Annotated in this window: 108 protein-coding genes, 2 tRNA genes, 1 other RNA gene, 1 pseudogene and 1 riboswitch (2 of these 113 running past the window's edge); of the genes and pseudogenes, 52 read left to right on the top strand and 60 right to left on the bottom strand. The window is 62.6% G+C overall.

What is annotated here, in order from left to right:
- A protein-coding gene (locus I6L32_RS14165; RefSeq protein ID WP_039038605.1) for a GNAT family N-acetyltransferase crosses the window boundary here: on the bottom strand, positions 1-427 show its 5' portion. 32 nt of this gene lie to the left of the window's left edge; the window shows 427 of its 459 coding nt (coding positions 1-427); it begins with the start codon at positions 425-427; the stop codon falls past the left edge of the window.
- 159 nt (positions 428-586) lie between these two features.
- Complete coding sequence (locus I6L32_RS14160) at positions 587-1,237, bottom strand: tellurite resistance TerB family protein (protein ID WP_216944020.1); 651 nt, start codon at positions 1,235-1,237, stop codon at positions 587-589.
- Positions 1,238-1,411: 174 nt separating this feature from the next.
- Between I6L32_RS14160 and I6L32_RS14155 the strand changes: the two genes are divergently transcribed.
- The 3 genes from I6L32_RS14155 (at position 1,412) to I6L32_RS14145 (ending at position 2,607) form a co-directional block, all read left to right on the top strand.
- Positions 1,412-1,879, top strand: coding sequence for an acyl-CoA thioesterase (locus tag I6L32_RS14155; protein WP_010674201.1), 468 nt, complete (start codon positions 1,412-1,414; stop codon positions 1,877-1,879).
- Positions 1,880-1,963: 84 nt separating this feature from the next.
- Positions 1,964-2,119: a pleiotropic regulatory protein RsmS gene (rsmS, locus tag I6L32_RS14150; protein ID WP_010674200.1), complete on the top strand. Its 156-nt coding sequence runs from the start codon at positions 1,964-1,966 to the stop codon at positions 2,117-2,119.
- Positions 2,120-2,139: 20 nt separating this feature from the next.
- On the top strand, positions 2,140-2,607 hold the full coding sequence (locus I6L32_RS14145; protein ID WP_049636793.1) for a GyrI-like domain-containing protein: 468 nt from the start codon (positions 2,140-2,142) through the stop codon (positions 2,605-2,607).
- 16 nt (positions 2,608-2,623) lie between these two features.
- Here the strand turns inward: I6L32_RS14145 and I6L32_RS14140 are convergent, their stop codons facing one another.
- Positions 2,624-3,466: a LysR family transcriptional regulator gene (locus tag I6L32_RS14140; RefSeq protein WP_029314296.1), complete on the bottom strand. Its 843-nt coding sequence runs from the start codon at positions 3,464-3,466 to the stop codon at positions 2,624-2,626.
- Between the two features lie 116 nt (positions 3,467-3,582).
- Here I6L32_RS14140 and I6L32_RS14135 point away from each other — a divergent pair, with 116 nt between their 5' ends.
- Positions 3,583-4,092, top strand: a complete 510-nt coding sequence (locus tag I6L32_RS14135) for a nucleoside deaminase (RefSeq protein ID WP_041212766.1) — start codon at positions 3,583-3,585, stop codon at positions 4,090-4,092.
- A complete protein-coding gene (locus I6L32_RS14130; RefSeq protein ID WP_049636792.1) occupies positions 4,085-5,317 on the top strand; it encodes an MFS transporter in 1,233 nt (410 codons plus the stop codon). The genes I6L32_RS14135 and I6L32_RS14130 overlap by 8 nt, the downstream gene beginning before the upstream one ends.
- Before the next feature lie 86 nt (positions 5,318-5,403).
- Here I6L32_RS14130 and rluF read toward each other — a convergent pair whose 3' ends face one another.
- A complete protein-coding gene (gene rluF, locus I6L32_RS14125) occupies positions 5,404-6,417 on the bottom strand; it encodes a 23S rRNA pseudouridine(2604) synthase RluF (protein ID WP_010674196.1) in 1,014 nt (337 codons plus the stop codon).
- 571 nt (positions 6,418-6,988) lie between these two features.
- Here rluF and gdhA point away from each other — a divergent pair.
- The gene (gene gdhA, locus I6L32_RS14120; protein WP_041212764.1) at positions 6,989-8,332 is read left to right on the top strand and encodes an NADP-specific glutamate dehydrogenase; all 1,344 of its coding nucleotides are present in this window, start codon (positions 6,989-6,991) and stop codon (positions 8,330-8,332) included.
- Between the two features lie 143 nt (positions 8,333-8,475).
- A complete protein-coding gene (locus tag I6L32_RS14115; protein ID WP_049636791.1) occupies positions 8,476-8,679 on the top strand; it encodes a DUF3955 domain-containing protein in 204 nt (67 codons plus the stop codon).
- 136 nt (positions 8,680-8,815) lie between these two features.
- Here the strand turns inward: I6L32_RS14115 and I6L32_RS14110 are convergent, their stop codons facing one another.
- The gene (locus I6L32_RS14110) at positions 8,816-10,042 is read right to left on the bottom strand and encodes an RNA-guided endonuclease TnpB family protein (protein WP_216944019.1); all 1,227 of its coding nucleotides are present in this window, start codon (positions 10,040-10,042) and stop codon (positions 8,816-8,818) included.
- A 57-nt stretch (positions 10,043-10,099) separates the two neighbouring features.
- Here I6L32_RS14110 and tnpA point away from each other — a divergent pair, with 57 nt between their 5' ends.
- Positions 10,100-10,504 carry an IS200/IS605-like element ISAs26 family transposase gene (gene tnpA / locus I6L32_RS14105; protein ID WP_041211383.1) on the top strand — a complete coding sequence of 135 codons (405 nt, stop codon included), beginning with the start codon at positions 10,100-10,102 and terminating at the stop codon, positions 10,502-10,504.
- A gap of 57 nt (positions 10,505-10,561) precedes the next feature.
- On the opposite strand, the pseudogene I6L32_RS14100 reads toward tnpA, so the two are convergent.
- Positions 10,562-10,870, bottom strand: a pseudogene (locus I6L32_RS14100) (VOC family protein); the annotation flags it as partial.
- A gap of 109 nt (positions 10,871-10,979) precedes the next feature.
- The gene (locus I6L32_RS14095; protein WP_049636326.1) at positions 10,980-11,447 is read right to left on the bottom strand and encodes a hypothetical protein; all 468 of its coding nucleotides are present in this window, start codon (positions 11,445-11,447) and stop codon (positions 10,980-10,982) included.
- Positions 11,448-11,600: 153 nt separating this feature from the next.
- On the opposite strand from I6L32_RS14095, the gene I6L32_RS14090 reads away from it, so the two are divergent.
- Entirely contained in the window at positions 11,601-14,744 is a 3,144-nt protein-coding gene (locus I6L32_RS14090) for a DUF3427 domain-containing protein (protein ID WP_049636327.1), read from the top strand.
- 48 nt (positions 14,745-14,792) lie between these two features.
- Here the strand turns inward: I6L32_RS14090 and I6L32_RS14085 are convergent, their stop codons facing one another.
- Positions 14,793-15,380, bottom strand: a complete 588-nt coding sequence (locus tag I6L32_RS14085) for a histidine phosphatase family protein (protein ID WP_049636328.1) — start codon at positions 15,378-15,380, stop codon at positions 14,793-14,795.
- Positions 15,381-15,829: 449 nt separating this feature from the next.
- On the opposite strand from I6L32_RS14085, the gene I6L32_RS14080 reads away from it, so the two are divergent.
- Positions 15,830-17,938, top strand: a complete 2,109-nt coding sequence (locus I6L32_RS14080) for a bifunctional diguanylate cyclase/phosphodiesterase (protein WP_223917956.1) — start codon at positions 15,830-15,832, stop codon at positions 17,936-17,938.
- 164 nt (positions 17,939-18,102) lie between these two features.
- Entirely contained in the window at positions 18,103-18,390 is a 288-nt protein-coding gene (locus I6L32_RS14075) for a hypothetical protein (RefSeq protein ID WP_049636330.1), read from the top strand.
- Between the two features lie 44 nt (positions 18,391-18,434).
- Here the strand turns inward: I6L32_RS14075 and I6L32_RS14070 are convergent, their stop codons facing one another.
- Entirely contained in the window at positions 18,435-18,623 is a 189-nt protein-coding gene (locus I6L32_RS14070; RefSeq protein WP_010674183.1) for a hypothetical protein, read from the bottom strand.
- Positions 18,624-18,772: 149 nt separating this feature from the next.
- On the opposite strand from I6L32_RS14070, the gene I6L32_RS14065 reads away from it, so the two are divergent.
- Positions 18,773-19,975 carry an ISL3-like element ISAeme19 family transposase gene (locus tag I6L32_RS14065; protein ID WP_084865641.1) on the top strand — a complete coding sequence of 401 codons (1,203 nt, stop codon included), beginning with the start codon at positions 18,773-18,775 and terminating at the stop codon, positions 19,973-19,975.
- Here I6L32_RS14065 and I6L32_RS14060 read toward each other — a convergent pair.
- The gene (locus I6L32_RS14060) at positions 19,922-20,224 is read right to left on the bottom strand and encodes a hypothetical protein (RefSeq protein ID WP_210538746.1); all 303 of its coding nucleotides are present in this window, start codon (positions 20,222-20,224) and stop codon (positions 19,922-19,924) included. The genes I6L32_RS14065 and I6L32_RS14060 overlap by 54 nt on opposite strands.
- Before the next feature lie 43 nt (positions 20,225-20,267).
- Here I6L32_RS14060 and I6L32_RS14055 point away from each other — a divergent pair.
- From I6L32_RS14055 to I6L32_RS14040, 4 genes are all read left to right on the top strand, one after another.
- An RNA gene (locus I6L32_RS14055) (hammerhead ribozyme type II) lies at positions 20,268-20,336 on the top strand.
- 40 nt (positions 20,337-20,376) lie between these two features.
- Entirely contained in the window at positions 20,377-20,607 is a 231-nt protein-coding gene (locus tag I6L32_RS14050; protein ID WP_042074588.1) for a hypothetical protein, read from the top strand.
- A complete protein-coding gene (locus I6L32_RS14045) occupies positions 20,594-20,773 on the top strand; it encodes a hypothetical protein (protein WP_216944018.1) in 180 nt (59 codons plus the stop codon). The genes I6L32_RS14050 and I6L32_RS14045 overlap by 14 nt, the downstream gene beginning before the upstream one ends.
- A complete protein-coding gene (locus tag I6L32_RS14040; protein ID WP_210538745.1) occupies positions 20,757-21,293 on the top strand; it encodes a gp16 family protein in 537 nt (178 codons plus the stop codon). Before I6L32_RS14045 ends, I6L32_RS14040 begins: the two co-directional genes overlap by 17 nt.
- Here the strand turns inward: I6L32_RS14040 and I6L32_RS14035 are convergent.
- Both I6L32_RS14035 and speA read right to left on the bottom strand, forming a co-directional pair.
- Complete coding sequence (locus tag I6L32_RS14035; RefSeq protein ID WP_084865641.1) at positions 21,262-22,464, bottom strand: ISL3-like element ISAeme19 family transposase; 1,203 nt, start codon at positions 22,462-22,464, stop codon at positions 21,262-21,264. The genes I6L32_RS14040 and I6L32_RS14035 overlap by 32 nt on opposite strands.
- A 311-nt stretch (positions 22,465-22,775) precedes the next feature.
- Positions 22,776-24,677: a biosynthetic arginine decarboxylase gene (speA, locus tag I6L32_RS14030; protein WP_029314286.1), complete on the bottom strand. Its 1,902-nt coding sequence runs from the start codon at positions 24,675-24,677 to the stop codon at positions 22,776-22,778.
- A 1,025-nt stretch (positions 24,678-25,702) separates the two neighbouring features.
- Here speA and pepT point away from each other — a divergent pair.
- Positions 25,703-26,899, top strand: coding sequence for a peptidase T (pepT, locus tag I6L32_RS14025; RefSeq protein ID WP_216944017.1), 1,197 nt, complete (start codon positions 25,703-25,705; stop codon positions 26,897-26,899).
- Positions 26,900-27,004: 105 nt separating this feature from the next.
- The gene (locus tag I6L32_RS14020) at positions 27,005-28,729 is read left to right on the top strand and encodes a lysophospholipid acyltransferase family protein (RefSeq protein ID WP_216944016.1); all 1,725 of its coding nucleotides are present in this window, start codon (positions 27,005-27,007) and stop codon (positions 28,727-28,729) included.
- Between the two features lie 63 nt (positions 28,730-28,792).
- On the opposite strand, the gene I6L32_RS14015 is transcribed toward I6L32_RS14020, so the two are convergent.
- The 4 genes from I6L32_RS14015 to I6L32_RS14000 all read right to left on the bottom strand — a co-directional run bounded on the left by I6L32_RS14015 (position 28,793) and on the right by I6L32_RS14000 (position 31,702).
- Entirely contained in the window at positions 28,793-29,104 is a 312-nt protein-coding gene (locus I6L32_RS14015; protein ID WP_010674179.1) for a SelT/SelW/SelH family protein, read from the bottom strand.
- Entirely contained in the window at positions 29,101-30,222 is a 1,122-nt protein-coding gene (locus I6L32_RS14010; RefSeq protein ID WP_103259839.1) for an adenosylhomocysteinase, read from the bottom strand. Before I6L32_RS14010 ends, I6L32_RS14015 begins: the two co-directional genes overlap by 4 nt.
- A 185-nt stretch (positions 30,223-30,407) precedes the next feature.
- Positions 30,408-31,142 (bottom strand): hypothetical protein, encoded by a 735-nt coding sequence (locus I6L32_RS14005; RefSeq protein ID WP_114522595.1) that lies wholly within the window; start codon positions 31,140-31,142, stop codon positions 30,408-30,410.
- Positions 31,142-31,702: a YceI family protein gene (locus tag I6L32_RS14000; protein WP_053288582.1), complete on the bottom strand. Its 561-nt coding sequence runs from the start codon at positions 31,700-31,702 to the stop codon at positions 31,142-31,144. The genes I6L32_RS14005 and I6L32_RS14000 overlap by 1 nt, the downstream gene beginning before the upstream one ends.
- A 109-nt stretch (positions 31,703-31,811) precedes the next feature.
- Between I6L32_RS14000 and I6L32_RS13995 the strand changes: the two genes are divergently transcribed.
- Positions 31,812-32,714: a LysR family transcriptional regulator gene (locus tag I6L32_RS13995; protein ID WP_039038856.1), complete on the top strand. Its 903-nt coding sequence runs from the start codon at positions 31,812-31,814 to the stop codon at positions 32,712-32,714.
- 8 nt (positions 32,715-32,722) lie between these two features.
- On the opposite strand, the gene I6L32_RS13990 is transcribed toward I6L32_RS13995, so the two are convergent.
- A complete protein-coding gene (locus tag I6L32_RS13990; protein WP_010674174.1) occupies positions 32,723-33,124 on the bottom strand; it encodes a hypothetical protein in 402 nt (133 codons plus the stop codon).
- A gap of 66 nt (positions 33,125-33,190) precedes the next feature.
- Between I6L32_RS13990 and I6L32_RS13985 the strand changes: the two genes are divergently transcribed.
- On the top strand, positions 33,191-34,924 hold the full coding sequence (locus I6L32_RS13985) for a formate--tetrahydrofolate ligase (RefSeq protein WP_216944015.1): 1,734 nt from the start codon (positions 33,191-33,193) through the stop codon (positions 34,922-34,924).
- A 283-nt stretch (positions 34,925-35,207) separates the two neighbouring features.
- On the opposite strand, the gene I6L32_RS13980 is transcribed toward I6L32_RS13985, so the two are convergent.
- The 3 genes from I6L32_RS13980 to folE all read right to left on the bottom strand — a co-directional run bounded on the left by I6L32_RS13980 (position 35,208) and on the right by folE (position 40,099).
- A complete protein-coding gene (locus I6L32_RS13980; RefSeq protein ID WP_201889801.1) occupies positions 35,208-37,295 on the bottom strand; it encodes a methyl-accepting chemotaxis protein in 2,088 nt (695 codons plus the stop codon).
- 247 nt (positions 37,296-37,542) lie between these two features.
- On the bottom strand, positions 37,543-39,192 hold the full coding sequence (locus I6L32_RS13975) for a methyl-accepting chemotaxis protein (protein ID WP_042882553.1): 1,650 nt from the start codon (positions 39,190-39,192) through the stop codon (positions 37,543-37,545).
- Between the two features lie 250 nt (positions 39,193-39,442).
- Complete coding sequence (gene folE / locus I6L32_RS13970) at positions 39,443-40,099, bottom strand: GTP cyclohydrolase I FolE (RefSeq protein WP_010674171.1); 657 nt, start codon at positions 40,097-40,099, stop codon at positions 39,443-39,445.
- 363 nt (positions 40,100-40,462) lie between these two features.
- On the opposite strand from folE, the gene moeA reads away from it, so the two are divergent.
- Both moeA and moeB read left to right on the top strand, forming a co-directional pair.
- Positions 40,463-41,689, top strand: a complete 1,227-nt coding sequence (gene moeA, locus I6L32_RS13965; protein ID WP_302056396.1) for a molybdopterin molybdotransferase MoeA — start codon at positions 40,463-40,465, stop codon at positions 41,687-41,689.
- On the top strand, positions 41,686-42,441 hold the full coding sequence (moeB, locus tag I6L32_RS13960) for a molybdopterin-synthase adenylyltransferase MoeB (RefSeq protein ID WP_052814816.1): 756 nt from the start codon (positions 41,686-41,688) through the stop codon (positions 42,439-42,441). Before moeA ends, moeB begins: the two co-directional genes overlap by 4 nt.
- 68 nt (positions 42,442-42,509) lie before the next feature.
- Here the strand turns inward: moeB and I6L32_RS13955 are convergent, their stop codons facing one another.
- The 16 genes from I6L32_RS13955 to moaA form a co-directional block, all read right to left on the bottom strand.
- Positions 42,510-43,286 carry an alpha/beta fold hydrolase gene (locus I6L32_RS13955; protein ID WP_049636339.1) on the bottom strand — a complete coding sequence of 259 codons (777 nt, stop codon included), beginning with the start codon at positions 43,284-43,286 and terminating at the stop codon, positions 42,510-42,512.
- A gap of 67 nt (positions 43,287-43,353) precedes the next feature.
- Positions 43,354-44,409: a molybdenum ABC transporter ATP-binding protein gene (gene modC / locus I6L32_RS13950; protein ID WP_216944013.1), complete on the bottom strand. Its 1,056-nt coding sequence runs from the start codon at positions 44,407-44,409 to the stop codon at positions 43,354-43,356.
- Positions 44,406-45,086, bottom strand: coding sequence for a molybdate ABC transporter permease subunit (gene modB, locus I6L32_RS13945; protein ID WP_202040054.1), 681 nt, complete (start codon positions 45,084-45,086; stop codon positions 44,406-44,408). Before modB ends, modC begins: the two co-directional genes overlap by 4 nt.
- A gap of 123 nt (positions 45,087-45,209) precedes the next feature.
- Positions 45,210-45,932 (bottom strand): molybdate ABC transporter substrate-binding protein, encoded by a 723-nt coding sequence (gene modA, locus I6L32_RS13940; protein WP_216944012.1) that lies wholly within the window; start codon positions 45,930-45,932, stop codon positions 45,210-45,212.
- A 54-nt stretch (positions 45,933-45,986) separates the two neighbouring features.
- Positions 45,987-46,466, bottom strand: a complete 480-nt coding sequence (gene moaE / locus I6L32_RS13935) for a molybdopterin synthase catalytic subunit MoaE (protein WP_119196775.1) — start codon at positions 46,464-46,466, stop codon at positions 45,987-45,989.
- Between the two features lie 2 nt (positions 46,467-46,468).
- Entirely contained in the window at positions 46,469-46,714 is a 246-nt protein-coding gene (moaD, locus tag I6L32_RS13930; protein WP_048207331.1) for a molybdopterin synthase sulfur carrier subunit, read from the bottom strand.
- Entirely contained in the window at positions 46,711-47,205 is a 495-nt protein-coding gene (gene moaC, locus I6L32_RS13925) for a cyclic pyranopterin monophosphate synthase MoaC (protein ID WP_052814825.1), read from the bottom strand. Before moaC ends, moaD begins: the two co-directional genes overlap by 4 nt.
- Before the next feature lie 50 nt (positions 47,206-47,255).
- Positions 47,256-47,762, bottom strand: a complete 507-nt coding sequence (moaB, locus tag I6L32_RS13920; RefSeq protein ID WP_039038846.1) for a molybdenum cofactor biosynthesis protein B — start codon at positions 47,760-47,762, stop codon at positions 47,256-47,258.
- A gap of 194 nt (positions 47,763-47,956) precedes the next feature.
- The gene (locus I6L32_RS13915; RefSeq protein ID WP_010674159.1) at positions 47,957-48,547 is read right to left on the bottom strand and encodes a cytochrome c3 family protein; all 591 of its coding nucleotides are present in this window, start codon (positions 48,545-48,547) and stop codon (positions 47,957-47,959) included.
- Between the two features lie 11 nt (positions 48,548-48,558).
- Positions 48,559-49,014 carry a nitrate reductase cytochrome c-type subunit gene (locus I6L32_RS13910; protein WP_029314277.1) on the bottom strand — a complete coding sequence of 152 codons (456 nt, stop codon included), beginning with the start codon at positions 49,012-49,014 and terminating at the stop codon, positions 48,559-48,561.
- The gene (gene napH, locus I6L32_RS13905) at positions 49,014-49,889 is read right to left on the bottom strand and encodes a quinol dehydrogenase ferredoxin subunit NapH (protein ID WP_103259833.1); all 876 of its coding nucleotides are present in this window, start codon (positions 49,887-49,889) and stop codon (positions 49,014-49,016) included. The genes I6L32_RS13910 and napH overlap by 1 nt, the downstream gene beginning before the upstream one ends.
- Positions 49,886-50,620, bottom strand: a complete 735-nt coding sequence (gene napG, locus I6L32_RS13900; RefSeq protein WP_216944011.1) for a ferredoxin-type protein NapG — start codon at positions 50,618-50,620, stop codon at positions 49,886-49,888. The genes napH and napG overlap by 4 nt, the downstream gene beginning before the upstream one ends.
- Before the next feature lie 16 nt (positions 50,621-50,636).
- Complete coding sequence (napA, locus tag I6L32_RS13895; RefSeq protein ID WP_216944010.1) at positions 50,637-53,126, bottom strand: nitrate reductase catalytic subunit NapA; 2,490 nt, start codon at positions 53,124-53,126, stop codon at positions 50,637-50,639.
- 189 nt (positions 53,127-53,315) lie between these two features.
- Positions 53,316-53,618, bottom strand: a complete 303-nt coding sequence (locus I6L32_RS13890; RefSeq protein WP_010674154.1) for a chaperone NapD — start codon at positions 53,616-53,618, stop codon at positions 53,316-53,318.
- Complete coding sequence (gene napF, locus I6L32_RS13885; protein ID WP_010674153.1) at positions 53,615-54,124, bottom strand: ferredoxin-type protein NapF; 510 nt, start codon at positions 54,122-54,124, stop codon at positions 53,615-53,617. Before napF ends, I6L32_RS13890 begins: the two co-directional genes overlap by 4 nt.
- A 250-nt stretch (positions 54,125-54,374) precedes the next feature.
- Entirely contained in the window at positions 54,375-55,370 is a 996-nt protein-coding gene (moaA, locus tag I6L32_RS13880) for a GTP 3',8-cyclase MoaA (RefSeq protein ID WP_010674152.1), read from the bottom strand.
- Positions 55,358-55,497, bottom strand: a riboswitch (molybdenum cofactor riboswitch). (Overlaps the previous gene by 13 nt.)
- A 78-nt stretch (positions 55,498-55,575) precedes the next feature.
- Between moaA and narQ the strand changes: the two genes are divergently transcribed.
- From narQ to I6L32_RS13860, 4 genes are all read left to right on the top strand, one after another.
- Complete coding sequence (gene narQ, locus I6L32_RS13875; protein ID WP_042882582.1) at positions 55,576-57,288, top strand: nitrate/nitrite two-component system sensor histidine kinase NarQ; 1,713 nt, start codon at positions 55,576-55,578, stop codon at positions 57,286-57,288.
- Entirely contained in the window at positions 57,288-57,926 is a 639-nt protein-coding gene (gene narL, locus I6L32_RS13870; protein WP_039038841.1) for a two-component system response regulator NarL, read from the top strand. Before narQ ends, narL begins: the two co-directional genes overlap by 1 nt.
- 101 nt (positions 57,927-58,027) lie before the next feature.
- Entirely contained in the window at positions 58,028-58,498 is a 471-nt protein-coding gene (locus tag I6L32_RS13865) for a globin domain-containing protein (protein ID WP_232098002.1), read from the top strand.
- A gap of 302 nt (positions 58,499-58,800) precedes the next feature.
- A complete protein-coding gene (locus I6L32_RS13860; RefSeq protein WP_103259830.1) occupies positions 58,801-59,376 on the top strand; it encodes an LON peptidase substrate-binding domain-containing protein in 576 nt (191 codons plus the stop codon).
- Positions 59,377-59,648: 272 nt separating this feature from the next.
- Here I6L32_RS13860 and I6L32_RS13855 read toward each other — a convergent pair whose 3' ends face one another.
- Together I6L32_RS13855 and I6L32_RS13850 are read right to left on the bottom strand one after the other, a co-directional pair.
- Entirely contained in the window at positions 59,649-61,724 is a 2,076-nt protein-coding gene (locus I6L32_RS13855) for an ATP-binding protein (protein WP_010674147.1), read from the bottom strand.
- An 18-nt stretch (positions 61,725-61,742) separates the two neighbouring features.
- Entirely contained in the window at positions 61,743-62,924 is a 1,182-nt protein-coding gene (locus tag I6L32_RS13850; RefSeq protein WP_041215518.1) for an FIST signal transduction protein, read from the bottom strand.
- Positions 62,925-63,037: 113 nt separating this feature from the next.
- Between I6L32_RS13850 and yvcK the strand changes: the two genes are divergently transcribed.
- Positions 63,038-63,961 (top strand): uridine diphosphate-N-acetylglucosamine-binding protein YvcK, encoded by a 924-nt coding sequence (gene yvcK, locus I6L32_RS13845; protein ID WP_029314269.1) that lies wholly within the window; start codon positions 63,038-63,040, stop codon positions 63,959-63,961.
- Positions 63,962-63,973: 12 nt separating this feature from the next.
- On the opposite strand, the gene I6L32_RS13840 is transcribed toward yvcK, so the two are convergent.
- The 3 genes from I6L32_RS13840 to lpcA form a co-directional block, all read right to left on the bottom strand.
- The gene (locus I6L32_RS13840) at positions 63,974-64,309 is read right to left on the bottom strand and encodes an Hpt domain-containing protein (RefSeq protein ID WP_010674144.1); all 336 of its coding nucleotides are present in this window, start codon (positions 64,307-64,309) and stop codon (positions 63,974-63,976) included.
- Between the two features lie 300 nt (positions 64,310-64,609).
- Entirely contained in the window at positions 64,610-65,407 is a 798-nt protein-coding gene (locus I6L32_RS13835; RefSeq protein WP_010674143.1) for a class II glutamine amidotransferase, read from the bottom strand.
- Between the two features lie 112 nt (positions 65,408-65,519).
- Positions 65,520-66,098: a D-sedoheptulose 7-phosphate isomerase gene (gene lpcA / locus I6L32_RS13830; protein ID WP_010674142.1), complete on the bottom strand. Its 579-nt coding sequence runs from the start codon at positions 66,096-66,098 to the stop codon at positions 65,520-65,522.
- A gap of 252 nt (positions 66,099-66,350) precedes the next feature.
- On the opposite strand from lpcA, the gene fadE reads away from it, so the two are divergent.
- Complete coding sequence (fadE, locus tag I6L32_RS13825; protein ID WP_069784860.1) at positions 66,351-68,807, top strand: acyl-CoA dehydrogenase FadE; 2,457 nt, start codon at positions 66,351-66,353, stop codon at positions 68,805-68,807.
- A gap of 174 nt (positions 68,808-68,981) precedes the next feature.
- A complete protein-coding gene (locus I6L32_RS13820) occupies positions 68,982-70,499 on the top strand; it encodes an HD domain-containing phosphohydrolase (protein ID WP_039038835.1) in 1,518 nt (505 codons plus the stop codon).
- Between the two features lie 75 nt (positions 70,500-70,574).
- On the opposite strand, the gene I6L32_RS13815 is transcribed toward I6L32_RS13820, so the two are convergent.
- Both I6L32_RS13815 and dnaQ read right to left on the bottom strand, forming a co-directional pair.
- Entirely contained in the window at positions 70,575-71,825 is a 1,251-nt protein-coding gene (locus tag I6L32_RS13815; RefSeq protein WP_042865207.1) for a TIGR03503 family protein, read from the bottom strand.
- Complete coding sequence (dnaQ, locus tag I6L32_RS13810; protein ID WP_069784858.1) at positions 71,822-72,556, bottom strand: DNA polymerase III subunit epsilon; 735 nt, start codon at positions 72,554-72,556, stop codon at positions 71,822-71,824. Before dnaQ ends, I6L32_RS13815 begins: the two co-directional genes overlap by 4 nt.
- A 75-nt stretch (positions 72,557-72,631) precedes the next feature.
- Between dnaQ and rnhA the strand changes: the two genes are divergently transcribed.
- Positions 72,632-73,096 (top strand): ribonuclease HI, encoded by a 465-nt coding sequence (gene rnhA, locus I6L32_RS13805; RefSeq protein WP_010674138.1) that lies wholly within the window; start codon positions 72,632-72,634, stop codon positions 73,094-73,096.
- 6 nt (positions 73,097-73,102) lie between these two features.
- Here the strand turns inward: rnhA and I6L32_RS13800 are convergent, their stop codons facing one another.
- Positions 73,103-73,825 (bottom strand): class I SAM-dependent methyltransferase, encoded by a 723-nt coding sequence (locus I6L32_RS13800; RefSeq protein WP_010674137.1) that lies wholly within the window; start codon positions 73,823-73,825, stop codon positions 73,103-73,105.
- A 79-nt stretch (positions 73,826-73,904) separates the two neighbouring features.
- On the opposite strand from I6L32_RS13800, the gene gloB reads away from it, so the two are divergent.
- Positions 73,905-74,669: a hydroxyacylglutathione hydrolase gene (gene gloB / locus I6L32_RS13795; protein ID WP_202014313.1), complete on the top strand. Its 765-nt coding sequence runs from the start codon at positions 73,905-73,907 to the stop codon at positions 74,667-74,669.
- Positions 74,670-74,756: 87 nt separating this feature from the next.
- Here gloB and I6L32_RS23105 read toward each other — a convergent pair whose 3' ends face one another.
- The gene (locus I6L32_RS23105) at positions 74,757-75,029 is read right to left on the bottom strand and encodes a hypothetical protein (RefSeq protein WP_010674135.1); all 273 of its coding nucleotides are present in this window, start codon (positions 75,027-75,029) and stop codon (positions 74,757-74,759) included.
- Here I6L32_RS23105 and I6L32_RS13790 point away from each other — a divergent pair.
- Positions 74,958-76,280 carry a LysM peptidoglycan-binding domain-containing protein gene (locus tag I6L32_RS13790; RefSeq protein ID WP_223302529.1) on the top strand — a complete coding sequence of 441 codons (1,323 nt, stop codon included), beginning with the start codon at positions 74,958-74,960 and terminating at the stop codon, positions 76,278-76,280. The genes I6L32_RS23105 and I6L32_RS13790 overlap by 72 nt on opposite strands.
- A gap of 95 nt (positions 76,281-76,375) precedes the next feature.
- Here I6L32_RS13790 and I6L32_RS13785 read toward each other — a convergent pair whose 3' ends face one another.
- Positions 76,376-77,221 carry an endonuclease/exonuclease/phosphatase family protein gene (locus tag I6L32_RS13785; protein WP_029314263.1) on the bottom strand — a complete coding sequence of 282 codons (846 nt, stop codon included), beginning with the start codon at positions 77,219-77,221 and terminating at the stop codon, positions 76,376-76,378.
- 111 nt (positions 77,222-77,332) lie between these two features.
- On the opposite strand from I6L32_RS13785, the gene I6L32_RS13780 reads away from it, so the two are divergent.
- Positions 77,333-77,557, top strand: coding sequence for a hypothetical protein (locus tag I6L32_RS13780; RefSeq protein WP_010674132.1), 225 nt, complete (start codon positions 77,333-77,335; stop codon positions 77,555-77,557).
- A 6-nt stretch (positions 77,558-77,563) separates the two neighbouring features.
- On the opposite strand, the gene yciA is transcribed toward I6L32_RS13780, so the two are convergent.
- From yciA to I6L32_RS13755, 5 genes are all read right to left on the bottom strand, one after another.
- The gene (gene yciA / locus I6L32_RS13775) at positions 77,564-77,962 is read right to left on the bottom strand and encodes an acyl-CoA thioester hydrolase YciA (RefSeq protein ID WP_202014311.1); all 399 of its coding nucleotides are present in this window, start codon (positions 77,960-77,962) and stop codon (positions 77,564-77,566) included.
- A gap of 139 nt (positions 77,963-78,101) precedes the next feature.
- Positions 78,102-78,914: an NAD-dependent epimerase/dehydratase family protein gene (locus tag I6L32_RS13770; RefSeq protein WP_202014309.1), complete on the bottom strand. Its 813-nt coding sequence runs from the start codon at positions 78,912-78,914 to the stop codon at positions 78,102-78,104.
- Positions 78,915-79,161: 247 nt separating this feature from the next.
- Entirely contained in the window at positions 79,162-80,160 is a 999-nt protein-coding gene (locus I6L32_RS13765) for a LacI family DNA-binding transcriptional regulator (protein ID WP_029314259.1), read from the bottom strand.
- A 177-nt stretch (positions 80,161-80,337) separates the two neighbouring features.
- Positions 80,338-82,254, bottom strand: coding sequence for a transglycosylase SLT domain-containing protein (locus I6L32_RS13760; RefSeq protein WP_202015174.1), 1,917 nt, complete (start codon positions 82,252-82,254; stop codon positions 80,338-80,340).
- Between the two features lie 83 nt (positions 82,255-82,337).
- Positions 82,338-84,857, bottom strand: a complete 2,520-nt coding sequence (locus tag I6L32_RS13755; RefSeq protein WP_202014307.1) for an EAL domain-containing protein — start codon at positions 84,855-84,857, stop codon at positions 82,338-82,340.
- 392 nt (positions 84,858-85,249) lie between these two features.
- Between I6L32_RS13755 and raiA the strand changes: the two genes are divergently transcribed.
- Positions 85,250-85,582: a ribosome-associated translation inhibitor RaiA gene (raiA, locus tag I6L32_RS13750; RefSeq protein WP_010674126.1), complete on the top strand. Its 333-nt coding sequence runs from the start codon at positions 85,250-85,252 to the stop codon at positions 85,580-85,582.
- Between the two features lie 63 nt (positions 85,583-85,645).
- Here the strand turns inward: raiA and I6L32_RS13745 are convergent, their stop codons facing one another.
- A complete protein-coding gene (locus I6L32_RS13745; protein ID WP_010674125.1) occupies positions 85,646-86,158 on the bottom strand; it encodes a VC2046/SO_2500 family protein in 513 nt (170 codons plus the stop codon).
- A 126-nt stretch (positions 86,159-86,284) separates the two neighbouring features.
- On the opposite strand from I6L32_RS13745, the gene I6L32_RS13740 reads away from it, so the two are divergent.
- Positions 86,285-86,369, top strand: a tRNA-Tyr gene (locus I6L32_RS13740).
- Between the two features lie 31 nt (positions 86,370-86,400).
- Positions 86,401-86,485: transfer RNA gene (locus I6L32_RS13735), tRNA-Tyr, on the top strand.
- A 204-nt stretch (positions 86,486-86,689) separates the two neighbouring features.
- On the opposite strand, the gene I6L32_RS13730 is transcribed toward I6L32_RS13735, so the two are convergent.
- On the bottom strand, positions 86,690-90,463 hold the full coding sequence (locus I6L32_RS13730; RefSeq protein ID WP_216944009.1) for a translocation/assembly module TamB domain-containing protein: 3,774 nt from the start codon (positions 90,461-90,463) through the stop codon (positions 86,690-86,692).
- Positions 90,464-90,539: 76 nt separating this feature from the next.
- Positions 90,540-92,315, bottom strand: coding sequence for an autotransporter assembly complex family protein (locus tag I6L32_RS13725; protein WP_216944008.1), 1,776 nt, complete (start codon positions 92,313-92,315; stop codon positions 90,540-90,542).
- A 536-nt stretch (positions 92,316-92,851) separates the two neighbouring features.
- On the opposite strand from I6L32_RS13725, the gene I6L32_RS13720 reads away from it, so the two are divergent.
- From I6L32_RS13720 to mltB, 10 genes are all read left to right on the top strand, one after another.
- Positions 92,852-93,247: a hypothetical protein gene (locus I6L32_RS13720; protein ID WP_010674121.1), complete on the top strand. Its 396-nt coding sequence runs from the start codon at positions 92,852-92,854 to the stop codon at positions 93,245-93,247.
- Positions 93,248-93,306: 59 nt separating this feature from the next.
- Positions 93,307-93,585 (top strand): peptidylprolyl isomerase, encoded by a 279-nt coding sequence (locus I6L32_RS13715; protein ID WP_039039827.1) that lies wholly within the window; start codon positions 93,307-93,309, stop codon positions 93,583-93,585.
- Between the two features lie 127 nt (positions 93,586-93,712).
- Complete coding sequence (locus I6L32_RS13710; RefSeq protein WP_202014303.1) at positions 93,713-94,423, top strand: DUF1499 domain-containing protein; 711 nt, start codon at positions 93,713-93,715, stop codon at positions 94,421-94,423.
- The gene (locus tag I6L32_RS13705; RefSeq protein WP_039039829.1) at positions 94,413-94,988 is read left to right on the top strand and encodes a carboxymuconolactone decarboxylase family protein; all 576 of its coding nucleotides are present in this window, start codon (positions 94,413-94,415) and stop codon (positions 94,986-94,988) included. The genes I6L32_RS13710 and I6L32_RS13705 overlap by 11 nt, the downstream gene beginning before the upstream one ends.
- Positions 94,985-97,141 carry an FAD-dependent oxidoreductase gene (locus tag I6L32_RS13700; protein ID WP_202014301.1) on the top strand — a complete coding sequence of 719 codons (2,157 nt, stop codon included), beginning with the start codon at positions 94,985-94,987 and terminating at the stop codon, positions 97,139-97,141. The genes I6L32_RS13705 and I6L32_RS13700 overlap by 4 nt, the downstream gene beginning before the upstream one ends.
- A 58-nt stretch (positions 97,142-97,199) precedes the next feature.
- Positions 97,200-98,330 (top strand): ABC transporter substrate-binding protein, encoded by a 1,131-nt coding sequence (locus tag I6L32_RS13695; protein WP_254203902.1) that lies wholly within the window; start codon positions 97,200-97,202, stop codon positions 98,328-98,330.
- Between the two features lie 48 nt (positions 98,331-98,378).
- Positions 98,379-99,989: an ABC transporter permease gene (locus I6L32_RS13690; RefSeq protein WP_202014297.1), complete on the top strand. Its 1,611-nt coding sequence runs from the start codon at positions 98,379-98,381 to the stop codon at positions 99,987-99,989.
- 4 nt (positions 99,990-99,993) lie between these two features.
- Positions 99,994-100,656 (top strand): ATP-binding cassette domain-containing protein, encoded by a 663-nt coding sequence (locus I6L32_RS13685; protein ID WP_202014276.1) that lies wholly within the window; start codon positions 99,994-99,996, stop codon positions 100,654-100,656.
- On the top strand, positions 100,649-101,251 hold the full coding sequence (locus tag I6L32_RS13680) for a CDP-alcohol phosphatidyltransferase family protein (RefSeq protein WP_202014268.1): 603 nt from the start codon (positions 100,649-100,651) through the stop codon (positions 101,249-101,251). Before I6L32_RS13685 ends, I6L32_RS13680 begins: the two co-directional genes overlap by 8 nt.
- Positions 101,252-101,345: 94 nt before the next feature.
- Positions 101,346-102,443 carry a lytic murein transglycosylase B gene (gene mltB, locus I6L32_RS13675; RefSeq protein WP_045525304.1) on the top strand — a complete coding sequence of 366 codons (1,098 nt, stop codon included), beginning with the start codon at positions 101,346-101,348 and terminating at the stop codon, positions 102,441-102,443.
- A gap of 45 nt (positions 102,444-102,488) precedes the next feature.
- Here mltB and I6L32_RS13670 read toward each other — a convergent pair whose 3' ends face one another.
- Positions 102,489-102,971 carry a MarR family winged helix-turn-helix transcriptional regulator gene (locus I6L32_RS13670; RefSeq protein WP_010674111.1) on the bottom strand — a complete coding sequence of 161 codons (483 nt, stop codon included), beginning with the start codon at positions 102,969-102,971 and terminating at the stop codon, positions 102,489-102,491.
- 94 nt (positions 102,972-103,065) lie between these two features.
- Here I6L32_RS13670 and I6L32_RS13665 point away from each other — a divergent pair, with 94 nt between their 5' ends.
- Entirely contained in the window at positions 103,066-103,947 is an 882-nt protein-coding gene (locus I6L32_RS13665) for a DMT family transporter (protein WP_216944006.1), read from the top strand.
- Positions 103,948-104,020: 73 nt separating this feature from the next.
- Here I6L32_RS13665 and pgm read toward each other — a convergent pair whose 3' ends face one another.
- Both pgm and seqA read right to left on the bottom strand, forming a co-directional pair.
- Positions 104,021-105,670 (bottom strand): phosphoglucomutase (alpha-D-glucose-1,6-bisphosphate-dependent), encoded by a 1,650-nt coding sequence (pgm, locus tag I6L32_RS13660; protein WP_010674109.1) that lies wholly within the window; start codon positions 105,668-105,670, stop codon positions 104,021-104,023.
- 53 nt (positions 105,671-105,723) lie between these two features.
- On the bottom strand, positions 105,724-106,233 hold the full coding sequence (gene seqA / locus I6L32_RS13655) for a replication initiation negative regulator SeqA (protein WP_010674108.1): 510 nt from the start codon (positions 106,231-106,233) through the stop codon (positions 105,724-105,726).
- Positions 106,234-106,524: 291 nt separating this feature from the next.
- On the opposite strand from seqA, the gene I6L32_RS13650 reads away from it, so the two are divergent.
- Genes I6L32_RS13650 through fldA form a run of 4 tightly spaced genes read left to right on the top strand, consistent with a single transcriptional unit; the run spans position 106,525 to position 108,448 of the window.
- Positions 106,525-107,289, top strand: a complete 765-nt coding sequence (locus tag I6L32_RS13650; RefSeq protein ID WP_201925366.1) for an alpha/beta fold hydrolase — start codon at positions 106,525-106,527, stop codon at positions 107,287-107,289.
- Positions 107,290-107,344: 55 nt separating this feature from the next.
- The gene (locus I6L32_RS13645; RefSeq protein ID WP_010674106.1) at positions 107,345-107,566 is read left to right on the top strand and encodes a DUF2788 domain-containing protein; all 222 of its coding nucleotides are present in this window, start codon (positions 107,345-107,347) and stop codon (positions 107,564-107,566) included.
- Positions 107,567-107,586: 20 nt separating this feature from the next.
- Positions 107,587-107,883 carry a LexA regulated protein gene (ybfE, locus tag I6L32_RS13640; RefSeq protein WP_005325670.1) on the top strand — a complete coding sequence of 99 codons (297 nt, stop codon included), beginning with the start codon at positions 107,587-107,589 and terminating at the stop codon, positions 107,881-107,883.
- A 40-nt stretch (positions 107,884-107,923) separates the two neighbouring features.
- On the top strand, positions 107,924-108,448 hold the full coding sequence (fldA, locus tag I6L32_RS13635; RefSeq protein ID WP_010674104.1) for a flavodoxin FldA: 525 nt from the start codon (positions 107,924-107,926) through the stop codon (positions 108,446-108,448).
- A gap of 68 nt (positions 108,449-108,516) precedes the next feature.
- Here fldA and I6L32_RS13630 read toward each other — a convergent pair whose 3' ends face one another.
- Positions 108,517-108,990, bottom strand: a complete 474-nt coding sequence (locus tag I6L32_RS13630; protein ID WP_010674103.1) for a DUF4442 domain-containing protein — start codon at positions 108,988-108,990, stop codon at positions 108,517-108,519.
- A 231-nt stretch (positions 108,991-109,221) separates the two neighbouring features.
- Between I6L32_RS13630 and fur the strand changes: the two genes are divergently transcribed.
- Positions 109,222-109,650 (top strand): ferric iron uptake transcriptional regulator, encoded by a 429-nt coding sequence (gene fur, locus I6L32_RS13625; protein WP_010674102.1) that lies wholly within the window; start codon positions 109,222-109,224, stop codon positions 109,648-109,650.
- Between the two features lie 99 nt (positions 109,651-109,749).
- Here the strand turns inward: fur and glnS are convergent, their stop codons facing one another.
- Positions 109,750-111,411: a glutamine--tRNA ligase gene (gene glnS, locus I6L32_RS13620; protein ID WP_010674101.1), complete on the bottom strand. Its 1,662-nt coding sequence runs from the start codon at positions 111,409-111,411 to the stop codon at positions 109,750-109,752.
- 338 nt (positions 111,412-111,749) lie between these two features.
- On the bottom strand, positions 111,750-112,494 hold the final stretch of the coding sequence (locus tag I6L32_RS13615; protein WP_202014266.1) for a beta-N-acetylhexosaminidase. Its footprint extends 1,919 nt past the window's final position; 745 of the gene's 2,664 nt are visible here — the last part of the coding sequence; its start codon lies off the right edge, out of view — the gene reads right to left on this strand; the stop codon is at positions 111,750-111,752.

Genomic DNA, 112,494 nt, shown 5'->3' with positions numbered 1-112,494 from the left:
AGCCCAGTCGCTCGTAGAGGGCCCTGGCCCGCTCGTTGAAAGCCATCACCTCCAGGCGCAACTGGCTTGCGCCCCGTGCCTTGCCCCACTGGTCCCCGTGGGCGATCAGCGCCCGGCCGATGCCCCGGGAGCGCTGCCCCTCATCCACCACCACGGTCGTGATGCGGCAGACGGGCAGCTTGCTGAGAAAGGGGACACTCTCGTTGAGGTCGATGCGGGCGGTGAGAAAGCCCGCCACCTCCCCCGCCACCACCGCCACGCAGAAAAGACGCGCCTCGTCGGCAATGGCGCCGAGCAAGAAGGCCCTGTCCTCCGGGGACGGGGGGCAGAACACCTCGGGCACCTGCTCGAAGTGGAGCTGACCTATCTGCCGGTTCAGGGCCAGAATGGCGTCGATATCCTGTTCAGTTGCCTTGCGAATGTCCACCTGATGCTCCTTGCAGTGAGGGTCGCCAGCGAGGAAAGAGGCTTGGCGGTCACCCTTTGGAACCCGCATCTTATCGGCTCGTCACGGCAATCAACAGCCCCCGGCAACGACAAGGCCCCATGACGGGGCCTTGTGGACAATCCTGATGGCAATGCGGGCTCAGCCCGGCGCCCCCAACTGGGCCACCTGGCGCTCTATGCTCCCCTTGAGGTTGTCATCCAGCTTCAAGGCACGCGCCAGCTCGTCCAGATAACCGCGCTCCATGAAGTGATCCACCTGAATGGTGAGCAGGGAGGCGAGGTAAACCTCGGTCGCCAGCTCCATGTCGGTCACTTCTCGCGCCAGGACATGGGGGTCGAGGGGGCGGGAGAGCTCGGCGTCAATCCAGCGGGCCGCATCCCGCGCCCCCTGTTCGGTCAGGTACTCCTGGATCTTCTGGCGCTCGGCGGCATCGATGTGGCCGTCGGCCCGGGCCGCCGCCACCATGGCGCGCACCAGCAGATTGGCGCGGGCATCCAGGGCCTTGCCCTCCAGGGTGTCCAGGGGCTGGGTCGGCTGGGCCGGGGTGGACTGCTGGGTCTGCCAGTCCTGATAGAGCTTGTAGGCCAGCCCCCCGAGAGCTGCCGCCCCCCCCACCGCCGCCACCTTGGTGCCATATTTGCGCATCTTCTTGTTGCCAAGCAGCAGCGCCATGGCCCCGGCGGCCAATCCCCCCTGCGCCATGCCCTTCATCTGGGCCTTGCGCGTGTCACCACCGTCGTTGAGCCAGCCCTTGCCAGCTCCCATCAATTGCTCCAGCATCTGTTTCATGGGGCCTCCTCCCTCGCGTGATGAGTCATGCTGGGCCGCCTGCGCTGAACTCAAGGTGAATGACGGCGCAGGCAAGAGGAGGCGCTGGTTGGATCAGTGCCGGCCCCGCCCGCTGCTATTGTCCCCGGGGGACAGCCAAGGAGTCCCCCCCTTGCCTCGACATAAGGAAGTACCATGAGCGCCCGTGAACTGACCCTGCAATTTCTCGCCGAACCCGCCGACGTCAACTTTGGCGGCAAAGTCCATGGCGGCATGGTGATGAAGTGGATTGACCAGGCCGGCTACGCCTGCGCCGCCGGCTGGTGTGGCGGCTATGCCGTCACCGTCTATGTGGGGGGCATCCGCTTCTTGCGTCCCATCCAGATAGGCCAGCTGGTGGAGGTGCACGCCAAGGTGATCCACACCGGCACCACCAGCATGCACTTGGCGGTGGATGTCTACAGCCGCCACCCCACCGACCCGGAGCGGCGCAAGACCACCCACTGCATCATCATCTTCGTGGCCATGGACGAACATGGCAAACCCACTCCGGTGCCCCAGTGGCAGCCGGTGAGCGAGAGCGATCTGCAGTTGCAGCAGTACGCCAAAAAGCTGATGGCCCTGCGCGAGGAGCTGGACAAGGAGATGCGCCAGCACATGTGACCCGTCCCGCCCCGGGCTGCCGGGGCGTGTCTTCGCGCCGCCGGGCGCTATAATGGCGACCACCCTTGCCCTTGAGAACCCAAGATGTCCCTGGAAAATGCCCCCCCCGAGGTCCAGCTCGCGGTGGATCTGATCGAACTGCTGGAAACCAACCACATCGCCCCCGCGCTGGCCCTGGCGGCACTCGCCATCGTTCGCCGGGATTATGAGCGCAAGCTCGAGGAAGGTCGGGAGGCCTGAGCGCCCCCGCAGGAGGCACCATGTCAGCACCCATTCGCATCGAACAAGGCCGCGCCATGCTCCTCGGGGGGTTGCGCCGTCACCACCCCTTCGAGCAGGGGGACTTCGCCGGCCAGTGGCGCGACCTCAGCGCCCTGCTTCCCCTGCCGGGGCAGCTCGGGGAGCACGCCTATGGCGCCATCTGCGCCGCCACCGACACCCACTGCGAATACCTCTGCGGGGTGGAGGTCGCCGCCCTGGAGGTGCTGCCTCCCGGGCTTGGCCGCATGCGCATCGCCCCCCAGACCTACGCCATCTTCTTGCATCAGGGGCATGTCACGACCCTGCCGCACACCTGGCGCCAGGCCCTGGCATGGCTCGCGCAATCGGACTATCAATCTGCCCAGCAGCCGGATTTCGAGCGCTACGGCGCCCGCTTTGACGCCGCCACCGGCAGCGGCGAAGTGGAAATCTGGCTCGCCGTGGTACCAAAACAGGCCCTGGCCTGACCCCTGGCCGCCCGGGCTACCTCGGCCCCATCACCTCGTCACAGAGCGCGATCAGCGCCTCCCCCAGCCGGGCGAGGGGCTCGCTCGTGCCCGGCCCCTGGTGCAGAGCCAGCTCCACCGAGCGCACTGCAGGCCAATGGGCCAGCACCACCTGATCCGGTTGCAACAGGCGCGCCGGCAGCAGGCTGACCCCGATCCCCGCGCTCACCGCCCCTTGCAGGCTGGCGAGACTGCCGCTCACGTAGGCGATGCGCCAGGGGATCCCCTCGGCATCCAGGGCGTCGGTCATCTGGCGCCGGTAGAGCCCCTCGCTTGGAAACACCACCAGAGGCAGGGGGTCGCGCCCGGCGGCGGGCCACTCCCGGCTGTCAACCCAGGCCAGGGGCTCGCGCCAGCGGGCGATGGGCTCCCCCTGGCCGCGCCCCTGCTTGATGAGGGCCAGATCCAGCTCTCCCCCTTCGAAGGCCTGCCACAGGGCATGGCTGAGATCGCTTTGCACCTCCAGCCGCACCTGCGGGTGCGCGCGGGCGAAGGCGGCCAGCACCGGGGTCATGGCCCCCGCGGCAAAATCCTCCGGCACCCCGAGGCGCAGGGGGTGGCTCGCCTCGCTCACCCGCTCCCCCGCCCGGGCCAGCAGCCCCAGGATGCGGCGCGCCAGCCCGAGCAGGGTCTCCCCCTGGGCCGTGGTCACCACCTGGCGACCGGATCGGTCGAGCAGGGTGCAGCCCAGCTGCTGCTCCAGGCGGCGCATCTGCTGGCTCAGGGTGGACTGGGTGAGGTGGATACGCTCGGCGGCGCGGGTAAAGCTGCCGGTTTCGACGATGGCGACGAAGCTCTGCAGCAATTGGGGGTCCAGCAGGGGGCGCTCCATGGGCCATCTCCATTTATAAAACCACTGGAAGTCATTTTATCATTTAATTTCCAAATGATGCGGCGACCCTCTAGGCTGCTGTCCTCCCCCTTTTTTGCCAGGATATGACCATGCCACCCCCTTCCCAGTCCGGTGCCCGCCTCCTCAACTCCCTCACCGCCGCCTCGGCCCCCAGCCATCAGGAGTGGCTGGAGCAGGCCCTGCACCTGGCCCTGACCCATCGCCAGCAAGGGGGGCGCCCCTTCGCCGCCCTGCTGGTGAGGGAGAACCGGCTGGTGGCGAGCGCCGTCAACCGCATGCTGGAGGCGGGGGACCCCACCCGTCACGCGGAGCTGGAAGCGCTGCGGGAAGGGAGTCGCCAGGGGCCGCTGGCCGGGGCCATCGTCTATGCCAGCGGGCACCCCTGCCCCATGTGCCTGTCGGCCCTGGTGATGAACGGCATCCAGGCGGTCTACTACGCCTTTGACAACGACGATGCCGCCCCCTTCGGCTATGACAGCCGCGCGGCCTACGCGGCCCTGCGACTGCCCCTGTGCCCGCCGCCCCTGCCCCTCATCAAGCTGGCGAGCCCCATCGCGGCCGAAACCCTCTACGGTCCCCTGCCCCATGCATAAGCGCCGCCTCCCCCCGGGCAGCGGCGCCTTGCTGGTGCTGGTGATCCTCATCGCCCTCAACCTGCGCCCCTTCCTCACCGCCATCGGCCCCCTGGCCCCTCGCATCGACGCGAGGCTGGCCCTCGGGGTAGATACCCTGGCCTGGGTCACCCTGCTGCCCCTCTGGCTTATCGGGGTCGGCGTGCTGCTCACCCCGGCGCTCCTGGGTCGCACGGGCCCGCGCCCCCTGCTCGGGACGGCCCTGCTGTTGCTCGCCCTTGGCAGCGCCCTGCGCGTCGATCTGGCGAGCGGCGCCCTGCTCATCGCCAGCGCCGCCCTGTGCGGGCTGGGCTCGGCCCTAGTGCAGGGGGTACTGCCCGGCCTCATCAAGGAGGGGTTCGCCCAAAAGGTGCCCCTGGTGATGGGGATCTTCTCCGCCTGCATGATGGGGGGCGGGGCGCTCGGGGCCGTGCTCACCCCGCGCCTTGCCGAGTATCTGGACTGGTCTCGGGCGCTGGCGCTCTGGGGCCTGCCGGTGCTGCTGGCCCTCGGCTGGCTGGCCTGGCGGGTGCCCCTGCCTGCCCCGGCCAGCACGCCCGCCCCCACCGGGGAGCAGCGGCTGCTCCCCCTGCCCCGCACCTGGCTGCTCATCGCCTGCTTTGGCATCATCAACAGCGGCTACGGCATCGTCGTAGCCTGGCTGGCCCCGGCCTACATGGCGGCGGGCTGGAGCGCCCAGCAAGGGGGCGAGCTGGTGGCCTGGCTCGCCCTGGCCCAGACCGCGAGCGGCCTTGGCCTGCCCCTGCTGGCAGCCGGTCGGCTGGACCGCCGCCCCTGGATGGCGCTGGCCATCGCCATGCAGCTGGCGGGCTTTGGCGGCCTCTGGCTCGCTCCTCAGACCGCCCCCCTGCTCTGGTGTTTGCTGTGCGGCGCCGGGCTTGGGGGGAGCTTCTCCCTCATCATGGTGATTGCGCTGGATCACCTGCCCGACCCGCGCCGGGCGGGCGCCCTCTGCGCCCTGATGCAGGGCGTCGGCTTCATGGTGGCGGCTACCGGCCCCTGGGTGGCGGCCCGCCTGCACCATGCAAGCGGTGACTTCGCCGCCGCCTGGCAGTGGCAGCTCGGCGCCCTGGTCCTGATGAGCCTGCTGGTGGTGCGTCTCAACCCGCGCCACTACCCAAGGGCCATGGGCCTGCCCCCGGAGCAGGCCATGGCTGTGCAGACGGCAGGCCACAAACCTGCCTGATCCGGCGAGCACCGGCCTTGGGGGCCAGAAAGCACAACACCGGCCAAGGCCGGTGTTGTGCATCAGGGTGCGGGAAGGCCTGGCGCTCAGCGCCCCTTCTTCTGGCGCCCGCCCTGCCCTGGCCGCGGTTTGCCCGGGGCGGGTTTGCCCCCCTTGCCGGGCGCGCTTTTACCTGCTGCCCCTTTGCTGGCAGCCCCTTTGCCCGCCCCGCCCTTGCCTGCGGGGCTCTTCTTCTCGAAGGCCTCGGGACCCGGCACATTGGGCCGCCCGCCAATCTCGTGATCGTCGCTGCGCCGCGGCTTCTTGCCCTGGGCCGGGGTGCCGGCCGCAGCCGCCTTGGGCTTGGCAACCTGAGCCCCCTTGGCCGGTTTCGCCTCGGAGGAGGAGTCCTCAATGAGCTTGAACAGCTCGATCAGCTCGTCGTCGGTGAGGTCGCGCCACTCCCCCACCGGCAGCCCCTTGAGGCTGACGTTCATGATGCGGATGCGCTCGAGCTTGGTCACCTCGAAGCCGAAGTGCTCGCACATGCGGCGGATCTGGCGGTTGAGCCCCTGCACCAGGGTGATGCGAAACACGAAGGGCGCCTCTCGTTTCACCTTGCACTTCTTGGTGACGGTGCCGAGGATGGGCACCCCGGCCGCCATGCCCCGGACGAACTCGTCGGTCACCGGCTTGTCCACGGTCACCAGGTACTCTTTCTCGTGATCGTTGCCCGCCCGCAGGATCTTGTTCACCAGATCCCCGTGGTTGGTGAGGAAGATGAGCCCCTGGGAGTCCTTGTCGAGGCGACCGATGGGGAAGATGCGGGTGCTGTGGTTGACGAAGTCGACGATGTTGTCCTTCTCCCCCGCCTCCGTGGTGCTGACGATGCCCACCGGCTTGTTGAGGGCGATGAAGACCAGGCTGTCGGCTTCGCGCGGCTCGATCACCTGACCGTTGACCTTGACCAGATCCCCGGCAAACACCTGATCTCCCACCCCGGCCCGCTTGCCGTTGATGAAGACGTTGCCCTGCTCGATGAAACGATCGGCCTCACGACGGGAGCAGATGCCGCTCTCGCTGATGTATTTGTTCAGGCGCATGGATTCATCGGCCAGCATGGGTCACCTCCCGGGTCGGATGGGCCTTGAGAATGGCTGGCTGGATCAGCCGCGCTGTGGTCGGGTTCGTCTGCATACAACTCCATGAAATAAGGGCCTGCGCCCTGCATGTTCGGCAAAAAACGCCGCTACAGTAGCACATTGCACGCGCACGCGCCCGGCCCCGTCGCCCCCTGCCCGCTGGCTCACAGGGGGTGCTGCCCCTGATGCAGCAGCAGGCCCCCCATTATCCAGCGTGCGGTGACGCCGCGGCCCTGATTGGGCTGCACCGCGCACTCCCCGCCTCTTTTCACTTCATGGTGCTCACTTCATGGGCCGGGCCCCCGCCGCCGAAGATAGGGTGCGGCCTTCGGCAGATAGCCAGATGATCTAACGCTTGATATTTATCCAGAAAAAATGCATAAAAAGATTTTGGTCATCGCGAATTATCTGCTCTGACCCGCCGACGACGGGAAATGACACCCCCATCGGGGCGCAACAACGGGCCCCTTGAGCCCCGCGAACCCTGAAGACGGGCATGGTCCCCTCTCTGGCAGGACGCCACTTTCATCATTCACGACAGGAGTTAAAGATGAGTCATTCCCTCTCCCAGGAGGCCTTCCTGGCCCAGGTCGCCAGCCGCAACCCTCACCAGCCCGAGTTCATCCAGGCCGTGAGCGAGGTGATCGCCTCCATCTGGCCCTATGTGGAGCGCCACCCCCGCTACCTGCAACACGGCCTGCTGGAGCGATTGGTGGAACCCGAGCGCCTGGTGCAGTTTCGGGTGAGCTGGGTGGATGACCAGGGCCAGGTGCAGGTGAATCGCGGCTACCGGGTGCAGCACAGCTCCGCCATCGGCCCCTTCAAGGGCGGCATGCGCTTCCACCCCTCGGTGGATCTCTCGGTGCTGAAATTCCTCGCCTTCGAGCAGACCTTCAAGAACGCCCTCACCACCCTGCCCATGGGGGGCGGCAAGGGGGGCAGCGACTTCGATCCCAAGGGCAAGAGCGAAGGAGAAGTGATGCGCTTCTGCCAGGCCCTCATGCTGGAGCTCTATCGCCACCTGGGGGCCAACACCGACGTGCCGGCGGGCGACATCGGGGTGGGCGGGCGCGAGGTGAGCTACATGGCGGGCATGATGAAGAAGCTCACCAACAGCGCCGAGTGCGTCTTCACCGGCAAGGGACTCTCCTTTGGCGGCAGCCTCATTCGTCCGGAAGCCACCGGCTACGGCCTGCTCTACTTTGTCGACGCCATGCTGGCCCATCGCGGCCAGTCCCTCGATGGCCTGCGGGTCTCGGTGTCGGGCTCGGGCAACGTGGCCCAATACGCCATCGAGAAGGCGATGGCCCTCGGCGCCCGCGTCATCACCGCCTCCGACTCCGGCGGCACCGTCTATGATCCGGACGGCTTCACCCCCGAGAAGCTGGCCCGTCTGATGGCGCTTAAAAACGAGCAGCGCAAGCGGGTGGCGGATTACGCCCACGAGCTCGGGCTCGAGTTCTTCAGCGGCCGCACCCCCTGGCACCTGGCGACCGACGTCGCCCTCCCCTGCGCCACCCAGAACGAGCTAGATGCCGAAGATGCGGCGCAGCTTATTGCCAACGGCGTGCAGCTGGTGGCCGAGGGGGCCAACATGCCCTCCAGCGCCGCCGCCATCCGCCTCTTCCACGAAGCAAAGGTGCTGTTCGCCCCGGGCAAGGCGGCCAACGCCGGCGGGGTTGCCACCTCGGGCCTCGAGATGAGCCAGAATGCCCAGCGCCTCTCCTGGACCCGGGAGGAGGTGGACGCCCGCCTCAAGGGGATCATGACCAGTATCCATGCCACCTGTGTCCGTTACGGTCAGGATGATGACCATGTGAACTACGAAAGCGGCGCCAATATTGCCGGCTTCGTCAAGGTCGCCGACGCCATGCTGGCGCAAGGGGTCTGCTGAGCGCCCTGGCCCGGGGCTTCACCCTCAACACAACGGCAGCCCTTGGGCTGCCGTTGTGTTTTGTGCCTGGCGCGACTTCACACTCTCTTCACCCAGGCATGAAAGTCTCCCATCCGCTCCATCTCGCTGACGAGGATGACAAGATGACGATGAAAACAGGTGCCCTGCTGATCCTGGCCGGGCTCGGCTGCTTTGTGGCCTTCAACCTGCTGGGCTCCACCCTCGATGCCCAGGGCTTCCTGCACGAGCCCTTTGCCCTGCTGCCCCTGGGCTATCTGCTGCTCTTCACCGGCATGGTGCTCACCGTGATCCCTCTGCTGCGCAAGGGGCGCACCAGGGAGCAATGACACAAATCGCAAGGTGCCAAGAGCTCAGCAATAGCGGCTGATCTCGATGAGGTTCTAATCCGGGTCCAGGCAATAGACCGATTCGTTGACATCCTCCCCCACCTTAGCGCTTCGCGTCACAGGAGGGGGATTCCCATTACTGGGTGATAGCTGCTCGCGCAGTACCGGGTTCCTGCTTCATCGGGCGGCCTGATTGCACCACGCCTCCACAGGCTAAAACGGCGTGTCCCGCCGCTAAAATATTGCGAGCGCCGTTCACATCGGCGTTCGCCTCATAACCACACGCAGCGCATTTAAACTGGCTTTGCGTCTGGCGGTTATCCTTCGCAGTATGCCCACAACAGGCGCACTGCTGGCTGGTGTAGGCCGGGTTTATCGCAAACACCTGACCGCCTCGCCATGCCTGCTTATATTCGAGCTGGCGGCGCAGCTCAAACCAGCCCTGATCTAATATCGAACGATTCAGCCTTGATTTTGCCCGGACGTTGCGCCCCGGCTGGCTGGTCGTGCCCGCTGCTGATTTTGACATGCTGGCAACCTTCAAATCCTCAATGACGATCATCGCGTGGTTTTTGCTGATAGTCGTTGTGACCTTGTGAAGGTAATCGCGGCGGGTATTGGCGATATGTGAGTGCAGCCGCTGGATCTTGGCTTTTTGTTTCTTCCAGTTGCTGCTGAACTTTACCTTTTTGCTCAACTGGCGTTGGAGCCTTGCCAGCTTGGTCTGATTGGTTTTGAAGCTGTTGACGGGCTCAAACACCGTGCCATCTGACAGGGTTGCGAGCTTGGCGATCCCCGCATCTAGCCCGACCATTGAGCCGGAGGGGTGAATTGGCTCAAGCGTCTCCTGCTCGACCTGAAAGGAGATATACCAGTGCCCGGCTGCTTGGCTGACGGTCGCGTTTTTAATTTTCCCTTCAACTGGCTGGGACTGACGGAACTTGACCCACGCCAGCCCGGCAGGCAGCTTCACGCGACCCTTTTCAAGGCGGCAATACTTGTCGAAGTTGACGAACCGGATAGCGTCGCGGTTGTCGCTTTTTTTCTTGAATACGGGTGCCTTGGCGGCGAGTTTCTTATCAAAGCAGCGCATCCACGCGCCATGCAAATCCTTGAGCTTCTGCTGGAGGTTGTCGGTATATGCCTCGGCCAGAAAGGCCATTTCTGGGTCTTTCTTCCAACTGGTGAGCATCCTGTTCAGCTCAAAGGCAGAAGGCAGTTTTTCGCCAGCATCCAGAATGCGTTTGGTTTCTGCCAGCCCGTGATTCCAGACATAACGAGCACAACCGCCCAACTGGCGCAGGCGTTGCGCTTGTTGTTCGGTCGGTTCGAGTCGGAATTTGTAGGCTTTCAGAATTTGCATTTAGCGCTCAGTGTGTAGCATTATTGCCATATCTATTAAGCCCGATTGAGTGACAGAATGCAATTCACTAAAATTAATAAATCACGCCATGCGGCCTACGCTTTGCACGTACATTTGGTGTTTATCACCAAGTATCGAAAGCCGATATTGGGGGATCTGCATCACGCTTCCTTCAGTCAGTGTGCGGCAGAGGTTTGCAGAGATTTTGGTGCGGAACTGAAAGAGTGTGACGGAGAGGCTGATCATGTTCACATGCTGATAGAGTACGCGCCAACGGTACAGCTATCGGTACTGGTGAACTCGTTAAAGGCGGTCACATCAAGGCGACTGCGTAATGAATTTCTGGACTTGAGAGGTGCTTACAGCAAACCCGTACTCTGGTCACGCTCTTACTTTGCGGGCTCTTGCGGCGGAGCACCGTTGGAGGTGATCAAGCAATACATTCAAAACCAGCGGGGCTGACGCCCCGGCGAAATTCCCCTCCCACCTACGTCGGAGGGAGTCCCCTTTCGCATTTAAGATGGGACCACAGGCACCGCTTTTCATCACTGGCCCCTCCACGATTTCGACCCCCTGGCTCGCCAGCTGGGCCATCACCTGATCCAGGGGCCAGCTGGTGATGAGGCAGAGATCCCCCGACCCCACCTGCGCCCGGTTGCGCGCCTCCTCCCCCAGCAACTGCAAATTGATCTTCTGGTTGCCAAAACGCAGCGCCCGGCGGCCTGCCCCGAAGGTGATGGGCTCCATCTTGAAGGCGCCGCTGTAAAATGCCACCGCCCGCTCAATGTCGCTGACCGTCAATACCAGATGGTCGATATGGCTTATCATGCTTGCTCCCTGTCATGGTGATTGCCGCACCATCATACCCACCCGCCTCAATAGAAACTGTGGCATGGTGCACAGGGGGCTAACCACTTATTTTGACTAGGGAAATACCTTAACGCACGGCAGCACACGCCTTGTCACGCTGGGCCAGCAGGGTTTCGTCATTACTGCCCATGGCCGCCAGAATGGCCTGATTACAGGCCCGCTCCGCGAGCTTACCCGGGCTCTGCTGGGCATCGGCGATCTCCGCGATCATGGGGCGATAGCCGATGGCGGCCGAGCAGTACATGGTGCGGTACTTGGGAAGCTGCCAACTGCTGTCGTCTTGCCGTGTCAGGTCATCGCACAGTTTACCAAACAGTGCCTGCGCCTTGACCGTGCACTGACTGAAGCGCCGCACATCTTGCTCGTAGGGACGGCAGACACTTTGCTGTTTTATCTGCCAGAGCTGGAAAGAGAAGGGAACCTGCTCTCCCTCATAGGGCACTACCAGCGTTTTTAGCTCGGTGCCATAGATATCCGTCACCTGCTGCTGCACCAGATTGAGATAAGCCGAAAAAAGATAAGATATTGGATCCATCACTACCTCCCTGTGGTTCGCCTTCTCTATCTTCGCCGCCCATGGCTAGATAGATCTTCAAATGGGCAAAATTAGATAACAGCTTACTGATTTAGCTAAAAAAAATGATACCCTGCCTACTCCCCTTATGCACAAGATTCAAGGTCAGTCACCATGCAGCAATGTGGTATTTATGAACAACTCATCACACAACTGTTGGCATCAAGACTAGATCGATCGCATTTCTACATCGGGGAACGACAACTGGAGTCTGCGGAGGCCTCAGTCTGGTTATCACGATTCCTAACTCGTGTGTTGGAATATGCAGTAGGCTCGGTCACTGGCGATGACCCATTACAACGGCAGATTGAGCTGGCTAACCAGTTATTGCTTTGGCTAAAAGATCGCATACAAGACCCAGACTTTATTGGCGAGAACCTTATCGACAGTCAGGGAAAAATACTGACCGCTCTGTACCAGTTGGACAACCCCATTTCCGCCAATTTAAAACAATATGTTGACGATATTTCCCCTCTGACCGGTCTAACGCAAAGTGAGCTGTTCTGCGGCAGCAATGCGGGTTTGTCGATGGAGTCAGAGATTAAACGGGAGATATTATCGGCAGATAGCATCTGCTGGCTGGTCTCATTTATCAAGTGGGCAGGTATCCGTATTTTCCGTCATGAGCTGGAAGAGTTCACTCGCAGCGGCCGCCAATTAAAAGTAATTACTACCTCATATATGGGGGCGACCGACGCCAAGGCAGTTGAATTTTTAGCCAGCCTCCCAAATACCGAAGTCAAACTCAGCTATAACACCCAGCGCGAGCGGTTGCATGCCAAGAGCTATCTCTTTTGCCGAAATACCGGTTTTCATACCGGCTATATAGGTTCCTCCAATCTCTCTCACTCTGCCCTCACCAGCGGCTTGGAGTGGAACCTAAAAATCACCTCGCAAGAGATCCCTCATATTATCGAGAAATCCCTGAGTACCTTTGAAACCTATTGGGAATCCGATGATTTTGAGCTGTTTGATGGCAAGCTCGAAAGCCGTACAAAATTGCAGCATGCACTGCAAGAGGCCCGTGGGGATGGGGACAGAAATAACCCTGCCTATTTCTTTGATATCACGCCGTTTCCCCATCAACTGGAGATCCTTGAACAATTGGCGATGGAGCGCGCTTTACACCAGCGCTTTCGTAACTTGGTGGTAGCGGCTACCGGTACAGGGAAAACTCTGATCTCCGCCTTTGATTTTGCGCATTTTTTGAAAACCAAACCCGATGCCAAGTTTCTGTTTGTCGCCCACAAAGAGGAGATCTTGCGCCAAGCATTAGCCTCGTACCGCGGAGTGCTCAAGCAATCAAATTTTGGCGAACTCTTGGTCGGCGGCGCCGTGCCAACCCACTACCGTCAGCTGTTTGCCTCGGTGCAATCCTTGAATAACCAGCTGGCTAATTTACGTCTTAGTCAAGACTATTTCGATTACATCGTCATTGATGAGGTTCACCATATTGCGGCGGCCAGTTATCGCGGTCTGCTCGCCACCTTTGAACCTCAGATTCTGTTGGGATTAACCGCAACGCCAGAGCGCCATGATGGCGGTGATATTCTTGCCGACTTTTGTGGTGTCATCGCAGCAGAGATCCGCTTGCCCGAGGCCATCAATCGTCGCCATCTCTGTCCGTTCCAATATTTTGGTATCGATGATGATACTGACTTGCGCCAAGTGACTTGGAAAAATGGCCGTTATGACATTACTGAGCTCACCAATATCTATACCCACAATCAGCAGCGGGTACAGAAGATAGTCCAGAGCCTCAATGAGATCGTCACCGATATTACCAAGATCAAAGCACTGGCATTTTGTGTGAGCCGTGAACATGCCGACTTTATGTGCAAGGCATTTTTATTGAAGGGCATCAAGGCTGACATCCTCACTAGCGATAACCGAGACGAGCGACATAGTAAGCAACAAGATTTGCGTACCGGCGTTATCAATATTCTCTGCGTGGTGGACATCTTCAACGAAGGGGTTGATATCCCGGAAGTCGATACCTTGCTGTTTTTACGACCAACGGAAAGCCTCACCATCTTCTTGCAGCAATTGGGACGTGGCCTGCGGCTGGCGAGCGATAAAGAGTGCTGCACCGTATTGGACTTTGTTGGGAATGCCCGTGCGGAGTATGACTTTGCCCAGAAATTCCGGGCTCTGGTGGGTAAAACCAATAAGGCGATCAGCCACGAGATCAAACAGGGCTTCCCTCACGCCCCCTTGGGCTGCCGCATCGAGCTCTCAAAACAGACCCAAGAGTTAATTCTGAGCAATATCAAAAAGGCGACTCTCAATACCTCGCGCCTCATGGGCCTGATCCGCCGTTTCTCACAGGATTGCGATTTACCGCTGACACTGGCGAATTTTCTGAAGTTCTACCCTCATATCAGCCTTGAGGAGATCTACAAGCGCGGCAATTGGAGCGCCTTGGTCAAACAGGCCCACAACCATACCATTTCTGAAATGAGTGATGAGAAGCTGTCGACCCTCTACACCCGGGCCATCAAAACCCGGCTATTGGGCTGCGATGCGCTCCATTACTTGAACTTCTTACAAACCTTGGTGGAAAGCGCCTTTACCTTAACGGCTGAGCACGATGAGCGGATGGCCTTGATGTGCCATTACGACTTCTGGCAACAAAGCGGCCCCAACGCAGGCTTTAGCTCCTTGGCGCACAGCCTGAAACAACTCAATCAACCAGAGTTAAGGGCCGAGCTGGCAGATCTGTTGCCCATGCTGATCAACCGGGTGCAGCACGAACAAAGCGCCATGCCAGATCTTCCCGGCAATCCACTACAACTGCATGCTCGCTATGCCAGAGAGCAAGTGCTGGTTGGCTTTGGGGCAACCACCTTCGCGCAGCAACCCACGGCTCGCGAAGGGGTCTATGTCATCGCAGAGCACAATATCGAGTTGCTGTTCGTGACCTTGAACAAAACGGAGCAGCACTTCTCCCCCACCACCCGTTATCACGACTACGCCATTAATGAGTCACTGTTCCATTGGCAGAGCCAAAACAGCGCTCGCCCAGAGCGAGGCAAGGGGCTGAGTTACATAAACCACAGGGCAGAGGGTAAGCGCGTGTTTCTGTTCGTTCGTGAGCAGAGCAAAGATGAATTTGGCCGCACCCTTGGCTTTGTGAACTTTGGTGAGGTGGAGTACATCTCCCACAGCGGTAGCCAACCGATGAACATTAAATGGCGTCTCACTACTCCGATGCCGCCTTTTATGTGGAAAGAAGCGGCCAAATTGGCAGTTGGCTGAGCGACCCATCACAACAAGGCCCACCCACGGCGGGCCGCCTTCGTGTGGTCAGCAGGCAATCCGCTCTATGCGACCACCACTGAGTTTGAAGAAGGCATCCTGTGGCAGCTCCTGCAGCCAGGTGGTGGTGTAGTCCAGATCCACATAGGCGCCGCGCAGCATGGCGCCAAAGAGACCGTGAGAAACCACGATGGCCTGCTCGGCAATCTGCTCGTCCTCAAGCCATTGCCGGGCCCGGCGCTGAATGCTCTCAAAACTCTCGCCATGGGGGGCCCGCAGATACCAGTCCGGCTCCTCCAGATCCAGCTCGGGGTGGGCCGCCAGCAGCTCGGGCACCCGGCGACCCTCCCACTCCCCCATCCCCAGCTCCACCAGCCGCTCGTCCCAGATGATGCGCTCCTGGTCCAAGCCAAGCTGCTGACACACCCGCTCCGCCGTCTGCCGTGCCCGGCCGAGGGGGCTGGCGTAGATCGTCCAGTCGGTGGGCTCGGCCAGGAGCTTGGCCAGACGGGCCCCCATGGCGAGGGCCTGGGCTTCTCCCCTGGGGGTCAACTCGGAGTTGCAACGCCCCTGCAACCGCAATTCGGCGTTGTAACGGGTCTGGCCATGGCGCAGCAAATAGAGGGTTCGAGACATGGTTTCTCCAGCAGAGTCAACGAGATAAGAAAACAGGGGGAAGATGATAACAGATGTACCGGGTCAACCAAGACCCGGAGGATGCAGGCTTGTGCTGACTCCTTGAGCGCATGGCCTGCGGCTATCGTGATAAGGACGACAGGGGCTGCGCGCCTTTATCGCACAGGCGCCTTGTGCGCTTACCACACGCCTTCGCCACGGGCCCGCCAGCGCCGTGGCAAGCGCCCCATGCTCCCCTATCTTGTTGTTCAGACGGAATAAAATGGGGATGTGCCGGTTTATCGGTCACAGGATGGCGGCCAAAGCCAGAAAAGACAGAGTTTTTGCTCTGATCCGGGGGCCATTTTGGTACGTATCTCTGGCTCACGACAGGGACGCCTGGTGTACAATCTGCCACCCGATTTCCCCTGACCCGGCCCAGGCTCAGGCCCTGATGTACCCCAGAGTAAATGAACGTGACCCCAACCCACCCCATGCTCGACAGTTATTACAGCCAGGATCTGGTGTTCTTCTCCATCCTGGTGGCGGTGCTCGCCTCCTATACGGCGCTGACCATGACCAGCCGGGTGAGCCAGAGCCGGGGACGGGCCGCCGTGCTCTGGCTCGCGGGGGGAGCCTTCGCCATGGGGCTCGGCATCTGGTCCATGCATTTTATCGGCATGCTCGCCTTCAACCTGCCCATCGCGCTGGGATACGATCTGACCCTCACCGGTCTCTCCCTGGTGGCAGCCATCGGCTCCTCGGCCTTTGCGCTCTGGCTGGTGAGTCGTCCCCAGCTCCCCTGGCACCAGATCCTGTTCGGGGCCGTGCTGATGGGGGCCGGCATTGCCACCATGCACTACATCGGCATGGCGGCCATGAAGATAGCGCCTGGCATCCACTACCTGCCTGGGCTCTTCATCCTCTCCATCCTCATCGCGGTATTCGCCTCGGGGGCCGCACTCTGGATAGCGTTTCGCCTGCGCAACAGCTCGCCCCGCGCCTTCTTCAGCAAGGCCTTCGCCTCCCTGGTGATGGGGACAGCCATCATCGGCATGCACTACACCGGCATGGCGGCGGCCCAGTTCCCCGCAGAGAGCCTGTGCGGGGCCCTCTACACCGGTCTCAATACCCAGTGGCTGGCAACCGTGGTCATCATAGTGACCCTGGCGGTGTTCGCCATCGCCTTCGTGCTCTCCATGCTGGATGCCCACGCCGCCAGGCTCTCCACCTCCCTGCATCAGGCCCACGACGAGCTGCTCAAGCTGGCGCTCCATGACAGCCTGACCCGGCTGCCGAACCGGCTGCTGTTTGCCGACCGGCTGGAGCAGCGCATCCAGGAGTGTCAGCACAGCCAGCGCAGCTTCTCCCTGCTGTTTCTCGATCTCGACGGCTTCAAGATCATCAACGATGCCCACGGCCACCACACCGGGGATCTGCTGCTGGCCGAGGTGGCCCAGCGCATCACCGGCCTGCTCGGTGCCAGCGACACCGCCTCGCGCTTTGGCGGGGACGAGTTCGTGCTGGCCCTGGCGCCGGGGGATGTGAGCCAGACCACGGCCTTCGCCGAGCGGCTGCTGGCCACCCTGGCCCAGCCCTATGAGTGGGAGCACCACAGCCTGCACATCACCGCCAGCATCGGCATTGCCGTCTATCCCCAGGATGGCACCAGCCTGCACGAGCTGACCCTCAACGCCGATGCCGCCATGTATTACGCCAAGGAGCAGGGGCGCAACGACTACTACTACTTCGACAGCGCCATGAACGCCAACGCCCACCAGCAGTTCCTGCTGCACAAGGAGCTGCAACACGCCCTGGAGCGGGGGGAGCTGGCCCTGCACTACCAGCCCAAATACTGTGCCCGCAGCGGCCAGGTGGTCGGCGCCGAGGCCCTGCTGCGCTGGCAGCACCCGGAGCATGGTGCCGTCTCGCCGGCCAGCTTCCTGCCGCTGGCGGAGAAGAGCCGGCTCATCATCCCCATCGGCAACTGGGTCATCGACGAGGCGTGCCGCCAGATGAGCGCCTGGCGGGCGGCGGGTCATCACGACTGGAGCGTGGCAGTCAATCTCTCCACCATCCAGCTCGCCAGCCCCGGGCTGCTGGAGGAGGTGCAGGGCGCCCTCGCCCGCCATCGGCTCGAGGCCCGTCACCTGACCCTGGAGATCACCGAATCCACCGCCATGCAGAAGGCCGAGGAGAGCCTCGCCATCCTCAACCGTCTGGCCGAGCTCGGCCTTGGCATCTCCATCGACGACTTCGGCACCGGCTACTCCAGCCTGCTCTACCTCAAGCGCTTCCCCGCCAACGAGCTCAAGATTGACCGGGGCTTTGTCACCACCCTGGAGCGGGGGGGCGATGATGCCACCATCATCGCCGCCATCATCGCCCTGGGTCAGGCCCTGGAGATGCGCATCGTGGCAGAGGGGGTGGAAACCCCGGAGCAGCGGGACCTGCTGACCGAGCTGGGCTGCGACACCTTGCAGGGCTACCTGCTCGGGCGCCCCATGACCGGGGAGCAACTGCTTGTCCACTGCGCTCCCGAGACTCCCCAACGGGTGCTGGAAGGTGTGCTTGCCTGACAAGCAGGTGAGGCGCAGCGCCCGTGTCGCCAGGGTCATCACCAGCCCGATTGCGTCCCTTCACGACTCAAGGTAGTCTGCTGCAAGACTCGAATGCTCCTTTATTTTGCCGGGCGCATCGAGCGCCCCCCATGGCAGATCACCCGTTCAGAGGAGCCACATCCATGGCCAGATACCAGTTCTTCAGCGTCCCCGCCTCCCGCCGTCAGCAATATACCTATGTCGACATGGCCTCCCCCACCTTCCTCACGGAGAAGGAGGCGCTGCTGACGCAAGGGTTCGAGGTGGAAGAGGATTTCATCGACGCGGCCACTCCCCGCGAGGCGGTGGAGAAGTACAGATCCGGTTTTCTCTACGTGGCGGACGAGATAGGCAAGTCAGACGAGGCCTATGCGGCGGCAACGGCCTTGCTGGAGATGGGCAATAAGATCCTGGGCCGCAAGGCGGGCTGAACAAGGCGGGCCGCCGGGACGATACCCCGATGGCCCGCAGGCAGTCAGCGTTGGGGGTGCTGGCGGAGCATCTCCACCAGCTCCTCTTCACTGCCGGGTTCATGGGCAAGCTGCAGGCTGGGGGCGGCGCCCCCCATCAGCATATAAACGTGAGTGCTGCAGTGATCGTAGTGATACCACTTACCGTCGATACAGACGTCGGTATAGCATCTCGGGTCCCTCTTGAGTTCCATACGCACATCCTTATGTGTCATTCACCAACATCACTCTTGACCGTAAAATAAGGTTCTTCGCGGGATCTTGGGGAAGTGGAAGTTGACAGACAGGGTGCTGGTAAACTGGCTGTCTCCAAACACACCACCACCATCACCCTGCTGTCGCCGTGCATCATATTGATATTGCCTCCTTCTGGCCAGGTTATACCGTCATCGCCCAAGCGCTTTCTGCCAACCATCACACCCTGTTTACCCTTGAGCCTCGCGCCGACCTGTTGCCCCGTTGTCGCCGATGCCTGCAACCCACGCCATTGATCCACGACCAACGTATCCGCCGGGTGCGTGAGCGAGACCTATTTGACCGACAAGTCTGGTTACAACTGCCTGTTCGCCGCGTCGACTGTCTGCGCTGTGGTCGCGTCAGTGAACATATCGACTGGCTCCCCTCTGGCTCCCGCCTCACCCGGCGCATGCAGTGCTGGATTGAAGCGCTCGTTCAGTACCTCCCCATCCGCCATGTCAGCCAGCTCACCGGGGTCGGTTGGCACACCATCAAGGAGATCGACAAGCGCCGTTTGCAGACCAGTGTGGGCACCATCGAACTTGGGGAGGTGCGGCGGCTGGTGATGGATGAGTTTGCCCTGCACAAGGGACACCGCTATGCCACCGTGATCATGGATGCCGAGCGAACCCGCGTCCTGTGGGTGGGGCACGGCAACAGCCGGGCCGCTATCCGTCCCTTCTTCGAGCAGCTCGGCGAGCGATGCCAGCAGATTGAGGCGGTGGCGATGGACATGAACACGGCGTTCGACCTGGAGGTGAAGCAACACTGCCCGCAGGCGGAGGTGGTCTACGACCTGTTCCACGTGGTGGCTCGCTATGGCCGAGAGGTGGTGGACCGGGTGCGAGTGGAGCAGGCGAATGCACTGAAAAGCGATAAACCGGCGCGAAAAGTGGTCAAAAGTGCGCGTTGGTTGCTGCTACGTAATCGGGCGAAGCTGAGTGAAAAACAGGATGTGAAGTTGCAGGAGCTGTTGGCGGCGAATCAACCGCTGGCGATGGTGTACGTGCTGAAAGAGGCGTTGAAGGGCATCTGGTATGCGCCGAGCGTGTGGGAAGGATGGCGACGATGGCGGAGCTGGATGCGGCAGGTGAAGGAAAGCGGGCTAGCGCCGCTGCAACGATTTGGTCGAAATTTATCGAAATATATGCGGGGGATCCTGGCGAGTGCAAACTACCCGATGCACACGAGTGTGCTGGAAGGGGTGAACAACAAGATCAAAGTGATAAAGCGTATGGCATATGGATTTAGGGACTCAGAATACTTTTTTCTGAAAATCAAGGCGGCCTTCCCCGGAAAGCCGCGATGAACCAAATTTAAGGTCAGAGTTCATCGTCAAAAACATGACGTATTGCGTAAGCAGCTCATAAAACGCGGATCGCTTTGATGGTTCCAATTCGATCGCTTCTTTGATGGGAAAGGGGGCGGTGGACAACCTTGTGAAGAGCCACTCCTGCGTTTTGATCGAGATGTGCAGCTGCTTGGGGTTATGGCCAACCATCAGTTGGGTGAAGTTGTAGAGAGGTAACAGGACCTCATGAGCGGTCAACGGCTTCATAGACACTCCATTCTCGTTTGGATAAGGAGATTGAGTATTGATCATGCGAAACAGTGGGGGTAGCCCCTCTGTCTGCCCGGCGTGGTGGCCGGGCACTGATGAGCAGCCGACCTGGGCCCAGGTCTTCACCGCCTCGAACAAGGAGCACGGCGATGACCAAAACAGAGATGGATATTCGGCTTACCAAGATATTCAGCGCGGCCGCCATTGCACAGGCGACCCCTGATAAACGGGCTGTGTGCAGACAGCTCAAGCAGTTTGATAGAGAGGCTCGTGCCCAAGGGCTGTTTGCTCTGGCAGGAGAAGCCAGCCAGATGCGCTGGCAACTGGTAGCGGAACTGCAGCAAGCCAGAGCAGCAGAGGTCAGTCATGGCGGCGTCTAATTGGCAGGCTCTGCTGGTCTATGTGATGAAGTTTGGCCCCTTGAACCAGCAAGGTGCCGAGCAGTGGCTCGATAGTCATTGCCCTGAGTGGCGCAATGGAAACGATGTGCCTGCCGGTCAAATCTGGGTGGCAAAAGTGGGGAGAAGTCATGACAGCAAGCAATGAACGCACCCGCTTGATCCGGCTGGTGCAGGTGGGCCGCCGCTCCCTGGGGCTGGATGACGAAACCTATCGTGAGCTGCTGACCCAGCAGAGTGGCAAGTGCTCTGCGGCAGCGCTGTCGATCCAGGAGCTGGACAAGGTGCTGCAAGCCATGAAGGGGGCAGGGTTTAAACCGACTGTTAAACGTGGCGTAAAAGGAGGCAAGCAGAAGCGTTTAAGCCCGGTCAGCGGTACCCAGGTTCGGACGGCTGAAATAGGGGTGATCCGGGCTATCTGGATCACAATGGCCAAACACGGCCTGCTGCGTGATGGCAGTGAGACGGCGCTCAATCACTATGTGGAGCGTCAGACGGTGCGGATCAATAACGGGGTGGGTGTGGCCGAGGTGTCCTGGCTCGATGGTGCGTTGGCTTATTCGGTGCTGGAATCCCTCAAGCACTGGCATAAGCGGGAGATGGTCAAGGCCCTGCAGGCGGCCAATAAAACTAGGTTCATCGCGGCTTTCCGGGGAAGGCCGCCTTGATTTTCAGAAAAAAGTATTCTGAGTCCCTAAATCCATATGCCATACGCTTTATCACTTTGATCTTGTTGTTCACCCCTTCCAGCACACTCGTGTGCATCGGGTAGTTTGCACTCGCCAGGATCCCCCGCATATATTTCGATAAATTTCGACCAAATCGTTGCAGCGGCGCTAGCCCGCTTTCCTTCACCTGCCGCATCCAGCTCCGCCATCGTCGCCATCCTTCCCACACGCTCGGCGCATACCAGATGCCCTTCAACGCCTCTTTCAGCACGTACACCATCGCCAGCGGTTGATTCGCCGCCAACAGCTCCTGCAACTTCACATCCTGTTTTTCACTCAGCTTCGCCCGATTACGTAGCAGCAACCAACGCGCACTTTTGACCACTTTTCGCGCCGGTTTATCGCTTTTCAGTGCATTCGCCTGCTCCACTCGCACCCGGTCCACCACCTCTCGGCCATAGCGAGCCACCACGTGGAACAGGTCGTAGACCACCTCCGCCTGCGGGCAGTGTTGCTTCACCTCCAGGTCGAACGCCGTGTTCATGTCCATCGCCACCGCCTCAATCTGCTGGCATCGCTCGCCGAGCTGCTCGAAGAAGGGACGGATAGCGGCCCGGCTGTTGCCGTGCCCCACCCACAGGACGCGGGTTCGCTCGGCATCCATGATCACGGTGGCATAGCGGTGTCCCTTGTGCAGGGCAAACTCATCCATCACCAGCCGCCGCACCTCCCCAAGTTCGATGGTGCCCACACTGGTCTGCAAACGGCGCTTGTCGATCTCCTTGATGGTGTGCCAACCGACCCCGGTGAGCTGGCTGACATGGCGGATGGGGAGGTACTGAACGAGCGCTTCAATCCAGCACTGCATGCGCCGGGTGAGGCGGGAGCCAGAGGGGAGCCAGTCGATATGTTCACTGACGCGACCACAGCGCAGACAGTCGACGCGGCGAACAGGCAGTTGTAACCAGACTTGTCGGTCAAATAGGTCTCGCTCACGCACCCGGCGGATACGTTGGTCGTGGATCAATGGCGTGGGTTGCAGGCATCGGCGACAACGGGGCAACAGGTCGGCGCGAGGCTCAAGGGTAAACAGGGTGTGATGGTTGGCAGAAAGCGCTTGGGCGATGACGGTATAACCTGGCCAGAAGGAGGCAATATCAATATGATGCACGGCGACAGCAGGGTGATGGTGGTGGTGTGTTTGGAGACAGCCAGTTTACCAGCACCCTGTCTGTCAACTTCCACTTCCCCAAGATCCCGCGAAGAACCTAAAATAAGGGACCTAAGTCCCCCTTGACCTGGATCAAGGGAGGTGGCGGGCAAAAGCGGGCAGTGGCCGGATCTGGCCGGGGCGGGATGCCGCCAGCCTGGATGACAGAGCCCGCCAACCGGCCCCAGCCAGGCAACAGCGCAACAAAAACGGCGCCCGAAGGCGCCGTTTTTCATGTCCGTCATTTGACCGACGGGGAACAAGCCGCTGGCTTATTCGTCTTCCAGGTAGGCGTAGCCTTGCAGACCCAGCTCCAGCTCGTCGAGCAGGGCCTTGCGGGTCTCGTCGTCCAGCGCCGGGTGGGAGACGATGCGCTGGTAGTTCTCGCGGATCACGGACGGGTCGATGTTGACGTAACGCAGCAGCTGGTCGACGGTGTCGCCACGCACCACGTTGCGGATGTCCATCTTGCCTTCTTCATCCAGCCACACTTCCGCGCAGTGGGTGTCACCGAACAGGTTGTGCAAATCCCCCAGGATCTCCTGATAGGCACCCACCAGGAAGAAGCCGACGTGGCACTCTTCGTGCTCCCCGTAGACCGGCATCGGCAGGGTGCTTTCCACCCCCAGACCGTCGACGTAGTGCTCCACCTGACCGTCGGAGTCACAGGTGATGTCCATCAGGATGCCGCGGCGGGTGAGCGGACGATCAAGACCGGCCAGCGGCATCACCGGGAACACCTGACCGATACCCCAGGCATCCGGCAGGGACTGGAACAGGGAGAAGTTGGCAAAGCACTTGTCCGCCAGTTTCTCGGAGAGCTCGTCGGCCAGGGCGCGGTGGTTGCGGTTGACCGGGTTCAGCAGCTCCTTGAGCGCCAGACAGGTGTTCTGGTGCAGCATCTCGGCCCAGGCGCGTTGCTCCAGGTTCAAGAGGCCCATGGTGTACTGGGCGTTGACGTCACCGAGATCCGCCACGGAGTCGTGGAAGATCTCCAGCAGGGAGGGATCTTCCCCGCGCAGGTCCAGCCAGCCTTTCCACATGTTCTGCAAGATGGTGGGCGCGTCTTCGTCCGGGGCGCTGATGTCGTTCACCTCCACCCCTTCGGCACCAATGATGTTGGTGACCAGCACGGCGTGGTGTGCAGTCAGGGCACGGCCGGACTCGCTGATGATGGTCGGGTGCGGCAGGTCGAACTCGCGGCACACATCGCCGATGCCCCAGACCACGTTGTTGGCGTACTCGGAGAGGCTGTAGTTCGCGGAGCAGTGGCTCTGGGAACGGGTGCCCTCGTAGTCCACACCCAGGCCGCCGCCCACGTCCACCACCTCGACCTTGGCGCCAAGACGGCACAGCTCGGCGTAGAAGCGGCCGCACTCGCGGATGCCGCCCTGGATGTCGCGGATGTTGGCGATCTGGGAGCCCAGATGGAAGTGCAGCAGTTGCAGGCAGTCCAGCTTGCCGAGGCTGCGCAGACGCTCCACCAGCGCCAGGATCTGGGAGGCGGAGAGACCGAACTTGGACATGGAACCGCCGCTCGATTCCCACATACCGGAGCCGGTGGACGCCAGACGGGCGCGCACCCCGATGTTGGGCTTGATGTTGAGACGAGCTGACTCGTCCAGCACCATTTCCAGCTCGGAGGGCTTCTCCACCACGATGTAGACCTTGTGGCCCATCAGGTTGCCCAGGAGGGCGTGGCGGATGTATTCGCGGTCCTTGTAACCGTTGCAGACGATCACGGACCCTTGCTCATGATGATGGGACAGCACGGCCAGCAACTCGGGCTTGGAGCCCGCTTCCAGCCCAAGCCGGGGCTTGTCGCTGTAGGACTGACTGATGGTCTCGATGACGCGGCGCTGCTGGTTTACCTTGATCGGGTAAACGCACAGGTAATCCCCTTCATAGCCTGACTTTTCGATGGCCTGACCGAAGGCGTTGAACAGCGCATCGACCCGGCTCTTGAGGATGTCGGGGAAACGCAGCAACACCGGCGTGGTCAGCCCGGACTGGCGCAGTTGCTCGATGGCCTCGGACAGCACGATCTGAGCCTCGGGGCGAGACTTGTCGGGAGAGACGGTCACATGACCGGCGTCATTGATATTGAAAAAACCCGCACCCCAGTAGGGAACGTTGTAGACCTTCAAGGAGTCCTTGCTGGACCAGTTAGTCATGGGCTATGCCTCGCAAATGAGCGGCCGTGGGCCGCCTTCGTTACCCTCAATCACATCCAGACCATTGATTGCAAAATGCGGCAAGCCAGAGCGGCCTGCTGACGTTGGACCCGCAACGGAGCATGCTCCGCCACATCCTGTTCATTGCACATCGCGGCAAGCCAAGGCTGCCTGGTGGATCTTGGGAAGTAACGAGTCTTGATGTGGGGCTGGTGGCTTTACATCAAGCTCAACGGTATGCGGTAACACCTTGCCGGCGTACCGCGGTACTTTGATGACAATCGGCATCAGCCACGCCGTTTGTTCATCATTCGGCAGCCATCCCGACGGACAGGAGAAGGTTTCAAGGAAGAGAAGGGAAGACGTCAGCACGCATCATGTTGATGGACGACAACCACTACGACCCGCTCAACGCCAGTGACCGCCCATGACAAGGGAGATGATGAGCCCGAAGCCCACTCGGTCAGCTGAAAGATGAGAGTCCGTTGTTCTCCCTGATACCGGAGCCTAACCGGTATTAAAGAAACCATTCCCCAGCAGTGTCTGTCGTTTCTGCGTGCCTCGCCCTATAGGCGTCATGATCCTGCGGGTCTGGCGGACACGGCCTGCGCAGGGTTGCCCTCGGATCGGCGCGGAGTGTACACACTTACCGCAGCCAGTGACAATAAAAAATCGTGTTAAAAAACGGGTTTTCATCGGGGGGCAAAATCTCGCTGCCAGCAAGGCGGGCTCTGGGATGGCGGGGGATGAGAGCGCGTGGGCGAGGCGATGAAAATAACCAACACGTCACGCTTTTTGGGTCACCCCTTGCCAGCGCTGGGCCGAGGGGAAATTCAGCTTTATCGCAATTGCTTAACCAGTTTTTATTTTGGAATTTTTATGCAAACTGCCGAGCAATGATCCCCGCCCCTCCCCTTCGATGGCCCTCCTCTCTCCCACAAAATCATCAAAAACTGCGCTGACGCAATAAGCGGCGCCGCCGTCTTGGCCACAATGACTCCTCTTTCGTGACCCGAGGCTTGCCCATGAACACCCTGCTTTCGCGCTTTCTCCACTACCTCACCTTTCATACCCGCTCCGATGCGACCAATCCTGCCTGCCCCAGCAGCGAGGGACAGCGCCTCTTCGCCCGGGCCCTGCGCGACGAAATGACGCAGATGGGGCTGAGCCAGGTCACCCTGGACGAGCACCAGCCGGATGCCCCCGCCATCGGGCTCATCGCCCACATGGACACCGCCGATTACGAGGCCGAGTGCGTCGTTCCCCAGATAGTCGAGAACTATCAGGGGGGCGATATCTGCCTTGGCAAAGGGGACGAGGTGCTGGCCATCCGCCAGTACCGCTTCCTGAAAAACTACCTGGGGCAGGATCTCATCACCACCGACGGCACCACCCTGCTGGGGGCCGACGACAAGGCGGGCATCGCCGAGATCCTCACCGCCGTGGAATACCTGCAGGCTCACCCCGAGATCCCCCGTGGCGATGTCTGGGTCGGCTTTACCCCGGACGAGGAGATAGGGCGCGGTGCCGACCGCTTCCCGCTGGAGCGCTTCCCGGCCAAGTGGGCCTACACGGTGGATGGCGGCGAGCTCGGCGAGCTCGAATGCGAGAACTTCAACGCCGCCAGCGCCACGGTGCGCATCACAGGCAACAACGTCCACCCCGGCACCGCCAAGGGCAGCATGATCAACAGCCAGACCCTGGCCGCCCGCTTCCATGCCGCCATGCCCGCCGAGCAGACCCCGGAGTGCACCCAGGGGTATGAAGGCTTCTTCCACCTGGCCCGGATGGAGGGCACGGTGGAGGAGACCACCCTGCACTACCTCATCCGCGACTTCGACGATGACTGCTTCGCCGCCCGCAAGGCCCAGCTCAAGGAGCGGGTCGCCTCCCTGCAGCTGGACGCCCCCAGGGCGCGCATCACCCTGGAGATAGCGGATAACTACCGCAACATGCGCAGCCAGATAGCGCCCCATCCCCACATCGTCGAGCTGGCCAAAGCCGCCATGGAGGCCGCCGACGTGGTGCCCAAGATCAAACCCATTCGCGGCGGCACCGACGGCGCCCGGCTCTCCTTCATGGGGCTGCCTTGTCCGAACCTGTTCACCGGCGGCCACAACTTCCACGGCAAGCACGAGTTCATCCCCCTGCAATCCATGGAAAAAGCGGTCGCCACCCTGGTGGCGCTGGTGCGCCTCACCTCTGCCTGGCGGGCAGAGTAAGGGGGCAAGGACGGGGTTCGCCCCGTCATCAAACCGTCACCCAACCGACACACGAAAGGCACGCAGGGGCGTCAAACTGGGGCAAAGTTCAGCGGAGCCTTGCCCATGTTCGACGTCGATACCCTGTTGGGGCAGCACCTGCCCCGCCTCGCCAGCCAGCCCCTCCTCCGTCCCCTGATGAGGCAGGGGCTGAGCTGGTTGCTGCACGAGGAGGCCTTCACCCGCTTTGCCGCGCGCCATCCCCACCTGCGCGGTCTGGACTTCATCGAGCAGGCCCTCACCGAGCTCCACTTCGACTACCGGGTGAGCGAGGCCGAGCTCGAGCACATTCCCGCCAGCGGCCGGGTCATTCTTGTCGCCAACCACCCCATCGGCTCCCTGGACGGGCTGGCCCTGCTGCGCCTCATCGGGCGCATCCGCCCCGACGTCAAGATAGTGGCCAACCAGGTGCTGGCCCAGCTCGCGCCGCTGCGCCCATTGCTATTGCCGGTGGACAACCTGGGGGGCAAGACCGACAGGCAGGCCATCCTCGCCATGAACGAACACCTCGCCGCCGACGGGGCCCTGGTTATCTTCCCCGCAGGCGAGGTCTCCCGCCTCGGCCCCAAGGGGGTAAAGGATGGCCCCTGGCAGGCCGGCTTCATCAAGCTGGCCCAGCGCAGCCGAACGCCCCTGGTGCCCATTCACCTGGGAGGGCGCAACAGCCTCTGGTTCTATCTCGCCTCCTGGCTCAACAAGCCCGCCTCCGCCCTGCTGCTGGTACGCCAGCTGTTTCGCCAGCAGGGGCGGACGCTGCCGGTGACCATAGGGGCGCGCATTCCCCTCGCCAGTTTTCAGGAGTTGCCGGCCAAGACGGCAGCCCGGCTGGTGCGCGGCCACCTCTACCGAATCGCTCGAGGCAAGGCGGGACGGTTGCAGACCGAGGCCCCCATCGCCCTGCCGGAGGATCGCCGCCTGCTGAAACAGGCCATCGACGGGTGCGAGCTGCTCGGCCAGACCCCGGACGGCCAGCGTATCCTGCTCTATCGCCGCCACGAGCAGAGCCACTCGGTGATCCTGCGTGAACTGGGGCGCCTGCGGGAGATCGCCTTTCGGGCGGTGGGGGAAGGCTCGGGCAAGCGGCGGGATCTCGATGCCTTCGACGATGACTATCACCACCTCATCCTCTGGGATCCCGCCCGCCTCGACATCATCGGCGCTTACCGTTTCGCCCCGGTGGCCGAACGGCTGGCCAGCAAGGGGCTGGATGGCCTCTACAGCCACACCCTGTTCGGCTTCGAAGAGAAGCTGCTGCCCCGGCTGGAACAGGCCATCGAGCTTGGCCGCAGCTTCATCCAGCCCGCCTACTGGGGCAAGCGGGGGCTCGATTACCTCTGGTTCGGCATCGGGGCCTATCTGGCCCGCTATCCCCAATACCGTTACCTGTTCGGGCCCGTCACCCTCTCCGGCAGCCTGCCGCCAGCGGCCAAGGATCTGCTGGTGGGCTTCTATCGCCAGCACTTCGCCCCCGCCCTTGCCCTCGCCCCTTCCCGCCGCCCCTATCCCGCCACGCCGACGCTGTTCGAGGGGCGCGATTACGGGGACGACCTCAAGGTGCTCAAGGCCGGGCTAGACAACCTGGGCTGCGCCATTCCCACCCTCTACAAGCAGTACGCCGAGCTGTGCGAGCCGGGGGGCGTGCAGTTCATGGACTTTGGCATCGACCCGGACTTCAACCACTGCATCGACGGCCTGGTGTGGGTGGACGTGAGCCGCATCAAGCCCCACAAGCGGGCCCGCTATATCGGCCTCCCCGCCGGGGAAGGGCTGGCCACATCTGGCGACCGTTGACCGGGGGCCGCAACGAAAGAGGGAGGCCTGCGCCTCCCTCTTTCACATCATGGGTGATGCAGCCTACTCGGCTGCGGGTTTGCGATCCGCATGGCCGAGATCCCGCTCCGGGGCGATGACATCCCGCACCCGCTGCTTGATCTCCTTGGCCTCGGGGAAGCCCTCGTCGGCCACCCTGTCCCACACCAGCACCCCGTCCACCAGGATGCGAAACTCCCCCTTGCTGGCGGGCACCAGGGCCACCTCGCCCAGTTCGCCGTCGAAGGTGGAGAGCAGTTCCTGGGCGAGCCAGGCGGCTCGCAGCATCCAGCGGCAGAGGGTGCAGTAACGGATTTCGATGCGCGGTTTCGCGAGGGGCAAATGGGTGTCTGTCATGGGGTGACTCCGTGAAAATCGGTCAACCAGTGGCGAGCGATGCGCTGCATGGTGGCCTGGGGCAGTTCGTGAAGGCCCGGGGTGGATGCCTGATGGGCCAGTTGGTGCACCCCTTCGATGATCTCCGCCAGCACCAGGTAGACATATTCGCCGATGACGGCGCCGTGGACGAAGTTGACCGCCTCCCCCCGGTTGAGCAAAAAGATGGTGCTGCCGTCCGGCCGGGTCAGGGCCAGCACATGGGGACACACCTCCTCGCTCGGCCAGGGCAGCTGGGCGAGGCTGAAGGCGAATTCGTCGTCGGCGGAGGTGACCGAGGCCAGCATGGCGCCGGGGCGCAGGGCCTGCAGATCGGTGATGTCGAGGGAGCCGTTGCCGGTGGAGCAGATCACCAGCTCGGCGCGGCCCAGGGCCTCGGCCTTGTTCACCAGCTTGAAGCCGTGGGAGAGCGCCTCCACCTGGCGCAGGGCATCCGTCTCCACCAGCTCCAGATGCAGGTTGCGACAGCGCAGTTCCCGGGCGATGCTGCGCCCCACCTTGCCATAGCCGAACAGGGCGGCCTGGCAGACATTGAAGGTACGCCTCAGGGTACGCGCGAGGGACTCCGCGGAGTAGACCACGCTCAGGCCGATCTGGATATCTTCCGCCTGCTTGAGGGGGCTGCGGGCCACCGAGATGACGGGGGCCGCCAGGGACTCCTGTTCGTAGCGCTGATGGCCGTTCTCGGTCATCTCCACCACCCCGATGAAGCGGGCGCCAAAGTGCTCGGCCAGTACCGCCTGGCTCTTGGCGAAGTAGCCGCCGATGTCGAGGATGATGAGCCGCTCGTGGGACATCACCAGGGGGGCAATCTGGGCGATCACCTCACCGGGATCCGAGGTCCAGTGGCGATTGAGGGGCAGCACGGGGTAGTGCTGCTGGGCCCAGGCCAGCGTCGGCCCGTGCACGGACTTGGGTTTGGGCAGGATGGCACCGACCCGGCCCACCCGATCGAGCACCTGGATGAAGTCGGGTCTGTCGGGAAGCAGGTGGGTCACCAGCAGGATGCAGAGATCCCCAAGACATCCCTGTTCGGTGAAATGGCGAAAAAACAGATGCTCAGATCCCTGACTGTGCAACTGTGGCCTCCTTAGCGTGCCGCGGGAAAGCAGGCAAACAGAACCCGGCATAGCCGGGTTCTGTGTGTATCCAGATAATTGAAAATCCTTTTTATCCGAAAGCACCATGGGTCTCAATCTTTATCTGTCCAGACTTTGACAAGCCCATCAATTTCTAAGGTAATAGCCTGTTTTTCATGCAGAAATCAGTAAAGTGACGCCTCTGGCCATACCCACCACAGACTCACTCCGGCACCGACGGCCGCCACCAGGATCAAGACCCCCCAGCGAGAGAGTCCCGGGCGCCCGTGCAGGGCACGTTCCAGCAGCGGCAACAGCCAGACCGGCAGCAGCACCAGCAGGGGCACTTCCACGTACTGCCAGGCGAGCATCTGCACGAAGGCGAGTGAAAGCCCCAGGGCAGCCGGAGTCACCTTGACCCCTGCAAAGGCGCCGAGCAGGGCACGGAATCCGGCAAACGCGGCCAGGGCCCCCGTCAGCTGGGCGATGAGCAGGCTGCCATCGATGCCGATGACCAGCGCCAGCCAGATGAAGGCCAGGGCGAAGCCGAGCCCCTCCTCGCTGTCACCGCGCCAGCTCGTCCAGCCAGACCAGAGGATGGCGGGCAGCAGGGCCAGCCAGATCCCGGGCTCGCTCGCCAGCACGGAGGCCAGCCCCTGCCACCACACCAGGGCGCCCAGCACCCCGAACAGCGCGAGGGCGATCCCCTTATTGGTACCCTGGGTCAGGGCGGGTACCAGCAGGGTCAGTGGCAGCCACTGCCACGCCTTGACCGGCAGGCCATAGGCACCGCCCAGCAGGCAGCCCACCAGCCAGATCCCCAGGGCGCCCCACAGATAGCCCAGCCGCGGCCAGCGCCACGACAGCAAAGCGGCCCCTAAAGGAGCCGCCAGGGTTTGAAGCAGGAGTGCTGCGCCCATTACTTGCGCACGCCTTCAACGAACAGGTTGATGGTCATCTCGTCAGGGATGTTCGGCACCATGTAGTTCACGCCGAACTCGCTGCGCTTGATGGTGGTGGTGGCGTTGAAGCCGCTGCGGTAGCCGCCCCAGGGATCCTTGCCCTCGCCAATGTGGACCAGGTCGAAGGCCACGTCCTTGGAGACGCCGTGCAGGGTCAGGGTGCCCTTGAGCACGCCTTTGTCCTTGGTGCCTTCATAGCCGGTGCTGACGAAGGTCATCTTGGGGTACTGCTTCACGTCCAGGAAGTCGGGGCTGCGCAGGTGCTTGTCGCGGGCCTCGTGGTTGGAATCCACGCTGGCGGCATCGATTTCGAAGTTCGCCTTGGCCGCCGCCGGGTTGGCGTCGTCCATGCTGAAGGTGCCACTGAAGGTGTTGAACCGGCCGACCAGTTCGGAGAAGCCGAGGTGGCCCACCTTGAACTGGACTGTGGTGTGCGCTGCATCGACATCGTAATCGGCAGCCATCAGGGGAGCCGCCATAAACAGGCAAGAGGCCAGCAGGGCCTTGGTCATTTTCATTCCGATCGTTCCTTCATTGGGGGTTCACAACGGTGTCCAAAATGCTAACCTCCTATCGAGAATAGATAATCATCGATTTATTAAAATAATTATCAACCGAGAGTGGAATATGGATCAGATAGCCGCCATGCGCACCTTCATCAAGGTGGTGGAGTGCCAGAGCTTCACCAAGGCCGCCCATCAGCTCGGGATCTCGGTCGCCATGACCTCCAAGCTGATGCAGCAGCTCGAGGAGTCCCTCTCCACCCGGCTGCTGTCGCGCACCACCCGCCAGGTCAATCCCACCGAGGCGGGCCAGTTCTACTACCAGCGCTCCCTGGCCCTGCTGGCGGAGCTGGAAGAGACCCACAGCCAGCTCACCCACAACAACCAGCAGCCCCAGGGCACCCTCAAGCTCTCGGTGCCCATGGATTTCGGCTACCTGCACCTCTCCCCCGCCCTGCCCCTGTTTCGCGAGCGCTACCCGGACTTGAAGCTCGAGATTGAGTACAGCGACCGGCGGGTGGCCCTGGTGGAGGAGGGGTTCGATCTGGCCCTGCGCATCGGCAACCTGCCGGACTCCTCCCTGGTGGCCAAGCCGCTCGCCATGATGAAGATGGTGGTGTGCGCCAGCCCCGACTACCTGGCCCGCCGGGGCAGGCCGAAGACCCCGGAGGATCTCAAGCAGCACGACTGCCTCATCTACACCCTGACCCAGCCGGACTGGGTCTTCAAACGGGATGGGGAGGAGCACAGCATCCGTCCCCAGGGGCCCCTTCGCGCCAACAACGGGGTGGCCCTGACCCGGGCCGCCTGCGACCACCAGGGCATCATCTTGCAGCCCACCTTCATTGTGGGGGATGCGCTGCGCTCGGGGGCGCTGGTCCCCTTGTTGCTGGAGTGGGAGAAGGGGCAGGTGGGGCTCTATGCCCTCTATCCGCACCGCCGTTTCGTGTCGGCCAAGGTGCGCTGCTTCATCGAATTCGTGCAGGAGCGCTATCTGGCGCCCCACTACTGGGACAGGGAGACCTGAGCCCGGGCTCAGGGGGTGGGCATCAGCTCGGCCACCAGCAGGTGATCCTGCTGGCTCATCTGCCAGCGTGGCAGACGCTGGCGCAAGGCGGCGAGCTCGGCCTCCCCCAGCGCATAGGGCAGGGTGACGTGCAGGCAGTGGCAATCCAGCATAGCCGCCAACTGCATCATCAGGGCGAGGTTTGCCTCGTCGCTCTTGTGCTTGTTGATGCGCTTGCCGAGCTCGTGGCGAAAGTGGGTCTCGGGATCCTGGGTCATCGCCTGCCAGCCGTAACCAAAGAGCGGAATGAAGGCGCTGACGATGCCAAGGGCGGTGAGGGGCCGTTTGGGCGGGTGATAGAGGGCGTTGAGATCCAGCAGGATGGGGCTTTGATGGGGCTCACGACTGCCGGATAAAATAGTATTGCTCATTGGATTACCCTGTTGATTCCTCTAGACTTCGCCGCATATTTGACCTGACATGCCAACGAGGTGCTGATGCTAAGCGATATCGAGATCTCCCGCCAGTCCCCCCGCCTGCCCATCGCCGAGGTGGCAGCACAGCTCGGCATAGCGGCCGCCCATCTCCACCCCCACGGCCATTACAAGGGCAAACTCGACCTCGCGCTGCTCCATCACGCCCCCACCCGCGAGCCCGGCAAGCTGGTGCTGGTGAGCGCCATCACGCCGACCCCCCTTGGGGAGGGCAAGACGGTCACCACGATCGGCCTCTCCATGGGGCTCAACCACATCGGCCAGCCCAGCATCGCCACCATTCGCCAGCCGAGCCTCGGCCCCGTCTTCGGGGTCAAGGGGGGCGCCGCCGGGGGCGGCATGGCCCAGGTGGTGCCGATGGAGGAGATGAACCTGCACCTCACCGGGGATTTTCACGCCCTCACCGCCGCCCACAACCTGGCCTCTGCCGCCCTCGATGCCCGCCTGTTCCATGAACGCAAACTCGGTGACCAGTTCAGCGCCAGAACCGGTCTGGCGCGGCTCGATATCGACCCGGCCAACATCCTCTGGCCCCGCACCCTGGACATGAACGACCGGGCGCTTCGCCACCTCACCCTCGGCCAGGGCGGCGCTGCCGATGGTGTCGAGCGCCCCGATCGCTTCGTCATCACCGCCGCCTCCGAGCTGATGGCCATTCTGGCGCTGGCCAGGGATCTCAAGGACTTGCGCGCGCGTATCGGCCGCATCCAGCTCGCCCTCGACCAGCGCGGCCAGCCCATCACCGCCGAGCAGCTGGAAGTGGCGGGGGCCATGACGGTGCTGCTCAAAGACGCCCTCAAGCCCACCCTGATGCAGACCACGGAGCAGACCCCTGTGCTGGTCCACGCCGGCCCCTTTGCCAACATCGCCCACGGCAACTCCTCCGTCATCGCCGATCGCATGGCGCTGGGTCTTGCCGACTACGTGGTGACCGAGGCGGGTTTTGGCTCCGACATGGGGCTGGAGAAGTTCTTCAACATCAAGTATCGCCAATCCGGCCTCGCCCCCACCTGCGTGGTGCTGGTGGCCACGGTGCGCGGCCTCAAGGCCAACAGCGGCCTGCTCGACATCCGGCCGGGCCTGCCGCTGCCGGCCAGCCTGCAAGGGGAAGATCTGCCCACCCTGACAGCGGGGTGCGCCAACCTCGCCTGGCATATTCACAACGCCCGCCGTTACGGGGTGCCCGTGGTGGTCGCCATCAACCGCTTCCCCACCGACAGCGACGCCGAGCTGGCCCTGCTGGAGGCGGCGGCGCGCCAGGCCGGTGCCTGTGGGGTCGCCCTCTCCCGGGCCTTCACTGACGGTGGCGCGGGCGCGGCGGATCTGGCTCACGCCGTGGTGGCGGCCTGCAAGCAGCCCAGTGAGGTCAGGCTGCTCTACCCCGATGAGATGAGCCTTGCCGCCAAGCTCGCCACCCTGGTGGAGTGCGGCTATGGCGGCCGGGGCATCACCCTCTCGGACAAGGCGTGCCAGCAACTGGCCAGACTCTCGGCAGAGGGCCAGGATCACCTGCCCGTCTGCATGGCCAAGACGCCGCTCTCCATCAGCCATGACCCCGCCAGGAAGGGCGTGCCGACGGACTTCGAGGTCCCCATTGAGGAGGTGAAACTCTGCGCGGGGGCAGGCTTCGTCTATGCCCTGGCAGGCCCCATCATGACCATGCCGGGCCTGGGCAGCCTGCCGGCCTATCGCCATATCGACATCAACGATGACGGCGACATCGTCGGCCTGAGCTGACGCGCAGTCTGGCAGCCTGCCCTCCCTGAACACCATATGGACATCGACGATGACGGGGAGATTGTCGGCCTGAGCTGACGCGCAGGCTGGCAGCCTGCCCTCCCTGAGCGCCATATGGCCATCGACGATGACGGCGAGATAGTCCGGTTGCGCCACATGATCGGGCAAGCAGTCTGCCATCGGCCGATGACGCGGCGCTAATCGACCCTGACATCAACACACCCGCCATCAACAACAAGGCCCCGCCGATTGGCGGGGCCTTGTTGTGCGTATCAGAACGCCATCAGTAGTGGAAGCGCCCCAGCTTGCTCATGACCATCTCGGTCAACCCGTGCATCTGCTTGCTCTGGGCATCCTGCTCCCGGGCCACCCGGGTGGAGGCGCTCGCCAGCTCGTGGATGTTGCTGACGTTCTGGTTAATCTCCTCGCTCACCTTGGATTGCTGCTCGGCGGCGCTCGCAATCTGGGTCGCCATGTCCTGGATACGGTCGGCGGCCTGCACTATGGTCGCCAGCTCGCTTACCGCCTGCTCGGCATCACGCAGCGCCAGGCTGCTCAACTGGCGTCCCTCTGTCATGGTGTCGACCGCGGCGCGCGTGGTATCCCGCAGCCTGTCTATCATCAGCTGGATCTCCTGGGTCGAGGCCCGGGTCTTGGATGCCAGGGTACGCACCTCGTCGGCCACCACGGCGAAACCGCGACCATGTTCACCGGCCCGTGCCGCCTCGATGGCTGCGTTTAGCGCCAGCAGGTTGGTCTGCTCAGAGATGGTCCGGATCACATCCAGGATGCTGCCAATCTGCACCCCCTGCTGCTGCAAGGCGGTGATCCTGTCCGACACCTCGCTGACCTGGGCACTCAACTGGCGGATGCCGTTGGCAGAGGCGCTCACCACCTGCTGACCCTTGTGCACCGCATGACGGGTCTCATCCACCGCCTGGGCCGTGATCTGGGCGCTGCTGGAGACGGAGTCTGCGGTTGATGACATTTCATGGATGGCCGTGGCCACCAGCTCGACCTGCTCCAGCTGGTGATGGCTGTTCGCCAGCCCCTGCTGGGCCTGCCTGGCCGAGTTCACCGCCGCCTGCTGCAACTCGTGCACGCTGGTGGCGGTGTCGGTCACTATGCCCTGCACGGTCGCGACGAACTGGTTGATCCCCTCCGCCAGCACCCCGGTCTCATCGCGCCGGTGCTGGGTCAGCCGCTGGGTCAGATCCCCTCCGGCGCTGGAGAGACGCACCACCATGCGAGCCGTCTCCTGCACCGGCCGGGAGATGGACCCTGCCGCGAAAGCGAGTCCGACCAGACCTATACCCGCCACCAGGATGCCCACCATCAGCTGGGTCCAGACCCCCTTGCCAAAGGCCTCGGCACGGGCCTGCGCCATCCGCTCGTACTCGGCATAGAGGGCGCTGCCCGGCACCTCGATGGCGATCCCCCAGGCCTGTGTGACCTTGTTGAGGCTGATGGGTGCGAAGACCCTCAAGCCATCGGCATGCTCGTCGCTGCCCCTCTCGCCGCGTTGCAACTGGGCCAGCAAGGATGGATCCTGCAAGCGCTGCCCTACCCCGTCGCCATCGCGGGAGTCGGCGGCGATGATGCCCATGGGGCTGATAATGCGCACCCTGCCCTGCCCGTCGAATACCCGTCGGCTGATGTCAGCGGCCAGCCGTTGCAGGTAGTTGAGGGAGTAGTCGATGCCCACCATGCCGAGGTATTGATCCCCGTTCAGCACAGGCACCACGAAGGAGGTGAGCAGGGTGGGCTGACCGTTGACCTGGTAGACGGAGGGGTCGACGGCGCAGCTTGCCTTGCTCTCCTGCGGGCAGAGATACCACTCGGAGGCCCGGATCCCGGTCGCGCTCGGCGTCTTGCTGTAGAAATCCCCCAGGGGTTTGAGGTCAAAACCGGCCGGGCCGCGGCTCCAGTAGGGGGCGAAGTTGCCCGATGCCTGGCTATGCCGGCCATCACCGGTATGGAGCGCATCCTGACCGTCGAAACGATCCGCCTCCCAGCCACTGTAGATGCTGAGGAAATCCGGGTTGCGATCCCCGATGTCCTTGAGCAGGGCCGTGACCTCGTCCCGATCGAGAGGCTCGGACTGATGGACATTGCCCGCCAGCAGTGCCGCCAGGGTTTCGGCCGCATCCAGCGCCAGTTCGAAGGAGCGTGCCACCTCGCTCGCCTGACCATCCGCCAGGGTCAGCAGCCACTGCCTGGCCTGCTGGTGGGCCGCATCGTGGCTCTCCTGCTGGATCTTCTCCTGCATGCTGGCCAGGGAAACATAGCTGTAACCCACCACGCTGAGGACGGTGGTCAGCAGGATGCAACCCGCAAAGAACATGACTTGATACTTGATGGAACGGAACATGGCGGATGGTGGGTCTCTTGAGCCAAAACAGAGGCATTGTGCGGGCTCGCAAACAGGTCGTAAACGGCCCCGCATGAAATTAATCGCCGATTTGTGAGCGAATTCGAACATCCGGCCTGTCATCCCCCCATCCGGTAGGTGACGGGGCAGGCGGGCCGGTTGAAACGGGCACAGGGGGGGCGATGACAAACAACAAGGCCCCGCCGATTGGCGGGGCCTTCTGCGCTGTGCCGGGTGGCAGCAAGACTCAGAGGGTGAAGCGCTGGGTCATATGGTGCAGGGTATTGGCCAGCTTGCTCAGCTCGACACAGGCCTGGGCGGTCTGCTGCGCCCCCTGGGCATTCTCGTCGGCGGCGGTGTGGATCTTGACGATGCTGCGATTGAGCTCCTCGGTGACCGCGTTCTGCTGCTCGGTGGCGGTGGCGATCAGGGTGTTCATGTCGGTGATCTGGGTGACGGCACCGTTGATGCTGTCGATGCTGCTCCCCGCCTCCCGCGCCAGCTCCACGCTCTCCTGCATCTGCTGACGGCTCAGTTGCATGGCGCTGCCCGCCTCGGCGGTGCGCTCCTGAAGCACTTCGATCATCTTGCTGATCTCGGCGGTGGACGCCTGGGTACGCTGGGCCAGACTGCGCACCTCGTCTGCCACCACCGCAAAGCCACGGCCCTGCTCGCCGGCACGGGCCGCTTCGATGGCCGCATTCAGTGCCAGCAGGTTGGTCTGCTCGGCGATGCCGCGAATCACGTCCAGCACCATGCTGATGCTGGCGCTGTCGGTCTCCAGTTGCTGCACCACGCTCCCGGCCTGCTCTATCTGACGGGAGACCTGCTCTATGCTGCCGATGGCGCTGCGTACCACCTGGTTGCCCTGGGTGGAGGTGCGGGAAGCCTGCTTGGCCGCCCCCATGGCGTCCGTGGTGTTGCGAGCCACCTCATTGACCGTGGACTGCATCTCGTTCATGGCGGTGGCGACCTGAGAGACCTCTCCCTGCTGGCTTGCCATGCCTTTGGCGGACTGCTCGGAGATGGCGCTCACCTCCTCTACCGCGCTGCTGAGCTGGCTCACCGAGCCGGAGATTTCACTCACCAGCTCTGCCAGTGCCCCCTGCATCCGGTCGATGGCCGACCCCAGCTGACCCAGCTCGTCGCGGTTGAAGCGGTTGCCGCGGACCCACTCCTGCAGCTCGCCCCGACCGAGATCGCCGCTCGCGATGCGCTGGGCCTGACGGGCCAGCATGATGAGCGGGTCGCGGATCTGACGGGTCAGCACCACCGAGAGGGCGACAACCAGGGCCAGGCCTATCACCAGGGCCAGGGTCACGCTCAGTTTGGCGCTGTCAAAGGCGTCCACCACCTCGGCACGGGAGCCCACGGAGTAGCCGTGGTTGATGCGGATAAGCTCACCCACCGACTTGGTCAGATTGGTATAGAGGGTGACCCCCTCCCCCATGAAGAGGTGCTGGGCTTCGGCCATCTGTCCCGAATCCTGCATCTGCCGGATGCGCTGGTGCAGGGCGACATATCGCTCCCAGTCCGCCTTGACGATGTCGAAGGCGCGGCGCTCCTCCCGATCCTCCGCCCAGATGGTGCCATCGTGGGCCACTATCTGGCGCGCAGCCTCTTGCAGGCTCTTCTCGCTCTCGTTGCGATAGCGGGCCTTCTGCTGGGCATCGTCCGCCACCAGGAAGACATCCAGTTCGTAGCGGCGCAGGGCATTGATGGTCTCGCCGAGGGTGCTGGTCCGCACGACGGCGGGCAGGATACTGTCGGTAAAGCCGATGGCGGCGCGGTTCATCTTGCTGAATTCAAACAGCGAGAAGCCGCCGATAAAGGCCATCATCAGGCCGAGTACGGCAAAGCCGGCGGTAAGTTTTTTGCCTATCGTCATGGTGTTCATGGCATGTCCTGCATGGGGGAAAACAAGTGGCATTGCTGCGCGCAGGCCTGGCCTGCGCCTTCACTACCCTCCTTGGCAGCACATCTCGTCCCTGTCGGCGCGCACAAGGGCGGGCCCGGGGTGTCGGCGTCAACCAGACCGTCCGACAACACGGAGAGCCATAGCGACCGGCACGGTCACAACTTTAGGTATTTTTCAAAAAAAGTGAGGGAAAGGAGACGGGGCCTGTCGGCGACAGCCCCCGGGAGCACTACCCTTTCAGACCACCGAGGAACTCGGCGCGGGTGTCGGGCTGGGTCTTGAAGACGCCGCCCAGGGAGGTGGTGGTGGTGTAGGAGGTAGAGTCCATCACGCCACGGGCCTTCACGCAGAAGTGGGTCGCCTTGATGCTGATGGCCACGTCCCTGGTGCCAAGCAGGGTCTGCAACGCCAGCAGGATCTGCTGGGTCAGCCGCTCCTGTACCTGGGGACGGCGGGCGAAGAACTGCACGATGCGGTTGATCTTCGACAGGCCAATCACCTTGCCGCGGGGAATGTAGGCCACGTGGGCAAAGCCGTCTATGGTGACGAAGTGGTGCTCGCAGGTGCTGGTGAGGCTGATGTCCCGCACCATGATCATCTCGTCCACCTTCATCTTGTTCTCGATCACCGTCACCTTGGGGAAGGTGGCATAGTCGAGGCCGGAGAAGATCTCGTTCACGTACATCTTGGCAATGCGGTGCGGGGTCTCGGCCAGACTGTCGTCGGCCAGATCCAGTCCCAGCGTCTCCATGATGGCGCGCATATGACCTTCGATTTTTTCCTTTTTCTGCTGGCCGCTCAATTCATTGGCCACCAGAGGTGTCTCAAGGCCCTCGGCCTCGAGCGCCGCCCTGACCAACAGGGCTTCCTGGCTTAAGCTCGTCATCGTGTTTCTCTCCCACGCTCAGGGACTGTGCTGGCCTGCGGCATGGTGCCGCGGCGCAATCTTACAGGGCGATTATTGTCATAATTCTGTCTAACTCAAGCCCGGTGCCCGACTTTATGCCAAACCACCCCGTTTTGTCCGCACCGGCCTGCCCATTCGGGGGCAAGGCCATGCCGCCTCTTCCCCAGCCACCATCTCGCACAAGCCACGCATTGGTTACCCATCAGGAGGTAATTCAACGGGATAGCGCCCCAGAATCCGATCACTCCGGGGCATCTGCCCCCCATTACCGCACCTTCGGCCTGCCCATCGGAGCGGATTTTTGGGATAATCCGCCCCCTACACACCAGAGAGGTCATGATGATGGGATTCGATACCGGTGCACTCCTCCCCTTGGACAAGGCCCTGCAAGGGATGCTGGAACAACTCACCTGCTGCTGCGAGACGGAGCAGTTGCCCCTGCCCCAGGCGCTGGATCGGATCCTGGCCGAGGAGATAAGCTCCCCCCTCTTCGTCCCCCCCTTCGACAACGCCGCCATGGACGGCTATGCCGTACGCCTGGCGGATCTCGCCGCCGGGGTGCCGCTCCCCGTGGCGGGCAAGGCCTTTGCGGGCCAGCCCTATGAGGGGGAGTGGCCCGCCGGCCACTGCATCCGCATCATGACCGGGGCCCCTGTGCCCCCGGGTGCTGACGCAGTGGTGATGCAGGAAGAAACGCAAGCCGGCGACAACGGGATCACTTTCCTGACCCGCCCCGTTGCTGGCCAGAACATCCGTCGCCGCGGCGAGGACCTGGCGCAGGGTGACAGGGTGCTCGAAAGCGGCCTGCGCCTGAGCCCCAGAGAGCTGCCGCTGCTCGCCTCCCTTGGCATCGCGAGCGTCACGGTGCGCCGTCCCCTCAAGGTCGCCATCTTCAGCACAGGGGACGAGCTCAAGCCTCTGGGCACCCCGCTCCAGCACGGGGACATCTACGACTCCAACCGCTACGGGGTCAAGGCGATGCTGAACCGCATGGGCTGTGAGTGCTTGGACCTTGGCATCATCCCCGACGATCCGGCGGCCCTGCGCGCCGCCTTCTTGCAGGCCGACCGCGAGGCCGATGCCCTGATCACCACCGGGGGAGTCTCGGTGGGGGAAGCGGACTTCACCAAGCAACTGCTCGAAGAGCTCGGGGAAATTGGCTTCTGGAAGCTCGCCATCAAGCCGGGCAAACCCTTCGCCTTTGGCCGGTTGCCAAACGCCTGGTTCTTCGGTCTGCCGGGCAACCCGGTCTCCGCCATGGTCACCTTCGATCAGCTGGTGCAACCGGCCCTGGCCAGACTGGCCGGTCAGCAGTTTGCACGCCCGCACCCCCTCCAGGCCTTGGCGACAGCGCCGCTCAAGAAGAGCCCGGGGCGCCTGGACTTCCAGCGCGGCATCCTGAGTGTGGGCCCGAATGGCCTCGAGGTACGCAGCACCGGCTCCCAGGACTCCGGGGTGTTCAGCTCCCTGTCCCGGGCCAACTGCTACATCGTGCTCGAGCAGGAGCGCGGCAAGGTGGCCGCCGGTGAGACGGTCACCGTCGAGCCCTTCTCGGGGCTGCTGCTGTGAGCGAGATCCTGAGCGACGCAGAACTCCTTCGCTACAACCGCCAGATCGTGCTCAAATCCTTCGACTTCGAGGGGCAGGAGGCGCTCAAGCAGTCCCGCGTGCTGGTCATCGGCGCCGGGGGCCTCGGCTGCGCCGCCAGCCAGTATCTGGCGGTGGCCGGGGTCGGCCACCTCACCCTGGTGGATTTCGATCGGGTGGAGCTCTCCAATTTGCAGCGCCAGGTGCTGCACAGCGACGCGCGCATCGGCCAGCTCAAGGTGGAGTCCGCGGCGACGTCCCTGCGCGCCCTCACCCCCTGGCTCGAGGTGGAGACCCACGCCGCCCTCGCCGACGAGGCGCTGCTCGATGCCCTGCTGCCAGGCCATCAGCTGGTGCTCGACTGCACCGACAACGTCGCCATCCGCAACCTCCTCAACCAGCGTGCCCGCCAGCACAAGGTGCCCCTGGTCAGCGGCGCCGCCATCCGGCTAGAAGGGCAGCTTTGCAGCTTCACCTGGCAGGAGGATGAACCCTGCTACGCCTGTCTCAGCGCCCTCTTTGGCGATCAGGCCCTCACCTGTGTCGAGGCGGGGGTGCTGGCCCCCGTGGTGGGGCTGGTGGGCAGCCTGCAGGCGCTCGAGGCCATCAAGCTGCTGGCGGGCATGGGCAAAAGCTACAGCGGCCGCCTGCTGATGATCGACGGTCTGGGTGGCAGCTTTCGCGAGCTGAAACTGCCCAAGCGCCCCGACTGCCCGGTCTGCTCAAGGCCCTGAGCTGCGCCCACAAAAAAGCCGAACCCCCGGGGTTCGGCTTTTTTATCTACCTCTGCTGTCTGCTCCCCTCAATGGGTTGAGAGGATCCGCTGCAACAGATGATTGAACCCGGCGGGATCTTCCGCCGGCCAGGCGTGGTGACCATCCGGGGTGTGGATGGTGGCATTGGGCAGGGAGGCGAACTGCTCCACCCGCCGCGCCAGGGGCAGATAGTCGTGACTGGTGGAGATGATGGCCACCGGCTGCCAGAGGGTGCCGAGACGAGCCCGCACCGACCAGCCGGGCAGCGCCTCCAGCAGCGCCTTGTAGGTCTTCTTTTTGTTGCGCACGAAGCGCCCCCGGAAGGTGTGGCGCACCTGGGCGAGATCGGGGCCGGGAAAGAGCTCGCGACCGAGCCACCACGCCAGCGGCCGCATGCCGAACCAGCGCAGCCACTTGAGGCGCATGGCATAGCGCTCCTGCTCCTTTGGCGTCTCCAGCAGAAATTCGCTGAAGCCGTTGACCAGCACCAGCCCCTGCACCTTGTGGGGCAGTTGCAGCGCCAGCTCCAGCGCCACCATGGCACCGAGCGACAACCCCACTACCCAGGCAGGCTCGGGCTGCTCGTCGAGCCAGCGGGCCACGTCCGCCGCCAGGGTGGGCACGTCAAAGGGCCCCTCCTGCATGCTCTGACCGTGGCCGCGCAAGTCGATGGCCACCACCCGGTAGCGCTCGGAAAAACGCTCGATCTGCGCCTGCCAGTCGAGGCTGGAAGAGCCCAGCCCGTGCAGCAAGAGCAGCAAGGGCCCCTCCCCTGCACTGCGCAGGGCCAAGCCATGGGATTTCATTACCTGATTGCGACGCACCCGTCCCCCCTTTCTCGACGCCATGCCAGCCACTCATGGCCAGCCAATCCGAACTCCGATCCCCCGTCTACCCCTCTCCCACCAGGCTCACCGCCTTGATGTAGGCGTAGAGGCGCATGGCCGGCGTCAGGGCGAGCCGCTGCGCGGAGCGGCTGGTGATCCGGGCCAGCAGTATCTGCTGCCCGAGAGCCAACTGCAACAGGGTCTGCCCGGGTCGCACCTCCCGCACCTCCAGCAGCCGGGTCTCGAGGCAGTTGGAGAGGCTGGAGTGCACGATGGGCTCGGTGGCGATCACCAGATCCCGCGCCGCCACCTTGATCTGCAAGGGGCCAGCTTCATCGGGGGCATGCTCCATGGTCACCATCAGGGTCTGCTCCCCGAGTCGCAGGGTCGCCATCTGCTCGTGCTCGTCGTAGTGGGCCAGGGTCGCCGAGAGCATGACCCCGACGTCGTCGCGACTGGCCAGCGACAGGTCGGTGCGGGCGAAGATCTCCTCGGGGGTGCCCTGGGCCTCCACCCGTCCCTCTGCCAGCAGCACCAGTCCATCGCAGAGCAGGCTCACCTCCTCCATGGCGTGGCTGACGAAGATCATGGGGATGCCGCTCTCCTGCTGCAAGCCCTTGAGCACGTGGGCCTGATGGATGCGGCTGCGCCTGTCCAGCGCCGAGAAGGGTTCATCCAGCAGCAGCAAGTCGGGCTCGGCCAGCAAGGCCCTGGCCAGTGCCACCCGCTGACGCTGACCCCCGGAGAGGCCGTGGGCCGGTTGCCCCAGCAGCTCGGCAAAGCCGAGGCGCGCAGCCAGATCCTCAGGCTGCCAGCGCCCCCTCCCCTTGCGAGCCGCCAGTTGCAGGTTGCCGAGCACGCTCAGGTGGGGGAAGAGACGAGCATCCTGAAACACCAGCCCGATGCGCCGCGCCTCGGGGGGCAGGGCTGCCAGCTCGCACCCCTGCCAGCGCAGGGCATCGCCCGGGGCCTTGTCGAGCCCGGCGATGATGCGCAGCAGGGTGCTCTTGCCACAGCCCGAAGGACCGAACAGGCCGAGGATGCGGCTGGGGGGCAGCGCCAGATCGCACGCCAGGGTGAAGGGGCCGAAATCACGTCTGGCCTTGAGGTAGAGGTTCATCCGAACAGCCTCCGTTGCCGACGTTGCAGCACGCCGTAGACCAGCACCAGCATCACCAGGGAGAAGCCCATCAGGCCGCCGGCCAGAATATGGGCATTCTGGTAATCCATCGCCTCCACGTGATCAAACAGGGCGATGGAGAGCACCTGGGTCTCCCCGGGAATGTTGCCGCCAATCATCAGCACCACCCCGAACTCCCCCAGGGTGTGGGCAAAGCCCAGCGCCGCCGCCATCACGAAGCTGGGTAGCGTCATGGGCAGGATGATGCGAAAGAAACGCTCAAACGGGCCCATCCCCAGGGTGGCGGCAGCCTCCAGCTCCTTGTTGCCCATGTTGACGAAGGCGGAGGTGAGGGGTTGTACCACGAAGGGGAGCGAATAGATGACGGAGGCGATGAGCAGGCCGAGAAAGCTGAAGGCGAGCGGGGCCCCGAAGGTCTCCCGCCACCAGTCACCGAGGCCGTACTCCGGGGAGAAGGCCAGCAGCAGATAGAAACCGAGCACGGTGGGCGGCAGCACCAGCGGCAGGGCCACCATGGCCTCCACCAGGGGGCGCAGCCGGTGCTGGCTGCGAGACAGCCACCAGGCGAGCGGCGGCGACAGCAGCAGCAGGATGGCAGTGGTGCTGGCCGCCAGTTTCAGGGTCAGCCAGACCGCCAGCAGATCCCCTTCACTCATAGGGTCCCCTCTCGGGTGTCGATAAAAAACAGGGCGCCGTCATGACGGGCGCCGCCTTGGGACAAGTCACGCACCGGATCTGGCCAGCACGGGGCTGGCCGGATCCCGGCAGACGCCGGGCGCTTACTGCGGCAGGGCGTAACCCGCCGCCTTGATCTGCGCCTGTCCCGGCCCCTTGAGCCAGGCGACCAGGGCATCCACCGCCGCCCCTTTCTTCAGCACCAGGGCCTGCTGCTCGATGGGGGGATAGAAGCTGGCCGGTACCGCCCAGGCTTCGCCGGTCTTGCCCGCCTCCACCAGGTTGGCCCAGGCGACGAAGCCCAGCTTCGCATTGCCGGTATCGACAAACTGCCAGGTCTGGCTGATGTTGGTGCCAGTCAGCACCCGATACTGCTTGGGATCGATCATGAGATGAGCCAGGGTCGCCATGGCGGCAGCGCCATAGGGCGCTGTCTTGGGGTTGGCGATGGCCAGCTCCCCCTGCCAGTGGCGCAAGGTGGCCTCGTCAGGGGCAGGCCCCCCCTTCTGCCAGAGGCCGAGCTGACCGATGGCATAGGTGAAGCGCTCGCTCCCCTTGCCTTCCGACTCCAGCTTTTGAGGGGTCGCCACGTCGGCCGAGAGGAAGAGATCGAAGGGCGCACCGTGGGTGATCTGGGTATAGAGCACGCCGGTGGCCGCCGAACTGATGACGACGCTGTGGCCGGTCTTGGCGGTGAACTCCTTGCCGATGCGCTCTATGGTGCCCTTGAAGTTGGCCGCCACCGCCACCTTGACCTCGTCAGCCAGCACAGCACTGCTGTACATGGCGCCGGCGCCCAGCACCAACACGGATACCCATCTCTTCATTCCGTTGCTCCTTATGCTCCGGCACGGCCGGATCGATTGACGCGAGCCCGAGGCTCACTCCCCTTGTTGCCAGCGGGCCAGGGCGGCGTCATCGCTCGCCCTGGCCTCGACCCAGCGTTGCACCCCGTCGGCGGTCAGCTCTTTTTTCCAGAACGGCGCCCGGGTCTTCAAGAAATCCATGATGAAGTGGCAGGCCTCGAAAGCCGCCTCGCGGTGGGCGCTGCTCACCACCACCAGCACAATCTGATCCCCGAGCAGCAGCTCGCCGATGCGGTGAATGAGGGTGCACTCCTGCAGGGGCCAGCGCCCGCGGGCCTCGGCCACTATGTTCGCCAGCGCCTTCTCGGTCATGCCGGGGTAGTGTTCGAGGGCCAGCCCCTTCACATGCTCCCCCTGATTGAAGTCGCGCACCTTGCCGACAAAGCTGACAATCGCGCCTGTGTCCTGCCGGGCAGCGAGGCGGGCATATTCGTCCGCCAGCGAGAAGTCATCCCGCTGCACCAGGATGCGATCGATCATGGTTGCCTCGCTCATCATCAGCCTCCGGTCACCGGCGGGAAGAAGGCGACCTCATCCCCGTCATGGAGGGGGGTATCCAGCGGTACCAGGGTCTGGTTGACCGCCACCAGGAGCTTGCCGGATTCGAGCGCCAGCGCCCACTTGTCACCTCGCTCGCTCAAGGCGGCGCGAAGGACATCGGCACTGGCGTAGTCGCAAGGCAGGCTGAGCTCGTCGCAGCCGACCAGCTCACGCACCTGGGCAAAAAACAGAACCTTGATCATGCCTGCTCTCCTTGGGTCGCACCCAGCTGGAAATGACCGGACTTGCCGCCCTTTTTCTCCACCAGACGCACCTGCTCGATCACCATGTCCTTTTGCACCGCCTTGCACATGTCGTAGATGGTCAGGGCCGCCACCGAGGCGGCGGTGAGCGCCTCCATCTCCACCCCGGTCTTGCCCGAGAGCTTGCACAGGGTGCGGATATGGACCCGATTGTGCGCCGTCTGGGGGGCTATCTCTACCTCCACCCGGGTCAGGGCCAGGGGATGGCACAGGGGAATGAGGTCGGCGGTCTTCTTGGCCGCCATGATGCCGGCGATGCGGGCGGTGGCGAACACGTCCCCCTTGTGGTGCTGACCACTCAGGATCAACGCCAGGGTCTCGGGGGCCATGGTCACGAAAGCCTCGGCGCGGGCCTCGCGTTCGGTCACCTGCTTGTCGGTGACATCCACCATGTGGGCCTCGCCGCTCTGGTTGAGATGGGTCAGGTTCATCTATGCACCTATCGAAAAATAAGATGGATGATCCGGGTTTACTCCCGGGATCACAGATGGGTCACGAAGTTGCACGGCCGGGTACGGGCATCGAGCTGATCCCGGATAAGCTGTTCCCAGCCCAGACGGCAGGCGCCGGTGGAGCCGGGCAGGCAGCAGATCAGGGTGCGATTGGCGAGCCCTGCCAGGGCACGGCTCTGCATGGCGGAGCCTTTTATCTCGGCAAACGAGAGCTGGCGGAACATCTCGCCAAAGCCCTGCACCGTGCGCTCGAACAGCACGCCGACCGCCTCGGGCACTCGGTTCTGCTCGTTGAAGCCGGTGCCGCCGTTGATGAGCACCACCTGGACTCCCTCGTCGGCAATCCAGTCGCTAACCTGGGCGCGGATGCGAAACAGGTTGTCGGGGCAGAGCGCCCGGTCGGCCAGCACGTGGCCGGTCTGGGTCAGGGCCTCGACCAGATAGTCCCCCGAGCTGTCATCGGCAGCGGTGCGACTGTCGGAAACCGTCAGGACGGCGATCTTGAGAGGGATGAATTCGCTGTGTTTGGGTGCCATTGGGGCCATTCCTGTCAATCATTGACCACGAGAGGATGAGGTGAACGCGCCGCACCGTGGTGCCAGCCATGAAAGGAGCCGGTGGGCGCCGCGTTGCCGGGAAGGGATTCTATCAAAAGATGTCTGGCTGGGGGGGCGTCATTGCCCATTAATCTCGAAGGCCGCCGGATCCCGGGGATCCGGCGGCCTTCCCATCAGAAGCCTGGCACCCCTTTCATGTCAGGCAGTTGGTGCGCAATCCCCTTGTGGCAGTCGATGCAGGTGTTGGCCCCGCTTGCCAGGTTGGTGGAGTGCATCTGGGCGGCTCGACGCCCTTGCAGGGAGAAGTCCATGTACTCGAAGTTGTGGCAGTTGCGGCACTCGCGCGAATCCGTCTCCTTCATCCGCTGCCACTCCCGCTCGGCCATCTCCCGCCGGTGGGATTCAAACTTCTCGCGGGTATCCACCTTGCCGGTGATCATGCCCCACAGCTCCTTGGAGGCCTGCACCTTACGGATGATCTTGTAGGTCCATTCGTGGGGTACGTGGCAATCCGGGCAGCTGGCCCGCACGCCGGAGCGGTTGGCGTAGTGGATGGTGTCGCGGTACTCCACGAACACGTTGTCCTTCATCTCGTGGCAACCGGTGCAGAAGGCCTCGGTGTTGGACGCTTCCATGGCGGTGTTGAACCCGCCCCAGAAGATGACGCCACCGAAGAAGCCCATCAGCAGGATGACCCAGAGGGCCGCCTTCGACGGTGACTTGAAGGTGGTCCACAGACGCTTCACAAAGCCGGGTAATTTCATCTATGGGTTCCTCAGTTCAGCGCTTCAACCGGTTTGAAGGTATTGTTCACCAGCGGCTTGGCATCCGCTTGCGGCACGTGGCACTGCAGACAGAAGTAGCGACGCGGAGAGACTTCGCCCAGGGTCATGCCGTCGCGGGTCTCGAAGTGGGTGGGGCTTATCTTGGGGGCCTTCATGGCACTGGCGTTCTTGAAGCTGTGACAGGCCAGGCACTTGTTGACCTTGTTGTCCACTTCATAGTTGCGGGTGTCGTGGGGGATCAGCGGGGGCTGGTGCATGTACTGGCGATCGTAGAGGTCGCCATCCTTGCGAAAGTTCTTCATGGGGGCCGCGTCGGCATCCGTCACCAGATCCGTGCTTCCCCGCTCCGACTTGATGCCCCCCGTGCTGTTGGTGATCTCGGGGACGGCCGCCATCAAGGAACCCGCCATCAGGCAGGCCAGCATTGCTCCAATCAGCTTCTTCATTATGTGTTCTCCGACGTTTTCTCTGCCTTGACGGCAAAACCTACAGTGATTTCAAAAACTTGCTCCGCGCAGACATCGATGCAACGGCCGCAGTTGGTACACTCCTGAGCCGCAATCAAGGGCCCGTGACCACGCCTGGCACCGTGAACGGGGCCGCGCAGGATGGGACGCTCCGGGCAGACCGCATAACAATCCATGCAGTTGCTGCACCGCTCGCGCCCCGAGGCTGCAATCTTGATGAACCCGACCCGGTTGACCAGGGCATAGAAGGCCCCCACCGGACAGAGGTGGCCGCACCAGCCCCGCTCCACCACAAAAAGGTCGAACAGGAACAGCGCCGCCAGCAGGCCCCAGCCCGCCCCCATGCCGAACAGCAGGCCGCGCAGGGTGAGCGACACCGGATTGACCAGCTCCCACACCAGCACGCCTGTGATGGCAGGTGCCACCAGCACCATGGCCAGCAGCCAGTAGCGGGTAGCGCGGTTGAACTGACCATTGCCCTTGAGCCCGAGCCGCCCCCTGAGCCAGGCGGCGGCATCGGTGACCAGGTTGACCGGACAGACCCAGGAGCAGAACACCCGCCCCCCGACCAGCCAGTAACCCGCGAGCACCAGCCCGGCCCCGAGCCAGAGGGTGGGGATGGGCCACTGGCCCGCCGCCACCGACTGCAACAGGGTCAGGGGATCCGTGAGGGGCACCGTCTCCAGCAGCAGGGAGCTGGAGAGGTTGCCCTTGAGGATCCAGATGCCCGCGAGCGGCCCCAGCAGGAACAGCCCCAGCACCCCGAACTGGCAGAGCCGGCGCAGCAGCAGGAAGCGGTGGGCACGCCACCACCCCAGCCTGGCCGTGGCCTCGGCTCCCGGATACCGACTCATAGACCCTCCGGTTTGCGGGTCGGCAGGGTCAGTCGTTCACCGATGAGGGACTTGCCCGCCTTCTCCTTCTCTTCCCAGCCGAGCCGGTAGTGGCGACCCAGCTCCCCCTTGGCAAGCCCGCGAGGCACCACCTTGATGGCCGCCTCCTCCAGCACGCAGGCGTGCTCGCACTTGCCGCAGCCGGTGCAGAGATCGCTGTGCACCGTGGGCAGGAACATGGCGTGCTTGCCGGTGCGCGGGTTGTGCTGCAGCTCCAGGGTAATGGCCTTGTCGATGAGGGGGCAGACCCGGTAGCAGACGTCGCAGCGCAGCCCCAGGTAGTTGAGGCAGGTCTCGTGATCGATGAGCACCGCCACCCCCATCCGTGCCTGATCGATGTCGGTCATGGCCCGATCCAGCGCCCCGCTCGGGCAGGCCGCCACGCAGGGGATGTCGTCACACATCTCACACGGGACGGCGCGCGCCTTGAAGTAGGGGGTGCCGGTGGTCACGGGTTCAAACAGCCGGGCGAGCTTGAGGGTGTCGTAGGGGCAGGCCAGGGCGCAGAGCCCGCAGCGCACACAGGCGCCGAGAAACTCGGCCTCGTCGAGGGCCGCCGGCGGGCGCAGCGCCTGGGCAGGCAAAGCCTGCACCTGCTGGCGCGCCATGCCGCCGAGCCCCACGCCAAGCAGGCCCACACCGCAGGCCCCCTTGGCCATGTCGGCCAGAAACTGGCGCCGACTACGACTCATCTCGCGCTCCCCCGCCTTATGCCTTGACGACCTTGACGGCGCACTTCTTGTAATCCGTCTCTTTGGAGAGCGGATCGGTGGCATCCAGGGTCAGCTTGTTGACCAGCTGGCTCGCATCGAAGAAGGGCATGAAGACCAGTCCCTTGGGCGGACGGTTGCGGCCGCGGGTCTCGACCCGTGTCTTCACCTCGCCACGGCGGGAGGAGACGATCACCTCTTCACCACGACGCACGCCACGGGCCTTGGCATCTTCCGGGTGCATGAAGAGCACCGCATCCGGGAAGGCGCGATAGAGCTCGGGCACCCGGCGAGTCATGGTGCCGGTATGCCAGTGTTCCAGCACGCGGCCGGTGGAGAGCCACATGTCGTACTCTTTGTCCGGAGCTTCGGCAGCCGGCTCATAGGGCAACGCGAAGATGACCGCCTTGCCGTCGGGCTTGCCGTAGAAACGCACCCCCTCCCCCGCTTTCACATAAGGGTCGAACCCTTCGCGATAGCGCCACAGGGTCTCCTTGCCGTCCACCACAGGCCAGCGCAGGCCACGGGCTTCGTGATACTGATCGAACGGCGCCAGGTCGTGGCCATGGCCGCGACCGAAGGAGGCGTACTCCTCGAACAGCCCCTTCTGGACGTAGAAACCAAAGTGCTCGGCCTCGTCGTTCAGGGCCCCCTTGCTCTGCTCTTTCGGGAACTGGTTCACCTGGCCGTTGGCATAGAGCACGTCGAACAGGGTCTTGCCCTTCACTTCCGGCATCTTGGCGATGAGTTCGGCCGGCCACACCTCTTCCACCTTGAAGCGCTTGGAGAACTCCATCAGCTGCCACAGGTCGGATTTGGCCCCTTCCGGTGCCTTCACCTGCTGGTGCCAGAACTGGGTGCGACGTTCGGCGTTGCCGTAGGCCCCCTCTTTCTCCACCCACATGGCGGTGGGCAGGATGAGGTCAGCCGCCTGGGCGGTCACGGTCGGATAAGGGTCGGAGACCACGATGAAGTTGGCCGGGTTGCGATAACCGGGCAGCGCCTCTTCGTTCATGTTCGGGCCGGCCTGCATGTTGTTGTTGCACATCACCCAGTAGGCGTTGAGCTTGCCGTCTTTCAGCATGCGGTTTTGCAGCACGGCGTGGTAGCCCACCTGCTCCGGGATGGTGCCTTCCGGCAGCTTCCAGATCTTCTCGGCGATGGCGCGGTGTTTGGGATCCGTGACCACCATGTCCGCCGGCAGACGGTGGGCGAAGGTACCCACTTCACGGGCGGTGCCACAGGCGGAGGGCTGGCCGGTCAGGGAGAAGGGGCCGGAGCCCGGCTGGGAGATCTTGCCGGTCAGCAGGTGGATGTTGTAGCAGAGGTTGTTGGCCCAGACGCCGCGGGTGTGCTGGTTGAACCCCATGGTCCAGTAGGAGACCACCTTCTTGTCCGGATCCGCATAGATCTGGGCCAGCTTCTCGAGCTTGTCCTTGGGCACGCCGGAGAGCTTGGAGACGGACTCCAGATCGTAATCCGCCACGAACTTGGCGAAGTCCTCGAAGCTCATGGGGGTGGAGTCGCCGCTGTCCGGGTTCTTGGCCTTTTGCTGCAGCGGGTTGGTGGGACGCAGGCCGTAGCCGATGTCGGTCACTCCTTTGCGGAACTGGGTGTGCTTGTTGACGAACTCCCAGTTCACCTTGTCGTTCTGGATGATGTAGTTGGCGATGTAGTTGAGGATCGCCAGATCGGTCTGGGGGGTGAACACCATGCCGTTGTCCGCTAGCTCGAAGCTGCGGTGCTCGAAGGTGGAGAGCACGTGCACCTGCACATCCTGGTGGGACAGACGGCGATCGGAGATGCGCGACCAGAGGATGGGGTGCATCTCGGCCATGTTGGAGCCCCACAGCACGAAGGCGTCGGCCTGCTCGATGTCGTCGTAGCAGCCCATGGGTTCATCCATGCCGAAGGTACGCATGAAGCCCACCACCGCGGAGGCCATGCAGTGACGGGCATTGGGATCCAGGTTGTTGGAGCGCAGGCCTGCCTTCATCAGCTTGGCGGCGGCATAGCCTTCCCAGACGGTCCACTGGCCGGAGCCGAACATGCCGACGGCGGTCGGGCCCTTCTCTTTCAGGGTCGCCTTGAACTTCTCGGCCATGATGTCGAAGGCCTGATCCCAACTGATGGGGGCGAAGTTGCCGTTCTTGTCGAACTTGCCGTTCGTCATGCGCAGCATGGGCTGGGTCAGGCGATCCTCCCCGTACATGATCTTGGAGAGGAAGTAGCCCTTGATGCAGTTCAGGCCACGGTTGACCGGTGCATCGGGATCCCCCTGGGTCGCCACGACGCGGCCAGCCTGGGAGCCCACCAGCACGGAGCAGCCGGTCCCGCAGAAGCGGCATGGCGCCTTGTCCCAGGTGATGGCGGTCTTGTCGGTACTGGTGATCAGGTTCGCCGCCAGAGTGGGGGCACTGACACCGGCCACGGCAGCGGCTGCCGCCACCGCATTGGCCTTCATAAAGTCGCGTCGACTCAGCTTCATGACATATCCTCGCATTGCTTAATCACATCAATGACAGCCATTGTGACGAGCCGCGCTGGCTCAGCTCCATGGCGCTTTATTCCTTTGCTCTGGGCTTTTCGTTCATCGAACGCAGACAACAGACCCGGCATCCCGTGTATTACCCGTGGCGGTCAGCGAACGACTCTTGCGCTTCTGCCACATGACGCCTTATTCCCCATCTTCGGCGTCCATTTCATCGAACTGGTGGTAGATCAGGGCCGCAGAGAGCACCCCGGGCAACCCCTGAATGGTGTCGATGGCCGCCATGATGGGGCGCTGGCTCGGCCCCTCCAGGGTCACCACCAGCTTGCCCTCCTCGCTGACGGCGTGGATCTCGGCCCCGTCCAGGGTCGCAATCCGCTCTGCCAGGGCGTGGCGCAGATCGGGCTGGGTCAGCACCACCAGGCTGGATACATGGAACTCTTCTCGCGTCATATCACCGTTTTCCAACTTGTTCGTCTCTTGGGTCATCGCGAAGCCTCGCCACGAGACAGACCGATGCTGATGCTGCCCACCGGGCAATCCGCCACGCAGGCCCCGCAGCCGTTGCACGACTCGGCATGGATGCTGGGGGTGGGTACGCGCCCCAGTCGGGGGGAAAAGCGGATGGCCTGCTGCTCGCAGCTGTCCTGACAGCGCTGGCAGAACACCTGGGCCGTGGCCAGACAGCCCGCCTCGATATGGGCCACATACTCCCAGGGTGTCTGGGTTGTCGGCCTGAATACCGGCGCCTGGCAGGCGCTGACGCACTCGGTGCAGAAGGTGCACTCGCCGCGGTGAAAATCCACCGTGGGGAAGCCCCCGTCTCCCTTGATCAGGATCTGCTCCGGGCAGGCCGCCAGACAGTCGCCGCAGCGGGTGCAGCCAGCCACGAACTCGTCCCAGGAGACGGACCAGGGCAACTGGATCCCGGCCTTAGGGGCGCTCAGGCGTCCCCGAAACAGGCCTCTGCGTGACAAGTTGACCCCATCGGTCATATCGACTCCTCTTTTCGGGGACGGATGCCCCGCGCGGATCCCGTGACTGGCATTTTCAATACCAATTATAAGCGTGGGTGTATATTGCTGCCCTGACAAGTCAGGGGATATACCACCAGGGAGATAAACAGGGGTGATTCTTGCGCTGGATCAAACCCTTGGCGCAATTAGACACAGTAGGGGCAAGGTAAATTACCCCTATGTGAGGATTGATAATTAATCGAAGGTTATTTCAGGTGCACGGCGGCTCTCAGCCGCCGATGGAGGCCAGGTGGGGGGTCATGCCTGCATTGCCTTCATGGAGGCGATGGGTGGCGGCCTTACCGGTCAGCGCCTGGCGAATACGCCATTGCAGCGCCTCCTGCTGGCTGTCATCGGTGAGCAGATCCCGCAGTTCCACCCCGTTGTCGCCAAAGAGACACAGGTGCAGCTTGCCCTTGGAGGAGACCCGCAGCCGATTGCAACCAGCGCAAAAATCCTTGCTGTAGGGCATGATGAGCCCCACCCCGCCCCTCGAGTCCGGATGCGTGAACACCTGGGCAGGGCCATCATCCAGGCCGCGCAGCTGCTGCACCCAGCCGCTCTCTTGCAGGCGCTGCTTGATGAGTTCACCGCTGGTATGGTGATCGCGAAACAGGGCGTCCATCTCGCCGGTCTGCATCAGTTCGATGAAACGCAGCTCGATGGGTTTGTCGCGGATCCAGGCGAGGAATGTCTCGAGCTGATGATCATTGAGCCCCTTGAGCAGCACGGCGTTGATCTTGACCGACCGAAAACCGGCACTCAGGGCGGCGTCTATCCCCGCCATCACCTCCGCCAGCTTGTTCTCGCCGGTGATCTGGTGGAACTGGCGGGGATCCAGGCTGTCGACACTGACGTTCAGGGCCGTCAGCCCCGCATCGAACCACTCGCGGGCACGCTCCTTGAGGCGATACCCGTTGGTGGTCATGGCTACCTTCTCGATGCCGGGAGTATTGGCCACGGTCTCGATGATGGCCGTGAAGTCGCGGCGCAGGGAGGGCTCACCTCCGGTCAGACGCACCTTGCGCGTCCCCATGGCCGCAAACCCGGAGACGACGCGACGGATCTCCTCCAGGGAGAGGAAGGACTGGCGCCCCTCACCATCTCCTTTCGGCGGGTGATAGCCGTCCGGCAGACAGTAGGTACAGCGGAAATTGCAGACGTCGGTGACCGACAGACGTAAATAGTAAAAGCGACGGGAAAAACCATCTTCAAGTGGCAACATAAACACCTTTCCAAATACGGGAGGCCAGGGCATTTCTTTCCTGACCCTTTCAGCTCGAACATCGGCTGACGGCGATCTCCCCCTATCTCAATGACTTAGGCAAAATCGCTCGGAGTTCATCTAGTTTTTCGATGCTAGCACAACTTGGAGTACACTCCCATGCTACTTTGTGGGGTCTTTGTGGGTGAAAAGGGAGCCGGTCGGCATGGGAAAATGGTTCAGAGTGCAGTCGGTCAGCAGCGCCATCGGTCGCTCCATGGTGCTGATCCTGTTCATGGCCAGCCTGATCGCCGTGGTGGCCATGGTCACCCTCTTCTATTCGGTTCCCGATGCCAAGGCCATCAACCTGTCGGGATCCCTGCGCATGCAGGCCTACCGCATGGCCTATGAAATCGAGAAGGATCAGGTCGTCCTCGGTCGGCTCGCCCAGTTTGAACAGACCCTTCATGCCCCCGAGCTGCAGGAGACCCAGCGCTGGATCACGCCCGCCTCCCTGCGCCGCACCTATGGTGAAGTCCTGCTGCAATGGCAGGTGATGCGCGAACACATCGAGAATGCCACCCCCAGCCGTTATACCGACAATACGGAACAGTTCGTCGCCGCCATCGATGACTTCGTCAACCAGATGCAGTACCACGTGGAGTTCAAGGTGCGCATGCTGGCCCTGGCAGAGGGGTTGGGTCTGCTCGCCATCATCACCATCGCCTGGTGCACGGTGCGCTTCACCCGCCAGCAGGTGGTGGCGCCCCTCAACCAGCTGGTCTATTGCGCACGCCAGATCCAGCGTCAGGAGTTCGATCTCACCCTGCCCCCCCACTGTGAAAACGAGCTGGGAGAGCTGTCGGGGGCGTTCGCGACCATGGCCGACGAGCTTGGCAAACTCTACCGGGAGCTGGAGAGCAAGGTGGAGGAGAAAACGGCCAAGCTGCAACAGGCCAACGACACCCTCTCCTTCCTCTATTCCACCGCCCAGAAACTGCACGCGGCGCCCCTCAGCCGCCGCACCCTGCAAAAGCTGCTGGAGCGGGCCGCCGCCCACCAGCACATCGAGTACATCCGCCTCACCCGCTTCGAGCACAATGCGATGCCGGTCTACATCACTGGGCGCAAGGGGTGGCCGGGGGATCTGGACGCCGTGGTGAGCTTTTACCTGCAGATGGATGACGAGGAGTACGGCCGACTCGACATGATAAGCGGCCACCCCATCGACGAGCGGCTGATGAAGAACTTCTCCATGTTGCTGGCCCAGGTGCTGCACAAGGATCAGACCCTGCTGCAACACCAGCGCCTGCTGCTGATGGAAGAGCGCGCCGTCATCGCCCGTGAACTGCACGACTCCCTCGCCCAGGCCCTCTCCTACCTGAAGATCCAGGCCACTCTGCTCAAGCGCTCCTTCGCCAAGGGAGACAGAGCCAAGACCGAGGCAGCCATGGAGCAGATCGACGAGGGACTCAGCAATGCCTATACCCAGTTGCGCGAACTGCTCGGCACCTTCCGCCTCAGCATCGGCGATGCCAACCTGGGTGAAGCCATCGCGGTCATGCTCGAGCAGCTCAAACCCCAGACGCACGCCGACATCAGGCTCCAGTACGGACTGACGGACACCGACCTTGAAGCGGGGCAGCACATCCACATCCTGCAGCTGATCCGTGAGGCAGTGCTCAATGCCATCAAGCATGCCAGCGCGCGGCACATTGACGTTAGCTGTGAGACCCTGGCTGATGGTAACATCCAGGTTCAGATTGCAGACGATGGTGTTGGAATAAGGGGCGCAAGCTCGGCGGTGAATCACTACGGTCTCAGCATCATGAATGAACGCGCCAGCAAATTGCGCGGCCAGTTGACCATCAGTGAACCGCCCTCCGGGGGCACCCGCATACACCTGACCTTTCCCACCAGCCTAACAAGAGACGCCTGATGGACGAGATGAAATACAGTGTTCTGGTCGTGGATGACCATCCCCTGATGCGCAAGGGAATTGTGCAACTGCTGGAGTTGGAAGATAACATCGACGTGGTTGGCGAGGCCTCCAACGGCACCGACGCCGTGGCCATGGCCAAGGAGTCCGAACCGGACCTTATCCTGCTCGACCTCAACATGAAGGGGTTGTCAGGTCTCGATACCCTCAAGGCGCTGCGGGCCGAAGAGGTGACTTCCCGCGTGGTGATCCTGACCGTCTCTGACGCCCGCCAGGATGTGGTTGCCCTGCTCAAGGCAGGCGCGGACGGATATCTGCTCAAGGACACCGAGCCTGACATGCTGCTGGCCCAGCTGGCTGACGTGATGACCGGCAAGCAGATCCTGAGCGAGCCGCTACGTCCCTATCTCGAGAACATCTACGAGCTGGACCACCTGCAGCAGAAGCTGGAGAGCCTGACCCGACGCGAAATGCAGATCATGCGTGAAATCGCCAAGGGGTTGTCCAACAAGCAGGTCGCCTCAGTGCTCCATATCTCCGAGGGAACCGTCAAGGTCCACGTCAAGAGCCTGCTGAAAAAGCTCGAGGCCCAAAGCCGCGTCGAAGCAGCCGTCATGTACCTGGAACAGCGCAACTGAGGTCCCGGCCTCCTGCCAGCAAGGGGTCACCATCCGTGCCTCCTTGCTGGCCCCCTCTCCTTTTCCCCAAATGGCGCGGAACCCGGTGCTCTATTGAGTAGATGGATTATTATTTTCATGACATCGAACGGGAAGGAAACATCGACATGACCTTTGAGCAGATAGAGCTGGTCCAGAAAGCCTGGGGCAGGGTGAGCGCCCTGAACAACAGCTATGTCCAGGAGGTGTATGAAGAGCTGTTCAGATTGTCTCCCGAACTCAGGGCCCTCTTCCCCCCACATCAGGAGCTGCCCGTTGCCAAGGTGTCGGACACCCTGAACACCGTCATCACCAGCCTCTCCCAACTGGATGCACTGGGTTTCATCATTCGCGATCTCGGCAGGCGTCACCAGCGATTCAACGTTCAACCCCACCAGTTTGCGCTGCTCAAACAGGCGCTGACCCAGGTACTGGCACGGCGTCTCGGCAGTGGTTTTACCCCGGCACTGGCACAGGCCTGGTCGCAGATGTATGACGAAATAGCCGCCCTGATGCTGGACGGCATGACACAGCACACCGAATTGACCACCTGATCCCCTGGCCTTTGCCCCCAATCGCTCAATGGGTCTGTAACAGGCATTTTGCATGAATCAAATTTGCAATATGCGAAAATAGACTCATTCTGCACACGGGGTATGTTCGGCGCCCTAACACCTCACCTGAATCCCTTTCGCACTGCCTTGCCTGCATTCGCGACATCAAATCACAATAGATTGATTTTAAATGGATATTAAAAATAACCACGGGAAATGACTCACCCCTTCGCCACGCCACCTCTCTCTGGCACGGTCACTGCATTGTCACATTCAGCAATGAGTGATTAGGAGGATGGAACATGAAACTTCAACAACTGGCACTGTTCCCCTTGCCGTCCCACATTCTGCCCGGTGGCAAGCTCCCCCTTCGCCTGTTCGAGCCGCGCCACCTGCAGATGCTCAAGGAGTCCTTCCTCGAGGATCGTGGCTTTGGCATCGTGATGGAAGAGACCACCAGCACGGGCACCTGCGGACGGATTCTCCCGGTCGGAACCCGCGTCAAGGTGACTGATTTTTATACCCTCAACGACGGTTTGCTCGGGGTCACCGTGCTCGGCCTTGAACGCTTCTGCATCCACGAGATGGAAACGGATAGCGCAGGCCTCAGGCACGCACAGGTCGAGCCGTTGCCCAACTGGCCGAGTGCGGATTCTGATATCAGCGACAACCAGCTGGTCAGCCGATTGAGAGAGGTCTTTGCACAATACCCGGAACTGGATGAGCTCTACCCGGACAAGCAGTTCGACGATGCAGCCTGGCTCTGCCAACGCTGGCTCGAGATCCTGCCCATGCCGATCTATGAAAAACAGATGTTGATTGCCAAACAGAACAGTGAAGCGGCGCGCCAGTTCTTGCGCCGACTGATCGCACAGTGAGTCAAAGAGTGAGTCAACGGTTGGTTTGCAAAACGCGAATTCTCGGCACTGGATTCTTATAATGAAAAAATGAGAATTGCATTTTGCAATCACGGTAGCGATAAATAACACACAATTCAGCTACAGGCCGCAAATAACAGGTTTTGAAAAGTTGGCACGACTTTTTCATATAAAACCGTACAACCCGATTTATCCCGTGCTCTCTTCAGTATTTGCTGAAGAATTGGTCAACCACCAGGTTGACCATTTTTTTTACCCAAAATCGGCCGACATCACCTGCAATGGCGGAGCAGGCAGCTTCGCAGCCTGGCAAGACTGATGGGTTTGGCCAGAAAATCGTTCATGCCCTGGGCAAGGCAGCGGGCCCTGTCCTCCATCATGGCATTGGCCGTCAACGCGACGATGGGCACCTCGCACCCCATGTCCCGCAGGCGCCGGGTCGCCTCCAGCCCATCCATCTGCGGCATCCGCATATCCATCAGGACAAGGTCCGGCTGCTGCTTCGCCACCTGTGCCAGGGCCTCCAGACCATTGCCTGCCAGCCTCACCCTGCACACCAGCTTCTGCAGCATCAGGGATACCACCAGCTGATTGACCGGACTGTCTTCCACCACCAGCACATCCAGCTCCAGTCTGGCGCACTCTTCACTGCCGGGGGCAGCGGCCGGAGCACAGGGAGAGGCCATCCCGGGCAGCTCGAACCAGAAGCAGCTTCCCAGCCCAGGCGTGCTCTGCACGCAAATATCTCCCCCCATCAGCTGCACCAGCCGCCTGCAGATGGCCAGTCCGAGCCCCGAGCCGGAGAAGCGGCGGGTTGCCGAACTGTCGACCTGATAGAAGGGTTCGAACAGCAACGCCTGATCCTCGGTGGAGATGCCGATCCCCGTGTCGCTGACCATGACCCCCAACTTTTCCTCCTCCCAAGTCAACGCCAGACGCACGCTGCCGACGGAGGTGAACTTCACGGCATTGCCAAGCAGGTTGCCTATCACCTGGGAGAGGCGGACGGCATCCCCTTGAAGGCGTTCGGGGAGCGTCTCATCCAGATGCCAGTGCAGAGTGATGCCCTTGGCACTGGCCTGTGCCTGCAAGGGCTCCACCAGGGCACGGCACAGCTCGGCTGGCTGAAAGGGTTCACAGTGCAGCGTCAGGGTATGTGACTCTATTTTCGAGAAATCGAGCACATCGTCGATGATGGTCTGCAACAGATGCGCAGAGTGGGTGGCATGGCCGATGAGGGTCTGTTGCGGAGTGTCGAGCCGGCCGTGCTGCAGCAGATCCAGCATCCCCAGCACGGCGTTCATGGGAGAGCGGATCTCGTGGGTCATCATGGCGAGGAACTGGGATTTGGCACGGTTGGCCGTCTCGGCATCGTCCCGCGCCCGCGCCAGCTCCTGCTCGCGGCGGATCTGGCTGCCTATCTCCCGCGCCGTGCCCCGATAGCCGAGGAAGCGGCCACCGGCATCATGGCAAGGCTCCGCATTGATCTCCATCCAGCAAGGCCCGCCCGCCAGCATCACCTGGGCCCGCATTCCCCGCACCGGCAGATGGTGGGCGATCAGGTGCCGATAGTGGCTCCAGGCCGGGTCCTGCTTGTCGTGGGCAAAATCATAGAGGCTTCTCCCCGTCTGGCGGGCCAGCACTTCCCCCTGATAGCCAGGGGCAGAGACATAGCTGAGCCTGTGCTGGGGATCGGTCTCCCAGAACCAATCGGAGGCCATGGCGGCAAAACTGCGAAAACGCTGTTCGCTGGCCTGCAGGGCCAGGGTCTTGAGGTCAACCTGTTCTTGCAGGCGAGCCCGATAGGCGATGTTGACCAGAGCCTGGGAGATGAGCGGGCGACAACGCTGCATCGCCGCCTTGCTCTTGAGATCGAAGGTGCCCGCCACGCTGTGCCGGCAGATGAGCACACCGGAAAACCCCGGTCCCTGCAAGCCTGTCATCATGACGCTGGCCCAGCCCGGCGCCCCTGCCAGCGGCGCCAGCTCAGGCAGTTGGGCGGGATCATAGATGACCAGGGTCTCCCCCTCGATGGCCCTGGAGAAGAGCGGTGTCAGCGACCAGGTCCGGCCCACCTCGTCCGGCTGGGTGCTCAGATGGGTGCTGCCCCTCACGGCCTCCCAGGCGACCACGTCCGCCTGTTCGAATCCGATAAAGGGCTTGAGAGCAAGAATGAGACTCTCCAGTACCTGCTCCAGACTCTGTGCCTGTGCCAGGGTCGCCACCCCGCACAGCAGGGCTTGGGACTCCTCCCGATATCTGGCCTCCCGCTCCCGGCAACGCATCAGCTCCACCAGCGTGGTTTGCAGTTTGTCGCCCAGGGTTTCGAGTTCGCTATTCCCTATCATCTTGAATCCAGCACAGTGTCAGCTCTCGAGGAAGATTACGCTCGACACCATGAGGTTGCCGTGCGCCAGCTCACCATGGGGTAATCGTCCCTGTTCACCGAAGGTAAAGGGCGTGATGAAGGGGATCTCACCCAGCCTCTGACTGAATTGACTGACGATGTCCCCCAGCCTGTCCCCCAGTGCCAGCCGACAACCGGCACAAAACACCACCAGGGCGCCAAAGGGGCGCATATTGCTCGCCATGCCATATTCAGGCTCGATATTCACCGCATTCAGGCTGCGCTGCAACAACCCTTCCTGGCTGCTGTACATGAGCAGCAGCCGCTCTCCCAGTCGGGTCTCGGTAAAGAGGCGCAGCCCCTCCCGCGCCGTCACCGCCTCGGGATGGGAGAGCTTGTAGTAGGGCAGGTCATCGAGCATGCCGACCTGACGGGCCAGTGGCGAGAGCGTCGTCTCCCTGAGGATGGGGCCCACCGGCCAGGGCGTCGCACGCTCGGTCCAGCGACCATAGACCCGGGCCGCCGGCTCGTGATCGATGGTCAGCACCTCCCGCCCGTCTATCCCGGTAATGATGCCGCGACACTCGGTGGGTACATAGCCTGAATGAAACTGGAACGCCAGTTGGCAATCGGGGTAAAGCACCGCCAACACGCACCCTTGTGATCCCTCCCCTTCGTCCCAGCACAGCTGCCACTGCCCGGCCACGCCGTCGTCTGCCGCCGACCCGCCGACGACGGGAACGGTCGCGCCAAACTCGGCGTCGATCCCCGCGAGCACAGCCTCCTCCAGCCCCGGGCTGGTGTGCAGCAACACGAGCTGCGGCAGCTCTCCCGGTCGGCCACCATCGGCGATGGCGCGGCGCAGCAATGCCCGCACATCCGGTTGATCCCCCATCTGGCCAGCCACGCCATAGGCCCCCTTGTCATCATAAAGGGCGGCGACCGACAGGCTCCAGCCATGCCGACCATGATGGCCATCCTGGGTCAGGATACCGCCGCAGGAGCTGCAACCGATCAGCCGGGTATCGGGAAAACGTGCCTTGAGCGCACGGCGCAGTTCCGCCGCCTCGTGTGCTTGGGTAAAATAGACCAGCAACAGCGATGGAACATGGGATGACTGGGCATGCAACCGCTCTGTAACTTGTTGGGCGGCCAGTGGGGTCGTCTCGGCAAGCGAGTGAGCCGTCAGGAAGTTCAACATCGTCTCCTAGGGGTACGGGATGCTTGCATCAAGCAAAAATCATACCCTTATCAAACAATTACCTGGCCATGGAGACTAGAATGGTGCTCACTGGCCTCCCACGGGATCACTGCATGTGGCAGAAAAATATCAATGACTTCGACCGGGTTGTCGCCATCGGCGGCGGGCACGGTATGGGCCGGGTGCTCTCTTCCCTGTCGTTCTTGGGATCCCGGCTGACGGGCATCGTCACCACCACGGATGATGGCGGCTCCACCGGACGCCTGCGCAAAAGCCAGGAGTGCATCGCCTGGGGGGATCTGCGCAACTGCCTCAACCAGCTGGTGACCACCCCCAGCATCGGTAGCCAGCTGTTCGAGCACCGCTTTACCGGCCGCGGCGAGCTCGCGGGCCACAACCTCGGCAACCTGATGCTGCTGGCCCTCGACAACCTCTGCGTGCGCCCCCTGGATGCCATCCGGCTCATCAGCGACATGCTGGAAATTGAACCCAATCTGCTGCCCATGTCCGAGCATCCCACCGATCTGTGCGCCCACACCGTCTGTGGCGATCAGATCCTGGGGGAGGTCTCCATCGATCAGCTCACCACGCCGCCACGGGCCCTGAGCCTGAAACCGGTCGTGCCCGCCACGCGCGAAGCGGTCGAGGCGCTGAGCCAGGCCGACATGATCATCCTGGGGCCGGGCAGCTTCCTCACCTCCATCATGCCTCCTCTGCTGCTGCGCGAAATTGCGGAGGCGATCCGCAGCAGCCGCGCCATCGTCGTGTTCATCAGCAATCTGGTGGACGAAGAGGGTCCGGCAGGCCAGTTGTCACTGTCCAGTCAACATCGTTGGCTGGAAGAGCGGATAGGCAGCGGCCGGATCGATGCCATTCTGGCTCCCGAGGGCCCCCAGGTACCCGAGCTGCAGCACTGCCTCGTTCGGGCCGAGCTGGGTGAAGCGGCCCTCCCCCACCGCCACGACCGCCTCAAGCTGCGGCTGGCACTCGACACAGTGATCCTGAGCAGGCTTGGCGAGCGCGACATGGCGGGCTGATGCCCTTCTGGATCAGTGAAACTGGGCCAGATGGGTGAAGACCTGGGGCAGGGAGTGCTCCAGCTCCGCCAGCAGTCTGCCGGCCTCTTGCTCATCTTCCCGGCGACAGGCGGACTCCAGATCCATCACCTGCTGATAGCTGGGTTTGGCGCCATAGCTGCCACAGGACGATTTCATGCTGTGGGCAAGACGCGCCAGGGCTGACCAGTCCCGCTGCTCAAAAAGCGGTCTTAATTGGGCCAACTGCTCGCCTACCTCTTCGACAAACACCGAGATGACGACCGGCATCATCTCGTGACCGATATCATCTGCCAGTTGTCGCAGCACTTTCTGATCCAGCCACTCCATCTTCTCTTCCCTATGATGGTATTCAAACAGACCACAATATAGCGGACCCACAGCCCCGCTGTCACCCGTCCTTCGGGCATGCCCGTATCGCTCCGGGTGCTCTTGCGACACCAGAATGTGAGCAGCTTCAAGTTATCGGTATGTCAGTCAGAATGGAGAGAGATAAAGGTTGTCACAAAATTAACATTAAAGTAACAATGCAACCCATGAGAATGATGCGGCTCAGCAACACCTCTCTCATCCCTTTTTGCCTGTATGGCTGCTGCGAAGAACCAGGGTAGACATCTACCCTGGTATTTTTTATTTCTGGTTCAACAAGTTGGCTGCATTGCCATATTCCAGCTCGCCCAGCCTGAACAGGCAGAACTCCCCGGGCACCATCTTCACCCAATTCTCGTTGCCGGTGAGCGGCCGGGTGGCGATCAGGGTCACCACATCGTTCGGCGTGGTTTCACTCTGAAAGTCGATGGCCACATCCTCATCCAGCAGACGGGCTTCGCCAAAGGGAGCCCTGCGCGTCAACCAGTAAAGATTGTTGCTGCAATAGGTCATCACGAACTCTCCGTCCGACAGCAGCATGTTGAACACCCCGAGCCCGCGCAGCTCGTCGCACAGGGTCGCGAGGTAGCGGAACATGGCGGGGAAATTTGCCGGCCGTTTGGGGTACTTGTGCTCCAGCCTGTCGAGCAGCCAGCAGAAGGCGTGCTCGCTGTCGGTGTCGCCTACCGGGCGGTGCCGCCCCGTGGGCAGCCTCTTGTAACCGGTCAACTGGCCATTGTGGGCAAAGGTCCAGTAACGGCCCCACAGTTCGCGGGTAAAGGGGTGGGTGTTTTCCAGGGAGACACACCCCCGGTTCGCCTGCCGGATATGGCTGACCACGGCACGGCTCTTGATGGGCAGTGCCTGGACCAGCTTGGCGATGGGAGACTGGGCGCTGGGTTCGGGATCCTTGAAGGTGCGAAAACCCCGCCCCTCATAGAAGGTGATCCCCCAGCCATCCTTGTGGGGACCGGTCTTGCCGCCCCGCAGCATCAGCCCGGTAAAGCTGAAGCAGATGTCGGTCGGCACATTGGCACTCATGCCGAGCAGTTCGCACATATACCATCCACTCCCTGAATGTCTTGACTCTGGTTTCGTCAATCAACCGTCACGGCTGGATGAGAGGGCGGGTATGGTCACCCATCCCCCCCTCTCAATCCCGGATCGTTGATTACTTGGCCATCTCTTTTTCAACCAGCTGGATCAGAATGTGGATCACCTTGATGTGCACTTCCTGGATGCGGTCGGCATAACCGAAGTGCGGTACACGGATCTCCACATCGGCCAGACCAGCCATCTTGCCGCCGTCCTTGCCAGTCAGGGCAATCACCTTCATCCCTTTGGCACGGGCCGCCTCGATGGCTTTGAGGATGTTGCCGGAGTTGCCGCTGGTGGAGATGCCGAGCAGCACGTCACCACGGCGGCCGACGGCCTCCACATAGCGGGAGAAGACATAGTCATAGCCAAAGTCGTTGGAGACGCAGGAGAGGTGGCTGGGATCGGAGATGGCGATGCCGGCATAGCCTGGGCGGTTCTCGCGATAACGACCGGTCAGCTCCTCGGCAAAGTGCATGGCATCGCAGTGGGAGCCGCCGTTGCCGCAGGAGAGTACCTTGCCTTCCTGCTTGAAGGAGTCGGCGAGCAGCCTGGCCGCCGCCTCGATGTTTTTCAGATTTTGCTCATCTGCCAGGAACGCCTGAAGCACGCTGGCAGCCTCGGTCAACTCGTTGCGGATCAGTTCTTGGTACATGGTTCTTGAAATCTCGTCGTCCAACATAGGGTGGCGGCATTGTCGCACAAGCCAGTCCAATCGTCGCCCCCCGCCCGCCAAGATGGGGCGGGCAGTGCGTTATAGCGATCACAGAGCCAAGGTAACAGGCTTGTAAACAGCTTGATAAGTTTGTGCGTATGAATTACAACAGGGGCCACATCCAACAGGTCAGACCTCTGGATCAGTTAACGCCAATTTCCCAACCTCGGCAATTCATGCAAGGAGCAAACAATGACGACGACCCTCACTCTGCTCGGGGTGATCCTGGTGATCGGCGCCATGGCCTATCGCCGTGCGTCCCTGTTCACCGCCACGCTTGCCACGGCCGCCGCCCTGGTCGCCGGCACCTTCTATGGCCATGTGCCCCTGCTGGTGTGGGCGCTGTTCGCGGTGATAGCCCTGCCCCTCAATCTGGTGGAGTTTCGCCGCAACCAGCTGACCAAGCCGCTGTTCAAGATCTACAAGTCCATCATGCCGGAGATGTCCCGAACCGAGAAGGAAGCCATCGAAGCGGGGACGACCTGGTGGGAAGCGGATCTGTTTGCCGGCAACCCGGACTGGAAGAAGCTGCACGCTATTCCGGTGAGCACCCTCAGCGCCGAGGAGCAGGCCTTCATGGACGGCCCGGTTGAAGAAGTGTGCCGTATGGTCAACGACTGGGAAGTGACCCACGAACGTGCCGATCTCTCTCCCGAGGTGTGGCAATACCTGAAGGACAACAAGTTCTTCGCCATGATCATCAAGAAGAAATACGGTGGGCTGGAGTTCTCCGCCTACGCCCAGTCCTGCGTGCTGCAAAAGCTGTGCGGCGCCAGCGCCGTGCTCGCCTCTACCGTCGGCGTGCCCAACTCCTTAGGGCCGGGTGAGTTGCTGCAACACTACGGTACTGAGGAGCAGAAGGATTACTACCTGCCCCGTCTGGCCGTCGGCAAGGAGATCCCCTGTTTCGCCCTGACCAGCCCGGAAGCAGGTTCTGATGCGGGCTCGATTCCCGACTTCGGCATCGTCTGCAAAGGCGAGTGGGAAGGGGAAGAGGTGCTCGGCATGCGCCTGACCTGGAACAAGCGCTACATTACCCTGGCTCCCATCGCCACCGTACTCGGCCTCGCCTTCAAGCTGCGTGACCCTGACCACCTGCTGGGTGAGGAAGAAGAGCTCGGCATCACCTGCGCCCTCATTCCGACCCACATCAAGGGAGTCGACATCGGTCGCCGCCACTTCCCGCTCAACGTGCCGTTCCAGAACGGCCCGACCCGCGGCAAGGACGTGTTTGTACCGCTCGACTTCATCATCGGCGGTCCGGCCATGGCCGGTCAGGGCTGGCGCATGCTGGTGGAGTGCCTCTCCGTCGGTCGCGGCATCACCCTGCCCTCCAACAGCACGGGCGGCGTCAAGATGCTGGCCCTGGCCACCGGTGCCTACAGCCGCATCCGTCGCCAGTTCAAGCTGCCGATTGGCAAGATGGAAGGGATTGAAGAGCCGCTGGCACGCCTGGGTGGCAACGCCTACATCATGGGCGCCGCTGCCAAACTGACGGTCACCGGCATCGATCTCGGTGAAAAACCCTCGGTCATCTCCGCCATCGTCAAGTACCACCTCACCGACCGCGCCCAGAAGTGCATCATCGATGCCATGGACATCCATGGCGGCAAGGCCATCTGCATGGGGCCGAACAACTATCTGGCCCGTGGCTATCAGGGGGCGCCCATCGCCGTGACCGTCGAAGGAGCCAATATCCTGACCCGCAGCATGATCATTTACGGTCAGGGAGCCATCCGTTGCCACCCCTACGTGTTGCCGGAGATGCTGGCAGCCAGCCACCCCGACAAAGAGCAGGCGCTGAAAGATTTCGACAAGGCGATGTTCAGCCACGTGGGCTTTGCCATCAGCAACCTGGTGCGCAGCTTCTGGCTGGGGCTGACCGGTGCCCGCTTCACCGCCGCGCCCTACAAGGATCAGACCAAGGGCTACTATCAGCAACTATCCCGCCTCTCCGCCAACCTGGCCTTCCTGTCAGACATGGCGATGGGCACCCTGGGTGGCGAGCTCAAGCGCAAAGAGCGGGTCTCTGCCCGCCTCGGCGATGTGCTGAGCCAGCTCTATCTGGCCTCCAGCGCCCTCAAGCGCTATCAGGATGAAGGACGCCAGCAGGCCGACCTGCCGCTGCTGCACTGGGCACTGCAAGACGCCCTGTTCAAGGCTCAGGAAGCGATCGACGAGTTGCTGCGCAACTTCCCGAACCGCTGGATTGGTCTGGCCCTGCGCGCCATCGTGCTGCCCCTTGGTCGCGACCTGAAGCGTCCCTCCGACAAGCTCGACAGCCAGGTGGCCCGCCTGCTCCAGGTGCCAAGTGCCACTCGCAGCCGTCTGGCCGAGGGTCAATATCTCACGCGCGAGGAGGGCAACCCCTTCGGGCTGCTGGAACAGGCGCTGGACGATGTGCTGACCGCAGAGCCGCTGTTTGACAAGGTGTGCAAAGCCGAAGGGAGCAAACGCCCCTTCACCCAGCTCGACAAGGTGGCAGAGGCGGGCCTGAGCCTCGGTGTCATCAACCAGGCCGAAGCGGACCTGTTGCGGCGCGCCGAGGAGAGTCGTCTTCGCACCATCAACGTCGATGACTTCGATCCCGTCGACCTGGTGGCCAACAAGGCACTGTTTGAAGCCTCCGCCTATCACAGGGCAGCTTGATGCCTCTGATGCCAGAACGCCTCCCTTGTGGAGGCGTTTTTCATGAAAGGGCTGGTGGATGGCATTCGATACGAAGAAAGAGAAACCGACTGGATCATATTTTGGATATCAATCCGTTTCCTATATTGAATGAAGCGGTTAAGGTAAGCACAGGATCACACACAGGATTGCATAATGGATGATCAAATCCTGATTATTGATGATGAAGATCTTCCCCAATCAGCACCGCGTCCCGCCGGCTGGAAGGTGATGATAGTGGACGATGAACCCGAAGTGCATCGCATCACCAAAATCACCCTGAACAAGTTTGAATTCGACGGCAAGCCGATCGATTTTCTGCACGCCTACTCTGCGGCTGAAGCCAAAGCCTTGCTCGCCCTCACCCCGGATGTCGCCCTGCTGCTGCTCGACGTCGTCATGGAGGTCGACCATGCCGGTCTCGAGGTGGTCAAGTTCGTGCGCGACGAGCTGCAAAACAAGATGGTGCGCATCGTGCTGCGAACCGGTCAGCCCGGCCAGGCCCCGGAAGATGACGTGGTGACCAACTACGATATCAACGACTACAAGGACAAGACCGAGCTCACCTCCCAGAAACTGCGCACCCTGCTGCGCGCCAGCCTGCGCTCTTACCGGGACATCCGAACCCTTGAGAGCAATCGACAGGGGCTGGAGAAGGTCATCGAGGCGTCCAAGGGGATCTTCGAGCAGCGCGCCCTGCGCCAGTTCGTCGAAGGAGCCCAGACCCAGCTCAGCGCCCTGCTCAATCTGGAAGAGTCCCAGATTTACGATGTGAAGCACCTGGCGTATGAGGTGCGGGATCAGGTGCTCGAGCCTCTGCTCAGCGATGGTCCCATGCTGCGCCTCGTCGATGCGCCGGAAATCCTGCGCTGTGCCATGGCCAAGGGAGCCAATGTCTACGATGGCAACCAGATGGTGCTCTATTGCCAGAATGCCCGTCATCACCTGCTGTTCCACATCGAGACCACTCGCCCGCTCAGCCAGATGGACACCGGGCTGCTGAGCCTGTTCACCGAAAACATCATAGTGGCGCTGGAGAATATCCGGCTCAACGAGGTGATCGGTGACAACCAGCGAGAGATCATCTATCGCATCGGCGAACTGGTGGAGAGCCGCTCGAAGGAGTCCGGCTTGCACGTCAAGCGGGTGGCCCTCTACACCGAACTGTTCTGCAAGCTGCTCGGCATGAATGAGGACAGGTGCGAGCTCATCAAGCGGGCCTCTCCCCTGCACGACATCGGCAAAGTGGGGATCCCGGACGCCATCTTGCACAAACCGGGCAAACTCACTCCCGAGGAATGGGAGATCATGAAAACCCACGCCCAGCTTGGGCAGGACATGCTCTCCGGCAGTGACCTGGCCCTGTTCCAGATAGGCGCCACCATCGCGGGCAACCATCACGAGAAGTGGAATGGCAGCGGCTATCCCCGCGGATTGAAGGGAGAGGACATTCCGCTGGAAGGACGCATCGTCGCCCTGGCGGATGTGTTCGATGCCCTGGGCTCGGATCGTTGCTACAAGCAGGCCTGGCCGCTGGATCAGGTGCTGGCGCTGATCAAGGAGGAGAAAGGAGAGCACTTCGACCCCCTCCTGGTGGACCTGATGCTGGCCAATCTGGAGAAGTTCCTCGATATTCGCGAACAGTACAAAGACATCTATATCGGCGCTCACTGATATCGGATTCACCCCATCCACTTGCCACCATGAAGAAGCCGCCCATTGGGCGGCTTCTTTGCAATGTGCGCGGAATTATTGCTCCGGCAGATTGAGATCCAGTTTGGGGGTTGCTGGCGTCTCTTCAAGTTGCGCCTTCTGCGCCGCCATCGCCTTGTGCAGGGTGCGGCGCTTTTGCAGCAGAATGAAACCACCCGCCCCCAGCAAGAGCAGCAACACGCCACCTCCCCCCAGCGCCCAGGGCAGCCAGACCGGACTCTCCCGCTCCTCGAACCGGTCGGGGGTGGCGGCGGATGCGGGCATGGCCGCAGAGGGTGCGGGAGGGGGGGGAGGCGGTGCTATGGTGAACGACTTGGCCGGCAATTGCAGTTGCACCTCGCGACCGAGCCGGGTTGTTCCAAAGAGGGTGGCCTCCACCTTGTACTGCCCTGCCGCCTTGAGGGCGGAGAGATCCACGCCAAAACGCGGCGCTGTCGCCACCTCGTTGAACGTCATGCTACTGCCCCCGCCGTCGATGGCCTTGCCCTGGATGACCACGGAGGCGGGATCCAGTTCATCCACATCGATGACCAGAGAGAGCTTGGCTCCCCCCTCCCCGGAGGGGGGATTCAGGGAATAGCTGACCGGCCAGGGGTAGAGCAGCACCTGCTGTGACTGGGCTCGTGAGAAGACCTCATTGCCGGTGCTGAAGAGGGCTCGGTATTTTCCCGCAGGGACGTCCAGTACCGCCTCGGCGGTCAAGATACCGTCCCCCGGCACTTCGTCCACCCCCTTGCCATCATCCATGTAGCGTCCCAGGGTCTCCTCGAACACGGGATCGCCGCTCTGGCTGGCATCGTTGAACTGCTGCAGCTTGACGGTCATGCCCAGATCGGTGAGGTAGTAACCCGCCCCAGGCGCCGCGCCATCGATCAGCAGACGGGATTGCAGTTTGACCCGCTCACCCTGATAGAGGCGGGCCGGCAGCGGCTCGCTCTCGACCTGGATGTCGGTGAGCAGGCGCACCCGATTGTCGGGGTCCACCTCCCCGATCGCCTGCCAGGGGCCGGGCATGGGGTCGCGGATGGTGATGAGATCCTGATCCTTGAGGGGCAACCAGCCCACGTCGGGCGGCTTGACCTTGCCCACATAGAGCTTGCTGCCATCGGGTCGCACCAGGATCACAGAGGGCGTCCCCGGCTTGCGCTTGATGATGAAGGTGATCTCCTTCACGCCGTAATCGATGCGAAAGCGGTTGTCGAGCAGAGGAATGTCGGAAGGCGCAAACACCTCGTTGGCCGCGGCCGGGAGGGAGGCCAGCAGCAGCAGCCCCCAAAGCGATCTCATTGCCGCCACAGGCAGGCACCTCCTTTTTTCTGTACCAGATCCAGCCTCGCTTCATGGGCAGCCGCCACCTCGTCGCTCGCGCGAACCACCCTGAGCGGCGGGCGATTGCTCTCCAGACGACGAATGCCGGTATCCTGGCTGGTCTCGCTCTCGCTGGTTTCGCTCGCCAGATTGAGTTTGGTCTGGCCACCCGTCATCAGGAGGTAGACGTCCGCCAGGATCTCCGCATCAAGCAAGGCGCCGTGCAGGGTACGGTGAGAGTTGTCGATGCCGTAGCGATCGCACAACACGTCCAGGTTGTTGCGCTTGCCCGGGAAGAGATCCCGCGCCATCGCCAGGGTATCCGTGATGCCGCAGATATCCGCCGTCTTGAAGTTCAGACCGAGCTTGCTGAACTCATAGTCCATGAAGCTCACGTCAAAGGGGGCGTTGTGGGCGATGAGCTCGGCGCCGCGAATGAACTCGATGAAATCGTCCGCTATCTGGTTGAAAGAGGGCTTGTCAGCCAGGAAGGCATCCGTGATGCCGTGCACGGCGATGGCCTCGGGGTCCACCAGCCGATCCGGCTTGATGTAGACGTGGAAATGGTTGCCGGTGAGTTTGCGGTTGATCACCTCCACACAGCCGATCTCGATGATGCGGTGCCCAAGATAGACAGGGCCGCCCGCGGTGTTCATGCCGGTGGTTTCGGTATCCAGAATGATCTGGCGATTCAGTTGGGGTGTGCTCATGATCAAATCCATGTCAAACTTCGGTTTTACTCGCTAGTTTACCCCAAGCCTCTCGCTAAAACAGATTGATTGCTCATGTTGAAACAGATTGATTTATTCACGGATGGCTCCTGCTTAGGCAACCCGGGCCCCGGCGGCTATGGTGCCGTCATGGTCTATGGCAAGCATCGCAAGGAGATCTCCGCAGGTTTTCGATTGACCACCAATAACCGGATGGAGCTGATGGCCGCCATCATGGGGCTGCGGACCCTGAACGAACCCTGCCAGGTGCGGCTTACCACCGACAGCCAGTATGTGCGCCAGGGGATCACCCAATGGATCATCGGCTGGAAGAAGAAGGGCTGGATGACCGCCAACCGTCAGCCGGTCAAGAACGTCGATCTCTGGCAGGCCCTGGATGCGGAAGTGGCCCGTCACCAGATCGAATGGCTCTGGGTGAAAGGACACTCGGGCCACCCGGAAAACGAACGCTGTGACGAGCTTGCCCGTGAGGCCGCCAGCGGCAAGCAGCTTGCCGAAGACAGCGGCTACCAGCCCTGATGCCCGCTAGCCGCCCTGGCGCGCCATTCCTGGCGCGGCCATCGACTCCGGCAGCCGCCAGCGGCGACGCACCGGTGTAACGGGGAAACGCCGCTTGCGGGCGGCAATCACGTAAACAGACGCCAGGGAGCGGCAATAGTCCCGCCCCAGACTCTCCCGCCACCAGCCGATCTTGCTCTGCCTGCCCATGAAGGAGAAACCGAACCGCTCGTCGAACATCACCTCACAGCCGAGCAATTGCAGCCAGTCGGTCACCCGTGCGGGCGTGAACATGCGGGCAGACCAGGGCAGATGCCGCCGCATGAAGGGCAGATAGTGACCCAGCCCCACCAGGCTGAGCGGGTTGTAACCGCTGACAATGAGCCAGCCATCGTCGGTCAGCACCCGTTCTGCCTCCCGCAGCACCTGATGAGGATCCGGCGAGAAATCGAGGCAGTGAGCCAGCAGGCAGGCATCCACGCTCCCCGATCGCACCGGCAAGGCGAGCGGATCCCCCTGGATGTCCAGCAGCCGTCCGCCGGGGGCGACACCGATTTGATGGCGAATAGTGGAACAGCCGCAGGAGAGTTCGGCGCTCAGGGCACCTATCTTGAGCAAGTGATAGCCAAAGAGGTGGGGGCACCAGTTGTCGAGGCGCTCCTGAAGCTCGGCGGCCACCCAGTCCCCCATGGGCAGTGCGGACCAACTGGTCGGAAGCGCGATCTGTTGTTCGGTACGTGCCAGTTGCATAATGGGACCAACTCGGGGGCGAATGCCATCCAGTTATATAAGATCCCTTCCTTAAAGAGAACACAAGAGACCTCGACCCATGTATACCGTCATCACAGTTCCCGCCTTCAGCGACAACTACATCTGGTTGATCCGTCATGAAAATCACTGCCTGGTCGTCGATCCGGGCGAGGCCGCTCCCGTGCTGGAACGGCTGGCTGCGCTGGATCTGGTGCTGGATGCCATCCTCCTGACCCATCACCACCGCGATCACGTCGGGGGCGTATCCGTGCTGCTGCAACACTTCCCCCACGCTCGCCTCTATGGTCCCAAGCATGACCCCATGCCGGACCATCACGGCCAGTGGCTCGATGACGGGGATCAGATCAACTGGCATGGCCTGAGTCTGGATGTCCTCCATGTGCCCGGTCACACCCTGGGGCACATCGCCTATTACGGCCAGGGCATGCTGTTTTGTGGCGATACCCTCTTCAGCGCCGGTTGCGGCCGTCTGTTCGAAGGGACCCCGGCACAGATGCACACTTCCCTGCAACGGCTCGCGGCACTGCCCGATGAGACCCTCCTTTATTGTGCCCATGAATACACGCTCTCCAACCTGCGTTTCGCCCATGCGGTCGAGCCCGACAACCTGGCGATCCAGCGGCAGATCGGCGTGATCAGCAGACTGCGTCAGCAGGGCCTCCCGAGTCTCCCCTCCCGGCTGGGAGATGAGCGGAATTTCAATGTTTTTCTGCGCTGCGAGCAGGGCTCGGTAAAATTTTCTGCTGAGAAATACGCCCTTAAATGCTTGGAAAATCCAGAGGATATCTTCGCTGTTCTCCGGGCCTGGAAGGACGTTTTTTGAACAAACCTTGATCAGGGGGGCATTGCCCCTTATGATGCGAGCTGTTTTTCCACAGATGACCTGAGCGAGATGAAGCTACGAACGGCCTTATTGGCAGCGCTGTTTCTCAGCGGCTGTCAAAACCTGAGCCATCAGGATGACCGGGCGGTAACGGCAATCGAGCCGATCAAATCCCCCCAAGTCAGCAAGAAAACGTACAAAAAACACTCTTCGCGGATGCTGTTCGGCGACGAACAGATAGAAGAGCTGGATGACACTGATAACCTGTGGGTGCGTATCAGCGATGATATGCAGCTGGACTCGCACGATAATGCCCGGGTTCGCCAACAGCGTGATTGGTTGTTGCGCAATGATAAGCATATGGCGACCATTGCCAGCCGGGCTGAGCCCTACCTGTATCTGATGGTAGAGGAAATCGAACGGCGTGAGCTGCCAATGGAGCTTATTACCATCCCCATGATCGAGAGCATGTTCGATCCCAATGCCCGCTCCCGCAGCAATGCGGTCGGTCTTTGGCAGTTCGTTCCTGCAACCGGCAAGAATTTCGGCCTGCGCCACGACAACTGGTACGACGGTCGACGCGATGTCCTGGCATCCACCAATGCCGCACTGGATTACCTGGAGTACCTGAACCGGTTCTTCGACGGTGACTGGCTGCAGACCCTGGCCGCTTACAATGCCGGTGAAGGTCGGGTGCGCAACGCCATCACCCGCAACGAACGGGCTGGTCGACCGACCGACTACTGGTCGCTGGACCTGCCCCGCGAAACCCGGATGTATGTGCCCAAGATCCTGGCCATGGCCGACATGATCCGCAATGCGGACAAATACAATGTCACCCTGCCGGTGCTGGCCAACAAGCCGCAATTGAGAACCATCAATACCGGTGGCCAGATTGATTTGAACGTGGCCGCCCAGCTGGCTGGTGTTTCCGCCTCCCAGCTCAAGGCGCTCAATCCTGCGCTCAAGCGTGGCATGACCTCGCCGCAGGGCCCTTACAACCTGCTGGTCCCCGTCGAGTACGCCGACACCCTGGAACTGGCCCTGGCCGATCTGCCCCAGCGTGAACGTACCCGTGGTGTGCGCTCCTATCAGGTCACCAGTGGTGATACCCTGTCACGGATCGCCCAGAATCACGGGGTGACCGTGCAACAGCTCAAGCTGGCCAACAACATGCGCGGCAACAACCTGCGCCGTGGCCAGAGCCTGATCATCCCCAATGGCGGGCGCGCAACCCAGGTTGCCCAGAGCAAGCCGCAGCAGCTCGCCAGCCGCAGTGGTGGCAAGGTGAACTATCAGGTGCGCTCCGGTGACAACCTGTGGAGCATCAGCCAGGCACACGGGGTCACCCACGCCGACCTGGCCAAGTGGAACGGCCTGAACGCAAAGTCAGCCCTCAAGCCTGGCATGAAGCTGGTGGTCTGGCCCAAGCAGGGCAAGAGCAGCAACAAGTCCATGGTCTATCAGGTGCGCCGCGGTGATTCCCTCTCCTCCATCGCAGCCCGCTTCCAGGTCGCCGTCAACGATGTGATGCGCTGGAACCAGCTCGGCAAGAGTGACTATCTCAAGCCGGGTCAGGAGTTGACCCTGTTCGTGAAGAACAACAGCTGATCGCTCGTCGCAATCAAAAAAATACCCCGCTTGATGCGGGGTATTTTTTTGTCTGCATGAACCAGCGGCGACTCCGCTCTCCCCTGAGGGATGACTCAGGGAGTGATAGCCTGGGCCGCAAAGCGCGCCAGAATGGGGTTGTGGTCAGAGGCATCGGTAGCAGGTGAACTCACCTCCACCAGATCCAGATTGCGATAGTAGAGGTGATCCAGCGGGCGGCCAAAGGCGGTGCGACGCAGATCAGGCACAGGTATGGCCTCCTGCAGGCCAAGCTCGCCCACCAGCTTGTTCAACCAGAACGCGCGCTTGTCGCTCCAGGTGTTGAAATCGCCACCCAGGATGACCGGCCCCTGGTGGCGATGGATCAACGCAGTCAGATCGTTGAGCTGCTCGCGGAAGGTCGCCATGCCCAGTTCGAAATTGACCGCATGGAGATTCACCACCAGCACGCCGTCAGGATCCCCCTGCAAGGGATAGAGACTGACCAGACCTGACTTGGGGATACGCAGCAGGGGTTCGGGGGAACGGACGCCACAGACAAACGCCTGCGGCGTTTTCGCCACTGTCATCACGCCAAAGGAGACACCTCCCTGGGTGAAGGCCTGCAACTGCTGCCATTGGAAATCGCCTCTCTTCAGCCAGTCCAGCATCTCGGGCCGGGTAGCCGACTCTTGCAGCAGCACCAGATCCTGGGACTTGGCATACTCATCCAGCCCTTCCCGCCAGTTCTTGCGTTGTCCCTTGTAGAGGTTCCAGACGGTGATGCCAAATTCCCTCGGCAAGGCCGTGGAGGCGAGCGCCACCAGAGGTGGTCTGTCACAGCTTGCGCCAGGTATGATACCTGCCGCAGTCACCAGATGATCTTGATCCGGTACCTCGAAGCAACCGACCAGCCCCAACGTCAGCAGGGACGTTCCCAGAATCCGATAACTATTTTTCATTGGCTAACAATCACCTGCCTCTGCAAGACGACATGGCCCTCACACAGGCCACGGTCGCCGACTAGTCTCATTATTCGTGTCCGGCCCGACTCATCCAGAAGGAATTCAACGATGGCGAGACAGCACCAGTACCGCGTGACATTTTACGATCAACAGGGAACCTGTCATCAAGTGGAGCTTTCCACCGTCTATCAAATCAGGCGGGATCCCCAATGTGATCTCTGTCTGTTCGACACCCGGCAGTGCGTGGGGTCGGAAGAGATGCTGGAGCGCATGATACGGCAAAAAACCGGGCTTGAGCAGGAAATATCCATCATCAATGCCCGGCTCATCTGAGCAGACTCAGACCGGGACGGGGCGGGATTTGCCCTGATCGTCGATGGCCACATAGGTGAAGACGCCCTCGGTCACGCAGTACCGCTGGGCTTCGTTCTCCCGCAATACCGGCTTGACCCAGACCTCCAGCTTGAGTCGCATGGAGCTGCGACCAATCTTGAGGCAGCGACCGTAACAGCACACCACGTCACCCACCTTGACCGGGCTGTGGAAGGTCATCCCCTCCACCGAGACGGTACAGATGCGCCCTTTTGCCAGCTCCTTGGCCATGATGCCCCCACCTATATCCATCTGGGACATGATCCACCCGCCGAAGATATCGCCATTGGGGTTGGTATCGGCTGGCATTGCCAGGGTTCTCAGCAACAGCTCCCCATCGGGGTGGCGCTTGATCTCTTCCATCATTACCGCTCTCTTTATCATGGATGGCGGCATGATAGGGGGCGATCCCCCCCTTGGCAAACCTCAATTGTCCCGGAGCGCGCGCCGTATCTGGTTTGCACGCCAGATGACCGACTCCGGGGCCCGGATGGCGACGACCCGTTCAACCCTTCAAGGCCGCCCCGTCCGCAAACCAGTGGGCCGGATCCGGCCAGCGATAGACGAAACCAAGCTGCTGGCAGATGCGCTGACCTTCGATGGGAGCAAACTCCCCCGCCGGCTCAACGAACTGCGGCGGCACCAGCCCGAGCAGGCGGCTCGCGAAGGGGTAGAGCTGCTCCCGGCGCGGGTGGACGGGGGCACTCAGATTGTAGGCATCCCCATCCTGCCCCCGGGCCAGCATCAGCTCACAGGCGGCCACCACGTCGTCCAGATGCACCAGGTTCACAGCCTGGCCTCCCCCGGCCAGCGTCTTGCCCGCCAGAAAACGGCCGGGGTGACGGTCAGGACCATAGAGTCCGGCCGGGCGCAAGATCATGGCGCAGTCAACATGCCCTTCCAGCACGGCAAGCTCGGCCGCCCGCATCCGCAAGCCTCTGTCATGGGCTGGAGCGGGCATCTCCTCCTCCCCCTGTCCGGCCCCCCAGACCGAAGTCGCGCTGATAAACAGAACCCTCTGAACACCCGCCTCCCTCGCCTGTCGGCACAGGCTGGCCACGGATGCCGGGTAATCCCCGGTCTTGCTGGGGGGCACACAGATCACCAGGTCATGACAGCGAAAAGGCAGTGACCCCATGTCAGGGGTGAGCAACAGCGGCCAGGCGGCAATACCCTCCCCCCGCAGCCGTTCAGCCTTTTCGGCCGTACTGACCGTCACCGCGACAGATTGCCCCTGCTCTTGCAATGCCCTGGCCAGGGGCAACCCCAGCCAGCCGGCGCCCACGATACCCGTCTGATACTCAAATTCGTTCGTCATACCCGGATCCTGACAAAAAAAAAACGGCCATCCAATGATGACCGTCGAAAGTAACGAAGGAAATAGCCGGATTAACCGGTTACCTCCCACAGCGGGAAAATCGGGAGCGCACGCTCCTAATTCGTGGGCCTATCCTAGTGGCAGCGCAGTCAAAAAGCTTTGAAGCGGATCACAGTTGAAAAGGATTTCTGAAAGCGCTTTCACTGTTTTGCAAAAAAGTTGACCCGCACGGGGCCAACTTCATGACTCAGGCCACAGATTCCCGCCGTACCAGTTCGGCTTCGAATTTGAGCGCCAGCCCCTCTACCGGCTTGTGATCCAGCAGCCTCAGGGCCAGCTCAGCGGCCCGCTCTCCCATCTCCTCGATGGGGTAACGTACCGTGGTGAGCTTGGGATAGATGTATCGGGCATAGGGGATGTCATCAAAACCGACCACAGAGACCTGCTGGGGGATCTTGTAACCCCGCTCCAGCAGACAGGAGATGGCCCCCGCCACCATGGCATCGTTGAAACCAAGCACAGCGCTGAACTCGACGCCGCGCGCCAGCAGCTCGCTCATGGCCACATAGCCACCTTTTTCGTCGGCATAGGCACGGCCGATGAGGGCAGGATCCAGCTCGATACCTGCCCGTTGCAGGGCGAAGCGATAGCCGGCCATCCGCTGCTGACCATCCACAAACTCCTCGTCATCGGAGGTGACGAAGGCAATCTTGCGATGTCCCGCGTCCAGCAGATGCTGGCAAGCCGTGGTGATGCCGGCCTGGTTGTCCAGCCAGACGCAGCGATCCTCGCAGCCTGGCACCTGACGGTTGATGAAGACGATGGGGGTCGTGCCCGACGCCAGCTCGCTGAGCTCTTCGTCAGGCAGCGCCTTGCTGTGCAGGATCAGGGCATCACACTGGCGCTGCAGCAGCGCCTGGATGGCGTGCCGCTCACGGGCCGCGTCGTGGTTGCCGGACACCACGATGGTGAACTTGTTCGCCTTGTCGACCATGCTTTCGATGCCGCGCATCATCTGAGCGAAGAAGGGGCCGCCACACAGATCCCCCACCAGCACACCGATACAGTTGGAGCGTTTGCTCACCAGGGCCTGGGCGAAGCTGTTTGGACGAAAGCTGAGCTCCTTCATGGCCGCGAGGACAGCCTCGCGCTTCTCGGGCGCCACCTGCGCCGTGTTGTTGATCACTCGAGACACTGTCGAAATGGAGACATTCGCCAGCTGAGACACATCTTTGATCGTTGCCACTCTCGATTCCTTTGTTGGAAAAGCCTGTCAGTGATGATCGGGCATTGTATCGAACCTGACAGACCAAGACGCGGCGCCCGATCACCTGGCAGGTTTCCTTTTGTAACAAAGCTTAAGGGATGATAACCATTCTGGGGCAAGAATGGGAGGCAGCCGCGACAACGACTACCCCCGAACTCAATAGGCGTGATTCAGCTCGCGTTCCGACATGAAACGCAAAGGCTGCTGCAGCTTGTGTTGATAGATGAGATCGAAAGAGAGCACGTTCTGGACATAGTTGCGCGTCTCCCGATAGGGGATGCTTTCCACCCAGACATCCATCGGCTTGTTGTCGCTCTGCTCGCGCCAGCGCTTGACCCGACCAGGACCCGCATTGTAGGCCGCCGCCGCCAGGATCCGGTTGCCGTCATACACATCCAGCAGACGCTTGAGGTAGGCGCTGCCAAGACGAATGTTCATGGCCGGGTCGAACAGTTGCTGTTCGTTGCGATAGGGCACCCCAAGCTTGCCGGCCGTCTCTTTCGCGGTGGCAGGCATCAGCTGCATCAACCCCCTCGCCCCGACCGGTGACTGGGCCAGGGGATAGAGTGCGCTCTCCTGACGGGAGATGGCGTAGAGCAGACTGGTGTTCATGGTGCGCTCTTGTGCCATCTGGGAGAAGGTGCGCTTGAGGGGCAGTGGGAAGCGCAGGTCCAGCGCATCCCAGGCCTCGGCACGGATGCTGGAGAGGATCGCCAGCTCGTGCCAGCCCTGGTTGAGGGCGATGTGACCAAACTCCAGACGCTGGGCCACGCTGTTGCGATCCATGTTGTGGATCCACTCAGAGCGGGCCGCCGTGATCTCGTTCATCGCCAGCAGTTCACGCACCCGCAGCAGGAAGGGCCAACGGCGACTGGCACTTTGCCAGTCCGGCACCTTGTGCGCCACGCTCTGGTTCTTCATGCGATAGGGCACACCGGTGCGCTGGGCCGCCATGAAGCCGTAGAAGCCGCGCAGGCTCGCAGTCTCGAGATAGAGGTCCCGCGCCGGTTTCTGCCGCCCCTGTTTCTCCAGCGAGCGCGCCATCCAGTAACGCCAGCGATCCTCTTTTTGCAGCCCCATGGGCATCCGCTTGACCCAGCCTTCGAGGCCGCGCCAATCCTGCTCCCAGATAGCAAGACGGGCCCGCAGCTCCACCAGCTCCGGATCCTTGAGCCGCACCAGGGCCGTATCCAGCCAGGCGCGCTGGTCAGAAGAGCGGTCCAGCAACAGGCGACGGGCGGCGGCTTTCTCCACCCGACTCACCTCGGCATGGTTCAGGCCGAAGCGACGGGCCATCTCCCCCAGTTGGCGCAGAACCGCGTCGGGCTCCTGGTTGGCGTAGCGGGCCAGCCCCAGGGAGAGCAGATGCCGCGACGGGGGCGCCGCCGTGAAGTTGGCCGGATTCATCGCCCGCACGGGTTGGTCATACAGGGCGATCATCTGATCGCCATACCCCTTCATGCCGCTGCCGAGCTGGGCACCGAGGTGGCGAATGAGGTTGGGGTTCTGGGCCTCGAAGGCCAGGTTCATGCGCTCCCAGATCTTCTCCTGAGTACGCAGACCCGCCTGCTGCCAGAGCTGGAACAGGGGATCGCAGGCATCGGGCCTGGATTGACCGCTCAACCAGAGCTTGCCTGCCTCCTGCAGGGCTTCACTTTTGTGCCCCGTGTAGTAGCGGGCCTGATAGTGCTGACAGAGCAGATCGGTGGAGCTTGGCTTGGCCGGATAGAAACGCAGGAACTGGGACCACTGCTGGCTCTGGGCAAGATAGGTGAGATAGCTGCGCTCGAGCCGGTTGGACTGAGGAGTGTCCCCGTGCTGGCGGATGAAGCGGGTCACATCGTTGTAGTCTGCCGCCCCGGGACGGAACGCAAGCTGGTAGTAATCCAGATAGGGCAGCAGCGGATAGTGGATCAGGCGTGCCCGAAGCTGGCTGAATTTGACCTGATCATTGGCACGCACGGCCTCATGGGCCTGGCGATAGAGAGACTGCTCCATGGTCTGCGCGAAGGCAGGAGCCAACAGCCCCGGCATCCAGAGCGCAGACAAGATGATTCCCTGCACGACTTTCACGAATGGCATTCTCCCCTTGAAGACATAACCACCGCCAAAGTGCGGTGGTGACATACCTTCATTCTACCCGCTAAGCACGGGGGCTACGCCACACTATTTTTATCGGTGCAGACGGGGCGATCACCGCGTACCTGGCGGCTGACATAGCGTTCAAGGTAGGTAACAGGGAGCGGCTTGGAGGCGAGGTATCCCTGGAAGAAATGGCAGCCCTGTGCCTGCAGAAACTCCAGCTGCTGGCGGGACTCCACCCCCTCCGCCGTCACGTTGAACCCCATGTGGCGGGCCATGGCGATCACGGCCTCGACGATGGCCATGTTGTCACCATCCTTGGGTATGTCCTGGATGAAAGAGCGGTCGATCTTGAGCTCATCGGCCGGCAGCCGCTTGAGGTAGCTCAGGGAAGAGTACCCCGCCCCGAAGTCGTCGATGGCAAAGCTGATGCCCAGGGTCTTGAGTTCCGCCATCTTGCTGATGGTGTCTTCCGCATGACCCAGCACCACCGACTCGGTGATCTCCAGGTTGAGGCAGGCGGGATCCATGCCGGTGGCCGCCAGCACATCGTGAATGCGATCGACGAAGTCGGGAGCATGGAACTGTTTGGCGCTCACGTTGACCGAGAGCTGAGGGACGTGGATCCCGTTCTCCTCCCAGGAGACGTACTGGGTACAGGCTTCGTGCAATACCCAGTTGCCGATGTCGACAATGAGATCCGTCTCCTCGGCAATGGGGATGAACTCGGCAGGCGACACCAGGGCACGCCCGGGGGGTTGCCAGCGGATCAGCGCCTCGACACCGATGATCTCCCCCCCCGCCACCATGTGCTGGGGCTGGTAGTGGAGAGTCAACTCCCCATTATCGAGGGCACTGCGCAGCTCGTTGTGAATGTGCAGACGCCGGTCGGCCTGCAACTGCATGGAGGCATCAAAGAAGCGCCGGGTCTTGCGGCCCGCCGATTTCGCCTGATACATCGCGGTGTCAGCCTGCTTGAGCAGATCCCCCGCCTCCTGCTCCCGACCGGGAAAGAGGGTGATGCCGACACTGGCGCCGATGTGCAGCACCTGGCCTCTGAAATCATAGGGGGCGGCGATCTCCCCGATCAGCCGCTCCGCGATGAGGTCGGCCTGCATCTCCGCCTGGGGCGGGCTGATGGAGAGCGCTGGCAGCAACAACACGAACTCGTCGCCGCCGAGACGGGCCAGACAATCCCCCTGGCGCACCAGCCGCTTGAGACGGCTGGCCACCTCCTTGAGCAGCCAGTCGCCGGTGGCGTGACCCAGGGAATCATTGATGGTCTTGAAGTGGTCGAGATCGATGAACAGCAGGGCCCCGATGAGGTGACTGCGATTTGCATCGGTGAACGCCTGGGTCAGGGTCTCGTGCAGCTGACGACGATTGGGCAGGCCGGTCAGCTCGTCATAGAAGGCGAGATCCTGAATGCGGCGCTCCGCCGCCTTGCGCTCGGAAATATCCTCGAAGAAGATGACATAGTGGCTGATCCCCCCCTTCTCATCCTGCACCGGCGTGACGATCTCCCACTGGGGATAGGCGTGACCGTCGGCGTGCAGGCGCAGGGTTTCCCCCTGCCAGCGATCCAGGGCGTTGAGCTCGTAACCCAGCCCTCCCAGCCCCGACCAGAGATCGTTGCCAAGGTGCAGACCAATCACCCCCTGGTTGTCAAAGCCGGTGATCTGGCTGAAGGCGTAATTGACCCGCAGGATCTTGAACTCGGGATCCGTGATGATGATCCCTTCGTGAGTTTCAAAGGCCACCGCAGACAGCCGCATCAGGGCATCGCTTTGCAGGCGCTCCAGCTCGGCCACCATGCGCACCGAGAAGATGGTCAGGACAGAGTCCAGATCCGTGGTCCGGGTCTGGCTCGGGAACAGCAGGGCGAGATGGCCCAGGATCTGACCGTTGCGATCGAGCAGCGGCTGGGCGTAATAGTGCTGGCCCGGGGGCAGGTCGGGATACCCGGTCAGGGGTTCACTCACGGGGACCGCGCAGGAGGACCCCTGGCGATAGAGCTGCTGGCAGGGCATGTCACAGAGGGCATACTCCTTGACGTCGATGCCGTGGCTCGCCAGCACTCTCAGCCTGTCGAGACCAACCCGCTCCGTCAGCCAGACGGCAGTGGCTCCCAGGATATGGGCCAGCTCGTTGACCAGGGTCTGGCAAAAATCGAGCCCCGTCTTGGCGGAGAGCGCCTGCGCCAGCTTGGCCAGCAAGGGGGCCTGCAACATGGGAAGCGGCGGTGTCACGCCTGCGGGGGAGTCGGCGCGATCCATCTCGCGATGCATCATTTCGAGGGGGGCAAGCCAGCCACAACAGAGCCCCTGTGCAGGCACATACTGACCGTACCAGAGCGCATGGTGTACCTTGCCGTCCTCATCGCGCAGGTGACCGATGAACTGGCCAGGCTGGCCGGAATCGTGGAGTCTTGCAAGAAAATCGGCGAAACCCGCTTCATCTTCCCGCTCAAGTTGGGTGGCCCAGGGGTGGGCTCCCTCCCCTGCCCAGGGTTCACAAGAGACATGATCAGACAGGCTCCATTGCCCATGCTGCCGATCATAAAACCACATCATCTGGGTGGCTTGCTGCTTCATCTACGACTCCAACCACTACAACCACGTTATCCACCCCGACTCCTGCAGAAAAGCATATCCGTTTGCGCGCATATCTCCACCGGCGCATGGCAATGATTTTGCGATGCGATGAGGCGATGTGGGTGGAGAAAATTCGAGACTATGCGGCAAAAACCAAACATCGGGTCGACACAAGGCGCTGCCGAGGGGGGACAGAAACGATCCTATTTGCTGATACTGCCTGCCTGTTTCACTGAGCTCAAGCGGTTTTTGGCATGAAACGGGAAAAGCTCACAATTTATGGACAGCGGGATTCCCAAGGGCATTTTTCGTGACACAGATCACACTTTGATTTGGCGACATGGGTAATCTGGAGGTGAAGACACAAGCAAGACGACCCGAAGGGGGCCATTATGAAAATCGAAATGACCAGTAAAATCATCGACATCACCCCAGCCATCCGCGAGCGCATTGAATCCCGTTTTGAAAAGCTCGAGCGTCTTCAGGTGCCTCTTATCACACCCCATGTGATCATCTCCAAAGAGCGTTTGATGTATATCGTCGAAGCCACTATCGGCATTCCCAACGGCAAACTGTTTGCGCAGGCAGAGCACGAGGATCTCTATGCCGCCATCACGGACCTGGGCCAGAAGCTGGAACGCCAGCTCAACCGTCACACGGAGAAACCCATCGCCCGTCGTGCCGCCGGCAAGGAAGTGCCTCAACCGGACGAAGCAGACGCCTGACAAGGTTCACCACTCATAAAGCAAAAGGCGGGTTATCCCGCCTTTTTGCATTCTACCGTGCCGTCACCCCAGCCAGCGCAGCCTGGCATCCACCCCTTGCGCAAGCTCATCGAGCAGCGGCAGCATCATCAGCGGAACTTCCTCCCTGGGGTCAGCGCCCATAGGTCGGGCCTGCCATCGCTCGCGACCCAGTGCCGAGAGGTTGTCGTACACTGCGGGATCCAGCGCGGGCGTTCGGCTCACCAGTGGCGGGGAGCGCAGCGCCAGCCAGAGTCTCACATCCGTCATGCACCCGCCCTGTTGCAGACGTTCGTTGAGGCTGGTGGCATCGCTCTCTTCCACCCCGCCTTGCAGGGACGCCCGGGGCATCAGACCGAAACGAGAGCGCCAATCCAGCTCACCCGACGCAGGCTTGGGCGGGGCATCAAACCAGGGCTGCTCTTCCACTGCATCAGTCAGCAGCGCCAGATGCAGCCTGAAGTCGGCACGGTCCCCCGCACGGAGATCCTGGTTGAGCCGTTGGCCCAACTGGGCCTCATCCACGAGCAAGCGGTCACGAATCGCACTGGGCAGCATGAGATAAATCTTGGAAATGAAGGTTTCATTGCTTATCGGCCATCAACCCGATCCTTTAAGCATTAAAAATCCCGGCAGAGGGGTTCACAAGCGCGACAGATCTGTTAGTATGCGCCTCGCACTTGGGGAGGGGTTCCCGAGCGGCCAAAGGGATCAGACTGTAAATCTGACGGCTCTGCCTTCGAAGGTTCGAATCCTTCTCCCTCCACCATTCAAGTGCGCACAATCAGGTCATGCCCCGTGGAGGGGTTCCCGAGCGGCCAAAGGGATCAGACTGTAAATCTGACGGCTCTGCCTTCGAAGGTTCGAATCCTTCTCCCTCCACCATATTTCAGAGAACCCGGCCTTGTGCCGGGTTTTCGCTTTTCTGCCTTCCACAAATCCCCTTCTTCTACAAAAAAACGGGAGGCCAGGCCTCCCGTCAATATATGCACGCTCTCACCCCGAACCTGCTGGCGACAGCTGTCATCAGCAGGTCGGGCAGGGGGGAATAAGCGTCCCCCCAGGCATCTGTCTTGTCATCCGCGCCCCTTACAGGGTGAAGCGATAGAAGATATCCACCGCCTGGGCCACCCCGCTCATGGCCTGCAGATAGAGCCTTGGCATCAGCTCGTAGCGCAGCTTGAATTCGGCGATGGGGCTGAACACCCCGACCCCGTACTGGAACTGCAAGCCGGGCAGCAGGTAGGCCGACAGGGTCACCTGGGTGTCATCGCCACTGCCTGCGGTATCGAGGGCCACGTCGCTCATGCCGAGGGACTCCCCGATGCTGGAGACCACGCCGCTCGCCTGGCTCACGGCCCCCGCCACCAGCAGGCCGTTAAAGCCGCCATCCTCGCCGCTGGTCTGCAATCCCTTGCCCCGCAACAGATAGGAGAGCTGTTCGGACTGCGCCATCTGCGGTTCGGAATAGACAGTGATCTTCGGCTTGGCGGCCGGCCCCGTCACCCGCACCCCGACGGTCACGTTGTCCTCGATGGTATCCGGATCCCGATAGGTCTCGATGTTGAGATAGGGCTGATCGATGGGGCCGGAGAAGAGGATCCGCCCCTCCTTGATGATGAGGTTCTGGCCATAGGCCTTGAAGCGCCCGTCCCTGAGCTCCAGTTGCCCGTTGCCCGAGAGCGGCTTGGAGGGATCCTGGCGAATGTTGAGGGCCCCTCCCACCTTGGTCTTGAGTCCCATGGCTTCGAGGCGGACGTCGTCCCCGAGCCGGATGGCGAGCCTGATCTCCATGGGCAGCGGTGCCGCCTTGGGGACCGGCGGCAGATCGTCGTAGATGACGGTGACGTCATCGGAGACCGCTACCGCGCTGTCTGGCAGGCTCTTGACCAGGATGCGCGACCAGGGGATGTCCACCTGACCGGTCACCCTGGTCTCCTCCCCGAGAGAGATGGCGATGTCAGGTGTCACCCTGACCCGGCCCATGCCCGGGTACTGGGCTTCCAGCTCCTTGCCCTGAATGGTGAGGCTGCCGGTCACCGGCTGCTGGGCCCAGCTCAGCCAGCCCCCCAGCACCAGGGGGCCCTTGCCCACCATCATGGAGCCGTCGAGTTCGGCCCGGTTGCCTTCTATCTTGAGGCGGGTCACCAGCTTGGAGAGGGTCACCATGTCGGAGTGGGTCTGAACCTCCCCCTCCTTCAGGTTCAGCTCGCCATACAGCAGGGGGGCAGCCAGGGTACCGTCGAAGCGGGCATCCGCCGAGATGACCCCTTGCAGGGAGCGCACTTCGGGAATGAGCGGCGCAAAGGTCGCAAGCTTCAGATCGTCAAACCTGAGTTGACCGCCGAGGTTGCCGCGGCCGGCGGGATCCCGGATCAGCAGATCGGTGTCGATGTTGCCGATCTGCTCGGAGGCGAAATCGACCCGGATGGCGGCCTGCTGGCGCTCGAAGTCGATCCCGAGCTCGAGGCGCTGGTAGTCGGTCTTGAGTTCGTCGGCGACGAAGGTCCCAGGCGTGGTGCGCACGGTGGCGTACAGGGTCGGCTGGTTGCCGCGCCAGCTGGCGCGCCCGTCGGCCGACAGCACTGCCTGCCAGCGGAAATTGTCCGGCAACCAGGGGCGCAGCCGCTTGAGATCAAATTCGTTCAGGGCAAATTCCAGATTGCCCTGGGACTGGGCTATCCGGCTCCCCTTGACGCAGAGACTGGCCTTCTGGGACGCGAGGCAGAGATCCCCCATGGTCAACTGCTGTTTCGGCAGATCCAGATCCAGAGACCAGGGGGCGGCCAGCGCCCAGCGCTTGAGGGGGGTCTTGAGCTTCAGCTCGGCAAGGGCGCCACGCCAGTGGTCACCGCGCAGGCTGCCATTCAGGCTGAGGTCTGCCGCCAGGGGATCCCCCTTCATGGTCAAGGTGAGCCCGTGGCGCTCGAGATCGCCACTCAGGTTCAGGGCGATTTGCGAGAGCTTGGTCTCCCCCTGCGCCAGGCTCGCCACCGTCACCGCCACCTCACCGGCGGGCTTCTCCCCGACCAGGGCGTTGGCCTTGATGACAGTCTCCTTGAGGACGGTGCCCGCGTAGGCGAGTCGGCCCGACACCAGATCGGCATTCACGCGCGGCGCCTGCTGGTTGCCGGTGACGCGCACCTGGCCCTTGATGTCCCCTCCCAGACCCGGGTAGATACCCCCAAGCTTGGGCGCATCCAGATCCGCATCCAGCTTCCAGGCCTGGGTCGTGAGCGAGCCTTTGGCCTGCAGCCGGTTGGGGCCGCTTTGCAGCGCCAGGGCCGGGATGGTCCACTCCATCTTGTCGTTGCCACTGAGCCTGCCCTGCAAGGCCAGGGGATACTGGTTGAGCTTGCCATCCACCTTGAGCTCGGGCAGGGCCAGCTGCCAGTGGCCCGCCTCATCCAGATCGAAGCGACTGGTGATCTTGCCCGCCAGTGCCCCCTTGATCTCGGGCACCAGCTCCGCCGGGTTGATCCCCTTGAATTCGGTCGTCCCCTGCCACTGGACCCCCTTGCTCCAGGCCAGCTTGCCGTCGAGCTTGAGCTCCCCCTTGAGGGCCCCCAGCAGCAGCTCGATGCGGCTCAGCTGGTTGAGATCCCCCTTGCCCGAGAGCGCCACCTTGAAGGGGGGCACATCGGTCCCCTTGCCGGCGGTGTTGAGCGCAAACTGGTAACCGGAGAGCTTGCCCTTGGCGCTCAGGGTGCCCTTGTCCAGCCGATAGCTGGGCTCATCCTTGGCAGGCTTGTGCAGGGGCCAGGAGAGGCTCTTCCAGTCCAGCGCCAGATCGAAGGGCAGATCCGGGTCGAGGGCCGCGAGGGATCCTTTGAGATTGGCGCCCACCGGCCCCTTGGCCTTGAGTGCCAGCCCAAGCTTGCCCACAGAACCGTCCAGGACGAGATTGACCTGCTCCCCCTTGAGCTCCCCGTCCAGCAGCCCTTGACGCGCCTTGGCATCCAGAGTCAGGGTGAGGGGGTAATCCTCGTGCAGGCGCACCTGACCACTCAAGGCCAGATCCGCCATGGCATGGCGCAAGGAGAGCTCCCGGATGTCGATGCGCTCCTCCTCGGCGGTGGCCGACAGCAACAGGTTGTCAAGCCCCTCCACCAGCTCACCTTGCTGATAACGGAACGCCGTGGCTTTCAGCCCCTCCAGCTGGATGGGGAAAGGCAGTCGCACCGCCGGCAGCACCATGGGCTCGGGCTTGCTTGCGGCCTGCGTCTTGTCACCGGGGACAGCCTTGCGCTCGCCGACCGCCAGGGTGGCGCTTTTCTCATCCGCCGGTTTGGCGCCCTTGTCACTGGCCGCCTCAGCCGGGGCCGGTGCCACCACCACGTTCAGGCCATCGAGCACGGGGCCGCGCACGATGAGCCCGGCGCGATCCAGGGCGGCGCCAATATCCAGATCCTTGAGGGTGATCGTCACGCTGGGCACCGCCACATCGAGATCGGCAACCTTGAGGCTGTCGACCTGGATTTTGAGCGGCAACGGATGCCAGACGAAGGGCTCCGACGGCTCTTCCGGCACCGGCTCGGACTCCACCACCCGGACAACGGGGCGAGTCACCGCCAGAGACTTGATCCAGAGCTTGCCCTGCAGGAGCTTGCCCAGATCCCAGTCCAGCACGGCCCGCTCCACGGTGACATCCACCAGCTCGTCCTGCCAGCCAACCCCTTCGAAGGTCCAGCCATAACCGAGTTGCCCCGCCACCAGCTCCCCCTTGAGGGAGGGCAGCGCGGCTCTGGCCTGTTGCCACAACCACTTGTTACCCTGATGGGTGAAGCCCAGCAGGCTGACGCCGATGAGCAGCAGGAAGAAAAGGCCCATGAGCCACAAGAAAATGCGTTTTACCCAGATCACGATGCAGACCCCTGCAAGGAAAGCAGCCGCAGCGGCCAGAAAAGAGAAAGAAGAGGATATGCGCCTGGTTGCCGGGTCATAGTTCCGGCCCCAGTGCGAAGTGCAGCCGCAGCGGCTTGTCCTCCTCGGAGATGCCCACCGCCAGATCGAGCCTGACCTGACCGATGGGGGTGACCCAGCGCACCCCGCCCCCGGTGCCTATCTTCCAGGCCTCGCTGTAGTCGACTGTGGCGGTCCCGGCGTCCACGAACAGGGCACCGAGCCACTTCTCGCTGAAGCGGTAGTTGTACTCCAGGCTGCCGACGCTGGCGTAGCGTCCGCCGGTCAGCTTGCCATCGTCCCCCCGTGGCGAAATGGTCTCGTAACCGTAGCCCCGGACCGTCTGATCGCCGCCGGTGAAGAAGCGCAGGGAGGGGGGGACCAGGGAGAAATCATCCCCGACGATGGCCCCCTGTTCGGCCCGCATCAGGAAACGGTGATCTTCGCCCAGGGTGCGCAGCCACTTGCTGCGCCCCCACACCCGCATGAAGCTGATGTCGGACCCCCAGTAGGGGCTCGAGAACTCCATCGTCAGTTGCTGGCGATCCCCCCAATCCGGCACCAGACCGCCGCGCACCCGCAGCCGTGACCAGGAGACGCCGGGGATCAGCAGCAGGCTGTTCCCCTCGTCCTGACCCTGGACGTAGCGCTCGTTCTCCAGGCGCACAAAGACGTCTCTGTCCCAGCTCTCCGGTCGGCGTGTCCAGCGGTGCACCCCGAAGGTGGCCAGATCGGAGCGGGTGTCGTTGTTGTCGGTGTATTGATAGCCAGCCTGCAGGGAGTAGTAATCCCGCAGCGGGTTGCCCACCGGGATCTGGTAGTCGAAGCTGAGCTCCGCTTCCGGCGCCGAGATCTTGGCGGTGCTGGAGAGGCGGTGACCATAGCGGTTCACCCAGGGTTTCTCCCAGGTGGCACTCAGGCGCGGCCCCACGTCCGTGGCATAACCGATACCGGTCTCAATCTCGTGATCGACCCGGTTGGAGAGGGTCACCTGCACCGGCACCCGGTTGCCCTCGGCCTGGCTGATCAGGGGTTTGATGTCCACCTGCTTGAACAGCTTGGTGGAGGAGACATCCTGGGACATCTCCGCCAGACGGATCGCCAGATAGGGGTCGCCGCTCTTGATGTTGATGAGCGGGCGGATCAGGTGCAGTGCCTCCGGCGTCGCGTCATAGCGGATCTCGCCGAAATGGTAGCGCGGGCCAGAGCGAAACAGGATGTAGATCTCCGCCTTGCCCTGTTCCGGGAAAACCTTGACCTGGCTCTTACTGATCTTGGCGTCAAAATAGCCGCGGGCCAGCCCCAGACTGCCGAGATCCGCCTTGATGGATTCATATTTGCCGTGGTTGAGGGGATCTCCCTCCTTCAGGGGCAGCTTGTCCAGCAGCTCGCTGTACACCTCGTCGCTCCCCGCATCCCCTTCCAGCAGGATGTCGAGGCGCGAGATGATCACGGGTTCCCCCCGCTCAATCTCGATCACCACCTTGGCGGGCGTCTTCTTGTCGCGGTTCAGAGTGATCTTGGGCTGGTAGTAGCCATAGACCTGCAGCGCCTTCTGTACGCTCTCGGTGATCTTGGCGCGGGCGGGGCGGTACTGGCGTTCCTGGTAGACGGGCAGGGCGTTGAGGTAGGCCTCGACGTTGTCTTTCTGCTCTCCCCTGACCCCCTTGATCTGGTAGGTCAACTTGGCCGCCATGGCGGGCATCGCCATCAGCCAGAGAGCGAGGGCGAGCAGCAAGAGACCGGGCCCGGGGCGACGGGATCGCCCGGATGAAGTGCTCCCGGTGAAAAAAGTAGGATAGCATCCTGTCAAACGTCAGTTTCCCCGAATAACATGATTTAAAGATTGTGTTATTTAGTACGATACCGAGACTCATCCCGGGCGAATGCCGCTCATCCTAGCATAATCGCGACGGCGAAATCCCACGCTCGGGGCCCCTTTGCGTGCCGCTCTGCCACCCCCGGTGCGGGGATCGCTTCGGCCCTGCAAGGAGCCAGCCGGGTGTGAGGAGCCAAACTGCGCACTATCCGGGCAAGGGGCGAACAAAACGCCACCATCTGCCCCGCCACGCCGGATCTCCCCCGGCGGCCTTGGGCTGGCAGCAGGGTCCGGCTCGTCGCGACAACCCTTGTCGGACACCCCGCATCCGGCGGGTTTCGTCAACCCGTCCCCCTCGATTTGCTCCGTGCCCTCTTCCCCACCCTGCCTGCTATTGAACAGGAAAATAAGTTTAAATCAATCACTTGAATAGATGGCACTAAAGCTTCGTTCAATTCAATCGATTTATCCCGCTGCCCCTGCGCTCCTGCCTGTCCCACACTGATCCCAATCATCGCAGGAGAGACCCCATGCACCTACGTAGCGAACAACTGGCTGACTACATCGCCGACCGACTCGAGTTCATCACCTTCCTGGCCTGCTGCAGCGCCCTGCTGGCCCTGCTGACCGGCATGAACGGTCAGCAGGCCCTCGCCTTCACCGCGCTCAATCTGCCCTTTGGCCTGGCCCTGCTGCTGGGCATGGCCCTGCTCGCCCCCCTGCCTGTCCACTGGCGCCTGCCCGGCATAGTCCTGCTGCTGGTGAGCGCAGCTCTGGCCACCCTGCAGATGGGGGGCAACTGGCTCAACCCCCTGGCCATCTGGAGCCTCTATGCCCTGCTGGGGCTGGAGATCCTCTGGCAATCCCGGGCCAGGGTCCCCCTGGCCACCGGCCCCCGGAGCCGGGTCTCGCGCCCGAGGGGCTGACGTGGAGGCGCAATTGCAGTAATCTTGCGCCCCCTTTCCCCTCGCCGAGGAGCATTCCGATGAAAAAAGCCTGTGCCCAGCACATCCTGGTCAAGACCGAGAAACAGTGTCTGGAGATCAAGGAGAAGCTCGCCAAGGGCGCCGATTTCAGCCAGATGGCCAAGCGTTTCTCCACCTGCCCTTCCGGCAAGCGTGGCGGCGATCTGGGAGAGTTCTCCAAGGGGGACATGGTCAAGTCCTTCGACGATGCCGTGTTCAAGGGGGAGCTGCTGACCGTGCTGGGGCCGGTGCGCACCAAGTTCGGCTTCCACCTCATCAAGGTGCTCTATCGCAACTGATCCAGGGCGACGAGGCCATCGGCTCTCTGAGCCGCACGCCTGGGATTGATGATCATTTACTAACGTTATCAGGCAATTAAGTTTATCCTTCTGGGCATAGTTCCATCCTGTCCCGTGGATCCCTCATATGCACAGCTCTTTGTGGTGGCCGCTGCTGACCTGGCTATTGCCCCTTTGCGGGGCCCTTGGCAGCCGCGCCCATCTCTGGCCCTGGTGGCTCGGCTTCATCCTCTGTCTCGCCAGCGCCCTCCTCAGCCTCGTGATGCTGCTGCGCCTGCCCTGGCGTTATCGCCGCACCACCAACCTCTGGCCGGATATCTGGGGCATAACTCCCCTGCTGTTGCCCCTGCTGTTTCTCGTCCAGGCGCTGCGCTCCCCCCTCACCAACGACGTCAGCACGGATCCCTACCATCCGCCACGGCTCCAGTGGGCCGAGCTGCTCAGAAGCCCGGAGGATCTCCCGATCTCCCCCCCGCCCCTGCAAGTATTTCCAGGCAACCCCGGTCCTCTCTATACCCGGGCATCCCCGGTCGAAGTACTCGCGGAAGCCGAGGAACTGATGACGGAGCTGGGCTGGCAGGTTCGCCCGGGCAGCGAGGGTATCGATGCCGTCGTCACCACCGGCTGGTTCGGGTTTCAGGATGACGTGGCCCTGCGGGTCTTTGCCGGGCCCAAAGAGACCCGTATCGACATGCGCTCCGCCTCGCGCCAGGGGCGCAGCGATCTGGGGGTCAACCGGGCACGGATCATCGATTTCCTGAATCGGTTGAACGAGCGCCTGGGGGGGGCCTACAAGCCCAAGATGGAGAAGCTCAAAGAGGAACAAGATGCGCATTGAGGTCAAACCGGACCGGGCCTACGCCTGGTTCATCCGCCCCTTCTTCTGGCTGCAGAAACGCAACTACGGTCAGGTGCTGATCCCGGGCAAGTGCTGGGGGCGCTCCCCCAGGCTGTTCGCCGCGGTCGCCACCCTCTACGGCGTCATCAACCGCAAGCGCTCCCCCATCGACCCCGTGCTGCGCTCCCTGGTGACGGTGCGGGTCTCCCAGCTCAACTGGTGTCGTTTCTGTGTCGACATCAACGCCATGACCCTCGTCAAGCGGGCAGGCTCCAGCGACAAGGTGGAGGCGCTGGCCCGGTGGCGCGACAGCCCCTTGTTCGACGAGCGGGAGCGGGCCGTGCTGGACTATGCCGAGGCCATGACCGGGCTGGATGGCGTGAGCGACGAGCAGGCCGCCCGCCTCAAGCCCTGGTTCGATGACGACGCCCTGGTGGAGCTCACCGGCCTCATCGCCTTCCAGAACATGTCCGCCAAGTTCAATGCCGCTCTCGACATCGCTCCCCAAGGGTTCTGCCAGTTGCCGGTGCAACCCGAGCGCCCCCTCGACAAGGGGCAGGGATGAACCGGGCACGCCTGCTGCTGTTGCTGGCGATGGGGGCCCTGGTCGGCACCTTCTTTGCCCTCGACCTTGACCACTATCTGAGCCTCACCCAGTTGCAGGCTCATCAGGCGCGCCTGGCCCTTTGGGTCGACCGCCATGTTGTCGCAGCCAGCCTGCTGTTTCTGGTGATCTATGTGCTCACCACCGCCCTCTCCCTGCCGGGGGCGGCCCTGCTCACCCTGGCGGGCAGCGCCGTCTTCGGCATCCTGTGGGGGCTCTTGCTGGTCTCCTTTGCCAGCTCCCTTGGCGCCACCCTGGCCTTTCTCAGTGCCCGCTTCCTGCTGCGGGACTGGGTCGAGACGCGCTTTGGCGACAAGCTGGCGAGCGTTCAGGCCGGCATGCAAAAGGAGGGGGCCTTCTATTTGCTGAGCCTGCGCCTCATCCCCCTCTTCCCCTTCTTTCTGGTCAACCTGGTGATGGGGCTCACCCCCATCAGAGTCAGCACCTACTACTGGGTCAGCCAGCTCGGCATGCTGCCGGGCACCCTCGTCTACGTGCTGGCGGGGAGCGAGCTGGCTACCCTCACCAGCACAGGCAACCTCTTCTCCCCCGGCCTGCTGGCCGCCCTGACCCTGCTCGGCCTGATGCCCTGGCTGATGCGTGCCTTGCAGCGCCGTCTCGCCCTCTACCGGTTGCACGCCCCCTACCGCAAGCCTGCGCGCTTTGACTACAACCTGCTGGTGATAGGTGCCGGCGCCGGAGGCCTGGTCACCAGCTACATCGCCGCCGCGGTGAAAGCCAGAGTGGCCCTCATCGAGCAGCACAGGATGGGAGGGGATTGCCTCCATACCGGCTGCGTCCCCTCCAAGTCGCTGATCCGAAGCGCCCGCTTCGCCATTGAACAGCGTAAGGCCGGGGAGCTTGGTTTTACCCCGAGCCAGAGCCGCGCCGACTTCGCCGCCGTGATGGCGCGGGTCGCCCGGGTCATCGAGGAGGTCGAACCCCACGACTCGGTGGCGCGCTATGAAGGACTTGGGGTGGAGTGCATCCAGGGGCGGGCGCGAGTCACCTCCCCCTGGGAGGTGGAGGTCAACGGCAAGCGCCTGACCAGCCGTCATATTGTGATCGCCACCGGCGCCCGCCCCCGGGTGCCCGCACTGCCGGGGCTGGACAGGGTTCCCTACCTCACCTCCGACACCCTCTGGCAGCGACTGCGCGAGCCCCCCCGCCATCTGCTGGTGCTGGGAGGAGGCCCCATCGGCTGCGAGCTGGCCCAGAGCCTGGCCCTGCTCGGTATCCCCGTCACCCTGGTGGAGCAAGGCCCTCAGCTGCTGCCCCGGGAAGATAGGGACGTCGCCGGGGCCCTGGCCGCGCAGCTGGAGCAGGACGGCGTCACCCTGCACCTCGGCTGGCAGGCTACCTCGGCCGGGTATATGGACGGTAAAGACACCAACCTGCCCATCCGGCTGCACCTGCGCCGGGGGGACGAGACGTTGGTGATTGAGGGGGACCAACTGCTGCTGGCCCTTGGCCGGGAGGCCAACGTGAGCGGTTTCGGGCTGGAGGCGCTGGGGGTTGAACTGGCCCCCGGCGGCACCCTGGCCATCGACGGCTTCCTCGCCACCAACTACCCCAGCATCCTGGCGGTAGGGGACGTTGCCGGCCCCTACCAGTTCACCCATTTTGCCGCCCATCAGGCCTGGTATGCCGCCATCAACGCCCTCTTTGGCCAGTTCAGGCGCTTTCGGGCAGACTACAGGGTCATGCCGGCGGCCACCTATACCAGTCCGGAGATAGCCAGGGTCGGCCTCAACCAGAAAGAGGCTCTGGCCCGAGGCATCCCCTTCGAGTCGACCCGCTTCGAGATGGCCGAGCTGGACAGAGCCATCGCCGACGGCGAGTCCGGGGGCTTTGTCGAGGTGCTGACGGTGCCGGGCCGTGACAGGATACTCGGGGCCACCATAGTGGGTGCTCACGCCGGCGAGCGGATCGCCGAGTTTGCCCTCGCCATGCGCCACCGCCTGGGACTTGGCAAGATCCTCGCCACCGTTCACCCCTACCCCACCCTGATGGAGGGGAACAAGTACGTGGCTGGCGCCTGGCGCCGTGCCCGCCAGCCCGGGCGCCTGCTGGCGCTGCTGGCCCGTTATCACCGGTGGCGCCGCGGCGCCTGACTCTGACGAGGCAACCATCATGTTCACGACCCGACTTCGCGCCCTGCTCCGTCCCCTGATGGCCGCTGTCCCCCTGCTGCTGGCCTCCCCGCTCCACGCCAATGACGCATCGTGGCAGCAGACCCTGCTGGCCGCCAGGGGACAAACTGTCTACTTCAACGCCTGGGGGGGCAGCCCCGAGATCAACGCCTACCTGGTGTGGGCCAGGCAGGAGATCGCTCGCCAGTACCAGGTCGAGCTGGTGCAGGTGAAGGTGGATGACATCGCCCAGAGCGTGAGCCAGTTGCTGGCCGGCAAGCAGGCTGGCAAGACGTCGAACGGCCCCATCGACCTGCTCTGGGTCAACGGCGAGAACTTCAAGGCGCTCAAGGAGCAGGGGCTGCTGGGGGCCCCCTTTACCGACGAGCTGCCCAACATGGCCCTGGTGGACACCGCCCTGCCGGTGAGTGAAGACTTCACCGTGCCGGTCGAGGGGCTGGAGGCCCCCTGGGGCATAGGCCAGCTCAATCTGATGGTGGATGGCGACCAGGTAGACGCACCTCCCACCTCGGCGGCCGCCCTGCTGGCCTGGGCCAAGGCTCACCCCGGCCGCTTCACCTACCCCAAGCCTCCCCAGTTTCACGGCTCGAGCTTTCTCAAGCAGATCCTGCTGGAGCTGACACCAGATCCGGCGCCCCTCTACCGGGAGGCGACCGATGCCGACTTCCGTCGCGTCACCGCCCCTCTCTGGGCCTGGCTCGACCAGCTTCACCCCGCGCTCTGGCGAAAGGGCAGGCTCTTCCCCACCGGCGCCGCCGAGACCAGGCAGTTGCTCGATGACGGCGAGCTGGCCATGGCCATCAGCTTCAACCCGGGGGAAGCCCAGAGTTCGGTGCAAAACGGCACCCTGCCCCCCACCGTCCATGCCATCGCCATGGAGAAAGGGGCGCTCACCAACAGCCATTTCCTCGCCATCCCCTTCAATGCCTCCGCCCGGGCCGGGGCCAAGGTGGTGGTCAACTTCCTGCTGAGCCCCGCCGCCCAGGCGCGCAAGAGCGACCCCGCCTTCTGGGGGGATCCCAGCGTGCTGCGCCAGGAGGCGCTGCCAGGCCAGACCCGTCCGGCATTGCGCTTCAAGGGAGTGGCAGAGCCCCACCCCAGCTGGCAGACCCGGCTGGAAGCGGCCTGGGCCGAGCGCAACGGCCACTGATCCATCATGCAGGCGCGCGCCCCTCTTCTCCTCCTGCTGCCCTTTTTGATGCTGGGAGCCCTGCTGCTGGGGATCCCGCTCGCCGGGGGTATGCTGTTGCTGGTCATCGAGGGGCTCACCCCCGCCAATCTATCCCTCTTGCTCCCCCAGCCCGGACTCTGGCACTCCGCAGGGTTGAGCCTCTGGGTGGCGGGGGCCTCCACTCTGGGGGCCCTGGCCGTCACCGCCCTGCTGCTCGCCCAGGGGGACGGGCGTCTCTGGATGCGCTGGCTGCGCCGCCTGCTCTCCCCCCTGCTGGCGCTTCCCCACGTCGCCTTTGCCATCGGCATCGCCTTTCTGATCGCTCCCTCCGGCTGGCTGCTGCGCCTCGTCGCCCCCCTGCTTGACCTCACCCATCAGCCCCCGGACTGGCAAACCCTCAAGGATCCCCGGGGGCTTGGCCTCATCGTGGTGCTCATCCTCAAGGAGACCCCCTTCCTGCTGCTGATGGCGCTGGCGGCACTGGATCCCGCCAAGGTGGCGCGCCAGCAGTGGCTGGGGGCCAGCCTCGGCTTCAGTGCCCCCCGGATCTGGTGGCGCCTGCTGCTGCCCGCCCTCTGGCCCGCCCTGCGACTGCCCCTCTACGCGGTGGCCGCCTATGGTCTGGCGGTGGTGGATCTCGCCCTGCTGCTGGGGCCGGATGCCCCGCCGCCCCTGGCGGTGCGACTCTGGCTCTGGTATCAGGATGCCGACCCCGCCTGGCGCGGCGCCAGTGCCAGCGGCGCCCTCTTGCTGCTCGCCCTCAACCTGCTGCTGCTTGGCGCCCTCAGGCTGCTGGAGCGGACCCACCTCACCCTCGGCAAGGCACGCTGGCTGGATGGGCGACGCGCCCCCGCCTCGCCCTGGCCCGCACTCATTGCCCGCATCGGCGTGTGGGGGCTGCTCCTGACCAATCTGCTGGTGCTCGCCGCCCTGCTGTTCTGGTCCCTGACCCGGCGCTGGTCCTTTCCCGCCCTCTGGCCGAGCGAATGGAGCAGCCACCACTGGCTGGCTCTGCTGCCGAGCCTGGGCCCGCTGCTGTGGCAGAGTCTGTGGCTGGCCCTGCTCTGCGCCGCGCTCTCCCTGCTGCTGGCAGTGCTCTGCCTCGAGGCGTTGCCTGCGCGCCGCGCCACACGCACACTCTGGCTTGTCTGCCTGCCTCTGCTGCTGCCCCAGGCCAGCCTGCTGTTTGGATTGCGCCTTCAGACCGACGGGCTGGGATTCACTGGCATAGGCCCAGGCTGGGTACTCTGGAGCCAGTTGATCTTCGTCTTTCCATACGTCTATCTCTGCCTGCACGGCCCCTATCGCCAGTTCGACGAGCGCCTCACCCGGGTGGCCCTCACGCTCGGGGCCAGCCCCTGGGGGGCCTGGTGGCGAGTCAAGGGTCCCCTGCTAGCCCGTCCCCTGCTGTTCGCCTTCGGTGTCGGGGCGGCGGTGAGTCTGGCCCAATACCTGCCAACCCTGCTGTTCGGGGGCGGGCGGGTCATCACCATCACCACGGAGGCGGTGGCCATCGGCAGCGGCCTCAACCGGCGGCTGGCGGGGCTCTACGGCCTGCTGCAACTGCTGCTGCCCCTGTTCATCTATGCCCTGGCGCTCTGGCTGCCGCGGCGCATCAACCCCGCCCTGAGGCCCTGACCCGATGCTGCATACCTCCGCACTCACCCTCTTCCTCGACGGCGCCCCCCTGCTGACGCTCCCCCCCCTCAGGGTGGCCCCGGGCGAGGTGCTCACCCTGATGGGACCGAGCGGCTGTGGCAAGAGCTCCCTGCTGGCGGCCCTGGCGGGAGTGCTGCCACCCGGGGGGCCCATCCGGCTGGCCGGGGACATCCTGCTCGGCGCACATCGCCTCACCCCGCTGCCCCCCCAGGAGAGGGGCGTCGGCATCCTGTTTCAGGATGACCTGCTGTTTGCCCACCTGACGGTGGCCGAAAATCTGATGTTCGGCATGCCGGCGCATCTCAAGGGGATGGAGGCAAGGCAGACCCGGGCCCGCGAGGCGCTGGCCGAGGTCGGGCTGGAGGCTCAGGCGGACAAGCTGCCAGGGGCGCTCTCAGGCGGCCAGAAAGCCCGCGTCAGCCTGCTGCGTGCCCTGCTGGCCGAGCCCAGGGCATTGCTGCTGGACGAGCCCTTCTCCCGCCTCGACAAGCCGCTGCGGGCGGCATTCAGAACCCTGGTGTTCGAGCGCCTGCGCACGCAGGCCATCCCCGCGCTGCTGGTGACCCACGACGAAGAGGATGCGCCGGGCACCATCTTGCAGCTGATCCCCCCAGCCATCCCAGAAGAGGAGCACCACCTTGTTTGATCGCCACCTGATCCCGGTTATCCGCCGCCCCCTCGCCGCGCTCGCCCGCCCCCTGTGCCGGGCCGGGGTGAGCGCCAACCAGGTGAGCCTCGCCGGCTTTCTCATCGGCATGCTGGCGCTGCCGCTGCTGGCCTTTGGCTGCTATCAATGGGCGTTGGCGGCGATTCTGCTCAACCGGCTGCTGGACGGGCTGGATGGCGCCGTGGCGCGGGAAATGGGCATCACCGACTGCGGCGGGTTTCTCGACATCACGCTGGATTTCATCTTCTACGCCGCCGTGGTGCTGGGCTTTGCCCTCGCCGACCCGGCCAACGCCCTGGCCGCCGCCACCCTGCTGTTCGCCTTCATGGGCACGGGATCGAGCTTTCTGGCCTTTGCCATCATGGCGGGCAAGCGGGGCATCGAGAGCCCCGTCTACCACCACAAATCCCTCTACTATCTGGGCGGGCTCACCGAGGGGAGCGAAACCATCGCCCTCTTCGTGCTCATGTGCCTCTGGCCCGCCGCCTTCGTGCCACTGGCCTACGGTTTTGCCCTGCTCTGTGCCATCACGACCCTGACCCGGATCTGGAGCGGCTACCACTCCCTGCGCTGACGGGATCCCGGGGGATGCGCCGGCACGGAGCACTTGCGCCTGCACGCCAATGTTTTACCATGACGGCACTCTTTTTCAGGCTCACGAGAACCCTATGCGTCGCCTTGTCTGTGTCCTCTCCCTGTTTCCCCTGATCTACGGCTGCAGCAGCACGCCGGCGCCCAAGCCCGTGGTCAAACCCCAACCCAACAGCGCCTTCATCAACCAGACGCCGCCGAGCAAACCCTTCTACGGACAGGTGAGCCAGCCCGGGGTCAGCAAGGGGGACTTCGCCAATCGTTCCAACGTGGACAACTTCGTGCAGCGGATGGTGCAAAAGCACGGCTTCGACGGCGCCGAGCTGCACCGGGTACTGGCCCAGGCCGAGCGTTATGACTGGATCATCAAGCTGATGGACGCCCAGGCCCCCACCACCAGACCGCCCACCGGCCCGACCGGCGCCTGGAACCGCTACCGCGCCAAGTTCATCACCCCGGACAACGTACAGAACGGCGTCAACTTCTGGCGTGAATACGAGAGTGAACTCAACCGGGCGCAGCAGATCTACGGGGTGCCACCCGAGATCATCGTCGGCATCATCGGGGTGGAGACCCGCTGGGGTCGGGTGATGGGCAAGACCCGCATTCTCGACGCCCTGGCGACCCTGGCATTTGACTACCCGCGCCGCGCCGACTTCTTCACCGGTGAGCTGGAAGCCTTCCTGGTGATGACCCGGGATGAGGGGATGGATCCCACCGAACCCAAGGGCTCCTATGCCGGGGCCATGGGCTACGGCCAGTTCATGCCGTCGAGTTTTCGCAACTACGCGGTGGACTTCAACGGCAACGGCCACACCAACCTGTGGGATCCGGTGGATGCCATCGGCAGCGTGGCCAACTACTTCAAGGCCCACGGCTGGGAGAAAGGGCAGCCGGTGGCAGTACGCGGCCAGGGACAGCTGCCGGGCTATGAGCACGGCTTCCAGACCCGCTACCCGGTAGCCACCCTGCGCGGTGCCGGGCTGGCTCCCACCGGCTCCCTTGGCAATCACAAGGAGGCGAGCCTGCTGCGTCTGGATGTCGGCACCGGTTACCAGTACTGGTACGGCTTGCCGAACTTCTACGCCATCACCCGCTACAACCACAGCACCCACTACGCCATGGCGGTATGGCAGCTTGGCCTTGCCGTCAGGGATGCCAGAGGCGGCTACTGAGTCAGCCTCAATGCCAACGAAAACGGGCCCGATGGGCCCGTTTTGCTATTCGTTTTCCAGCAACCAGCGCTTGAGCAGGGCCGCCAGCTGCTCCTGTTCGACCAGGCTCAATGGGGCCAGCAGGCGGCGCTCGTTCGCCACGTGCTGTTCCACCGCATGGTCAACCAGCTCCCGCCCCGGCTCCGTCAGGCAGACCAGCAGGCTGCGCCTGTCATCGGGGGAGGCTTCACGTCTTATCAGGCCACGCTGCTCCAGTTTGTCGAGCCGGGCCGTCATGGCCCCTGAACTCAGCATGGCGGACTGGTAGAGCGCGGTCGGAGTCAGCGGCTCGCCGGCCCGACGCAGGGTCGCCAGGATATCGAAATCAGACCCCAGCAGACCGCACTCCTTGAGGGTCTCGCTCACTTCGCGCCCGGCGATCGCCGCCATGCGCGCCACCCTCCCCAGCACCCCCATGGGGGAGCAGTCGAGGTCCGGGCGCTGCCGGGCCCACTGGGCCAGCAGCTGATCTACATGATCACTCTCCATTCGGGCTCCATTATCTTTACATGAAGATACTTGATAATAAACCAACTCGCGGCTAATGTATCTTTACTTAAAGATACTTTATTGCGAGATAACCATGCCACTGCTGATCGCCCTGCTCGCCCCCCTGCTCTGGGGCAGCACCTATGCCGTCGTCAGTCTCTACCTGACCGACTACTCCCCCTACTGGGTGGCCGTGTGGCGCGCCCTCCCCGCCGGGGTGCTGCTGCTGTTGCTCCATCCCCGCAGACCGCCTCTCGTCTGGAGCAGGCAGTTCCTGCTGGCGTTTTGCAACATCACCGCCTTCTTCGCCCTGCTGTTCGTGGCGGCGTTTCGCCTGCCCGGCGCCGTGGCGGGTACGTTGGGAGCGACGCTGCCCCTCATCCTGATGGGGCTGGCCTGGCTGCAAGACGGTGTCAGACCGACGCTCAAGTGGCTGTTGCTGGGGGTGATGGGGCTCGTCGGGGTGCTCTTGCTGCTCAATCCCTCTGCCAATCTGGATCCCGTCGGCGTGGCGTGCGCCCTGCTCGCCACCCTGCTCATCGGCCAGTCGAGCCGCTGGATGCAACGCTGGCCGGTGGACGATCTGCTGGCCCTGACCGCCTGGCAGCTGCTGCTGGGCGGCCTGATGCTGATCCCGCTGGCCTGGTGGCTGGCCGGCCCCATGCCCCTGCCCCGGGCTGACGCCACTCCCGGGCTTATCTGGCTGGTGATCCTCAATACGGCTCTGGCCTACTGGGCCTGGCTCTGGGGACTCAAACGCCATGGCCCTGAGGTGATGGGGATGCTGGCCCTCACCAATCCCATGGTGGCGGTCTCCTGCGGTGTGCTGATGGTGGGAGAAACCCTGGATGGCCGTCAGTGGCTCGGCATCGGCATCATCCTGCTCTCTCTCTTCCTGATGAAGCTGCCGGCCCGCTCTTTCCTCAAGCGCTGGCAGAACCGCAAGGCCGCCACCTGCAGCGTCGACAACGGCTGATCCGCAGTCAACCCGACACAAAAAAAGAGGAGCCACCAGGGCTCCTCTTTCGCATGGGTTGTTGCCGTAAGGGTCAGACGCCGGCCTTGGCCAGGGCGGCGGAGACGATCTGCTGGGCTTCCTGCTGGATGAGGTCCAGGTGCGCCTCCCCCTTGAAGCTCTCCATGTAGATCTTGTAGATGGACTCGGTACCGGAGGGGCGCGCCGCGAACCAGCCATTCTCGGTCACCACTTTCAGGCCGCCGATGGCGGCATCGTTGCCCGGCGCCTTGGTCAACTTGGCGAGGATGGGCTCACCAGCCAGGGTAGAGGCTTCCACCAGGGCCGGATCCAGCTTGGAGAGCACCGCCTTCTGGGCGCTGTTGGCCGGGGCATCGATGCGGCGGTAGCTGGAGCGGCCGAATCTGGCTTCGAGCGCATCGTAGTGGGCCTGGGGATCCTTGCCGGTCACCGCCAGGATCTCGGCCGCCAGCAGCGCCAGGATGAAGCCATCCTTGTCGGTGGTCCAGACGGTACCGTCCTTGCGCAGGAAGGAGGCACCCGCGCTCTCCTCGCCGCCAAAGCCGAACTCGCCGCTGTAGAGACCGTCCACGAACCACTTGAAGCCGACCGGCACCTCTTTGAGGGTGCGACCGATCTCGCCGGCCACCCGGTCGATCATGGAAGAGGAGACCAGCGTCTTGCCGACGGCCGCCCCCTTGGGCCAGCCGGTTCTGTGGGTGAACAGATACTGGATGGCCACCGCCAGATAGTGGTTCGGGTTCATCAGGCCCGCCTTGGTGACGATGCCGTGACGGTCGTAGTCAGGGTCATTGCCAAGGGCAATGTCGAACTTGTCTTTCAGGGCAATCAGGCTCGCCATCGCGAACGGGCTGGAACAGTCCATCCGGATCTTGCCGTCTTTGTCCAGGGTCATGAAGGAGAAGGTCGGGTCGACCTTGTAGTTCACCACCTCGATGTCCAGACCGTAGCGCCTGGCGATGACGTCCCAGTAGGCGACGCCGGAGCCACCCAGCGGATCCACGCCGATCTTGATGCCAGCTTGCTTGATGGCGGCCAGATCCAGCACGTTTTCGAGATCATCCACATAAGGGGTGACATAGTCGTGTTCCACCACGAACGGGCTCTTGAGGGCCTCGGCAAACGGCATCCGCTTCACACCGGCCAGGCCCGCTTCCAGGATCGCGTTGGCGCGGTCTTCCACCCACTTGGTGATCTCGCCTTCGGCAGGACCGCCGTGGGGCGGGTTGTATTTGAAGCCACCATCTTCCGGCGGGTTGTGGGACGGGGTGATCACCACGCCGTCCGCCTGGGCCACGGGTTTGCCTGCGTTGTGGCGCAGGATGGCATGGGAGATGACCGGGGTCGGCGTGAAGCCGAGGCCGGCCTGAATGCGGGTCTCGACACCGTTGGCCGCCAGCACTTCCACCGCGCTGGCAAAGGCGGATTCAGACAGGGCATGGGTATCCATGCCGACGAACAGCGGCCCCGTGATACCGGCCTGCTGGCGGTACTCCACCAGCGCCTGGGTCACCGCCAGAATGTGGGATTCGGTGAAGGCGCTGTGCAGGGCGCTGCCGCGGTGACCGGAGGTGCCGAAGGCGACCCGCTGCTCAGGGCGGCTCATGTCCGGCTTGTTGAGGTAGTAGGCGCTGACCAGACGGGGAATGTTGGTCAGATCGCAAAGACGAGCCGGCTGACCGGCGTGGGAATGCTGTGCCATGGCGTTTTCCTTGAGCTGAGCCTTGCCCGGCAAGGCCTGAAGTCATTGATGGGTTAAACGGCGCCGCACACCCGAGCCGTCAGATCCTCGTCATAACCCATGCTGTTCATGAGCTGGGCCACCATGTTCTGCTTGCGGCTAGTATTGGTATTGGTGATCACCCAGAACGGGGTCTCCGGTACCGGCTTGGGCTTGGTGGTGCTGCCACTGGCACGCAGCGCTTCCGGGTCACGGGAGAAGTAGACGCGCTTGCGCCCTTTTATCTCGGTCGCCTGGGTGAAGCCTTCCGGGTTGTCCCGATAGAGGGTGCTCAATACCAGCATGAAGCGGTTGATGGACTTCTCTTCTTTCTGAAGCTCGCCGGAATCCAGCAACGCCTCCAGCCCCATGGCATCGGCCACGGGTTGCGGTTGCATCGCAGGCGCGGCCGCCACGGTTGCCGTGCCAGCCTGGGCGGGTTGCTCCAGCAGGCGACGCAGGATATCGGACGCACTCTCGCCGATGTGCCGGGTCTGGCTCGCGATAAAGAAGTAGAGATCGTCATCAAGCTCGATGGTTTTCATAGGGATGCGCTGGACTCGTCGAAATTCGGATGCGGCGATTATACATAGGCAGACCCGGCAGCCCAAGCAAGGGGCGGACAGATGTGCATGAATCTCCTTGAGAATACGGCATAATGACGGGCCAAGTGTGTGATCCCCCGCACTGATAGCCGATCCCGGGGCGATATTTTTGAAAAAAAACCACAAAAAAAATCCCCCACCATGAATGAAATCCTTTTCTTTCAGTGTGTTAAAAATTATGGCGATAGAGCCCACGACCGATAAGGTGTCATTTTGCAACAATACCCACGATTGAACTTCAAGGATCAGGGCGAAGGCCCGACTGTCGTGCTGATCCATGGCCTCTTTGGCAGCCTGGACAACCTCGGCCTGCTGGCGCGCCCCCTCAGCGAACAATACCGGGTCATCAGCGTCGATCTGCGCAATCACGGTGCCTCCTTTCACTCGGACGAGATGAGCTACCCGGCCCAGGCGGCGGACATCCTGGCCCTGCTGGACCATCTTGGACTTGAGCAGGTGGCCCTGGTGGGCCACTCCATGGGGGGCAAGGTCGCCATGCAGGTCGCCAAGCAGGCCCCTCACAGGGTCAGCAAGCTGGTAGTGGCGGACATCGCCCCGGTGGCCTATCCCCACGCCCGCCACAAGAACGTGTTTGCCGGGCTCAATGCCACGCTGGCCACGCCCCCCCAGAGCCGCAGCGAGGCGGAAGCCATGCTGGCCGAGCACATCGAGATCGCCGGGGTGCGCCAGTTCCTGCTCAAATCCTTCGCCAAAGGGGAGTCTGGATGGGGGTGGCGTTTCAACGTGCCGGCCCTTGAGCGCAACTACGCCAACATCATGGGCTGGCCCGACGATGAACGCCGCTTCGAAGGCGCGACACTCTTCATCAAGGGGGGCGACTCCGACTATATGCTGCCCGAATACACCGGGGCCGCGATGGCCCAGTTCCCGGCCGCCAGGGCCCGCGTCATCGCCGGCACGGGTCACTGGCTGCACGCGGAAAAGCCGGTTTTGTTCAACAAACTGGTTGTGGATTTCCTGTCGACAGGCGGTTAACAGTTTCAAATCCTTTGTGATATAGTGCGCCCGTCTTAAGGAGTGCGCGCAATCCATGCTGAGTGAACACATCGATCTCATCGAGAGTCTGGGCCTGAAACTGTTCTTCGTGGCCATCTTCCTGCTGATTGGTCTGGCCATTCAGGACGTGCTCAAACGGGGCAATGTGCCCCGCTTCGGCCGCTTCATCGTCTGGCTGGTGCTGTTTCTGGGTTGCGCGGGTTTTGTCGCCAAGGGGCTGATCGAAATGGGCTGGGAAGGCTCAGGGATCGGCTAACTACTTTTCATCTGTGATGTATGGCCAAACAGCAAACTGATCGAACAACACTGGATCTGTTCGCAACTGAGAAGCGCCCCGGCAGGCCAAAGACCAATCCACTCCCCCGCGAGACCCAGCTCAAGATCAACAAGCGCAACCAGCTCAAGCGCGATCGTGAGAACGGGCTGAAACGGGTCGAGTTAAAGGTGGAAGCCGAGTTGCTGGAGCGCCTGAACCAACTTGCGCTGCAACAGAACGTCAGCCGAGCCGAGCTGATCCAATCTATCCTGAAGCAACAGATCGAGTCTGCTCATGCAGCAGGCATCGCAATCTGAACCGTCAAGCATCAACACCAGATACGGGTAACGAAACACTATGGCTAGTGTAGGTCTGTTTTTCGGCAGCGATACCGGTAATACCGAAGCTGTCGCCAAGATGATCCAGAAAGAACTGGGCAAACAACTGATTGAAGTCCGTGACATTGCCAAGAGCAGCAAGGCCGATATCGACAGCTTCGATCTGCTGATGTTCGGCATCCCGACTTGGTACTACGGCGAAGCCCAGGCCGATTGGGACGACTTCTTCCCCGAACTCGAAGAGATCGACTTCAACAACAAGCTGGTGGCCATCTTCGGATGCGGCGATCAGGAAGACTATGCCGAGTACTTCCTCGACGCCATGGGCACCCTGCGTGACATCGTCGAAGCCAAGGGCGCCATCATCATCGGCCACTGGCCGACCGCGAGCTACGAGTTCGAAGCCTCCAAGGCACTGGTGGATGACAAGCACTTCGTGGGCCTGGGCATCGACGAAGATCGCCAACCCGAGCTGACTGCAGAGCGCGTCAAGGGCTGGTGCAAACAGCTGCACGAAGAGATGTGCCTGGGCGAGCTGGAGTGATCTGATCTCCCTCCCTCTTCATGCAACAAGGGCCCCGACGGGGCCCTTGTTGCATCTGCAGCAGGCATTCAGCCCCCCCTGTGCTGGGGCTTGGATCTGACATAGAGGGTGCGCTTCACCTGGGCCACCAGCTCGCCCTGGCCATCCTGCACCTGCACCTCGAACTCGGGAAAGTGCTTCTCCCCCCCCTCGGTCGCCGCCACGATCGATGCCAGCTTGGCGTCGCTCAGGGTGAACTCCGCCACCAGTTTGCCCTTGCCCGGCTTGATGAAATTGATGCTGCCCGCCTTGTCCCACACGTAGTAGCGGTTCTTGAAATAGCCCATCAGCATCAACGGATAGATGGGATCCGTCATGGCGAACATGCTGCCACCGAACTGGGTCCGGTTGGCATTCTTGTTCCACCAGCGGGACTTGAGCGTCACCCGGCAGAAGCGAAAATCGGGGCTCAGGGTTTCTATCTTGATGCCTGCACCCCAGAAGGGGGGCCAGGCGTTGAGGGCGCAGCGCACCCAGGCGGCATTGCCGAAAAGCCAATCCATGGATCTCATCCGACCAGACTATAGAGAAGTCACATAGTATCAACATTCTCTGGTCGAGCAAGCGGGCCTGAATATTCCCATGACGGGCTTGATGAGCTAAAGCCCTTGAATTGCTGGGTTTATTTTTAACTTGGCTACGACCTATAATGACAGGCCAAGCGAGTTCGTGGTTGCCATTACAGCGGCAGTCAATCAGAATAACCACACCTTCGAGAATGCGAATAAATAGAAATGGCAGACAACAACCAAGCGTTAAAAAAGGCCGGGCTCAAGATCACCTTGCCCCGTGTCAAGATCCTGGAAATCCTGCAACAGCCGGACTGCCAGCACACCAGTGCGGAAGATCTGTACAAACGGCTGATCGATCAGGGCGAGGAGATTGGTCTCGCTACCGTTTATCGCGTTCTCAACCAGTTTGATGATGCCGGTATCGTCACCCGTCACCATTTCGAAGGGGGCAAGTCGGTGTTCGAGCTGGCCACCCAGGAGCACCACGACCACCTGGTCTGCCTCGACTGCGGCAAGGTGATCGAGTTCTCCGACGAGGTGATCGAACAGCGCCAGCGCGACATCGCCAAGGCGCACAACATCCGCCTGACCAACCACAGCCTTTACCTGTATGGCCACTGCGCCAACGGTGACTGCAAGCACGACGATTGATTCGGCCGGGTCGGCGCAATAAAAAAGCCAGCATGATGCTGGCTTTTTTATGTCCGCAATCCGGACCAGAAGCGGCAGGGTTTCCCCTGCCCTCTTCTATCAGGCCTCGGCCTTGCCCCAGACGTCACGCAGGGCCACGGTGCGGTTGAACACCAGGCGCTCGGCGCTGGAGAGCTTGTTGTCGGCGCAGAAGTAACCTTCACGCTCGAACTGGTAGGCAAACTCCGGCTTGGCATCCTTCAGGGAAGCTTCCACCCGGGCCCCTTCGATGATCACCAGGGATTCCGGATTCAGAGCCGCTTCGAAGTCATCCTCGGCGCCCGGGTTCGGCACCTTGAACAGACGGTCGTAGAGACGCACTTCGGCCGGCAGGGAGTGAGTGGCGCTGACCCAGTGGATCACCCCTTTCACCTTGCGGCCGTCCGCCGGATCCTTGCCCAGGGTCTCGGGGTCGTAAGAGCAGTAGATGCAGGTGACCTTGCCGTCCGCATCCTTCTCGACCCGTTCGGCCTTGATGACGTAGGCGTTGCGCAGGCGCACTTCCTTGCCCAGCACCAGACGCTTGAACTGTTTGTTGGCTTCCTCTTTGAAGTCCGCCTCGTCGATGAAGATTTCGCGGGAGAAATGCAGCTCACGGGTCCCCATCTCCGGCTTGTTCGGGTGCGCAGGCGCCGTCAGCACCTCGTCCGCCGCCAGGTTCTCGATCACCACCTTCACCGGGTGCAGCACGGCCATGGCGCGCGGGGCGTTCTCGTTGAGATCGTCGCGGATGCAGGCTTCCAGCATGCTCATCTCGACGATGTTGTCCTGCTTGGTCACACCGATGCGCTTGCAGAACTCGCGGATGGAGGCCGGGGTGTAACCACGGCGGCGCAGACCGGAGACGGTCAGCATGCGCGGATCATCCCAGCCGTTCACGTGCCCCTCGGTCACCAGCAGGTTCAGCTTGCGCTTGGACATAACGGTGTATTCGAGGTTCAGACGGGAGAACTCGTACTGACGGGGGTGACAGTCGATGCTGATGTTGTCCAGCACCCAGTCATACAGGCGACGGTTGTCCTGGAACTCCAGGGTACACAGGGAGTGGGTGATCCCCTCCAGGGCGTCCGAGATGCAATGGGTGAAGTCATACATCGGGTAGATGCACCACTCGTCACCGGTCTGGTGGTGATGGGCAAACTTGATGCGATAGATGACGGGATCGCGCATCACCATGAAGGGGGATGCCATGTCGATCTTGGCGCGCAGGCAGGCGGAGCCTTCGGCCATCTCACCGTTTTTCATCTTGGCGAACAGGGCCAGGTTCTCTTCCACGCTGCGATCGCGGAACGGGCTGTTCTTGCCAGGGGCAGTCAGGGTGCCGCGGTATTCGCGCATCTGCTCCGGGGAGAGCTCGTCCACATAGGCCAGTCCCTTCTCGATGAGCTCGATGGCGTAGCCGTGCAGCTTGTGGAAATAGTCGGAGGAGTAGCAGATCTCGCCGCTCCACTGGAAGCCCAGCCACTGGACGTCCTGCTTGATGGACTCCACGAACTCGATGTCTTCCTTCGCCGGGTTGGTGTCATCGAAACGCAGGTTGCACTGACCCTGATAGTCGCGGGCGATGCCGAAGTTCAGGCAGATGGATTTGGCGTGGCCGATATGGAGATAACCGTTCGGCTCCGGCGGGAAACGGGTATGCACGCTGCTGTGCTTACCGCTGGCCAGATCTTCATCAATGATCTGACGAATAAAGTTAGTTGGGCTGTTCGCCTGACTCATGGCTCACCTCAAAAATGCGTCACTGGCGGACGTTGTGCCGGCTGGCACCCTCATACCCCCGCCGTCAAGCCGGGTATGATCCCTCATTACGCGCCCTGCCTCAACCTGAATTTGGCCAATTCGGGTCATTGGCGCACCAAAAACGGCGAAACGGGAGAAATTGCAGAGATCCTGGTCAAAAAAAGCCCCGCACGGGGCGGGGTCTCAAGTGATGAAAAACAGACAAAACACACACAACAAAGGTTCACACGCAGAGTCAACCTTTCCCAAACCCGATGGCCATCGCCCTTGGGAAAGGCGGGTCTTGCGACCCACCTTGCGTTAAAAAACGAGGGTTATCAGTTCAGTTCGGTGACGCGGCTGGTGCGCTTGCCATCGAAGCTGGTGGTACGCAGGTAGACCTTGCCATCCACGGTCGGCTTGGCGGCAACGTCGTAGGCGCTCCAGCTCTTGCCATCCAGGCTGTACTGGATGGGCAGACCCGGCAGATCCACATTCGCTTCCAGCACGCCGTTCACCACCTTGGCACCCGGTACGGAGAGGCGGTATTCCACCCCGGCCTGATCCAGTTTCGGCAGCACGCGCTGACCCAGCACGTTGGCAAACTGGTTCCACTCCTTGTTCAGGGTGGCCTTGTTGACATGCTTGGTGGTGCCGGAGAACTCGCGACCCTTCACGTAATCGAGCTCGAAGCCGCCCTTGTGCCAGGCGCGCTCGGCCACGGAGAAGATGCGCGGATAGACCATGTATTCGTACTGGGCATCGGTGCGCACGGTTTCACTCCACTGCTGACCGGAGATCCCCTTGAACTTGACCGGATCCTGGTCACCCTTGGCCACGAAGGCGTTGCCGTCGCGGTCAACCGAGGTCTCGGCGTTCTGCGGCAGGTTTTCCGGGGCGAAGGCAAACACCTTGCGAGTGTCGTTGAAGCGGGTTGCCCAGTAGTAGCCGCGCTCGGCCGGGTGTACCTCGTTCGGGAAGTCGAAGTAGAGGTAATCCGGGTTGGAGAGCACCACGTCATAGCCCTTGTGCGCCCACTTCATCGCCTCGTTGAAACCACCCCAGTAGAGGGTTTCCCAGAAG

It is taken from the genome of Aeromonas sp. FDAARGOS 1402, from assembly GCF_019046925.1.
Taxonomy (GTDB): domain Bacteria; phylum Pseudomonadota; class Gammaproteobacteria; order Enterobacterales; family Aeromonadaceae; genus Aeromonas; species Aeromonas caviae.
The sequence above is the reverse complement of the archived record's forward strand: the minus strand, read 5'-3'. Positions and strand labels throughout refer to the sequence as shown.

Coding starts and splice junctions, on each gene's coding strand:
- I6L32_RS14160 (WP_216944020.1), bottom strand. CDS start 1,237: ATGAAACAGATGCTGGAGCAATTGATGGGAGCTGGCAAGGGCTGGCTC.
- I6L32_RS14155 (WP_010674201.1), top strand. CDS start 1,412: ATGAGCGCCCGTGAACTGACCCTGCAATTTCTCGCCGAACCCGCCGAC.
- rsmS (WP_010674200.1), top strand. CDS start 1,964: ATGTCCCTGGAAAATGCCCCCCCCGAGGTCCAGCTCGCGGTGGATCTG.
- I6L32_RS14145 (WP_049636793.1), top strand. CDS start 2,140: ATGTCAGCACCCATTCGCATCGAACAAGGCCGCGCCATGCTCCTCGGG.
- I6L32_RS14135 (WP_041212766.1), top strand. CDS start 3,583: ATGACCATGCCACCCCCTTCCCAGTCCGGTGCCCGCCTCCTCAACTCC.
- I6L32_RS14130 (WP_049636792.1), top strand. CDS start 4,085: ATGCATAAGCGCCGCCTCCCCCCGGGCAGCGGCGCCTTGCTGGTGCTG.
- rluF (WP_010674196.1), bottom strand. CDS start 6,417: ATGCTGGCCGATGAATCCATGCGCCTGAACAAATACATCAGCGAGAGC.
- gdhA (WP_041212764.1), top strand. CDS start 6,989: ATGAGTCATTCCCTCTCCCAGGAGGCCTTCCTGGCCCAGGTCGCCAGC.
- I6L32_RS14115 (WP_049636791.1), top strand. CDS start 8,476: ATGACGATGAAAACAGGTGCCCTGCTGATCCTGGCCGGGCTCGGCTGC.
- I6L32_RS14110 (WP_216944019.1), bottom strand. CDS start 10,042: ATGCAAATTCTGAAAGCCTACAAATTCCGACTCGAACCGACCGAACAA.
- tnpA (WP_041211383.1), top strand. CDS start 10,100: ATGCAATTCACTAAAATTAATAAATCACGCCATGCGGCCTACGCTTTG.
- I6L32_RS14095 (WP_049636326.1), bottom strand. CDS start 11,447: ATGGATCCAATATCTTATCTTTTTTCGGCTTATCTCAATCTGGTGCAG.
- I6L32_RS14090 (WP_049636327.1), top strand. CDS start 11,601: ATGCAGCAATGTGGTATTTATGAACAACTCATCACACAACTGTTGGCA.
- I6L32_RS14085 (WP_049636328.1), bottom strand. CDS start 15,380: ATGTCTCGAACCCTCTATTTGCTGCGCCATGGCCAGACCCGTTACAAC.
- I6L32_RS14080 (WP_223917956.1), top strand. CDS start 15,830: ATGAACGTGACCCCAACCCACCCCATGCTCGACAGTTATTACAGCCAG.
- I6L32_RS14075 (WP_049636330.1), top strand. CDS start 18,103: ATGGCCAGATACCAGTTCTTCAGCGTCCCCGCCTCCCGCCGTCAGCAA.
- I6L32_RS14070 (WP_010674183.1), bottom strand. CDS start 18,623: ATGGAACTCAAGAGGGACCCGAGATGCTATACCGACGTCTGTATCGAC.
- I6L32_RS14060 (WP_210538746.1), bottom strand. CDS start 20,224: ATGAAGCCGTTGACCGCTCATGAGGTCCTGTTACCTCTCTACAACTTC.
- I6L32_RS14050 (WP_042074588.1), top strand. CDS start 20,377: ATGACCAAAACAGAGATGGATATTCGGCTTACCAAGATATTCAGCGCG.
- I6L32_RS14045 (WP_216944018.1), top strand. CDS start 20,594: ATGGCGGCGTCTAATTGGCAGGCTCTGCTGGTCTATGTGATGAAGTTT.
- I6L32_RS14040 (WP_210538745.1), top strand. CDS start 20,757: ATGACAGCAAGCAATGAACGCACCCGCTTGATCCGGCTGGTGCAGGTG.
- speA (WP_029314286.1), bottom strand. CDS start 24,677: ATGACTAACTGGTCCAGCAAGGACTCCTTGAAGGTCTACAACGTTCCC.
- pepT (WP_216944017.1), top strand. CDS start 25,703: ATGAACACCCTGCTTTCGCGCTTTCTCCACTACCTCACCTTTCATACC.
- I6L32_RS14020 (WP_216944016.1), top strand. CDS start 27,005: ATGTTCGACGTCGATACCCTGTTGGGGCAGCACCTGCCCCGCCTCGCC.
- I6L32_RS14015 (WP_010674179.1), bottom strand. CDS start 29,104: ATGACAGACACCCATTTGCCCCTCGCGAAACCGCGCATCGAAATCCGT.
- I6L32_RS14005 (WP_114522595.1), bottom strand. CDS start 31,142: ATGGGCGCAGCACTCCTGCTTCAAACCCTGGCGGCTCCTTTAGGGGCC.
- I6L32_RS14000 (WP_053288582.1), bottom strand. CDS start 31,702: ATGAAAATGACCAAGGCCCTGCTGGCCTCTTGCCTGTTTATGGCGGCT.
- I6L32_RS13995 (WP_039038856.1), top strand. CDS start 31,812: ATGGATCAGATAGCCGCCATGCGCACCTTCATCAAGGTGGTGGAGTGC.
- I6L32_RS13990 (WP_010674174.1), bottom strand. CDS start 33,124: ATGAGCAATACTATTTTATCCGGCAGTCGTGAGCCCCATCAAAGCCCC.
- I6L32_RS13985 (WP_216944015.1), top strand. CDS start 33,191: ATGCTAAGCGATATCGAGATCTCCCGCCAGTCCCCCCGCCTGCCCATC.
- I6L32_RS13980 (WP_201889801.1), bottom strand. CDS start 37,295: ATGTTCCGTTCCATCAAGTATCAAGTCATGTTCTTTGCGGGTTGCATC.
- I6L32_RS13975 (WP_042882553.1), bottom strand. CDS start 39,192: ATGAACACCATGACGATAGGCAAAAAACTTACCGCCGGCTTTGCCGTA.
- folE (WP_010674171.1), bottom strand. CDS start 40,099: ATGACGAGCTTAAGCCAGGAAGCCCTGTTGGTCAGGGCGGCGCTCGAG.
- moeA (WP_302056396.1), top strand. CDS start 40,463: ATGGGATTCGATACCGGTGCACTCCTCCCCTTGGACAAGGCCCTGCAA.
- modC (WP_216944013.1), bottom strand. CDS start 44,409: ATGAACCTCTACCTCAAGGCCAGACGTGATTTCGGCCCCTTCACCCTG.
- modB (WP_202040054.1), bottom strand. CDS start 45,086: ATGAGTGAAGGGGATCTGCTGGCGGTCTGGCTGACCCTGAAACTGGCG.
- modA (WP_216944012.1), bottom strand. CDS start 45,932: ATGAAGAGATGGGTATCCGTGTTGGTGCTGGGCGCCGGCGCCATGTAC.
- moaE (WP_119196775.1), bottom strand. CDS start 46,466: ATGAGCGAGGCAACCATGATCGATCGCATCCTGGTGCAGCGGGATGAC.
- moaD (WP_048207331.1), bottom strand. CDS start 46,714: ATGATCAAGGTTCTGTTTTTTGCCCAGGTGCGTGAGCTGGTCGGCTGC.
- moaC (WP_052814825.1), bottom strand. CDS start 47,205: ATGAACCTGACCCATCTCAACCAGAGCGGCGAGGCCCACATGGTGGAT.
- moaB (WP_039038846.1), bottom strand. CDS start 47,762: ATGGCACCCAAACACAGCGAATTCATCCCTCTCAAGATCGCCGTCCTG.
- I6L32_RS13915 (WP_010674159.1), bottom strand. CDS start 48,547: ATGAAATTACCCGGCTTTGTGAAGCGTCTGTGGACCACCTTCAAGTCA.
- I6L32_RS13910 (WP_029314277.1), bottom strand. CDS start 49,014: ATGAAGAAGCTGATTGGAGCAATGCTGGCCTGCCTGATGGCGGGTTCC.
- napH (WP_103259833.1), bottom strand. CDS start 49,889: ATGAGTCGGTATCCGGGAGCCGAGGCCACGGCCAGGCTGGGGTGGTGG.
- napG (WP_216944011.1), bottom strand. CDS start 50,620: ATGAGTCGTAGTCGGCGCCAGTTTCTGGCCGACATGGCCAAGGGGGCC.
- napA (WP_216944010.1), bottom strand. CDS start 53,126: ATGAAGCTGAGTCGACGCGACTTTATGAAGGCCAATGCGGTGGCGGCA.
- I6L32_RS13890 (WP_010674154.1), bottom strand. CDS start 53,618: ATGACCCAAGAGACGAACAAGTTGGAAAACGGTGATATGACGCGAGAA.
- napF (WP_010674153.1), bottom strand. CDS start 54,124: ATGACCGATGGGGTCAACTTGTCACGCAGAGGCCTGTTTCGGGGACGC.
- moaA (WP_010674152.1), bottom strand. CDS start 55,370: ATGTTGCCACTTGAAGATGGTTTTTCCCGTCGCTTTTACTATTTACGT.
- narQ (WP_042882582.1), top strand. CDS start 55,576: ATGGGAAAATGGTTCAGAGTGCAGTCGGTCAGCAGCGCCATCGGTCGC.
- narL (WP_039038841.1), top strand. CDS start 57,288: ATGGACGAGATGAAATACAGTGTTCTGGTCGTGGATGACCATCCCCTG.
- I6L32_RS13865 (WP_232098002.1), top strand. CDS start 58,028: ATGGATTATTATTTTCATGACATCGAACGGGAAGGAAACATCGACATG.
- I6L32_RS13860 (WP_103259830.1), top strand. CDS start 58,801: ATGAAACTTCAACAACTGGCACTGTTCCCCTTGCCGTCCCACATTCTG.
- I6L32_RS13855 (WP_010674147.1), bottom strand. CDS start 61,724: ATGATAGGGAATAGCGAACTCGAAACCCTGGGCGACAAACTGCAAACC.
- I6L32_RS13850 (WP_041215518.1), bottom strand. CDS start 62,924: ATGTTGAACTTCCTGACGGCTCACTCGCTTGCCGAGACGACCCCACTG.
- yvcK (WP_029314269.1), top strand. CDS start 63,038: ATGTGGCAGAAAAATATCAATGACTTCGACCGGGTTGTCGCCATCGGC.
- I6L32_RS13840 (WP_010674144.1), bottom strand. CDS start 64,309: ATGGAGTGGCTGGATCAGAAAGTGCTGCGACAACTGGCAGATGATATC.
- I6L32_RS13835 (WP_010674143.1), bottom strand. CDS start 65,407: ATGTGCGAACTGCTCGGCATGAGTGCCAATGTGCCGACCGACATCTGC.
- lpcA (WP_010674142.1), bottom strand. CDS start 66,098: ATGTACCAAGAACTGATCCGCAACGAGTTGACCGAGGCTGCCAGCGTG.
- fadE (WP_069784860.1), top strand. CDS start 66,351: ATGACGACGACCCTCACTCTGCTCGGGGTGATCCTGGTGATCGGCGCC.
- I6L32_RS13820 (WP_039038835.1), top strand. CDS start 68,982: ATGGATGATCAAATCCTGATTATTGATGATGAAGATCTTCCCCAATCA.
- I6L32_RS13815 (WP_042865207.1), bottom strand. CDS start 71,825: ATGAGATCGCTTTGGGGGCTGCTGCTGCTGGCCTCCCTCCCGGCCGCG.
- dnaQ (WP_069784858.1), bottom strand. CDS start 72,556: ATGAGCACACCCCAACTGAATCGCCAGATCATTCTGGATACCGAAACC.
- rnhA (WP_010674138.1), top strand. CDS start 72,632: ATGTTGAAACAGATTGATTTATTCACGGATGGCTCCTGCTTAGGCAAC.
- I6L32_RS13800 (WP_010674137.1), bottom strand. CDS start 73,825: ATGCAACTGGCACGTACCGAACAACAGATCGCGCTTCCGACCAGTTGG.
- gloB (WP_202014313.1), top strand. CDS start 73,905: ATGTATACCGTCATCACAGTTCCCGCCTTCAGCGACAACTACATCTGG.
- I6L32_RS13790 (WP_223302529.1), top strand. CDS start 74,958: ATGCAGCTGGACTCGCACGATAATGCCCGGGTTCGCCAACAGCGTGAT.
- I6L32_RS23105 (WP_010674135.1), bottom strand. CDS start 75,029: ATGCTTATCATTGCGCAACAACCAATCACGCTGTTGGCGAACCCGGGC.
- I6L32_RS13785 (WP_029314263.1), bottom strand. CDS start 77,221: ATGAAAAATAGTTATCGGATTCTGGGAACGTCCCTGCTGACGTTGGGG.
- I6L32_RS13780 (WP_010674132.1), top strand. CDS start 77,333: ATGGCGAGACAGCACCAGTACCGCGTGACATTTTACGATCAACAGGGA.
- yciA (WP_202014311.1), bottom strand. CDS start 77,962: ATGATGGAAGAGATCAAGCGCCACCCCGATGGGGAGCTGTTGCTGAGA.
- I6L32_RS13770 (WP_202014309.1), bottom strand. CDS start 78,914: ATGACGAACGAATTTGAGTATCAGACGGGTATCGTGGGCGCCGGCTGG.
- I6L32_RS13755 (WP_202014307.1), bottom strand. CDS start 84,857: ATGAAGCAGCAAGCCACCCAGATGATGTGGTTTTATGATCGGCAGCAT.
- raiA (WP_010674126.1), top strand. CDS start 85,250: ATGAAAATCGAAATGACCAGTAAAATCATCGACATCACCCCAGCCATC.
- I6L32_RS13745 (WP_010674125.1), bottom strand. CDS start 86,158: ATGCTGCCCAGTGCGATTCGTGACCGCTTGCTCGTGGATGAGGCCCAG.
- I6L32_RS13720 (WP_010674121.1), top strand. CDS start 92,852: ATGCACCTACGTAGCGAACAACTGGCTGACTACATCGCCGACCGACTC.
- I6L32_RS13715 (WP_039039827.1), top strand. CDS start 93,307: ATGAAAAAAGCCTGTGCCCAGCACATCCTGGTCAAGACCGAGAAACAG.
- I6L32_RS13710 (WP_202014303.1), top strand. CDS start 93,713: ATGCACAGCTCTTTGTGGTGGCCGCTGCTGACCTGGCTATTGCCCCTT.
- I6L32_RS13705 (WP_039039829.1), top strand. CDS start 94,413: ATGCGCATTGAGGTCAAACCGGACCGGGCCTACGCCTGGTTCATCCGC.
- I6L32_RS13700 (WP_202014301.1), top strand. CDS start 94,985: ATGAACCGGGCACGCCTGCTGCTGTTGCTGGCGATGGGGGCCCTGGTC.
- I6L32_RS13695 (WP_254203902.1), top strand. CDS start 97,200: ATGGCCGCTGTCCCCCTGCTGCTGGCCTCCCCGCTCCACGCCAATGAC.
- I6L32_RS13690 (WP_202014297.1), top strand. CDS start 98,379: ATGCTGGGAGCCCTGCTGCTGGGGATCCCGCTCGCCGGGGGTATGCTG.
- I6L32_RS13685 (WP_202014276.1), top strand. CDS start 99,994: ATGCTGCATACCTCCGCACTCACCCTCTTCCTCGACGGCGCCCCCCTG.
- mltB (WP_045525304.1), top strand. CDS start 101,346: ATGCGTCGCCTTGTCTGTGTCCTCTCCCTGTTTCCCCTGATCTACGGC.
- I6L32_RS13670 (WP_010674111.1), bottom strand. CDS start 102,971: ATGGAGAGTGATCATGTAGATCAGCTGCTGGCCCAGTGGGCCCGGCAG.
- I6L32_RS13665 (WP_216944006.1), top strand. CDS start 103,066: ATGCCACTGCTGATCGCCCTGCTCGCCCCCCTGCTCTGGGGCAGCACC.
- pgm (WP_010674109.1), bottom strand. CDS start 105,670: ATGGCACAGCATTCCCACGCCGGTCAGCCGGCTCGTCTTTGCGATCTG.
- seqA (WP_010674108.1), bottom strand. CDS start 106,233: ATGAAAACCATCGAGCTTGATGACGATCTCTACTTCTTTATCGCGAGC.
- I6L32_RS13645 (WP_010674106.1), top strand. CDS start 107,345: ATGCTGAGTGAACACATCGATCTCATCGAGAGTCTGGGCCTGAAACTG.
- ybfE (WP_005325670.1), top strand. CDS start 107,587: ATGGCCAAACAGCAAACTGATCGAACAACACTGGATCTGTTCGCAACT.
- fldA (WP_010674104.1), top strand. CDS start 107,924: ATGGCTAGTGTAGGTCTGTTTTTCGGCAGCGATACCGGTAATACCGAA.
- I6L32_RS13630 (WP_010674103.1), bottom strand. CDS start 108,990: ATGGATTGGCTTTTCGGCAATGCCGCCTGGGTGCGCTGCGCCCTCAAC.
- fur (WP_010674102.1), top strand. CDS start 109,222: ATGGCAGACAACAACCAAGCGTTAAAAAAGGCCGGGCTCAAGATCACC.
- glnS (WP_010674101.1), bottom strand. CDS start 111,411: ATGAGTCAGGCGAACAGCCCAACTAACTTTATTCGTCAGATCATTGAT.